The organism is Sphingobium aromaticiconvertens, assembly GCF_037154075.1.
In the GTDB taxonomy this organism is placed as follows: domain Bacteria; phylum Pseudomonadota; class Alphaproteobacteria; order Sphingomonadales; family Sphingomonadaceae; genus Sphingobium; species Sphingobium aromaticiconvertens.
In genome coordinates, this window is the sequence record NZ_JBANRJ010000001.1 from 1,755,573 (window position 1) to 1,870,020 (window position 114,448).

General features: G+C 62.5%; 102 protein-coding genes and 2 tRNA genes (2 of these 104 only partly in view). 50 read left to right on the plus strand and 54 right to left on the minus strand.

The genetic code is table 11. The features are described 5' to 3' along the window. The 4 genes from WFR25_RS08325 to hflK all read right to left on the minus strand — a co-directional run. Positions 1–1,024, minus strand: the 5' portion of a protein-coding gene (locus WFR25_RS08325; protein ID WP_336970087.1) for a helicase HerA-like domain-containing protein. Its footprint begins 608 nt before the window's first position; the window shows 1,024 of its 1,632 coding nt (coding positions 1–1,024); its start codon is at positions 1,022–1,024; its stop codon lies off the left edge, out of view. A gap of 128 nt (positions 1,025–1,152) precedes the next feature. Further along, entirely contained in the window at positions 1,153–2,667 is a 1,515-nt protein-coding gene (locus WFR25_RS08330) for a Do family serine endopeptidase (RefSeq protein ID WP_336970088.1), read from the minus strand. Positions 2,668–2,786: 119 nt separating this feature from the next. Beyond that, entirely contained in the window at positions 2,787–3,632 is an 846-nt protein-coding gene (gene hflC / locus WFR25_RS08335; protein WP_336970090.1) for a protease modulator HflC, read from the minus strand. Then, positions 3,632–4,798, minus strand: a complete 1,167-nt coding sequence (gene hflK / locus WFR25_RS08340) for an FtsH protease activity modulator HflK (RefSeq protein WP_336970092.1) — start codon at positions 4,796–4,798, stop codon at positions 3,632–3,634. The genes hflC and hflK overlap by 1 nt, the downstream gene beginning before the upstream one ends. A gap of 73 nt (positions 4,799–4,871) precedes the next feature. On the opposite strand from hflK, the gene WFR25_RS08345 reads away from it, so the two are divergent. The 9 genes from WFR25_RS08345 to WFR25_RS08385 all read left to right on the plus strand — a co-directional run bounded on the left by WFR25_RS08345 (position 4,872) and on the right by WFR25_RS08385 (position 14,900). Then, positions 4,872–5,846 carry an Mrp/NBP35 family ATP-binding protein gene (locus tag WFR25_RS08345; protein WP_336970094.1) on the plus strand — a complete coding sequence of 325 codons (975 nt, stop codon included), beginning with the start codon at positions 4,872–4,874 and terminating at the stop codon, positions 5,844–5,846. Between the two features lie 54 nt (positions 5,847–5,900). Next, a complete protein-coding gene (locus WFR25_RS08350) occupies positions 5,901–6,335 on the plus strand; it encodes a CoA-binding protein (protein WP_336970095.1) in 435 nt (144 codons plus the stop codon). Between the two features lie 53 nt (positions 6,336–6,388). Next, complete coding sequence (locus tag WFR25_RS08355; RefSeq protein WP_336970097.1) at positions 6,389–8,656, plus strand: xanthine dehydrogenase family protein molybdopterin-binding subunit; 2,268 nt, start codon at positions 6,389–6,391, stop codon at positions 8,654–8,656. Further along, a complete protein-coding gene (gene hemH, locus WFR25_RS08360) occupies positions 8,653–9,663 on the plus strand; it encodes a ferrochelatase (protein ID WP_336970099.1) in 1,011 nt (336 codons plus the stop codon). The genes WFR25_RS08355 and hemH overlap by 4 nt, the downstream gene beginning before the upstream one ends. Positions 9,664–9,681: 18 nt before the next feature. Then, positions 9,682–10,404: an acetoacetyl-CoA reductase gene (gene phbB, locus WFR25_RS08365; protein WP_336970100.1), complete on the plus strand. Its 723-nt coding sequence runs from the start codon at positions 9,682–9,684 to the stop codon at positions 10,402–10,404. A gap of 4 nt (positions 10,405–10,408) precedes the next feature. Next, the gene (locus WFR25_RS08370; protein ID WP_336970102.1) at positions 10,409–10,711 is read left to right on the plus strand and encodes a ribbon-helix-helix domain-containing protein; all 303 of its coding nucleotides are present in this window, start codon (positions 10,409–10,411) and stop codon (positions 10,709–10,711) included. Between the two features lie 57 nt (positions 10,712–10,768). Next, positions 10,769–13,228 carry a TonB-dependent receptor gene (locus WFR25_RS08375; RefSeq protein WP_336970103.1) on the plus strand — a complete coding sequence of 820 codons (2,460 nt, stop codon included), beginning with the start codon at positions 10,769–10,771 and terminating at the stop codon, positions 13,226–13,228. 219 nt (positions 13,229–13,447) lie between these two features. Further along, on the plus strand, positions 13,448–14,203 hold the full coding sequence (locus WFR25_RS08380; protein ID WP_336970104.1) for an energy transducer TonB: 756 nt from the start codon (positions 13,448–13,450) through the stop codon (positions 14,201–14,203). 13 nt (positions 14,204–14,216) lie between these two features. After that, positions 14,217–14,900 carry a Fe2+-dependent dioxygenase gene (locus tag WFR25_RS08385; protein ID WP_336970106.1) on the plus strand — a complete coding sequence of 228 codons (684 nt, stop codon included), beginning with the start codon at positions 14,217–14,219 and terminating at the stop codon, positions 14,898–14,900. Positions 14,901–14,915: 15 nt separating this feature from the next. Here the strand turns inward: WFR25_RS08385 and WFR25_RS08390 are convergent, their stop codons facing one another. The 4 genes from WFR25_RS08390 to WFR25_RS08405 all read right to left on the minus strand — a co-directional run bounded on the left by WFR25_RS08390 (position 14,916) and on the right by WFR25_RS08405 (position 22,247). Then, on the minus strand, positions 14,916–15,455 hold the full coding sequence (locus WFR25_RS08390; RefSeq protein WP_336970108.1) for a GIY-YIG nuclease family protein: 540 nt from the start codon (positions 15,453–15,455) through the stop codon (positions 14,916–14,918). Positions 15,456–15,539: 84 nt separating this feature from the next. After that, a complete protein-coding gene (locus WFR25_RS08395) occupies positions 15,540–20,240 on the minus strand; it encodes an NAD-glutamate dehydrogenase (RefSeq protein ID WP_419723152.1) in 4,701 nt (1,566 codons plus the stop codon). Positions 20,241–20,562: 322 nt separating this feature from the next. Then, positions 20,563–21,867 (minus strand): PAS domain-containing protein, encoded by a 1,305-nt coding sequence (locus tag WFR25_RS08400; RefSeq protein ID WP_336970111.1) that lies wholly within the window; start codon positions 21,865–21,867, stop codon positions 20,563–20,565. Between the two features lie 304 nt (positions 21,868–22,171). Then, positions 22,172–22,247 (minus strand) — tRNA-Thr (locus WFR25_RS08405). A gap of 326 nt (positions 22,248–22,573) precedes the next feature. Between WFR25_RS08405 and WFR25_RS08410 the strand changes: the two genes are divergently transcribed. From WFR25_RS08410 to WFR25_RS08430, 5 genes are all read left to right on the plus strand, one after another. Further along, positions 22,574–24,517: a PrkA family serine protein kinase gene (locus tag WFR25_RS08410; protein ID WP_336970112.1), complete on the plus strand. Its 1,944-nt coding sequence runs from the start codon at positions 22,574–22,576 to the stop codon at positions 24,515–24,517. A gap of 19 nt (positions 24,518–24,536) precedes the next feature. Beyond that, positions 24,537–25,844, plus strand: a complete 1,308-nt coding sequence (locus WFR25_RS08415; RefSeq protein ID WP_336970114.1) for a YeaH/YhbH family protein — start codon at positions 24,537–24,539, stop codon at positions 25,842–25,844. After that, on the plus strand, positions 25,841–27,382 hold the full coding sequence (locus WFR25_RS08420) for a SpoVR family protein (protein ID WP_336970116.1): 1,542 nt from the start codon (positions 25,841–25,843) through the stop codon (positions 27,380–27,382). The genes WFR25_RS08415 and WFR25_RS08420 overlap by 4 nt, the downstream gene beginning before the upstream one ends. Positions 27,383–27,547: 165 nt before the next feature. Beyond that, the gene (locus tag WFR25_RS08425; protein ID WP_336970117.1) at positions 27,548–27,754 is read left to right on the plus strand and encodes a hypothetical protein; all 207 of its coding nucleotides are present in this window, start codon (positions 27,548–27,550) and stop codon (positions 27,752–27,754) included. Positions 27,755–28,047: 293 nt separating this feature from the next. Beyond that, positions 28,048–28,290, plus strand: coding sequence for a hypothetical protein (locus WFR25_RS08430; protein WP_336970119.1), 243 nt, complete (start codon positions 28,048–28,050; stop codon positions 28,288–28,290). A gap of 211 nt (positions 28,291–28,501) precedes the next feature. Here WFR25_RS08430 and WFR25_RS08435 read toward each other — a convergent pair whose 3' ends face one another. Then, the gene (locus WFR25_RS08435) at positions 28,502–29,851 is read right to left on the minus strand and encodes an IS1380-like element ISSp1 family transposase (protein ID WP_013039775.1); all 1,350 of its coding nucleotides are present in this window, start codon (positions 29,849–29,851) and stop codon (positions 28,502–28,504) included. Between the two features lie 142 nt (positions 29,852–29,993). On the opposite strand from WFR25_RS08435, the gene WFR25_RS08440 reads away from it, so the two are divergent. The 7 genes from WFR25_RS08440 to WFR25_RS08470 all read left to right on the plus strand — a co-directional run bounded on the left by WFR25_RS08440 (position 29,994) and on the right by WFR25_RS08470 (position 35,994). After that, positions 29,994–31,379 carry a hypothetical protein gene (locus WFR25_RS08440; protein ID WP_336970121.1) on the plus strand — a complete coding sequence of 462 codons (1,386 nt, stop codon included), beginning with the start codon at positions 29,994–29,996 and terminating at the stop codon, positions 31,377–31,379. Continuing rightward, positions 31,376–31,810, plus strand: a complete 435-nt coding sequence (locus tag WFR25_RS08445) for an SxtJ family membrane protein (protein ID WP_336970123.1) — start codon at positions 31,376–31,378, stop codon at positions 31,808–31,810. The genes WFR25_RS08440 and WFR25_RS08445 overlap by 4 nt, the downstream gene beginning before the upstream one ends. A 14-nt stretch (positions 31,811–31,824) precedes the next feature. Beyond that, the gene (locus tag WFR25_RS08450) at positions 31,825–31,974 is read left to right on the plus strand and encodes a DUF5989 family protein (protein WP_336970125.1); all 150 of its coding nucleotides are present in this window, start codon (positions 31,825–31,827) and stop codon (positions 31,972–31,974) included. 4 nt (positions 31,975–31,978) lie between these two features. Beyond that, positions 31,979–33,820: a carbamoyltransferase family protein gene (locus WFR25_RS08455; protein WP_336970126.1), complete on the plus strand. Its 1,842-nt coding sequence runs from the start codon at positions 31,979–31,981 to the stop codon at positions 33,818–33,820. Between the two features lie 8 nt (positions 33,821–33,828). After that, the gene (locus tag WFR25_RS08460; protein ID WP_336970128.1) at positions 33,829–34,137 is read left to right on the plus strand and encodes a hypothetical protein; all 309 of its coding nucleotides are present in this window, start codon (positions 33,829–33,831) and stop codon (positions 34,135–34,137) included. A 133-nt stretch (positions 34,138–34,270) separates the two neighbouring features. Continuing rightward, positions 34,271–35,428 (plus strand): cupin domain-containing protein, encoded by a 1,158-nt coding sequence (locus WFR25_RS08465; RefSeq protein WP_336970130.1) that lies wholly within the window; start codon positions 34,271–34,273, stop codon positions 35,426–35,428. 2 nt (positions 35,429–35,430) lie between these two features. Next, a complete protein-coding gene (locus WFR25_RS08470) occupies positions 35,431–35,994 on the plus strand; it encodes a pseudouridine synthase (protein ID WP_336970131.1) in 564 nt (187 codons plus the stop codon). Positions 35,995–36,000: 6 nt separating this feature from the next. On the opposite strand, the gene WFR25_RS08475 is transcribed toward WFR25_RS08470, so the two are convergent. The 10 genes from WFR25_RS08475 to WFR25_RS08520 all read right to left on the minus strand — a co-directional run bounded on the left by WFR25_RS08475 (position 36,001) and on the right by WFR25_RS08520 (position 47,528). Continuing rightward, positions 36,001–36,483, minus strand: a complete 483-nt coding sequence (locus tag WFR25_RS08475) for a hypothetical protein (RefSeq protein WP_336970133.1) — start codon at positions 36,481–36,483, stop codon at positions 36,001–36,003. A 59-nt stretch (positions 36,484–36,542) separates the two neighbouring features. After that, a complete protein-coding gene (fahA, locus tag WFR25_RS08480) occupies positions 36,543–37,844 on the minus strand; it encodes a fumarylacetoacetase (RefSeq protein WP_336970134.1) in 1,302 nt (433 codons plus the stop codon). Then, on the minus strand, positions 37,841–39,175 hold the full coding sequence (gene hmgA, locus WFR25_RS08485) for a homogentisate 1,2-dioxygenase (protein WP_336970136.1): 1,335 nt from the start codon (positions 39,173–39,175) through the stop codon (positions 37,841–37,843). Before hmgA ends, fahA begins: the two co-directional genes overlap by 4 nt. A gap of 8 nt (positions 39,176–39,183) precedes the next feature. After that, the gene (hppD, locus tag WFR25_RS08490) at positions 39,184–40,224 is read right to left on the minus strand and encodes a 4-hydroxyphenylpyruvate dioxygenase (protein WP_336970138.1); all 1,041 of its coding nucleotides are present in this window, start codon (positions 40,222–40,224) and stop codon (positions 39,184–39,186) included. Between the two features lie 12 nt (positions 40,225–40,236). Next, complete coding sequence (locus WFR25_RS08495) at positions 40,237–41,451, minus strand: amino acid aminotransferase (RefSeq protein ID WP_419723197.1); 1,215 nt, start codon at positions 41,449–41,451, stop codon at positions 40,237–40,239. Positions 41,452–41,456: 5 nt separating this feature from the next. Then, on the minus strand, positions 41,457–42,329 hold the full coding sequence (phhA, locus tag WFR25_RS08500) for a phenylalanine 4-monooxygenase (protein WP_336970142.1): 873 nt from the start codon (positions 42,327–42,329) through the stop codon (positions 41,457–41,459). 117 nt (positions 42,330–42,446) lie between these two features. Further along, positions 42,447–42,905, minus strand: coding sequence for a MaoC family dehydratase (locus tag WFR25_RS08505; protein ID WP_336970144.1), 459 nt, complete (start codon positions 42,903–42,905; stop codon positions 42,447–42,449). Then, positions 42,905–44,779, minus strand: coding sequence for an acetyl/propionyl/methylcrotonyl-CoA carboxylase subunit alpha (locus WFR25_RS08510; RefSeq protein ID WP_336970147.1), 1,875 nt, complete (start codon positions 44,777–44,779; stop codon positions 42,905–42,907). The genes WFR25_RS08505 and WFR25_RS08510 overlap by 1 nt, the downstream gene beginning before the upstream one ends. Before the next feature lie 5 nt (positions 44,780–44,784). Continuing rightward, a complete protein-coding gene (locus WFR25_RS08515; RefSeq protein WP_336970149.1) occupies positions 44,785–46,386 on the minus strand; it encodes a carboxyl transferase domain-containing protein in 1,602 nt (533 codons plus the stop codon). Then, positions 46,383–47,528, minus strand: coding sequence for an isovaleryl-CoA dehydrogenase (locus tag WFR25_RS08520; RefSeq protein WP_336970150.1), 1,146 nt, complete (start codon positions 47,526–47,528; stop codon positions 46,383–46,385). The genes WFR25_RS08515 and WFR25_RS08520 overlap by 4 nt, the downstream gene beginning before the upstream one ends. 83 nt (positions 47,529–47,611) lie before the next feature. Between WFR25_RS08520 and WFR25_RS08525 the strand changes: the two genes are divergently transcribed. Further along, positions 47,612–48,520, plus strand: a complete 909-nt coding sequence (locus WFR25_RS08525) for a LysR family transcriptional regulator (RefSeq protein ID WP_336974790.1) — start codon at positions 47,612–47,614, stop codon at positions 48,518–48,520. A gap of 21 nt (positions 48,521–48,541) precedes the next feature. On the opposite strand, the gene WFR25_RS08530 is transcribed toward WFR25_RS08525, so the two are convergent. From WFR25_RS08530 to WFR25_RS08550, 5 genes are all read right to left on the minus strand, one after another. Beyond that, positions 48,542–50,656 (minus strand): phosphocholine-specific phospholipase C, encoded by a 2,115-nt coding sequence (locus tag WFR25_RS08530; RefSeq protein ID WP_336970151.1) that lies wholly within the window; start codon positions 50,654–50,656, stop codon positions 48,542–48,544. A 39-nt stretch (positions 50,657–50,695) separates the two neighbouring features. Next, complete coding sequence (gene phnE / locus WFR25_RS08535; RefSeq protein ID WP_336970153.1) at positions 50,696–51,700, minus strand: phosphonate ABC transporter, permease protein PhnE; 1,005 nt, start codon at positions 51,698–51,700, stop codon at positions 50,696–50,698. Continuing rightward, positions 51,697–52,470: a phosphonate ABC transporter ATP-binding protein gene (locus WFR25_RS08540; protein ID WP_336970155.1), complete on the minus strand. Its 774-nt coding sequence runs from the start codon at positions 52,468–52,470 to the stop codon at positions 51,697–51,699. The genes phnE and WFR25_RS08540 overlap by 4 nt, the downstream gene beginning before the upstream one ends. Positions 52,471–52,472: 2 nt before the next feature. After that, positions 52,473–53,393 carry a phosphate/phosphite/phosphonate ABC transporter substrate-binding protein gene (locus WFR25_RS08545; RefSeq protein ID WP_336970156.1) on the minus strand — a complete coding sequence of 307 codons (921 nt, stop codon included), beginning with the start codon at positions 53,391–53,393 and terminating at the stop codon, positions 52,473–52,475. Between the two features lie 155 nt (positions 53,394–53,548). Continuing rightward, positions 53,549–55,723, minus strand: coding sequence for a TonB-dependent receptor plug domain-containing protein (locus WFR25_RS08550; protein ID WP_336970157.1), 2,175 nt, complete (start codon positions 55,721–55,723; stop codon positions 53,549–53,551). Between the two features lie 244 nt (positions 55,724–55,967). Here WFR25_RS08550 and WFR25_RS08555 point away from each other — a divergent pair, with 244 nt between their 5' ends. Beyond that, positions 55,968–56,864, plus strand: a complete 897-nt coding sequence (locus WFR25_RS08555; protein ID WP_336970158.1) for a MurR/RpiR family transcriptional regulator — start codon at positions 55,968–55,970, stop codon at positions 56,862–56,864. On the opposite strand, the gene WFR25_RS08560 is transcribed toward WFR25_RS08555, so the two are convergent. From WFR25_RS08560 to WFR25_RS08575, 4 genes are all read right to left on the minus strand, one after another. Continuing rightward, a complete protein-coding gene (locus WFR25_RS08560) occupies positions 56,861–57,664 on the minus strand; it encodes an HAD-IIA family hydrolase (RefSeq protein ID WP_336970160.1) in 804 nt (267 codons plus the stop codon). The genes WFR25_RS08555 and WFR25_RS08560 overlap by 4 nt on opposite strands. 176 nt (positions 57,665–57,840) lie before the next feature. After that, positions 57,841–57,914 (minus strand) — tRNA-Gly (locus tag WFR25_RS08565). 145 nt (positions 57,915–58,059) lie between these two features. Beyond that, positions 58,060–60,198, minus strand: a complete 2,139-nt coding sequence (locus tag WFR25_RS08570; RefSeq protein ID WP_336970162.1) for a TonB-dependent receptor — start codon at positions 60,196–60,198, stop codon at positions 58,060–58,062. Positions 60,199–60,361: 163 nt separating this feature from the next. Further along, the gene (locus WFR25_RS08575) at positions 60,362–61,345 is read right to left on the minus strand and encodes a LysR family transcriptional regulator (protein WP_336970164.1); all 984 of its coding nucleotides are present in this window, start codon (positions 61,343–61,345) and stop codon (positions 60,362–60,364) included. 302 nt (positions 61,346–61,647) lie between these two features. Here WFR25_RS08575 and kdpF point away from each other — a divergent pair, with 302 nt between their 5' ends. Genes kdpF through WFR25_RS08605 form a run of 6 tightly spaced genes read left to right on the plus strand, consistent with a single transcriptional unit; the run spans position 61,648 to position 69,475 of the window. Beyond that, positions 61,648–61,737: a K(+)-transporting ATPase subunit F gene (kdpF, locus tag WFR25_RS08580; protein ID WP_336970166.1), complete on the plus strand. Its 90-nt coding sequence runs from the start codon at positions 61,648–61,650 to the stop codon at positions 61,735–61,737. Positions 61,738–61,765: 28 nt separating this feature from the next. Continuing rightward, a complete protein-coding gene (kdpA, locus tag WFR25_RS08585; RefSeq protein ID WP_336974792.1) occupies positions 61,766–63,469 on the plus strand; it encodes a potassium-transporting ATPase subunit KdpA in 1,704 nt (567 codons plus the stop codon). Positions 63,470–63,481: 12 nt separating this feature from the next. Further along, positions 63,482–65,518, plus strand: a complete 2,037-nt coding sequence (gene kdpB / locus WFR25_RS08590; protein ID WP_336970168.1) for a potassium-transporting ATPase subunit KdpB — start codon at positions 63,482–63,484, stop codon at positions 65,516–65,518. An 11-nt stretch (positions 65,519–65,529) separates the two neighbouring features. Then, positions 65,530–66,120 carry a potassium-transporting ATPase subunit KdpC gene (kdpC, locus tag WFR25_RS08595; protein ID WP_336970170.1) on the plus strand — a complete coding sequence of 197 codons (591 nt, stop codon included), beginning with the start codon at positions 65,530–65,532 and terminating at the stop codon, positions 66,118–66,120. Next, positions 66,117–68,786, plus strand: a complete 2,670-nt coding sequence (locus WFR25_RS08600) for a sensor histidine kinase KdpD (protein WP_336970172.1) — start codon at positions 66,117–66,119, stop codon at positions 68,784–68,786. The genes kdpC and WFR25_RS08600 overlap by 4 nt, the downstream gene beginning before the upstream one ends. Further along, positions 68,783–69,475, plus strand: a complete 693-nt coding sequence (locus WFR25_RS08605; protein ID WP_336970173.1) for a response regulator transcription factor — start codon at positions 68,783–68,785, stop codon at positions 69,473–69,475. The genes WFR25_RS08600 and WFR25_RS08605 overlap by 4 nt, the downstream gene beginning before the upstream one ends. Before the next feature lie 10 nt (positions 69,476–69,485). On the opposite strand, the gene WFR25_RS08610 is transcribed toward WFR25_RS08605, so the two are convergent. Continuing rightward, positions 69,486–71,378 carry a potassium transporter Kup gene (locus WFR25_RS08610; protein ID WP_336970175.1) on the minus strand — a complete coding sequence of 631 codons (1,893 nt, stop codon included), beginning with the start codon at positions 71,376–71,378 and terminating at the stop codon, positions 69,486–69,488. A 212-nt stretch (positions 71,379–71,590) separates the two neighbouring features. Between WFR25_RS08610 and WFR25_RS08615 the strand changes: the two genes are divergently transcribed. Together WFR25_RS08615 and WFR25_RS08620 are read left to right on the plus strand one after the other, a co-directional pair. Next, positions 71,591–71,875 carry a hypothetical protein gene (locus WFR25_RS08615; protein WP_336970176.1) on the plus strand — a complete coding sequence of 95 codons (285 nt, stop codon included), beginning with the start codon at positions 71,591–71,593 and terminating at the stop codon, positions 71,873–71,875. Positions 71,876–71,929: 54 nt separating this feature from the next. Beyond that, positions 71,930–72,553: a response regulator transcription factor gene (locus WFR25_RS08620; RefSeq protein ID WP_336970177.1), complete on the plus strand. Its 624-nt coding sequence runs from the start codon at positions 71,930–71,932 to the stop codon at positions 72,551–72,553. Positions 72,554–72,560: 7 nt separating this feature from the next. Here the strand turns inward: WFR25_RS08620 and WFR25_RS08625 are convergent, their stop codons facing one another. The 5 genes from WFR25_RS08625 to argH are packed head-to-tail and all read right to left on the minus strand — an operon-like array spanning position 72,561 to position 77,196. Further along, positions 72,561–73,517, minus strand: a complete 957-nt coding sequence (locus WFR25_RS08625) for a zinc transporter ZntB (RefSeq protein ID WP_336970179.1) — start codon at positions 73,515–73,517, stop codon at positions 72,561–72,563. Then, positions 73,514–74,272, minus strand: coding sequence for a precorrin-2 dehydrogenase/sirohydrochlorin ferrochelatase family protein (locus tag WFR25_RS08630; RefSeq protein ID WP_336970181.1), 759 nt, complete (start codon positions 74,270–74,272; stop codon positions 73,514–73,516). The genes WFR25_RS08625 and WFR25_RS08630 overlap by 4 nt, the downstream gene beginning before the upstream one ends. Before the next feature lie 2 nt (positions 74,273–74,274). Beyond that, entirely contained in the window at positions 74,275–75,540 is a 1,266-nt protein-coding gene (lysA, locus tag WFR25_RS08635) for a diaminopimelate decarboxylase (protein ID WP_336970183.1), read from the minus strand. A 10-nt stretch (positions 75,541–75,550) separates the two neighbouring features. After that, positions 75,551–75,808: a hypothetical protein gene (locus WFR25_RS08640; RefSeq protein WP_336970185.1), complete on the minus strand. Its 258-nt coding sequence runs from the start codon at positions 75,806–75,808 to the stop codon at positions 75,551–75,553. Then, positions 75,805–77,196 carry an argininosuccinate lyase gene (gene argH, locus WFR25_RS08645; RefSeq protein ID WP_336970187.1) on the minus strand — a complete coding sequence of 464 codons (1,392 nt, stop codon included), beginning with the start codon at positions 77,194–77,196 and terminating at the stop codon, positions 75,805–75,807. The genes WFR25_RS08640 and argH overlap by 4 nt, the downstream gene beginning before the upstream one ends. Positions 77,197–77,239: 43 nt before the next feature. On the opposite strand from argH, the gene WFR25_RS08650 reads away from it, so the two are divergent. Beyond that, the gene (locus WFR25_RS08650) at positions 77,240–77,863 is read left to right on the plus strand and encodes a TlpA disulfide reductase family protein (RefSeq protein WP_336970188.1); all 624 of its coding nucleotides are present in this window, start codon (positions 77,240–77,242) and stop codon (positions 77,861–77,863) included. 257 nt (positions 77,864–78,120) lie between these two features. After that, entirely contained in the window at positions 78,121–80,652 is a 2,532-nt protein-coding gene (locus WFR25_RS08655) for a TonB-dependent receptor plug domain-containing protein (protein ID WP_336970189.1), read from the plus strand. Between the two features lie 55 nt (positions 80,653–80,707). Here WFR25_RS08655 and WFR25_RS08660 read toward each other — a convergent pair whose 3' ends face one another. Further along, positions 80,708–82,291 (minus strand): M28 family metallopeptidase, encoded by a 1,584-nt coding sequence (locus WFR25_RS08660; RefSeq protein ID WP_336970191.1) that lies wholly within the window; start codon positions 82,289–82,291, stop codon positions 80,708–80,710. A 139-nt stretch (positions 82,292–82,430) separates the two neighbouring features. Between WFR25_RS08660 and WFR25_RS08665 the strand changes: the two genes are divergently transcribed. After that, positions 82,431–83,183, plus strand: a complete 753-nt coding sequence (locus WFR25_RS08665; RefSeq protein WP_336970193.1) for a head GIN domain-containing protein — start codon at positions 82,431–82,433, stop codon at positions 83,181–83,183. Next, positions 83,135–83,881: a GIN domain-containing protein gene (locus WFR25_RS08670; protein WP_336970195.1), complete on the plus strand. Its 747-nt coding sequence runs from the start codon at positions 83,135–83,137 to the stop codon at positions 83,879–83,881. Before WFR25_RS08665 ends, WFR25_RS08670 begins: the two co-directional genes overlap by 49 nt. 3 nt (positions 83,882–83,884) lie before the next feature. On the opposite strand, the gene WFR25_RS08675 is transcribed toward WFR25_RS08670, so the two are convergent. Then, positions 83,885–84,130: a hypothetical protein gene (locus tag WFR25_RS08675; RefSeq protein ID WP_336970197.1), complete on the minus strand. Its 246-nt coding sequence runs from the start codon at positions 84,128–84,130 to the stop codon at positions 83,885–83,887. A gap of 126 nt (positions 84,131–84,256) precedes the next feature. On the opposite strand from WFR25_RS08675, the gene WFR25_RS08680 reads away from it, so the two are divergent. Continuing rightward, positions 84,257–85,564, plus strand: a complete 1,308-nt coding sequence (locus WFR25_RS08680) for a dicarboxylate/amino acid:cation symporter (RefSeq protein WP_336970199.1) — start codon at positions 84,257–84,259, stop codon at positions 85,562–85,564. On the opposite strand, the gene WFR25_RS08685 is transcribed toward WFR25_RS08680, so the two are convergent. Further along, positions 85,561–87,666 (minus strand): RelA/SpoT family protein, encoded by a 2,106-nt coding sequence (locus WFR25_RS08685; protein WP_336970201.1) that lies wholly within the window; start codon positions 87,664–87,666, stop codon positions 85,561–85,563. The two genes, WFR25_RS08680 and WFR25_RS08685, sit on opposite strands and share 4 nt — an antisense overlap. A gap of 143 nt (positions 87,667–87,809) precedes the next feature. Here WFR25_RS08685 and WFR25_RS08690 point away from each other — a divergent pair, with 143 nt between their 5' ends. Genes WFR25_RS08690 through WFR25_RS08700 form a run of 3 tightly spaced genes read left to right on the plus strand, consistent with a single transcriptional unit; the run spans position 87,810 to position 90,255 of the window. After that, entirely contained in the window at positions 87,810–88,307 is a 498-nt protein-coding gene (locus tag WFR25_RS08690; RefSeq protein ID WP_336970203.1) for a winged helix-turn-helix transcriptional regulator, read from the plus strand. 56 nt (positions 88,308–88,363) lie between these two features. After that, a complete protein-coding gene (locus tag WFR25_RS08695; RefSeq protein WP_336970204.1) occupies positions 88,364–89,458 on the plus strand; it encodes a sensor histidine kinase in 1,095 nt (364 codons plus the stop codon). Continuing rightward, on the plus strand, positions 89,455–90,255 hold the full coding sequence (locus WFR25_RS08700) for a LytR/AlgR family response regulator transcription factor (protein ID WP_336970206.1): 801 nt from the start codon (positions 89,455–89,457) through the stop codon (positions 90,253–90,255). The genes WFR25_RS08695 and WFR25_RS08700 overlap by 4 nt, the downstream gene beginning before the upstream one ends. A 6-nt stretch (positions 90,256–90,261) precedes the next feature. Here the strand turns inward: WFR25_RS08700 and WFR25_RS08705 are convergent, their stop codons facing one another. Continuing rightward, on the minus strand, positions 90,262–90,708 hold the full coding sequence (locus WFR25_RS08705; RefSeq protein ID WP_336970208.1) for a GtrA family protein: 447 nt from the start codon (positions 90,706–90,708) through the stop codon (positions 90,262–90,264). Between the two features lie 46 nt (positions 90,709–90,754). Between WFR25_RS08705 and WFR25_RS08710 the strand changes: the two genes are divergently transcribed. After that, a complete protein-coding gene (locus tag WFR25_RS08710) occupies positions 90,755–92,680 on the plus strand; it encodes a hypothetical protein (protein ID WP_336970209.1) in 1,926 nt (641 codons plus the stop codon). On the opposite strand, the gene WFR25_RS08715 is transcribed toward WFR25_RS08710, so the two are convergent. After that, entirely contained in the window at positions 92,651–93,109 is a 459-nt protein-coding gene (locus WFR25_RS08715) for a nucleoside deaminase (protein WP_336970210.1), read from the minus strand. The genes WFR25_RS08710 and WFR25_RS08715 overlap by 30 nt on opposite strands. A 55-nt stretch (positions 93,110–93,164) precedes the next feature. Continuing rightward, positions 93,165–93,389, minus strand: a complete 225-nt coding sequence (locus tag WFR25_RS08720; protein ID WP_336970211.1) for a hypothetical protein — start codon at positions 93,387–93,389, stop codon at positions 93,165–93,167. Between the two features lie 176 nt (positions 93,390–93,565). On the opposite strand from WFR25_RS08720, the gene rpmB reads away from it, so the two are divergent. Further along, a complete protein-coding gene (gene rpmB, locus WFR25_RS08725) occupies positions 93,566–93,859 on the plus strand; it encodes a 50S ribosomal protein L28 (RefSeq protein ID WP_336970213.1) in 294 nt (97 codons plus the stop codon). Positions 93,860–94,016: 157 nt separating this feature from the next. Here rpmB and WFR25_RS08730 read toward each other — a convergent pair whose 3' ends face one another. Beyond that, complete coding sequence (locus WFR25_RS08730) at positions 94,017–95,021, minus strand: esterase-like activity of phytase family protein (protein WP_336974793.1); 1,005 nt, start codon at positions 95,019–95,021, stop codon at positions 94,017–94,019. Positions 95,022–95,209: 188 nt separating this feature from the next. Between WFR25_RS08730 and WFR25_RS08735 the strand changes: the two genes are divergently transcribed. After that, a complete protein-coding gene (locus WFR25_RS08735) occupies positions 95,210–95,635 on the plus strand; it encodes a glycine zipper 2TM domain-containing protein (protein ID WP_336970215.1) in 426 nt (141 codons plus the stop codon). Between the two features lie 61 nt (positions 95,636–95,696). On the opposite strand, the gene WFR25_RS08740 is transcribed toward WFR25_RS08735, so the two are convergent. Beyond that, a complete protein-coding gene (locus WFR25_RS08740; RefSeq protein WP_336970217.1) occupies positions 95,697–95,936 on the minus strand; it encodes a hypothetical protein in 240 nt (79 codons plus the stop codon). Between the two features lie 117 nt (positions 95,937–96,053). Then, positions 96,054–96,269, minus strand: a complete 216-nt coding sequence (locus WFR25_RS08745; RefSeq protein WP_336970218.1) for a circumsporozoite protein — start codon at positions 96,267–96,269, stop codon at positions 96,054–96,056. A gap of 224 nt (positions 96,270–96,493) precedes the next feature. On the opposite strand from WFR25_RS08745, the gene WFR25_RS08750 reads away from it, so the two are divergent. The 6 genes from WFR25_RS08750 (at position 96,494) to WFR25_RS08775 (ending at position 103,452) form a co-directional block, all read left to right on the plus strand. Further along, positions 96,494–97,465: an ArsR/SmtB family transcription factor gene (locus WFR25_RS08750; RefSeq protein WP_336970220.1), complete on the plus strand. Its 972-nt coding sequence runs from the start codon at positions 96,494–96,496 to the stop codon at positions 97,463–97,465. After that, positions 97,462–98,409 (plus strand): methylenetetrahydrofolate reductase, encoded by a 948-nt coding sequence (gene metF / locus WFR25_RS08755; RefSeq protein ID WP_336970221.1) that lies wholly within the window; start codon positions 97,462–97,464, stop codon positions 98,407–98,409. Before WFR25_RS08750 ends, metF begins: the two co-directional genes overlap by 4 nt. Then, entirely contained in the window at positions 98,406–99,452 is a 1,047-nt protein-coding gene (locus WFR25_RS08760; RefSeq protein WP_336970223.1) for a homocysteine S-methyltransferase family protein, read from the plus strand. The genes metF and WFR25_RS08760 overlap by 4 nt, the downstream gene beginning before the upstream one ends. Positions 99,453–99,559: 107 nt before the next feature. Beyond that, positions 99,560–102,175, plus strand: a complete 2,616-nt coding sequence (metH, locus tag WFR25_RS08765; RefSeq protein WP_336970224.1) for a methionine synthase — start codon at positions 99,560–99,562, stop codon at positions 102,173–102,175. A 94-nt stretch (positions 102,176–102,269) separates the two neighbouring features. Next, positions 102,270–103,208: a polysaccharide lyase domain-containing protein gene (locus WFR25_RS08770; protein ID WP_336970225.1), complete on the plus strand. Its 939-nt coding sequence runs from the start codon at positions 102,270–102,272 to the stop codon at positions 103,206–103,208. 40 nt (positions 103,209–103,248) lie between these two features. Continuing rightward, entirely contained in the window at positions 103,249–103,452 is a 204-nt protein-coding gene (locus tag WFR25_RS08775; RefSeq protein WP_336970227.1) for a hypothetical protein, read from the plus strand. Here the strand turns inward: WFR25_RS08775 and WFR25_RS08780 are convergent. After that, positions 103,449–104,123: a CAP domain-containing protein gene (locus WFR25_RS08780; RefSeq protein ID WP_336970228.1), complete on the minus strand. Its 675-nt coding sequence runs from the start codon at positions 104,121–104,123 to the stop codon at positions 103,449–103,451. The two genes, WFR25_RS08775 and WFR25_RS08780, sit on opposite strands and share 4 nt — an antisense overlap. Between WFR25_RS08780 and hemW the strand changes: the two genes are divergently transcribed. Continuing rightward, on the plus strand, positions 104,074–105,264 hold the full coding sequence (hemW, locus tag WFR25_RS08785; protein ID WP_336970229.1) for a radical SAM family heme chaperone HemW: 1,191 nt from the start codon (positions 104,074–104,076) through the stop codon (positions 105,262–105,264). The genes WFR25_RS08780 and hemW overlap by 50 nt on opposite strands. 9 nt (positions 105,265–105,273) lie before the next feature. On the opposite strand, the gene WFR25_RS08790 is transcribed toward hemW, so the two are convergent. From WFR25_RS08790 to WFR25_RS08830, 9 genes are all read right to left on the minus strand, one after another. Further along, positions 105,274–106,746 (minus strand): M56 family metallopeptidase, encoded by a 1,473-nt coding sequence (locus WFR25_RS08790; RefSeq protein ID WP_336970230.1) that lies wholly within the window; start codon positions 106,744–106,746, stop codon positions 105,274–105,276. Next, positions 106,647–106,925: a hypothetical protein gene (locus WFR25_RS08795; RefSeq protein ID WP_336975049.1), complete on the minus strand. Its 279-nt coding sequence runs from the start codon at positions 106,923–106,925 to the stop codon at positions 106,647–106,649. The genes WFR25_RS08790 and WFR25_RS08795 overlap by 100 nt, the downstream gene beginning before the upstream one ends. After that, positions 106,922–107,290 carry a BlaI/MecI/CopY family transcriptional regulator gene (locus WFR25_RS08800; protein WP_336974796.1) on the minus strand — a complete coding sequence of 123 codons (369 nt, stop codon included), beginning with the start codon at positions 107,288–107,290 and terminating at the stop codon, positions 106,922–106,924. The genes WFR25_RS08795 and WFR25_RS08800 overlap by 4 nt, the downstream gene beginning before the upstream one ends. A gap of 304 nt (positions 107,291–107,594) precedes the next feature. Next, positions 107,595–107,927 (minus strand): Grx4 family monothiol glutaredoxin, encoded by a 333-nt coding sequence (grxD, locus tag WFR25_RS08805; RefSeq protein WP_336970232.1) that lies wholly within the window; start codon positions 107,925–107,927, stop codon positions 107,595–107,597. A gap of 62 nt (positions 107,928–107,989) precedes the next feature. After that, positions 107,990–108,223, minus strand: coding sequence for a BolA family transcriptional regulator (locus WFR25_RS08810; RefSeq protein WP_336970233.1), 234 nt, complete (start codon positions 108,221–108,223; stop codon positions 107,990–107,992). 27 nt (positions 108,224–108,250) lie between these two features. After that, positions 108,251–108,574, minus strand: coding sequence for a DUF1476 domain-containing protein (locus WFR25_RS08815; RefSeq protein WP_336970235.1), 324 nt, complete (start codon positions 108,572–108,574; stop codon positions 108,251–108,253). Between the two features lie 60 nt (positions 108,575–108,634). After that, a complete protein-coding gene (gene leuD / locus WFR25_RS08820) occupies positions 108,635–109,231 on the minus strand; it encodes a 3-isopropylmalate dehydratase small subunit (RefSeq protein ID WP_336970237.1) in 597 nt (198 codons plus the stop codon). 109 nt (positions 109,232–109,340) lie between these two features. After that, a complete protein-coding gene (gene leuC, locus WFR25_RS08825; RefSeq protein WP_336970238.1) occupies positions 109,341–110,792 on the minus strand; it encodes a 3-isopropylmalate dehydratase large subunit in 1,452 nt (483 codons plus the stop codon). A 90-nt stretch (positions 110,793–110,882) separates the two neighbouring features. Beyond that, a complete protein-coding gene (locus WFR25_RS08830; RefSeq protein ID WP_336970240.1) occupies positions 110,883–111,566 on the minus strand; it encodes a glutathione S-transferase family protein in 684 nt (227 codons plus the stop codon). A 213-nt stretch (positions 111,567–111,779) separates the two neighbouring features. Here WFR25_RS08830 and WFR25_RS08835 point away from each other — a divergent pair, with 213 nt between their 5' ends. Continuing rightward, entirely contained in the window at positions 111,780–113,591 is a 1,812-nt protein-coding gene (locus WFR25_RS08835) for a DUF885 domain-containing protein (RefSeq protein ID WP_336970242.1), read from the plus strand. Between the two features lie 164 nt (positions 113,592–113,755). On the opposite strand, the gene WFR25_RS08840 is transcribed toward WFR25_RS08835, so the two are convergent. Then, positions 113,756–114,448, minus strand: partial view of an isocitrate lyase gene (locus tag WFR25_RS08840; RefSeq protein WP_336970244.1) — the 3' end only. The gene runs 903 nt beyond the window's last position; only the last 693 of its 1,596 coding nucleotides appear in the window; its start codon lies off the right edge, out of view; its stop codon occupies positions 113,756–113,758.

Here is a 114,448-nt window from a genome sequence, read left to right on the forward strand (position 1 = left end):
CCTTTTGATCGCGGGGGGTGAAGGCGCGCAGCGCGTGCTGGACGCGATTGCCAAGCTGACCTGCCACATCCTCGGGAATATCGATCGGGTTCTGGGTGACGAAATAGACGCCCACACCCTTCGACCGGATCAGGCGCACGACCTGCTCGATCTTGTCGGTCAGCGCCTTGGGTGCGTCGTCGAACAGCAGATGCGCTTCGTCGAAGAAGAAGACCAGCTTGGGTTTTTCCGGGTCACCCACTTCGGGCAGCGTCTCGAACAATTCGGAGAGCAGCCACAGGAGGAAGGTGGCGTAGAGCTTGGGGCTCTGCATCAGCTTGTCGGCGGCCAGCACGTTGACATAACCGCGCCCCTTGTCATCCACGCCCAGGAAGTCGTGGATGTCGAGCGCGGGTTCGCCGAAGAAATGCGCGCCGCCCTGCGAATCCAGTTGCAGCAACTGGCGTTGGATCGTGCCGACGCTGGCCTTGGTCACATTGCCATATTTGGCCGAAAGCATGTCGGCATTTTCGGCGCAATAGGCCAACATCGCCTGAAGGTCGCCCAGGTCGAGCAGCAGCAATCCTTCCTCATCGGCATAGCGAAAGGCGATGGTGAGTACGCCTTCCTGCGTTTCGTTGAGGCCCATGAGGCGGGAGAGGAGGAGCGGTCCCATCTCGCTGACGGTGGTGCGGATTGGATGGCCTTGCTCGCCGTAGAGATCCCAGAAGATGGCGGGGTTATCGGCATAGCTGTAATTTTCAACACCGATCTCCTTGGCGCGAGAGACCAGTTTGTCGGCATTTTTCGCGGTCGGCGAACCGGCCATGGCGATGCCCGAAAGGTCGCCTTTTACGTCGGCGACGAAGACCGGGACGCCCAGGGCGGAGAAGCTCTCTGCGATGCCCTGAAGCGTTACCGTCTTGCCCGTGCCGGTGGCGCCGGCGATCAGGCCGTGACGGTTGGCGCGGCGCAGATTGAGATATTGGGGGATGCCGCCATCCTTGTCCGGTGCGCCAAGGCCCAGGAAGATACCGTCGCTCATATGCTGCTCCCCAAAGAAATGCGGCTGCACTTTAGGCGGGGAGAGGGCGGTTCGACAAGCAAGTTCGTGGATACAAAAAAAGGGCGCGGATTGCTCCACGCCCTCTTTATAATATTGATGTTACGCGATTATTTGTCGCGCAAGCGGATCGGCAGGAAGATGGGCGGCTGACCGCGGCGCAACACCTGCAACAATACCGCGTTGCGGCCCTGATCTGCCACCTGCTTGACCGCCGCGTCCAGTTCCGCCTGGCTGGCGACCGGGCGGTTGTTGGCGGTGATGATGACATCGCCGCGCCGAAGCCCCTTGGTCCCCGCATCGGTGGAGCCGTCGACCGCCGCGATGACGACGCCGCGCGTTTCGGCGGGTACGCCAAGCTGACGGATGATGGAGGGGGTCAATGGCAGGGCTGAGATGCCCAGCGACTGAGTGGTCGCCGCGCCGCCATTGCCCTGCGGTGCCTGCTGGCTGAAATCCTCATCCTGCTGGGGGGCGAAGTTGGTCAGTTCATCCTCCGACGGACGCTCACCCACGACCGCGTTCACGGTCTGACGCTGGCCGTTGCGGATGAGGATGATCGGCACCCGCGACCCGATCGGCTGCGAAGCGACGATCGAGGACAGATTTTGGTCCGGGTTCACTTCCTGACCGCTGACGCTGACGATCACGTCGCCCGCCTTGATCCCGGCCTTGTCCGCACCCTTGCCCGGCTCGACGCTTTGAACGAACTCGCCACGATTCTTGGCAAGACCCAGCGAGTCGGCCAGATCCTCGCCCAGTGGGCTGATCTGGACGCCCAGATAGCCGCGCTTGACGCTCTGCCCCTTGCGGAGCGTTTCCACGATCGGGGCGGCCTGTTCGGAGGGAATGGCGAAGCCGATGCCGACATTGCCGCCCGAGGGGGACAGGATCTGGCTGTTGATGCCGATGACATTGCCGCGCATGTCGAACATAGGGCCGCCGGAGTTGCCCTGGTTGATCGAGGCGTCGGTCTGGATGAACTTGTCATAGCCAGCGCCGGTCGAACGATGCACCGCCGAGATGATGCCCGCGGTCACGGTGCCCGACAGGGCGAAAGGGTTGCCGATCGCGACGACCCAGTCACCGACGCGGGATTTGGTGCTGTCACCGAACTTGACGAATGGCAGGGGCTTTTTCGGTTCGATCTTCAGCACCGCAATGTCGGTGGCGATGTCGCGACCGACCAGCTTCGCGGTATATTCTTCGCGATCGGTGAGCGTCACGGTGATCGAGTCGACGGTGGCGCCTTCGGCCCCGGCGGACACCACATGATTGTTGGTGACAATATAGCCGTCAGCCGAGATCAGGAAGCCGGAACCCAACGACTGGGCCTGCCGCGTCTGCGGGCGGCCGCCCGGTGCCTGGCCCTGACCGAACAGGTCGCCAAAGGGCGTACCGGCAAAGGGGTTCTGGACAGCCACGCGCTGCTTCGTCGAAATGTTGACGACTGCGGGCTGAAGCTTTTCGACCATGTCGGCGAGGCTGACGGGCGCGCCCTGAGGGGCGGCGGCGGCCATGCCTTCATTCTGCGCGGTCTGCGCGCCGACATTGGAACTGGAGGTGACGGCGATGGCAGTGCCGCCGAGCAGCAGGGCTGCGGTAAGGGCATAAGCGTAACGCAAACGGACAAGTCCTCTCATGATTGAGAATAGGAGAAAGGGGGCTGAGTTATCCCTGAAATGGCACTTTCTCCCTTAACCCATATTGAATGGCGAATGTTCCGGTTCGACAATAAAGTGCCCTAGCGGCCCTGAAACTGTTTCAGGAATTCATTGTTGCGATCCAGCACCATCGTCGTCGTTCCCTGTTTGTCGGGGGCGAATGTATAACGATAGCTCTGCATGGCGCGATAGAAATCATAGAAGTCCGGGTCTTTGCCGAAGCTTTCGGCATAGACGCGCGCGGCGTTGGCGTCCGCTTCTGCGCGGATGATCTGCGCCTGCTTGGCGCCCTGTGCGCGGATGGTCAGCGCTTCCTGCTCGCGCGCGGTCCGCATCCGGGTGAAGGCGCTTTCCAGCGGCGTGCCGTCGGGCAGGTCGGCGCGCTTGATCCGCACGTCGACGATTTGCGCGCCGTACTGGCGGGCGACGCGGTTCAGACCGGCTTCGATATTCTGCATCACCTGCCCCCGCTCGGGCGAGAGCAGCGCCGCAAAGGGACGCTTGCCCAGTTCGTTACGCAGCGCCGAGCCAAGGATGGGACGCAGCGCGTCGGACACGCGTTCCTCGCTGCCCGCCGAGATATACATGCGGAGCGGATCGACGATCCGGTAACGGGCGAAGGCATCGACCTGAAGCCGCAGCTGGTCGGTCGACAGCACCTGCTGGCGCTCCATCTCGACCGACAGCACGCGCTTGTCGATCCACACGACCTGATCGATGAACGGCCAGCGCGCGATGATGCCCGCGCCGGTCTTTCCGAAAGTTTCATTCGGATAATAGCGGTTGATGATCTTCTTTGGCTCGCCAAAGCGGACGATCACGCCTTGCCGGGTTTCGGGCACGATGGTCAGCGTGCTGCCGATCAGGATCAGCAGGGCGATGGCGATCAGCGCAAGGGCGATCGGATTACGGCTGAGCGGCGGCATTACTGGCCCTCCCCGGCCGAATTGGGGGTGGCGGACTGCCCTGATGACGCCGCTGCGGCTGGCGCGGCGGCTTGCGCGCGGCGCTTGATCTCAGGCAGGGGCAGATAGGGGGTCACGTTGCCGCTCTCGACAATCGTCTTGTCGGTGTTGGCCAGCACGCCCTCCATGGTTTCATAATACATGCGGCGACGGGTGACGTCGGGCGACAGGCGATATTGTGCATAGACCTTGTCGAAGGCCGTGGCCTCACCCTGCGCCTTGGCCGTGACCTGTTGAGCAGCAGCGCGGGCTTCGGACAAATAGGTCTGGGCCGTTTGCTGCGCGGCGGATACCGCCTTGAACGCGTCGTTGACCGCGACTGGCGGGTCGGCCTGCTTGATGGCGACGCCCTGCACGCGAATGCCCGAGCGATAGCCGTCGAGAATTTCCTGCATCCGCAGTTCGACCTGTTGCTCAATCTCCGTCCGGCCCGCGCCCAGCGCATCGTCAAGGCTGACGCTGGCGACGACCGAGCGCATCGCGCTTTCGGCGACTTCGCGGACGGCGGCGTCGGGTTCGGACAATTGGAACATGTAGAGTTCCGGGTTGCGGATGTTCCAGCGCACCGAATAAGCGAGGTCAATGATATTCTGATCGCCGGTCAGGACCAGATTTTCCGATTCCGCGCTGGCCGATCCGATGTCGATGGTGCGGATTTCCTCCACGTCCACCGTGTTCACGCTTTCGAACGGAGCGGGAAGAGTCAGGCTGATACCGGGCGAGAGTGTACGGCTATATTTGCCGAGCAGGGTGACGACGCCGCGTTCCTGCGGGCCGACGCGATGAATGCAGGTGAGGGCGAGCCAGAGGATCAGGACCAGGCCGATGGCGATCGGCGCCAGTGCCTTGCCATTGGGACGCTGGGGCAGGCCGCCAAAGCCGCCGCCGCCATTGCCGCCACCACCACCGAAGCTTTCCCGGCCACGGCGCAGCATTTCCTCGATTGCAGACGGTCCTTTCTGGCCGCTGCCGGCCCGACCGGGTTGTGTCCATGGGTTGCGCGGGCCGCCATCGCCGCCGCTGCCACCTTTATTGCCTTCACCGTCCGGTTCGTCGCTCTTGCCACCCCAGGGACCCTGGACCATGCCGCTCACGAAGCCGGGCATCCACCCGAAAAATCTGTTCATGTAGCTCTCTATAGGAAGCACTCGCGCCGAAAAACAGTGCCCATCGCCACGATATTGCGTAATGCGCCGCGATATGACCGATATAGACACGCTTGCCGCCCATTTGACGACATTGACACAAGGGCGCACCAGCCCTCCGCGCCTGCGCAATGGGATGCTGACGCTGGCGCTGGACGTGTCCGGCCTGACGCCCGACGCCCGCGATGCCATGGAGGCTGCGATCCGCGAGGCGGCGCTGGTCGTGCCGGGCGTGGACGATGTGCGGATGGTGATGACGGCGGAACGCAAGAGCCTGCGCATCGTCGTGGTCGGATCGGGCAAGGGCGGGGTGGGCAAGTCCACCTTGTCGGCCAATCTGGCGGTGGCGTTGAAGCGGCTGGGGCACAATGTCGGGCTGGTCGATGCGGATATCTATGGTCCGTCGCAGGCGCGGCTTATGGACAGCGAAGACGTGAAGCCGGAGGCACGCGAAAGCCGGATGATCCCGATCATGAGCCGATTCGGGGTGCCGATGCTGTCGATGGCGCATCTGATCGCGCCGGGGCAGGCGATTGCATGGCGTGGGCCGATGGTGGGCAATGCGCTGGGGCAATTGCTGGACGCGCGCTGGGATGAGGCGGGCGTGGACCTGCTGATCGTCGATCTGCCGCCGGGCACGGGCGATATCCAATTGTCGATGATCCAGAAGCACAAGCCCATCGGCGCGGTGATCGTGTCCACGCCGCAGGATCTGGCGCTGATCGACGCAACGCGCGCGATCAGCCTGTTCGATCAGGCGCATGTGCCGGTGATCGGGCTGGTCGAGAATATGGCGGGCTATATCTGCCCGCATTGCGGCGAACTGTCCGATCCGTTCGGCAGCGGCGGGGCGCAAGCGGCGGCGACCCAGATGCAGTTGCCGTTTCTGGGCCGCATCCCGTTGGACATCGCGATCCGCAAGGCGTCGGACGCGGGTGAACCGGTGGCGGCAGGCGATGGCTTGCAGGCGGGCGCGTTCAGGGTGATTGCGGAGAAGCTGGCGGCATGGCTGGGTGCGGAGCGGGGTTGAGGTGTGGAACCTGTGCAGGCGTAGCGTATTTGTTGCTGGCGAAGGAGAACGCCCATGCCGATCACTGACCCTGTCGCCATTGCCGCCCTGCTGAACGAGACACGCACGATCGCGCTGGTGGGGATTTCCGATCGGCCCGACCGGCCCAGCTATGGCGTGATGAAGGTCTTGCAGGACCATGGTTATCGCGTGCTGCCGGTCAATCCGCAGATTGCGGGCGAGCATGTGCATGGCGAATTTGTGTGGAACGGGTTGGCCGACATTGGTGTGCCGATCGACATGGTCGACATTTTTCGCAACAGCGCAGCAGCGGGTGCGGCGGTCGATGAGGCCATTGCGGCGGGCGCGAAGGCCGTGTGGATGCAGTTGGGCGTCGTTAATGAGGAAGCCGCCGCGCGGGCTGAAGCGGCGGGGCTGAAGGTGGTGATGGACCATTGCCCGGCGATCGAGATACGGCGGCTGGGGCTGGCGCCGATTGCCGCGGAATGACGCGGCGCGCGATTTTGGTTTATACTCTCTGATCCCGCTTCTATCAGGCTCCTATGGTGCGGGGACGGGGTAGACTGGCGAAAAGCCATGACGGGATCAACCGGCGGTCATTGCTGATCGGCGGCGGCGCGGCGGCGGGATTGCTGGTGGCTTGGGGACTGTGGCCGCGCAGCTATGACCCTTCGCTCAATGCCGGACCCGATGAACGGGTTTTCAACGCATTCCTGAAGATCGACACGACGGGTCAGGTGATCGTCGTCGTGCCGCAATGCGAGATGGGGCAAGGCGTCACCACGGTCCTGCCGCAGATATTGGCGGATGAACTGGGCGCGGACTGGCGGACGGTGGCGGTGCAGCCCGCGCCGATCAGCCCGCTTTACGCCAACCGCCTGCTGGCGCGCGAATGGCTGGCGAGCGACTGGTCGATGGCGGCTGGCGATCTGGGTGACTGGACGATCGACCAATATGCGACGCGCAATGCCCTGATGCTGACCGGCGGGGCGACGTCCGTGCGGATGTTCCACGACAGCTATCGCGACGCGGGTGCGGCGGCACGCGTGCTGCTGTGTCAGGCAGCGGCTGCGCAATGGGGTATCCCCTGGGAAAGCTGCGACATCAGCGAAGGCATTATCAGCGATGGGGCAGAGCGCCGGATGCGGATGGCCGATGTGGTCGAGGCGGCGGCGGATTATAAGGTGCCCGCGATCCTGCCGTTGCGGCAGGGCCAAGACGGGCGGCTGGCGGGGCAGGACCTGCCCCGGCTCGACACGCCGTCGAAGATCGACGGTAGCCATAATTTCGCCGCCGACATCCGCCTGCCGGACATGGTCTTCGCTTCCGTCCGGCTGGGGCCGATCGGCGACGCGGTGCTGAAAAGCGTGGATGAAGGCGCGGCGAAGCGCGTCACCGGCTTCCTGAAGTTGGTACGGCAGGAGCGGTGGGTGGCGGCGGTCGCGACCAACTGGTGGGCGGCGAACAAGGCGTTGGACCTGTGCGATCCGGTCTTCACGCTGGTCGGCAAGCCGCTGGACAGCGAGGATATGGACGCGGCGCTGGAGGCGGCGTTTTCCAGCAGTGAAGGACGGCGGCTCTATGAGCAGGGCGACCTGTTGCCGGTGTTTGAGGGCGCGACGATATTGGCGAGCGAATATGCCGTCGATCCAGGGCTTCATCTGGCGATGGAGCCAATGAGCGCGACCGCGCGGGTGGTCGATGGCGTGGTGGAAATGTGGATGCCCAGCCAGGCCCCTGGCTTGGCGCGAGCGGCGATTGCCGATGCGCTGGGCGTGGGGACGAGCGATGTGATCCTGTATCCGCTGCACGCCGGGGGATCGTTCGGGCGGAAGATCGAACTTGAGGCGGGCGTGCAGGCGGCTTTGCTGGCGCGGGAGATGGGGCGGCCGGTGCAATTGCTCTGGTCGCGATTGGAGGATGTGATTCAGGATCGGCCCAGCGCTCCGGCGCAGGCGCGCATGGCCGCGAAGCTGGGACGCACCGGCGTGATCGAAGGTTGGCTGGCGAAGGTCGCCGCGCCCTGCGCCATGCGCGAGACTTGGGCGCGGATCGCCGATGGCGCGCTGCCCCATGAGGCGGCGGCTGCGGCGGGTAACGAGGCAAGCCGTCTGGCGCTGTCGGGCATGGTGCCGCCCTATGCCATTCCCAACTTCGCGGTCGATCATTATCCCGCCGCAACCGGCCTGCCGGTGGGCTATTCGCGTGGCAATGCGGATATTTACGGGGCATTCTTCACCGAAGCCTTCATCGACGAACTGGCGCATCTGGCGCGCATGGAGCCGATGTCTTTCCGTATCCAGATGATGGGCGGTAATCCGCGCCTTGCCCATTGCCTGACCACCGCGGCGGCGATGGGCGGCTGGCAGGGCGGCATCGCCGGGAGCGGGCAGGGGATCGCCGCGCACCAGATGCAGGGCAGCCATGCCGCCGTGCTGGTGGAAGCCGGGGTCAGCGGCGGCAAGCTGTCGGTCAGCCGGATCGTCGCTGCGGTCGATTGTGGCGAACAGGTCAATCCCGACATCGCCCGGCAGCAGATTGAGGGCGGGTTGATTTACGGGCTGGCCGTCGCGATGGGGGCGTCCGTGCCCTATGTGAAGGGATTGCCGACGCGCGCAATTCTGGGGCGGATGAACTTGCCGCGACTGGCCGATATTGGCGAGGTGACGGTGGAACTGATCCGCAGCACCGCCGATGCGGGCGGGGTGAGCGAGATTGCGGTGCCGCCGGTCGCGCCCGCGATCGCCAATGCGCTGTTCACGGTGACGGGGCAGCGGTTTCGCAACCTTCCGCTATTGGCCTCGGAATGACCCGTCCCTCAGATCATTCCGCCATCCCCGCGCCTAAAGTTGGGGTATTGCTCATCAATCTGGGCACCCCCAATGGACCGGATACGAAATCGGTGCGGCGCTATCTGGCCGAATTCCTGTCCGACCGGCGAGTGGTGGAGATATCGCCGCTGTTGTGGCAGCCGATCCTGCGCGGCGTCATCCTGACCACGCGCCCGCGCAAATCGGCCCATGCCTATCAACAGGTGTGGATGAAAGAGGGATCGCCGCTGGCTGTTCATACGCGGGCGACGGCGGACGCGTTACAGCAGGCGATGGGTGACGCGGTGATCGTCGATTGGGCGATGCGTTATGGCAATCCCGCCATTGCCGATCGGCTGGCCGCGATGAAGACGCAGGGGTGTGATCGCATCCTGCTCGCGCCGCTCTATCCGCAATATTGCGGGGCGACGACAGCGACGGCGCTGGATGCCGCCTTTGTGGCGATGGGCGCCATGCGGTGGCAACCAGCGGTGCGGACATTGCCGCCCTATCATGATGAACCGGCCTATATCGACGCGCTGAAACAGTCGATCGAGGGACATATAGCCGGGCTGGACTTCGTTCCACAGGCATTGCTCGCCAGCTTTCACGGCATGCCGGAGCGGACGCTGCGTCTGGGCGACCCCTATCATTGCCAGTCGGTCAAGACCGCCCGGCTGCTAGGCGAGGTACTGACCTTGCCCGTGCATTTGAGCTTTCAGTCACGGTTCGGGCGGGCGAAATGGCTGGAGCCGGAGACAGAGGCGACGCTGGCCCGGCTGGTGCGCGAAGGGGTCAGGCGAATCGCCGTGGTGACGCCCGGATTCTCGGCGGATTGCCTTGAGACGTTAGAGGAAATCGCGTTGCGCGCGAAGGCCATTTTTTTGGCCGAAGGCGGGGAAAAATTTGCCTTTTTGCCCTGTCTAAACGCAACGAGCGAAGCTATCATTCTCTACAAGCGGCTGTTCAGCCGTGAGCTTTCAGGTTGGATCGATCAACCAGTTTAGGCACGAGAGGATGGGCATATGTCGAGGGTAGCTATCGTCACTGGCGGAACGCGCGGTATCGGCAAGGCCATCAGCCTGGCGCTCAAGGATATGGGCTATAGCGTGGCCGCCAACTATGCCGGAAATGACGAGAAGGCACAGGCCTTTGCCGACGCGACAGGCATCAAGGTGTTCAAATGGGATGTCGGCGATCATCAGGCTTGCCTTGACGGCTGCGCCCAGGTTGCCGAGGCGTTGGGACCGGTCGATATCGTGGTCAACAATGCAGGCATTACTCGTGACGGCGTGCTGGCCAAGATGAGCTTCGACGACTGGAACGAAGTGATGCGGATCAACCTGGGTGGCTGCTTCAACATGGCCAAGGCGACATTTGGCGGGATGCGGGAGCGGGGCTGGGGTCGGATCGTCAATATCGGGTCGATCAACGGGCAGGCGGGCCAATATGGTCAGGTCAACTATGCCGCGGCCAAGTCGGGCATCCACGGCTTTACCAAGGCGTTGGCGCAGGAAGGGGCGAAAGCGGGCATTACCGTCAACGCGATCGCGCCAGGCTATATCGACACCGACATGGTTGCCGCCGTGCCGCCACAAGTGCTGGAGAAGATCGTCGCCAAAATCCCCGTTGGCCGTCTGGGCCAGGCGACCGAGATCGCGCGCGGCGTGGCCTTTTTCTGTAGCGAAGAGGGCGGTTTCGTGACCGGCAGCACGCTGTCGATCAACGGCGGCCAGCATATGTATTGACGCGATGCGGGGCGCCGATCCTGATGGCGTCCCGCCCACGTCTGCGCCGGTCTATGGGCCGCCGGTGAAGCGCAGTGTGACCATCGCCGGGCATCAGACTGCGATCAGTCTTGAACCTCTATTCTGGAGCGCGTTGCGCGAGGCGGCGGCGGCCGACGGCCTGCCTGTGAACGCGCTGATCGCGCGAATCGATGTCGAGCGGATCGCGATCGATGATCCCCCCAATCTGACGAGCGCTATCCGCTGCTGGCTTTATGTCCGTGCCATTGCGGCAAATTGCGACAATGTTACGAATGGCTCTCAATAGCGTTGACACTGCAATTGATTCGCAATAACTGCCCCCTCGATATTCGAAGGGGGTTTCATGTCTGTATCCAAATCCGTACCATCATTCCTTGCGTTGAGCTGCGTCGGCGCCGTTGCGTTTGCGACCGCTGGCCATGCACAGGAAGGTGGCCAGGGCCAGAAACTGGGCGGCGTGACCGTCACCGACAGCGCGATCGACGAATCGGAAATCAAGGTCGAGAAGGCGGAATCGCCCAAATATACCCGTCCGCTGCTTGATACGCCGCAGACCATCACTGTCATCGGCAAGGCGACGATCCAGCAGCAGAACCTGCTGACGCTGCGCGATGTTCTGTCCACGGTGCCTGGCATCACTTTTGGTGCGGGCGAGGGCGGCTTTGGTTACGGCGACCGCATCATCCTGCGCGGGCAGGACGCCAAGAACGACGTAACCGTCGACGGCGTTCGCAGCGGCGCGTTCCTCAATCGCAACGAAGTCTATAATATCGAGCAGGTCGAAGTGACCAATGGCGCCAACTCAGTGATGAACGGCGGCGGCTCGGTCGCTGGCACGATCAATCTTGTCACCAAGCGTCCGCTGGCCGACGACCAGGCCGTTCTGAGCGCAGGCATCGGCACCGACAATTATTATCGCGCGACAGTGGACGCCAATCAGCGCCTCAACGATCTGATCGCAGTGCGTCTGAACGCAGTCTATCACGAAAATGACGTGCCCGGCCGCGATGTCGAGGATTACAAGCGCTGGGGCTTTGCTCCCGCCATCACCATCGGCATCGATGGGCCGACCAGCCTGACGATCCAGGGCGAATATCTGGATGACAAGGCGATGCCGCAATATGGCATTCGCTATTATCCTCGCGAGGGCGGTTTCCTGCCCGAGTTCGATCGTGAAGGCTATTATGGCTTCGCCAATCTGGACCAGCAGAACAGCAAGACCAAGTCGCTGCAGGCGATTTTCAGCCACCAGTTCAGCGACACGGTGAAGGTCCGTAACCTGACGCGCTTCGAGAATATTCAGCAAAATACGATCACCAGCCAGCCGAACGGCACATTTTGCCTTGCCTCGACTGGTTTGCAACCGCCTGATGTGAACACCGGCGTTGCGGCCCCATGCACCACCACGACCGGCGGCGTAACGACGGTCGTCGCACCTCCCGGCTATTACTTGCCAACCGGTGGTCGTGGTGTTCAGCGCCTTATCTCCAACACCACCGCCTATAACCAACTCGATTTGAGCGCCGATTTCGCCACGGGCGGCATCGAGCACACCATGGTGATCGGCGTGTCCGCGCTTTGGGAACGGTACAAGCAGACCCAAGGCACGCTGCCGCGCAATGCCGATGGTTCGACCCCGGCCTTCCCATTAGTGAACATCGCCAATCCAGGGGAAGTAGTGCAGGGACCGGCGGGCTTTACCTATGGCAACAACATTTACACCGGCCCGATCAACTTCACCTTGGCGAGCAGGAATTTCGGTGAGCAGACCAGCTATGCTGCTTATCTGTTCGATACGGTGAAGTTTGCCGACTGGCTCGAAATCAACGGCGGCATTCGGTACGAGAAGGTCAAGGGTTTCAACCGCAGCTTCAACTATGTGACGACGGTGGGGCCTGATCTGGGCCAGTTGACGCCCGCTACGGCTACGGCGCCGAACCCCAATACGCTCCGCCTGCCTAGCGACGAACTCTTCTCCTATCGCATCGGTGCGGTGGTGAAGCCGACGCCCAACACCAGTATCTATGCCGCCTATGGCAACAGCAAGCTGCCCTCCAAGGCATCGGTCGACGGTAGCTGCGCTGCGCTTACCTGTAACGTGAAGCCGGAGACGACCGAAAGTTACGAGATCGGCGCCAAAGCGGACCTGTTCGACGCCAAGCTGCTGCTAACGCTGGCTGCGTTCCGCAACGATCGTAACCAGATCAAGGTCGTCTCGGGTGATCCGACGTTGCCCGATCAGGCGACCGATGGCTTCCAGCGGGTCGAGGGTATTTCGTTCGGCGCGTCCGGCAATATCACCAGCAACTGGACGATTTCGGCCAATTACATGTACCTCAAGAGCAAGATCAAGCAGGGCGTGTCCGATTACTGCCTTGCAAATCCGGGTACAACCGATCCAACGGCCGGTGCCTGCGCCAACAGTGCGGCCTTCCTGGATCCGACGGCAGGCTACGCGCTCACCAACACGCCCAAACATTCGGGCAGCCTGTTCACGACCTATCGCTTCGGCTTTGGTCTGGAACTGGGTTACGGCCTGACCTATCAGGGCAGCTTCCTGCTGAACCAGCCGACGCTGGCGCAACTGACGGCCAACAGCTACGTGCCGTACCGGGTGCCCAGCTATACCATCCATCGCCTGATGGTGTCCTATCCGATCACGGAACAGCTGAAGGCGCAGCTGAACGTCCAGAACTTCACCAACGAAAAATATGTGACCACCGTCCGCAATGCGGTCGGCGGAAGCTGGGCGCAGCCTGCGCCAACGCGTTCGGCGGTGTTTAGTCTGAACTACAGTTTCTGATCGAGCTTTCCCCGGCAGAGCGACCTGCCGGGGAGAAGGGCGGGCAATGGCATACCTCTCCTCGGGGCCATTGTCCGCCCGTTCGCATCAGGCCGTTTGCATTTGGCGCGCGCGCAGAAATGTTTCAGCAAAGTGTGCGATTGATTCTCATTAGTCACTTGGCTATGGAGTCGGAGCACGGGCAGCCGGGGCACGGGGCAACAGGGGTTCGCGACGATCATGTTTCACGCAGCAGCGAGAGCGGAGGAAGTCGGCCTCTTTGATGGCGATTCGCTGGCTGGCGGTCCGGTCGCCTCGCTCGCCGTTCCCGCGTTTGAGCCAGCGTCGATAGCCAGCCGCTATGGCGAGCGCCGGTCGATCAATCTGCCCGCCATTGCCGCCATCCTGTTGGTTCATGTGGTGGCGATCACCGCCATCATGCAGGTGCGTCAACATATTATCGCGCGCAAGGAGGCGAGCCTGACGGTCGTCAACCTGTCGCCGCCGCCTCCGCCGCCCGCTTCCGAGGAACAGCCGCCACCATCGCAACCGGAAATCGTGGCGCCGCCGCCGCTGGTCCGGGTGCCCCTGCCGCCCGTGCAGAAGATCGTGACGACGCCTGTGCCATCGCCTATGCCCACGCCGGTCATTGCAGCACCCAAGCCAATCGCCGCATCCGCCCCCGTGGCCGTTTCCGCCCCACCCAGCACGGTGCAGTCGAGTGATCTCAGCACCCGGATGCTGTCAGGCAAGCCGCCACGCTATCCGATCGAGAGCCGCCGTAAACGCGAGCAGGGGACGGTTTTGCTGTCGCTAACCCTTGGGGTGGACGGCAAGGTGTCGGTGATCAACATCGCCAAAAGCAGCGGCTTTGCCCGATTGGACGATGCCGCGCGCGATGCGGTGCGGAACTGGCGCTGGGCGCCGACTGTGCGCGACGGACAGGCGGTGATGGTACGCGGGCTGGTCGAAATCCCCTTCATGTTGCAGGGCTGATGCGCGACACGTCATGCTGATTGCCATTCCAGACCTGCTCGACGCGTCCGGCGTTGCCGCTGTCCGCGCGTTTATTGACACGGCTCAATGGGTCGATGGCAATGCCACGTCTGGCTATCAGTCGGCGCTGGCGAAGAACAACCTGCAACTGCCCGAAAGCGCGCCGGAGGCGCAGCAGGCCGGGCAGATGATTCTGGACGCGCTGGGCCGAAACCCGCTGTTCATTGCCGCTGCGCTGCCGCTCAAGATTTTTCCGCCGCTGTTTAACAGCTATGCGGGCGGGCAGGCATTTGGCGTGCATGTCGATAATGCAGTGCGGATTCAGGCGGGCAGTGGCTTTCGGGTGCGCTCCGACCTGTCGATCACCGTCTTTCTGGAAGAGCCGGACGCCTATGAAGGCGGGGAGTTAACGATCGAGACGCATTTCGGGGTACAGCAGGTGAAGCTATCCGCGGGCCATGCGGTGGTCTATCCCTCATCGTCGCTGCATCGGGTGGAACCGGTCACGGCAGGGCGCCGGGTCGCGAGCTTCTTCTGGATACAGTCGATGATCCGCGACGACGCCGCGCGGCAAATCCTGTTCGACCTCGACCGCAGCGTGCAGGCGGTGGGCGCGGATCGGGGGCAGGGTGATGTGGAAGTTATTCGCCTGACCGGAGTCTATCATAATCTGCTGCGGCGGTGGGCAGATAGCTAGCGCGAGGTTTCGATTTCAAACAGGCCCGCGTCGCCCGAACAGTGGGACAAGTTTGTTGGCCAGATGCTCTTCCAACGCGCGCAGGACGGCTTTGTCGGTTGAGGCGGGGTAGAACCGCACGTTGATCCTGACTTTGCCAAACTGTGTCGCCCAGTGCCGAAGATGGAGCGAATAGGTCTTTTTCGGGCCGAAGCCGAGATGCTCCATCAGGCGCTTAGCCAAATCGCGACTGCTGCCGACGTAAAGGGCCATGCTTGGATGATGTGGCAACCGCAGCACCTGTGAATAACAGCGCTCATCGACCTTATCGTCCCGCGCGCTCGTCAATGCCTGATAAACCAATGCCGGGTCAGCGTCGGGAAGACTGATCGAATAAATTGCGGTGTTCGATGCACTCAAATGCAGCACCAGTTCCTCGCGCACCGACTTTTTTCGGTCGTCAGTCAAGGATGCCAGATCGAGCTCATAGAAGGTGTTTAAGCCCGGCTCGACCGGGTCCACGCGGTTCGCCAGTTCCCGCAGCGCGTTCGCCGCCTCATTTTCGAAACTCATCATAGTTGGGGCGTTACGACCCTTTCGGTTGAGCGTCGATCACGCATCGCCGATCCTCCCCGCCTTCGCGGAAGAGGACCGAAGCTGTCAGCGCGCCAATAGCCCGCGGGCCTGTCCTGCGATTTCCGCCAGCATGGCGACGTTGGGGGTCGCGGCGGCCTTGGCGCGGTGGACGAGGGTGCGGAACTGGGTGATGCGGGCTTGCCTGGCCTCCAGCCAGTTTTCCAGATGGGTGGGCAAGTCCTTGCCTTTGGCGCTGGCCAGGAAGTCGAGGCGGACCTGCTGCATGTCGCGGGCGACGCCGGAAATGAGCAGGCGCTCCCATGGGTCGGTCGGTTCCATGCGGGCGGCGGCGGACTGGACCCAGTCGATGCCGACGGCTTCGCCCAGCCGGGTGAACGCGCGGGTGAGGTCCACTTCATCGACGCCCAGCTTCGCCGCGAGGCTGGCGATGCCGACCGCGCCGTCCAGCTTGAACAGACCGTTTGCGCGCTTGACCAGCGCCTCCGGTGCGCCAAGCCCCAGCAGGCGGTCGGAGATGGCGGCGGTGCGGCGGCAGGCTTCGTCGGTCAACAGGTCGTCGACCTTCTTTGCCAGCGTGCCGACGCCAGCGGCCAGTTGGTCGATACCCGCCTGCGGCAGCGTGCCGGCGGGCAGGCTGCGCAAGATGTCGGCGATCTGCGCGCGCATGCCGCCTGCAATGTCGCCGAACAGGGCAAGGCGCGCACCCTCTGACATTTGCGCTGCGTCGATGTCTCGCCATAGCGATCCGATGTCATAGAGCCGCTCTGCGATCAGGAAGGCGCTGGCGAGGTCGGCGAGCGAGCAGCCCTCTTCCTCGGCCAGTTCGAACGGATGGATGAGGCCAAGGCGATTGATGATGCGGTTGGCAACCTTGGTCGCGATGATTTCCCCCCGCAATTGATGCTGGGCAATCGCATCCGCCTCTTTCTTTTGCATGGCGGGCGGGAAGGCGGCCAGCAGTTCCGCCCCCATGGAAAGATCGGTGGCGAGTTTGCCATGTTCGATCGCATCCTGAAGCGCGAGCTTTGCGGTGGAGAGCAGCACGGCGAGTTCGGGGCGGGTGAGGCCCTGACCATCCTGTCCGCGCCGCAGCAACTGGTCGTTGGCGCCCAGTCCTTCCACCACGCGGTCAAGGCGTCCGCTTTCCTCGAACGTCTCGATCAGGCGGACATAGCTGGCAAGGTCGGCGGCGCCGCCGGTCTCGGCGATCGAAAGGCCCAGCGCCTGAAGGCGGTTATCCTCCAGCACCAGATCGCCGACCGCATCGGTCATGCTGACCAGCAATGTGTTGCGGGCGTCGAGTTCAAGGCGACCCTCGATCATCTCCTTGTTCAACGCGATCTTGATGTTCACTTCATTGTCCGAACAATCGACGCCCGCCGAATTGTCGATGAAGTCGGTGTTGAGCCGTCCGCCCTTTAACGAGAAGGCGATGCGTGCCGCTTGGGTGACGCCCAGATTCGCGCCTTCGCCGATCACCTTGATGCGCAATTCCTCCGCATTGACGCGCAGCCGGTCATTGGCGGGGTCGCCGACATCGCCATGCCCTTGCGCGGCGGCCTTGATATAGGTGCCGATGCCGCCGAACCACAGCAGGTCGGAGGGGCTTTTGAGGATGGCGGAGATGAGGGCGGCGGGTTCCATCTCGGCGTCGGTGACGCCCAGAACGGCCTGCATCTCGGGCGTCAGGCTGATGCTCTTGAGGGTGCGGGGGAAGACGCCGCCGCCCTTGGAGATCAGCTTCTTGTTATAATCGTCCCAGGATGAACGGGGGAGGGCGAACAGGCGGTTGCGCTCCTCCCAGCTTTTTGCAGCATCGGGCGTGGGGTCGAAGAAGATGTGGCGGTGGTCGAAGGCGGCGACCAGATGGATCGCCTTTGACAGCAACATGCCGTTGCCGAACACGTCCCCCGACATGTCGCCGCAACCCACGACCGTCACCGGCTCGGTCTGTACGTCGACGCCCATTTCGGCGAAGTGACGTTGCACCGACAGCCACGCGCCGCGTGCGGTGATGCCCATCGCCTTATGGTCATAGCCGTTGGAGCCGCCGCTGGCGAAGGCGTCGCCCAGCCAGAAGTCGCGTTCCAGCGCGATTGCGTTGGCGACGTCGCTGAAGGTCGCGGTGCCCTTGTCGGCGGCGACCACGAAATAGGGATCGTCGCCGTCGCGGATCACGACATTGGCGGGGTGCTTGACCTTGCCCTTCACCAGATTGTCGGTGATCGACAGCAGCGAGCGGATGAAGATGCGATAGCTTTCCGTGCCCTCCGCCATCCAGGCGTCGCGATTGACCTGTGGGTTGGGCAATTGCTTGGGGTAGAAGCCGCCCTTTGCGCCGGTCGGCACGATGACGGCGTTCTTGACCCGCTGCGCCTTCATCAGCCCCAGAACTTCGGTGCGGAAGTCGTCGCGGCGGTCCGACCAGCGCAGCCCGCCACGCGCGACGGGACCGGCGCGCAGGTGAATGCCCTCGATCCGTGGCGAATAGACCCAGATTTCGCGCCAGGGGAGCGGGGCGGGGAGGCCGGGGATCTTCGCGCTGTCCAGCTTGAAGGCCAGCGCTTCTGCTGCTGCGGGAGCGAAGAAATTGGTGCGCAGGGTGGCGGCGATGACTGCACGCAACAGGCGTAGGACGCGATCCTCGTCGATCGCCGTCACCTTCTCCAGCCCCTCGTCGATTGCGATCTGGGCGTGGGTGATGACCGCGTCCGCGTCTTTCGCCTGCGGGTCGTGCAGCGCGTGGAACAGAGTGATGAGGCTGTGGGCGACCCCCTGTTCGCGGCGCAGCGTGTCGGCGACGGTCGCCATGCCATAGGCCATGCCGGTCTGGCGCAGATAGCGGAAAAGGGCGCGGAACAGGATGACCGCGCGCGGCTCCAGCCCTGCGGTGACGATCAGTTCGTTGAAACGGTCATTTTCCGCCACGCCTTCCAGCACCTGCGCGATCGCTTCGGTGACGATGTCAGCGCGGGCGATGACGGCGCTGCCATCGCCGCCGCGGGGCAGTTCAAGGATGAAGCGTTGAATGTGGCCAAGCGCGCCACCGTCCACCGGGGTCGACATTTCCTCGATCACGCGGAAGCCGAAATTTTCGAAGGCAGGAACGACTTCGGACAGGGCCATCGCTTCGTAGGTGTAGAGTTTCAGTCGAAGCCGTTCGACCTTGTCCTCATCGTTGCGATAGACGCGGATCGAGCGGTCGCCGGGGCCGGACAGGCCGTGGAGCAGGCGGATGTCCATCGCGGCCTCCGCCGGGCCTGCGCCGTTGCGATAGTTCATCGGGAAGCCCGGCGCATAACGCTGGGCGAGCGCGGCGGCGCGGCCGGCTTCCTCATTCTCGGTCAGGGCTTCCTCAACGGAGGGCAGCCAGCCGCGCACCATCTGCTTGAGCTGACGATCAAGCGCGGCGTCATCGGGTACGACCCCACCATCGCGCAGGTCTAGGGTGATACGCAGCAGCGCCAGCCCGCCTTCCTCCAGCGCGATCGACCAGCTCAACAACTGGGCATTGGCCGCGGCTGCGAGCATGTCCTGCACCGCGACCCGGCGCCCGGTCGACACTTCGTCACGCGGCAGCCAGACGAAGGCGTAGAGATGGCGGGTCAGCGCGCTGGTGGCCAGCGCGAGCTTTGGCCGGGGGCGGTCGGTCAGCGACATGAAGGTCAGCGCCAGCCGCTCCAGCGTTTCCCGGTCGAAGCCGATCAATATGTCGTGCGGCAGGCTGGTCAGCGCATGGGCCAGCGCCTTGCCCGCATGACCGCCCGGATCGAAGCCGAACTTGTCCATCAACGAGGAGAGGGCCGAGCGGAGCAGCGGTACCTTGTCCGGCGTGGCGGCCAGCCCCGCGCTGGTCCACATGCCTGCATGGATGGACAGGGCGACGACATCCTTGCCCTTGCGTACTGGTACGATGATGAGGTCGATCAGGACATGGCGATGGACCCGTGCCATGCGGTTGGACTTGACGATCAACGGCGTGCGCTTGCCTTCCTCGAACCAGCCAAAGGCAGCCTCTATGGAGGCGGGCGCGAGTAATGGCTCGTCGCCCAGCGCGCTGATGCCCAGCGGCTTTTCGCCGCCTGTTTCACCCTTGCCGCCGCGATGGCGAATTTCATGCCCGATCTGGGTGAAATGCCGGGCGAGGAACCAGCGGAGCAGGGCGGCGCCTTCCTCGTCAGGGATGGCGTCGGCATCCGTCTCCATCGCAGCCCGCATCTGTGGCCAGTCGGACACGGCTGCGCGCACGTCCTTGAGCGTTTGGTCGAGCGCGGTTTCCAACGCGCGGCGCGCTTTGGCATCCACCCGGTCCGCCTCGATATAGATCATTGATTCGCGGCGGGCGCCGGGGGCGTCATCCTCCAATATGGTGGACAGGTGTCCGTCGCCATCGCGGGCGACCGAAAGGACCGGATGCAGCAGGCGATAGATGGTGATGTCGGCGGCGGCCAATGTGCTGCCGATCGAATCGACGAGGAAGGGCATGTCGTCGTTGATGAGGGCGATCCGCATGAAGCGGCCGCTGGCGCCTTCGCCCAGCGTTTCAAGCGCGATGACGGCGCGACCGGGCTTGCGGGTGGCGGCGGTGCCAGCGAGGAAGGCGGCGGCGGATGCGGTCGCTTGTTCGTCAAAGCCCTCCCGCTCGCCCGGCAGCGCGCCGCGCGCCAGCGCCGCTTGCAGCGCGTCCGCCACAGCGGCATCGACCGGCCCTGCTTTGGTTGAACCTGTGTTCGCTGCCTTCTTGGGTTCCGCCACGCTCGTCATCCAGTCACCTCTTTTCCCGCAGGATCATCGGCTGCCGGAGGGACCGGCCTTGGGCACGGGGCCGGCAGCGCTGTTTCAACGGTTCGCTTTATCGCGGCCCGTTATGCGCCAGCGCCGCCAAAGGCTCAACCCTTGTCGTGAAATATAGTTACATTTTTATGTAATATTATGACGCGATGCAGCATGGCGCGTCAGAACGCGGCATATCGCCGGTGACGGACCCCAAAGCGATTCCAGTCAGATGGATTCATCGGACGATCAAGAAAGCGCGGCAAGCTAAAAGCCTAGATACTGTTCCGGTTTGATTGAACCGGAACAGTATCTAGGCTTGCTTCGCCGCTTGTGCAACGACGCGATCGGACAGGGGGGATGTGCCTGACAGGGCCGCGACGATCGAGAGCGATCCGTCAGCTTCGCGCCGGGCGACAACCACGGCCAGTCCGTCGGTGTCGGTGGTCACGGCTTGCGGTTCCAGTGCCTGCGCGGCCTTGAGCGTGGCGCGGGCGCTCGTGCGGCTATCGGGGCGGGCAGGCTTCTCCGCGCGGCGCTCGGCGCGCACATCGCGGACCAGCGCCTTAATGCCGCCGGGATAGTTGTTCAGATGATCGGCCAATGCGCCAAGGCCCAGGCCGCTCGCCTGTGCATGGTCCAGCGCGGTCGCATATTCGGTCAGGCGAGTCTTGTCGTAAGTGGCGCCAAAGACCAGCTTGACGATGGGGGTCATCGGGCTGCGCGCCTGCACCTTGATCCCGGCGTCGGCCAGCATCTCTTCATAGTCTTGCGGCGACTCTATGCTGGCGATGGCGAAATCATGGGCGAAGCCGATGGCGCGGTACAGTGCGGTATGGCTGCGGCTGTCGGCCCGGCGGGCTTCGTCCGCACCATCGCGCGCCAGCGCCAGCCAGTCAGCGAGCGGCGCGTCGCTCGACGGGCTTTCCATGCCCGACAGGTCGAGCGGTTCGTCGTCCAGTTCGGGAAGGTCGGTGTCGATCCCGCTGCCGACAGGGCCATCGGCCCAGACCGGGGCGACGTTGCGGCGGGCAGGGGCGCTGCGGAGCGCTTCTTCTACCTGCGACACCAGCGCATCGGTCAGGTCGTGGCTGGCCACTTCCTTCCAGTTGATGACGCCATAGACGAAATCGATCGTATCGTCGTCGGAGGAAAAAGGCATCAAGATGCCGCGGTACAGGATTTCCGATCCGCGCTGGTTGACGAACTCGGCCTCGAATCCGATCGGCGCGGCGTTCGCGATGATCTGAAGATAATGATCGGTCAGCCGGGACAGCAGCGAACGGGCCGGGACGTCATTGATATGGGTGATCGATCCCTCGATCTCGCACTCATGCCGCAGCGCGGTACCCAGATAGACGATCGCGGGATTGTCGATACCGGCGCTGAAATCCAGTAGGACGCTGTTGGGGCCGAAATCCTCCAGTTCGTCGGGGTTGAGGTCCTCGATGGAGGGCAAGGTCCGCTCGCCCAGCATCGAGGCCCAATAATTATAGGCGCGCACATGCATGCGCCGTTCGTCGGACACCACGACCGGCGGCGTTTCGATCGCGGCGTCGGCCGCGTAATCAAAATCATCCTGGTCGTTGGCGACGTCATGCCCCCGCAGCGTGTCCATCCGGCGCGTCCTGTTACAAAAAACCTAACTATCTGGCAGGACCGTGCCATGGGGATGGTAAATTTGGCGTAAACGTGATGGGACGGATGACCGATGATACTGGGCTGGATCGCACCTATCTTAGCGGGATTGAGCAGGTTGTGAAAAATCCGACTGGTACGGTGGCTGAGAGGGGCGAGATGAAACGAAGATACGCTTCTTCGATCCTGCTCATCAAGCGCAAAGCCGTCCCGGCTTGGACCCACGCAGGACCAAAGTTTAAGGGCTTCTGGTAAGGAGAGCGTGGCTATCAAAGCCAGGGTACTGGTGCCGCTTACAGGACTCGAACCTGTGACCCCCGCATTACGAATGCGATGCTCTACCAACTGAGCTAAAGCGGCAGCGAGCGGGCAGATAACAGCGGTTGGTCAGAAGGACAAGCGATCAATCGCAAGATTTCCACATCAAATATTGCTGCGGCCAAAGATGACATCCATCACGCGATGATTGCGGCGTGAAAGCGGCAGGTGGTCGAGGGTGAGAGCGGAGGGATGAAAGGCCATTCTTCCGGATAAGGCTTCTATCGCTTGTCAAATCCAGCCATCCGGACATTGCTTGGGTCCACATTTCAAGTTGAATCACGCCGAGGCCATCGCATCAACCCTTTCTAAAACGGTCTCTTAGGCGTATCATACTCATCTCATGGCTACTGCGGCGGGAGTCGCCAGTGACGAAAAATGAACTGTTTTCGAGCTTCACGCGGAATTTTGACGAACGGCGTCAAGCCGAGTTGTCGATTGAAGATTATCTGCTTGGGTGTCGCACCGATCCGATCATGCACGCCTCTGCGCCGGAACGTCTTCTGGCGGCGATCGGCGAGCCGGAAATCATAGATACTTCGCGCGATCAGCGGCTGGGCCGGATCTTCATGAACCGCACCATCCGGCGCTATAAGAGCTTCTCCAACTTTTTCGGTATGGAATCCACGATCGAACATATCGTGAGCTTCCTGCGGCATGCGTCGCAGGGACTGGAGGAGCGCAAGCAGATTCTCTACCTGCTCGGTCCCGTGGGCGGCGGCAAATCGTCGCTGGCCGAGCGGCTGAAGGCACTGATGGAAATCCATCCGATCTATGCGCTGAAGGCGGGGGATGAGATCAGCCCGATCTTCGAAAGCCCGCTTGCGCTGTTCGACGCCGAAACGCACGGCGCCTTCATCGAGGACAGTTATGGCATTCCCCGGCGGCGGCTGACCGGCATGATAAGCCCCTGGTGTCGCAAGCGGCTGGACGAGTTTGGCGGTGACATAGCGCAGTTCAAGGTTATCCGGCTGACGCCGTCGCGGATGCGGCAGATCGCCATCGCCAAGACGGAACCGGGCGACGAGAATAATCAGGATATTTCCTCGCTGGTCGGAAAGGTCGACATCCGCAAGCTGGAGATGCTGTCGCAGAACGATCCCGATGCCTACAGTTATTCGGGCGGCCTCAATCGGGCGAACCAGGGGATGCTGGAATTCGTCGAGATGTTCAAGGCGCCGATCAAGATGCTGCACCCGCTGCTGACGGCGACGCAGGAGGGGAATTATATCGGCACCGAAAATATCGGCGCCATCCCCTTTAACGGCATCGTCATGGCGCATAGCAATGAATCGGAATGGACGAATTTCAAGAACAACAAGAATAACGAAGCCTTTATCGACCGCATCTACGTCATCAAGGTGCCCTACGCGTTGCAGGCGACCGAGGAGCGGCATGTCTATGAAAAGCTGCTGCAGGAATCAGACCTGAACAAGACGCCCTGCGCGCCCGGCACGCTGGAAATGCTGGCACGTTTTTCGGTGCTGACGCGGTTGCGTGAGCATGAGAACAGCAACGTCTATTCCAAGATGCGGGTCTATGACGGGGAGATGCTGCGGGAGATCGATCCCAAGGCCAAGAGCCTTCAGGAATATCGCGACGCGGCGGGCGTGGATGAGGGGATGTCGGGCATTTCCACCCGCTTCGCCTTCAAGGCGCTGTCGGCGACCTTCAACCATGACACGATCGAGATCGGCGCCGACCCGGTCCACCTCATGTATGTGCTGGAAGGCATGGTCCGGCAGGAGCAGTTCCCGGCGGAGACCGAAGCGCGCTATCTGGAGTATATCAAGGGCGAACTGGCGCCGCGCTATGCCGAGTTCATCGGCAACGAGATTCAGAAGGCCTATCTGGAATCCTACCATGATTATGGTCAGAATCTGTTCGACCGCTATGTGGCCTATGCCGATGCGTGGATCGAAGATCTGGACTTCAAGGACCCCGATACGGGGCAATTGCTGGACCGGGAGATCATCAATCAGGAACTGTCCAAGACCGAAAAGCCCGCCGGCATCGCCAATCCCAAGGATTTCCGTAACGAAGTGGTGAAGTTCGCGCTGCGCATGCGGGCCAGCAATGACGGGCGCAATCCGTCATGGACAAGCTATGAGAAGATCCGCGAGGTCATCGAAAAGCGGATGTTCAGTCAGGTCGAGGACCTGCTGCCGGTCATCAGCTTCGGGTCCAAGAAGGACGGCGATACGGCGAGCAAGCATGACGAATTCGTCACGCGGATGATCGAGCGCGGCTATACCGAGCGACAGGTGAGACGGTTGGTCGAATGGTATATTCGCGTCAAGCAGGCAGGCTGATGGAGGCGCACTCACTGTCATGCACATAGTTGACAGACGGCTGAACCCCGGAGGCAAAAGCCTGGTCAACCGGCAACGCTTCCTGCGACGGGCGCGGGCCTATGTGCAACAGGCAGTGCGTGACAGCTTGCAGGACCGCAGCATCAAGGATCTGGACAAGGAACGCCAGATCAGCATCCGCCGGGACGCTATCCACGAACCCACGCTGCATCACGCCGGCCAGGGCGGCAATCGCGAGCGGGTGCTGCCCGGCAATCGCGAATATATGGAAGGCGACAGGATTAAGCGGCCTCAGGGCGGTGGAGGTGCCGGTTCGCAGGCGGGTGAGGGCGAGGGTGCGGACGAATTCCGCTTCGCGTTGAGCCGCGAGGAGTTTCTGGACCTGTTTCTCGACGATCTGGAATTGCCTGACATGGCCAAGAAAAGGCTGGTGGCGGGCAAGGTCGAGGGGGTCAGGCGGGCGGGCTATTCAACCCTTGGCAATCCGTCCAACCTGTCCGTCCCGCGCTCGATGCAGAAGGCGATGTCGCGGCGGCTGGCGCTGCGGCGGCCCAGCAGCGCGCAGTTGCGGCAGGTGGAAGACGCGATCGCCGAGATCGAGGCGCGCGAGAAGCCCTTGCCGAATGATGCAGCGGCATTGAAGAAGCTGCGCGAGGAACGGGCGCATCTGGTGCGGCGGCGCAACCTCATTGCCTATATCGACCCGGTTGACCTGCGCTATCGCCGGTTCGAACCACAGCCCCGTCCGGTCGCGCAGGCCGTTATGTTCTGTCTGATGGATGTGTCTGGCTCCATGACCGCGCATATGAAGGATCTGGCCAAGCGTTTCTTCGCGCTGCTGCACCTGTTCCTGTCGCGCTGTTACGAGCATGTCGAGGTGGTGTTCATCCACCATACCGACCGGGCGGCCGAAGTGGACGAGCAGACCTTTTTCTATAGCACGGTCACGGGCGGCACGCTGGTGTCGAGTGCGCTCGACAAGCTGCTGGAGGTGGTGAAGGACCGCTACAGTCCGAACGACTGGAATATCTATGTCGCGCAGGCTTCGGACGGTGACACAATGGCGTCCGACAATGACCGGGTGGTCAGCCTGATGCAGGATCAGATCCTGCGGATCGCGCAATATGCCGCCTATCTGGAAGTGGGCCGCGAGGAATTTGCCGGGATAGAGGCGACGGCCACCACCGGGCTGTGGAACGCCTACGCGCCGGTGATGGAGGCCAATCGTCATTTCGCGATGCGCAAAGTGTCGCACCGGCGCGAAATCTATCCCGTCTTTCGCGAGCTGTTCCAGCGCAGGGGCGTTTCGGAAGGGGCGCGCAATTGAAAGGTGGTATCGCATCCGCCCCGCTGTTCACCGGTAGCGACTGGGACTTTTCGCTCCTCAACCGCATCTATGACGCCATCGAACCGATCGCCATCGGCGAGATGAAGCTGAACATCTATCCCAATCAACTGGAAATCATCAGCGCTGAACAGATGCTGGACGCCTATTCATCGATCGGTATGCCGCTGTTCTACAAACACTGGTCGTTCGGCAAGCAGTTCGTCACCAATGAGACGCTCTATCGCAAGGGATTGCGCGGCCTTGCCTATGAGCTGGTGATCAATTCCGATCCCTGCATCAATTATCTGATGCAGGAAAACAGCGCGACAATGCAGACACTTGTCATCGCCCATGCCGCCTTTGGACATAATCATTTCTTCAAGAATAATTATGTCTTCCGCCAGTGGACGGACGCGGAAGGCATATTGGATTATCTGGAATTCGCCAAGCGATACATCGCCAGTTGTGAGGAACGCTACGGACAACTAGCGGTGGAGCGCGTGCTGGATGCCGCCCATGCGCTGATGAACCAGGGCGTGCATCGCTATCCGCGCATTCGCCCCCGCGACCTGAAGGCTGAGGCCGAGCGGGAGGCCGAGCGGCAGGCCTTTCGCGATCGCATCTTTGACGATTTGTGGCGCACCGTGCCGATGGGCGGAAAGGCGGCCGCCGTGCCCAATGACCAGCGGCGCGCGGCGCTGGGGCTGCCACAGGAAAATATCCTCTATTTCCTGGAAAAGACGGGGCCGCGGCTGGAAAGCTGGCAGCGGGAGATATTGCGTATCGTGCGTCTGATCGCGCAATATTTCTACCCCCAGCGCCAGACCAAGGCGATGAACGAGGGCGCAGCGACCTATACCCACTATCGCATCATGACCACCCTGCACCAGCGCGGCCTGATTACCGACGGGTCGTTCATGGAGTTCATCCAGTCGCACACGGGCGTCGTTTACCAACCGACCTATGACTCAGGGCATTTCGGCGGTTTCAATCCCTATGCGCTGGGTTTCGGCATCATGTCCGATATCGAGCGTATCTGCGACACGCCGACCGATGAGGACAGGGAGTGGTTCGGCGACATCGCCGGATCGCGCGACCCGGTGGAGGTGCTCAAGGACATCTGGGCGAATTATCGCGATGAAAGTTTCGTGTCGCAATTCCTCAGCCCTCATCTCATCCGGCAGTGGCGGTTGTTCAAGATCCTCGACCATGAAGGCGAGTCGGAGGTGCGCGTCGACGCTATCCATGACGAGCGCGGCTATCGGCGCATCCGAAGAGCGCTCGCGCGCGAACATGACATCGCCCGGCAGGAGCCGGATATCCAGGTCGTCGATGTCGATCTGGCCGGGGACCGGACGTTGATGCTGGAACATGGCGTGATCGACGGGGTGCTGCTGGATGACGCCGATGCTGCCATGGTGTTGCAGAATCTCGCCAATCTCTGGGGATATGAGGTGGTGCTGAGCGAGGTCGATATGGAAACGCGCAAAGAGTTTAAGAGCCACCGTTGCCAACCGCGCGTCGACTGGACGGTCTGAAATAGCGCCATGCGGCGATGTGCGCGGGTGGACCCAAAAGATTCCATTTCCCATCGGCTGACAAGGAGCGTAGATTTTGCGCGGTTTTTCACGGGGCGCCCTGCGTCCGATCGCCTCGCTGTGCGATAGGACCGGCATGTCCCGCAGGACGCAGGAGTGTGGTTCATGACGAATGCCCTTAATGCGCAGGAATGTCTTGAGCGTGCCAAAATGCATGAGCAGTTGGCGGCAACGACGGCGGATGCCTCCGCACGCATGATGCATCAGGCGATGGCCGCCGAATTTCGCCGCCGGGCGGCAATGGGTTCCTTCGATGAGGCGCGACCGATGGCGAGCAAGCCGATCATCGAACTGTGCCCGCCGGTGAGTTGACGGACTGATTCATCGCAATGGCGGGGACGATGGCTCGCCGCAGTAGATTGGACGTTCATGATCCAGCCACGCTGATGCAGCATAGCTGCCGGGAAGCCAGACCGCGTCGGCGTCGGGCGCTGGCGGCTCATTGCCGAACGGCGGCACGGTTTGTATCGGCTGAATCAATGTACTGATGTTCTCAATTTGCGCATCTATCTGATGGCGGGCGACATCTGTGAGACCTCGTGGCAGCGATCTGACGCGCTGTCGTTAGCTGGCTCTCATCCAGGGCGACATCGAGCCAAAAATTTATGCAGCAGTTCGTGTTTGCGAAGAAAAGCGCCGGAAGATGGGTGAATCTCCAGAGCATCGTGCGAAAAAGTGGGAACCGGCTTTTCGCAAAAAAACGATGCGACAACAAAGAACTAGAGCAAGCGCCCCGCGACGGATTTAACGCAGCTTGCTCCAGAAAAAAGAACCGGGCTGAGGGTGATTTGACCGATGCAGGGATAACCAACATCTCCCGGCTGGCGGTTACCTCTAATGATATTTGATGTGTCCAAATGCTCACTTGGTCCCTCGAAAGTGCGGACCTAGCCTCTCTTATTCACGACGCTCGGTTTCGGGCCCGCTCTGGGCATTTGCTGCGGCTGGCTGTATTGCGCGGACGACCGGCATCGCTGGCGTTTGTTTCACCGCATTCGGATTGATGGGCTTTTCGGGTTGAAGGGCTGGGCTCGGAGTTCTGCGGCGCTGCCGCATGGGCTACGTCGGCGCAGGCTTCAGCCGGAGAACGAGGGCGCGGAACAGGTCGGCATCCGGACAGGCGGAAGCGAAGGCAATGCGGATGCGGCTAGCACTTTCTACGACGCGCGCAGCGACCTTGAGCAGCCGCAGGCGCAAGGTGGTAAACTCCGCGCTTGCCAGAGCAGCGGTCCTGGGCATCGCCTGCTGGATGCGCCATAGCAGCCAGTATGCGGCAGTGTGCAGTATCAGGCGCATCTGATTGGCATTGGCCGAGCGGCACGAGGTTCGGTCGCTGGCGAGCTGGGACTTGTGGCGCTTGATCAGGTTCTCGGCCTGACCACGCGCGCAGTAGAGCGTGTCGTAGATGTGCTCGGCCGATCCTGTTGCCAACGAGGTGACGACATAGCGGATGTCCATGCCCAGCGTGCTGGCCTCGATCCGTGCAACGACGCGACGCTGGCACTTCCAGGTCTTTGCCCCATAGCGGGTCTCGGCATAGTTGCGCAGGACGGGACACTGACGCTGGGCGCGCTTGACCGCGCAGGCATCGGCGACCGCAACAATGGCGGGATCGGCGCGCAGCGCTGAATTGGTGGGCAGGCCGAACACGTAATCGACGCGGGCCGCATCGCAGTAGGCCATGACCTCGGGTCGACCATAGTGCCCGTCGCCGCGGATAGTGATGTGGGTATCGGGCCAATTACGGCGCAGGTGACGCACCAGGCGTCGGATGTGCCCCGCCGCCTCCTTTCCAGAAGGCGTCTTGCCTGTGCGCAGCAGCATGGCCACCGGCCTGCCGGTCGCGGTGTCGTAGATATGGATCGGTAGGAAGCAGCGCTCCCCATGATGCCCGTTCCAGAACGAGAGCTGTTGATAGCCATGCACGACGTCGCACGTGTCGTCGATATCCAGCGTGACCGCTGTCGGAGGGGCGGGATAGCTGGCGCAGTAGATGTCGATCATCGCGGCCATCATGCTGGCCAGTTCGCGCGTAGTCGGTGCATTTTCCCACCGGCTCATCGTCGGTTGGCTGGCCAGCCCCGCGCCCGATTCCGGCAGCTTGCCGAGCGCCAGGCGGAAGCCTGGATCGTCGCGCAGAGCATCGAGATCATCGGCATCCTCATAGCCGCACGCAATCGCGAACACACGGGCACGCAGAATGTCATCCAGGCGATGGATCACCCGCGCTGGATCGCGCGGATCGGCAATACAAGCCGCCAGGCGCTGGCAAATCCCCATCGCGCGCTCGGCCTGTGCAAGCAGTAGAACACCGCCATCCGAGGTAAGCCGGCCACCGTCGAACGCAGCTGTGATTTTCTTGCGGCCGACTGCTGGGAATCCAAATGAGCTTGCGATATCATCGTTCATGGCGGGTGTGGCCCGTGGCATTTTCTGCCCTGCGGCAGGTTCGGCTTAGACACCCAGTTCCTAATTCAGATCAGAGGCTTACGCCACTCCCGCCAACCCTTCAGGACACTTTTGGTGAATAAGGCGGGCTAGGGTCCGCCACATGGCAACCGTCCGCGAGCCCGCTACAGGAGAGGAACAGTCATCGCTCTCTGCGGCGATCTGGGACGATGCGCGAATGGAAAATCGCGTTGGAATGGTCCTGTGCTTGATTCCGGCGCTCTATCTGGCTGGTGTGATGGTATTTGCCGTGGCGAATGCCCGTGCTTTCATGACCGATCTTCCACAATGTCTCCGCTATGTCGTGGTTCCCGGACTCTTATTGTCAGCACTGTTGTGGGCGGCCTTTCGCGCCAGGGCAGCGTGGCGGTTGCAGATCGGTGGCGTCGCCTGCGGCATTTTGTTCGCCCTGTTTTTGTTCGAGGCTGTTCTTGAATTTCGCTACCTCCAGATAATTCGCTCGATGGTGGGGACCGAAATTCGTCAGGTAACAAACGCGGACCCTTTCGCCCTTCCGCCCGGGCGCACACTGAGGCAGCTCAACACCGGAATTGGCACGACCCAACTAAGCGAAGCGGTTCTTGGAGGGGTCCCCGGTTCAAAAGTGGATCTTTGCAAAGCGGGCAACGTGCCGGTGAAATATCACGCCGACCAATTTGGATTCCGCAATCCGCCCGAGGCGGCGGCCCAGCCGTCGCCCAGGATTTTGATGATCGGCGATTCTTTCGTCGAAGGCATTTGTCTTCCCGACGGTCAAGATATTGCCAGTCGAGTGCGTGCGCGGGAAGGTTCAGTACTCAGCTTGGGAAGTCGGGGAGCCGGACCCCTGCTGGAACTGGCGATGCTTGGGCGATTTGGCCCGGTGCGCCGTCCCGATTGGACCGTCATCATTTTCTACGAAGGCAATGATTGGCAGAATCTTGCGAACGAGTTGCGAACGCCATGGCTTGTCGAAGCACTGGGTCCTGCACCGAACTTCGGTTCGTCGACGATAAGGCCTAAAGCGATACAGGCGGCTCGCGCCCAAATCGCGCGCTGGGACAATGAAGGCCCGGTCGACACGATAGACTTGATCAAACAAGGCAATGTGGCCCGTAATTTTCTGGGGCTGCACCAGAGCTGGGTGAGGCTAGGTTTGGGTTACCCCAAGAGCGCGCCTGAGATACCTCAATTCGCGCTTGTTTTGCAGCGGGCGCGAACGGTGGCGTCTGGATGGGGCGGTCGCACTGCCATCGTATATTTGCCGCAAAGTACGCGTTTCATGGGACTGCTGCCGAACGGCTTCGCCTATGATTCCATGCGTCGCAAGGTGCTGAAGGCTGCGCAGCATGCCGGCGTTCCGGTCATCGACATGACTCCACATTTTAAGGCCACGCCGGATCCGATCGCCCTTTATGGTGAAAACCATCTGAGTCCGGCTGGCGCTGACATGGTCGCTAATGTGCTTTCGGTTGACCTTCGCACTATTGAGCAAGGAAAGGCAGAATGAGCCAGGGCGCGCACGAATCTTTTGTCGACCGGTCGGTAATCGCCCTACCTTCCAACCGAAGGTTCGGCATCATCATTGGCGCGATCCTCATGGCGTTCGGCTGCGTGCGCTGGTTGCTGGGTTGGTCCCAGGAATTGAACCTGATCCTGTTTGTCGCGGGCGGGGCGCTCCTTATCCTGGGCCTGCTCGCGCCGGCGGTCCTTGCGCCATTAAACTATGGCTGGATGAAGATTGGGCTGATTCTGGGCGCGATCATCAATCCGCTGGTCATGCTGATCATGTTCCTCGTCGCCTTTCTACCCATTGCGCTGATCATGCGCGCGGTACGACGCGACGCGTTGCAACTGAATCCACGAAAGAAGACGGAAAGCTACTGGAATGAGCGATCCGCCCAGTCTGATGGCGCGGGGGGCCTGACGGATCAATTCTAGAGGAGGTAAGTGCTGTGGACTTTGCTCGCGAACTCCTGCGTTTCCTGATCGCCAGGAAACGGCTGTGGATGCTTCCGCTGTTCGTGATGATTGTGACTTTGGGTGGCCTCCTTGTGCTCGCTCAAGGCTCCGTCGTCGCACCGTTCATCTATACGCTGTTCTGACGCCATGAAAATTTTGGGCATCTCGGCCTTTTATCACGACAGCGCGGCGGCGCTTGTCGAAAATGGCCATATCATCGCCGCCGCGCAGGAAGAACGGTTCACCCGCATCAAGCATGACGCGGCCTTCCCGGCGGCGGCCGTTCGCTACTGCCTGGAGGCGGCCGGGTGCGGGATGGAGGGTGTCGATTATGTAGTCTTCTACGAAAAACCCTTCCTGAAATTTGAACGGCTGCTCGAAACCTATCTGGCGGTCGCCCCGCGAGGGTTCAACTCGTTCCGCCACGCAATGCCGCTGTGGATAAAGGAGAAGCTGTTCCAGAAGCGCACGCTGGCAACCGAACTGCGGAAACTGCCAGGAGCAAGCGGCTGGAACGGCCGCCTGCTTTTCACCGAGCATCACCAGTCCCATGCCGCGAGCGCCTTCTATCCCTCGCCTTTCGAGAGAGCAGCGGTGCTCACGATGGATGGTGTCGGAGAATGGTGCACGACCTCGCTTGGGATAGGCAACGGCCGTTCGCTGGAGATCGTCAAGGAGGTGCGTTTCCCGCATTCTCTCGGTCTGCTCTACAGTGCCTTTACCTATTATACCGGCTTCAGGGTCAATTCCGGAGAGTATAAGTTGATGGGCCTCGCCCCCTATGGCGAACCCAAATATGTCCAAACCATTCTCGATCACCTGATCGACCTGCGCGAGGACGGATCTTTTCACCTCGATCAGCAATATTTCAACTATGTGTCGGGCCTGCGGATGACGTCCCGGCGATTTGCCGACCTGTTCGGCGGTCGGGAGCGCTCGCCCGACGAGCCGCTGACGCAGCATCACATGGATCTTGCCGCGTCGATTCAGAAGGTCACTGAGATGGCGGTTGTCCGCCTGGCGCGCGCGGCCCGGAAAGAGACTGGAGAACGAAATCTGTGCCTGTCTGGCGGCGTCGCGCTCAACTGCGTCGCTAACGGCGTGCTGCATCGCGAAGGGCTGTTCGAGGGCATCTGGGTACAGCCGGCGGCTGGCGATGCCGGAGGCTCGCTCGGAGCGGCGCTCTACGTCTGGAACAAGATGCGGCCAGAGGGTGATGGGGCCGGCAAAGAAGGCGCCGGCGATGCTATGCGTGGCGCCTATCTTGGCCCCGAATATGGGCAGCCGGAAATCGAGCGTCGGCTGAAAGCGGCTGGGGCTGTGTTTGAAACGCACACGAGCGACGAAATTACGGCCGAAACGGCCGAAGCGCTGGGCGAGGGGAAGGCGATCGGTTGGATGCAAGGCAGGATGGAGTTTGGTCCCCGCGCGCTAGGTAACAGGTCGATCCTTGGCGACCCACGCTCTGCGACAATGCAGAAACTGCTCAACCTCAAGGTCAAGTATCGCGAAAGCTTCCGGCCGTTCGCGCCGTCGGTGCTCCGCGAGGATGTGGCGCAATGGTTTCAGTTCGACCGGGACAGTCCCTACATGCTGATGTGCGCTGACGTGGTACCCGAGCGCCGTCGACAGATGACCGCGCAAGAAGAGGCGCTGTTTGGCATCGAGAAGCTGAATGTGCCCCGATCGGAAATCCCCGCAGTTACGCATGTCGACTATTCCGCCCGGCTACAGACAGTCCATCGCGATACCAATCCGCGCTACTGGGAACTGATCAATGCATTCAAGCAGCGCACGGGCTGCGCGGTGGTTGTGAACACCAGCTTCAATGTCCGTGGCGAGCCGATCGTCGAAAGCCCGGATGACGCATTCCGCTGTTTCATGGGCACTGATATAGAACGGCTCGTCATAGGCAACTGCATGCTGAAGAAGGAGGAACAGAACCCGGCGTTGGCCCAGGATTACAAACATGCTTTTGCGCCGGACTGATGCTGGTCATGACACATATTCTGTCCCCGTCTGACGCTCCACCCGTGATCGAGGTCACGCGCAACCCTGCGGGCATCAGCATGTGTCAGCTCGTTCGCGACGCTTATGAGGCCAGTCGGGAGAGGCAGATTATCCTCCTGCTCAACGGTGTGACGGTCGAGGAGGTCGACGCTGCGCTTGATCCGATCGTACCGCTTTACTCGCTCGACATTCCGGGTGTGAAATATGTGCTGTTCGAGGGCAGGGAAAGGATGGCCGGGATCGAGCAGCCGATGCTGTCAAGCGGAGCGAAATCGGGCTATCTTAAGCATTCATGATGCGGAGGATGCGCAGGTTCGAAGCCAGTAGGCGCGCTATCTCTTCCCAAAAGCGAACCCGACATATAGGGCTGAAGACTATTCGTAAGCGGGCCGCCGGGGTTCGTGCGGGGCGCTTTACACAAGAGTGGATATGCAGTTCAGCCATTTTGACATCGACCTTTTCCTGTCCGACTATTGGCAGAAGAAGCCGCTGTTGATCAAAAACCCCTGGATGTCCTGGAGCAATCCGCTCGAACCCGATGAACTGGCGGGTATGGCCTGCGAAACAGGCGTCGAGTCGCGGCTGATCATGCAGGCGCGCGATGGCGCGAACGATGTGTTGAAGGTTGAGCATGGCCCCTTGGCGGAAACGCGTTTTGGTCAGCTTGGCAAAGCGCCCTGGACGCTGCTCGTGCAGGCTGTCGATCATGCCGTGCCGGACGTGGCCGCGCTCATCGCGCCCTTTCGCTTCATACCCAATTGGCGGATTGACGATGTGATGGTGAGCTACGCCACCGATCAGGGCGGGGTGGGCGCGCATTTCGATCAATATGACGTGTTTTTGATTCAGGGACTTGGCAAGCGCTGCTGGCAGGTTGGCGGGCTGTGTACTGCTGACACCCCATTGTTGCCGCATGAGGATTTGCGCCTGTTGGACAGTTTTGAGGCCACCAACGAATGGGTTCTTGAACCCGGCGATATTCTCTACGTGCCACCGGGCATCGCGCATAACGGGATCGCGGTCGGCGATGACTGCATGACCTATTCGATCGGCTTGCGCGCCCCTTCGCGCAGTGAGTTGATTGAGGATTGGTCCGATCATCTGGTTGGCGAGATGCAGGATGACGACCGTTATGGCGATCCGGACCTGCGCGTGCAGGACAATCCGGGCGAAATTTCAGCACAGGCTCTGGCGGATATGCACGCGATGATTACCGAGGCGGTGCAGGACCGCGACGCCTTTGCGCGCTGGTTCGGGCAATATAACAGCACGCGAAAGAATCCCGACATAGAGTGGGAGCCGGAAGATCCGGTGCAGGTCGAGGACATCAGCGCGTTTCTTGCCTACGATGTGCCGCTGTTCCGCAATTCGGCCAGCCGCTTTTCCTTCATCCGGCAGTCAGAGGTGACCCTGTTGCTGTTCGTCGATGGTCAATGTTTTGCGTGTTCCGAGGATATGATGGCGTTTGCCGAGCAGCTCTGCGCGCAAGAGCACATCATAATTGATCCGGAAGTGCCGGGTTCCGTGACGGCCTTGATCGTGACGTTGATCAATCAAGGCAGCGTCGCGTTCGATCAGGAGGATTGAGCGTGGCGCGGTTGATCCTGTTCAACAAACCCTATGGCGTGCTGTGCCAGTTCACCGATGGCAGCGTGGGCGCCGATCGGCAGACTTTGTCGGATTTCATCGACGTGCCGGGCGTCTATCCGGCCGGGCGGCTGGATCTCGATAGTGAGGGGCTGCTGCTGCTGACCGACGATGGCAAGTTGCAGGCGCGGATCGCCGATCCCCGGTTCAAGATGCCCAAAACCTATCTCGCGCAGGTGGAGGGTGATCCTGATGAAGCAAGCCTGATGTTGCTGAGGCAGGGGGTCCGTTTGAAAGATGGCCTGACCCGGCCAGCCGAGGTCGAGCGCATCGCCGATCCCGATCTCTGGTCGCGCGATCCGCCGATACGTTTTCGCAAGAGCGTGCCTGACTGTTGGCTCAAGCTGACGATTCGGGAAGGGCGAAACCGGCAGGTCCGCAGGATGACGGCAGCCGTTGGCCATCCGACATTGCGGTTGGTGCGATGGCGGATCGGCGACTGGGCGCTTGAAGGGGTGCAGCCCGGAGAATGGAAAGAGGCGCCCATTATGTCCTTCCTGCGTTAGTCAGTCTCAGCGGCAGGGCTTGCCTTCATATTGGCGGCGGTTTGGCACATATTGTTTGCCGTTCCAGCGCAGGACGGGGAAGCAGAATCCGGGGCCGCCGACTTCGATGTCCGGCCATCCCCCTGTTCCCTTGGTCGCAAGAAAGGTCGGAATGCCCGTTTCGCTCGTTATGCGTTTCCATTTGCCATCCGCTTGCTTGCTGACGAGAGCAAAGCCCGTCCCGGTCATTCCGAAACAGGCGGTGCTGCCCTCCGATATTACAGCTTCGGGCAAGCCATCGCCATTGAGGTCGCGAGCGCTATCAATCTGGCCGGGCGTGTAGCTCATCGACCCCGGATCATCGCAGCTTTTCCATTGCTTGCCGACCAGCTTGAACCCCGCCGCCTGAAAAGCCGCGGTGCGATCAACTGCCGTCAGAGTGGATTGGGCATAGGCCAGTGGCGGCGCCAGGGACCAGAGGAGAAATGCAATCGCCGCGCGCCCTGTCATACAGCCTCCTTCCATCGTTGCGGGAAGTCTATCCGATCGCGGGCAATCACACCATCGTCCTAACGGGCGGGCAGCACGATGGCACTACAGGGACCAAAGCCGATCGGCACATGGCCATCGGCGGATGCAATGGCGCTCAGGGTCAATGCGTCGCCATCCTCCAGAAAACTGCGCGTCTCGCCCGTTGGCAGGGTGAGGGGCGCCTTGCCGCCGCTGCTCAACTCCATCAGGCTGCCAAAGCCCTCACGCTCGGGCGTGGAAATGGTGCCGGTGCCCAGCAGGTCGCCGGGGGTAAGGTTGCAGCCGTTGGACGCGTGATGCGCGACGATCTGGTTGACGGTCCAGTACATGTTGGACGCCGGGCCGCTGCTGAGGCGATGGGGGGGCAGGCCCTGCGCGCGCATGGCGGCGGTAGTGATCGTCACCTCCAGCGTCACGCCCAATGCGCCATGCGCCTGATCGTCGGGGTCAGTCAGATAGGGGAGGGACGCAGGGTCGCCTTCCGGTCGCGGGGGCTGGGCCTTGCGAAAAGGAGCCATCGCTTCGGCGGTCACGACCCAGGGGGAGATGGTGGTGTGGAAATTCTTGGCGAGGAAGGGGCCGAGCGGTTGATATTCCCATGCCTGAAAGTCGCGCGCCGACCAGTCGTTGAGCAGGCAGAAACCGGCAATATGCTCCGCCGCCTCACCGATGGGGATGGGCGTGCCAAGGGCGTTGCCCGGCCCGATCCACACGCCCAGTTCCAGCTCATAATCCAGCCGCGCGGTGGGTGCGAAAATAGGCGCGTCGGCCTCGGGTGGCTTGCGCTGTCCGCGTGGACGGACCAGCGGCACGCCAGACGGGCGGATGGACGACGCTCGGCCATGATAGCCGATCGGCACAAATTTATAGTTGGGCAGCAGCGGATTGTCGGGCCGGAACTGGCGGCCGATATTGTTGGCGTGATGGATGCCGACATAGAAGTCGGTATAGTCGCCAATGCGCGCGGGCAGATGCAGCGTGCAAGCGGATGCGGCATGGAGATGAGGTTCCACCTCCGGGCGCTTGGCAGGATCGGACAGCATCGCGCTGATCGCGCGACGCAGCGTCACCCGCTCCTGTCCCGGTAGCGCCATCAGCGCGTTGAGCGCATCCTGACGGCAGGCGTCGGCCAGCGTTTCGGGAACAAGGCCCGCATCGGCGCAGGCCGACAGGTCGAGGATGGAGTCGCCGATCGCCACGCCAATATGCGCTGCTGTGCCTTCGCGCGAAAACAGGCCGAAGGGCAGATTCTGGATCGGAAAGTCGCGATGTCCCTGCGCACTGTTGACCCAGCTTGTCCGGGCGGGATCGTGCGTCTCATCGGTCTGCCACCAGCTCATGCCTGTTCCATTCCGGGTAATTGTGCTTTTTCAAAGCCGGTCCAGCAGGCGTCATAATCGCGTTGTAACAGCGGCGTGTCCATGGCCCAGCGGGTGGGACGGAAGGCGTGGCGGCTTTCGAACATGAAGGCCATACTGTCCGTTATCCGCTGGGGCGTCAGGTCCGCCGACACCGCCTTTGCATAGCTTTGTGCGTCAGGGCCGTGGCTGGACATGCAATTGTGCAAGCTCGCGCCGCCGGGCGCAAAACCCTCCGCCTTGGCGTCATATTCGCCATGGATCAGGCCCATAAATTCGCTCATCACATTGCGGTGGAACCAAGGGGGGCGGAATGTATCCTCCGCCACCATCCAGCGCGGCGGGAAGATCACGAAGTCGATATTTGCGGTGCCATGCGTATCGCTGGGCGAGGTTAGCACGGTGAAGATCGACGGATCGGGATGGTCGAAGCTGACGCTGTTGATCGTATTGAAACGGGTAAGGTCGTAGCGCATCGGCGCCAGATTGCCGTGCCAGGCGACGACGTCGAACGGGCTGTGGTCCTGCGTTGTCGTCCACAGCCCGGCCATATATTTCTGCACGATCTGCGTGGGGCGTTCCACATCCTCGAATGCGGCGACTGTCGCCTTGAAATCGCGGGGGTTGGCAAGGCCGTTGGAGCCGATCGGCCCCAGGTCCGGCAGGCGAAAGGGCGTACCATAATTCTCGCAGACATAGCCACGCGCTGGTCCATCAATCAGTTCGACCCGAAAACGCATCCCGCGCGGAATGACCGCGACCTGGAGGGGTGCGACCGGCAACACGCCCAGTTCCGTGACGATCCGCAGCGCGCCTTGCTGCGGGACGACCAGAATCTCCCCGTCGGCGGAGAAAAAGGCGCGATCGACCATCGATACATTGGCGGCGTAGCCATGAATGCCGCAACCAAATCCCGCGCCGACATCGCCATTGCCCGCATAAGTGACAAGGCTGTCGATGAAATCGACCGGATCTTGTGGCAAAAGCAAGGGGTTCCAGCGCAGCCGATTGGGGGAGGAGGGCGCTTTATCGAACGGCCCGGATCGGATCAACGTGTCGTGGCTATAGGGCGTGAACGGCGGATGCATCGCGCTTGGCCGCATCCGGTAGAGCCAACTGCGCCGGTTCTCATGCCGGGGCGCGGTGAAGGCCGTGCCCGACAGTTGCTCGGCATAAAGGCCAAAGGCCACCTTCTGCGGCGAATTGCGTCCGACCGGCAGCGCGCCCGGCACCGCCTCGCTCGCGAAATGGTTGCCGAAGCCCGATTGCATCGGCGTCCCCTCGCTCGGCCCGATCGGATCGCTGCCCATCATCCTCTCCCTCACGCGTCGACGCTAAGGACGCCGCGCCGTATCTGGTCCAGTTCGATGCTTTCGAACAATGCCTGGAAATTGCCGTTGCCGAAACCCTCATTACCCTTGCGCTGGATGATCTCGAAAAAAATTGGGCCGAACATATTTTCGGTGAAGATCTGGAGCAATATGCCCTCGCTCTCGACATCGCCGTCGATCAGGATGCGGTTCTTCTTCAGCCGCTCAAGATCCTCGCCATGGCCGGGCACGCGGCTATCGACCAGTTCATAATAGGTTTCGATCGTGTCCTGAAGGCGCACGCCGCGGGCGCGCAGCTTCTCCACCGTGTCGTAGATATTCTCGGTAGTCAGGGCGAGATGCTGAATCCCCTCGCCATGATAGTCGCGGATGAACTCCTCGATCTGGCTGTTTTCGTCCTGACTTTCGTTCAGGGGAATGCGGATGGCGTGGTCGGGGGCGATCATCGCCTGGCTGAGCAGGCCGGTGGCCTTGCCTTTGATGTCGAAGAATTTCTGCTCCTCGAAATTGAAGAGTGTGCGGTAGAACTGGCTCCACACCCGCATCTGTCCGCGCCGGACATTATGGGTGAGGTGGTCGAGCAGGTCTAGGCCGACGCCGTTCGCCGCCTCCGCCTCGCGCCAGCCGGGGAACTCGGCCCAATCGGCATAAAGGTCCGCGCCATCGGCCACGAAATAGAGGTAGGAGCCGCCAATGCCCTGAATGACGGTGTCATCCTCGTCCGTGGGTTTGCCGCCATTGGCGAGCGCCCATTCCATCGCCGCCTTCGGATCGGCGACGCGAAAGGCCATGGCGCTGGCCGATGGGCCATGTTCGCCGCGGAAGGCCGCGACCCGGCCCGCATCGTCGCGGTTGAGCATCAGGTTGATGCGCCCCTGCTTGTAGCGGGTGATGTTCTTTTTTGGGTGCCGATGGGTTGCGACGAAGCCAAGCTGTTCGAACTGCGCGGCCATCGCTGCCGGATCGGGCGAGGTGAATTCGACGAACTCAAAGCCGTTGAGGCCCAAAGGGTTTGCTGGATCATGGGTCATGGAAAAGGCTCCTCAAACAATAGGGAGATGCGGCGTCAGGCCGGCGATGAAGGTCGGGATGGTGTCGAGGCGCAGCCCCGCAATGTTGATGCGGCCATTGCCCGCCATGTAGATGCCGTGCGTCTCCCGCAGGGCGATTACGGCGGCCCGAGTGATGGATAGCATGGCGAACATGCCTCGCTGATGGGCGATCGGGGCCAGCGCAGGGTGCGCGGCGGCCAGCGCCCCGCGCAGCGCATTGATGCGCGTCCGCATCTGCTCCAGTTCCGCCCTCCAGTCGGTGCGCAGGTCAGGCGATTGCAGGATGATGCGGACGATCGCCGCGCCATGATCGGGCGGCATCGACCAGAGACTACGTGCCAGCGACAGCATATTGCCATGCATGAGAGTGGTGATTGCGGCGCTTTCGCCCAGACCCCAGAGCGCACCGACCCGATCGCGATAGAGGCCGAAATTCTTGTCGCAACTATAGGCGACAAGCGCGTTGGGTAGGCGTTCCAGTAGCAGCCGCGTGGCATCCGCGTCCTGCTCCAGCCCGTCGCCCAATCCCTGATAGGCAAGGTCGATGAAAGGCAGCAGGCCACGCGTCGCACAGAGTGCGGCAATCTCGTCCCATTGCGCCGCCGTGAAGGACGCGCCCGTGGGGTTGTGGCAGCAGCCGTGGAGTAGCAGTACGTCGCCTGCGCGCGCGGCGGCGAGGTCTGCCATCATACCGTCGAAATCCAAGCTGCCGGTTTGGGATTCGAAGAACCGATGGGTCAGCACGGCAAGGCCTGCTTCGCGGAAGATCGGGGCGTGATTGGGCCAGGTTGGATGGCCGATCCACACGGTGGCATCGGGGCGCGCGCGCCTGACCAACTCCGCGCCCAGCCGCAGCGCGCCGGTGCCGCCGGGGGTCTGAATACCGGTTAGTCGATCGGATGCGGCTAGATTCTCGCCAAACACGATTCGGGCTAACAGGTCGGTGGAGAGGGCGTCACCCTCCGGTCCCAGATAGGCCTTGCTCGTCTGTTCGGCGAGCAGCTTTACCTCCGCTTCCTTGACCGCACGCATCACCGGGGTCGCGCCTGCCCGATCGCGGTAGATGCCCACGCCCAGATCGATCTTGCCGGAGCGTGTATCCGCCCGGAACAGGCCGATCAGGCCCAGCAGCGCATCGGACGCTTGCGGCTCCAGACCTGCAAAGAGCGAGATGGTGGCCGGTGCGTCCCGGTCCATGATCAGCATATCGGTCAATGAGCATCCTCTTTTTCTTTTTGGCGCGCATAGGCCTGCGTACCACGCGTGTAGATGGTGTCGGTCGGCAGGATCGTTTCGATCTCAATGTCCGGCACATCGGCCAGTTCGGCATAAAGCGGTGCGAAATCATTCTCGATCGTGTGGCGCAGCAGATCGTCGAAACTGTCGATCACGAAATAGGTCTGCTGATAGTCGTCGATCCGGTATTTCGTCCGCATCACCCGCTTGAGGTCGAAGCCCAGCCGGTTGGGCGAGGGATCGTCCAGGGCGAACAGGGATTCGCCATGGGAGGACACAATGCCAGCCCCGTATAGCCGCAGCCCTTCACCGCTGCGGATCAGCCCAAACTCGACCGTGTACCAGTAGAGTCGCGCCAGCCGGTCGATCGCGCCCAGCCCATCGGCGCGCAGGCCGCCCTCGCCATAGGCCTGCATATAGTCGGCGAAGGCGGGGTGGGCGAGCAGGGGCACATGGCCGAACACGTCATGGAAAATGTCCGGCTCCTCCAGATAATCTATCTGTTCGGGGGTGCGGATGAAGCGGCCAGCGACGAAGCGGCGATTGGCCAGATGTTCAAAGAAGACGCGGTCGGGGACCAGGCCGGGGACGGCGACGACCTGCCAGCCGGTCGCCTTCATCAGCCGCTCGGACAGTAAATCAAAATGCGGAACGCCGGGTGTGGTCATTCTCAGCATGTCGAGGCCCGCCATGAATTCGGGCACGGCGCGGTTGGGCAACATCGCTGCCTGCCGCGCAAACAGCCTGTCCCACATGGCATGTTCGGCGGGCGTGTAACGATCCCACTCCTGCGGGATCGTCCAGTCCTCGGCGGCCCCTTCGGGCCGGGAAAGCGATGCATCTGCCATGAAAGGAGTTTCGCACTTTTGATGCGAAATATCTCTTCAAATCAGTGGTTTTCAGGCCGTCATTTGGAATATATCATCTATAATCGGCTATTCAGTGAGAATATTTCTCATGAGATCTCAGGCCTCCGCTGCGCTTCCTTTGAGCAGGGCCATGCGGAGGCACTGGCAAACCAGTTCGTTGCGTTGGTTCAGCATCTGATGGGTGAAGGTCACGATCCCGGCACCGGGGCGCGAGCGGCTGTCCTTGAGGTCCGTCACCTCGGTTTCCGCGCGCAGTGTGTCGCCCAGAAAAACGGGCTTGGGCATGACCAGCTTGTCATAACCCAGATTGGCGATCAGTGAACCCAGCGTCGTGTCGCCGACCGACAGGCCGATCAGTAGCGCGAAGGTGAAGGTGCCGTTGACAAGGATCTGCCCGAACTCCGACGCCTTGGCCGCTTCCACATCCAGATGCAGCGGCTGGGGGTTGTGCGTCATGGTGGTGAAAAGGAGGTTGTCGGTTTCCGTCACCGTGCGGCGGATGTCATGGACGATGCGGTTGCCGATGGTCCATTGATCGTAGAAACGTCCGGCCATCAGGCGTCCTTCCCTTTGGTGTCCAAATGGTCGATTTTTGCCAGCAGCGCGCCTTCGCTGACCTGCCCGCCTTTGCTGGCGTTGAGTTCCGCGACTATGCCGTCGAACGGCGCAACCAGACTATGCTCCATCTTCATCGCTTCCAGCGTGAGCAGCTTCTGCCCCTTGGTCACGGACTCGCCAGCGGCGACCGACACGGCGATAATCCGGCCGGGCATGGGCGAGAGGATCGCGCCGTCGGAGGCCGCACCGCCCGCCACGCCAGTGACGCGCCAGGGGGTCAGCCGCCACACCTGTCCACCCTCGGCAATCAGCACATCGTTCAGTCCGCGCCGGGCGGTCGCCGTGCGCGGATCGAAGCGAATCGAGATTGCCTCGCCATCCAGCAAGAAGGCGCCCTCTTCGCGAACCGGGGCGTTGAGGCGGAAGCCGCTGAGGCCGCCCGCTGGCACCAACGTGCTTGCGGCATCGGCCAGCGCCTCGTCGGAGGGGTGGTGCGGGGGCATCAGCGCGTCGCCCTCACGCCCGATCAGGCCGGTGTCGAGGTCCGCCGCAACGAAGGCCGGATGTTCCAGCGCCTTGACCAGAAAGCCTGCATTGGTCCGCACCGGCCAGATGGCGGTGTCGTCCAGCGCGGCGGCCAGCATCATGCGCGCTTCCTCGCGGTCTTCGCCATGGGCGATGACCTTGGCGATCATCGGGTCGTAAAAGGGCGAAATCTCCGCGCCTTCCGCTACGCCAGTGTCGATGCGGCACGCCTCGCCCGCTTCGCCAAGTCCCAATTCGAATGTGTCGAGCCGTCCGATCGAGGGCAGGAAACCCTTGGCTGGGTCTTCGGCATAAAGCCGGGCTTCCATCGCCCAGCCGTCGATGTACAGTTCGTCCTGACGAAGCGGCAAAGGTTCGCCGGACGCGACGCGCAACTGCCATTCGACCAGATCCTGCCCGGTGATTTCCTCCGTCACGGGATGTTCGACCTGCAACCGCGTGTTCATTTCCATGAACCAGATGCGGTCGGCGCGCAGGCCTTCCGAGCCGTCGGCAATGAACTCGATCGTGCCAGCGCCGACATAGTCGACCGCCTTGGCCGCGCGCACCGCAGCGTCGCAAATGACGGCGCGCGTCACGGCATCCATGCCGGGGGCAGGGGCTTCCTCGATCACCTTCTGGTGTCGCCGCTGGAGCGAGCAATCGCGCTCGAACAGATGGACAACATTGCCATGAGTGTCGCCAAACACCTGTACCTCGATATGGCGCGGGTTCGTCACCCATTTTTCCAGCAGCACATGGTCGTTGCCGAAGCTGGACGCCGCCTCGCGCTGGCAGGAGGCGAGCGCGTCGGCGAAATCGGCAGCCGCATCGACCTTTCGCATCCCCTTGCCGCCACCGCCCGCGACCGCCTTGATAAGGACGGGGTAGCCGATGGTGTCGGCTTCATATGCCAGTCGTTCGGGTGCCTGATCCTCGCCCAGATAGCCCGGCGTCGTCGGTACGCCCGCCGCTTGCATCAACGCTTTGGCCGCGTCCTTCAGGCCCATCGCCGTGATCGAGGATGGATTGGGACCGACCCAGATCAATCCCGCGTCGATCACTGCCTGCGCGAATTGCGCATTTTCAGACAGGAAGCCATAGCCCGGATGGATCGCCTGCGCGCCGGTTTCCTTGGCAGCGGTGATGATCTTTTCACCCACCAGATAGGATTCGCGCACGGGAGAGGGGCCGATATGCACGGCCGCGTCAGCCTGCGCCACATGCAGCGCATTGGCGTCCGCGTCGGAATAGACGGCCACTGTGCGGATGCCGAGCCTGCGCGCGGTGCGGATGATCCGGCAGGCGATTTCGCCACGATTGGCGATGAGGAGGGACTGGATCATGGGCCTTACATCCTGAAGATGCCGAACTGCGCGCGGTCGGGGACCGGGGCGTTCAGCGTTGCGGCGAAGGCGAGGCCCAGCACGTCGCGGGTCTGGGCGGGGTCGATGATGCCATCGTCCCACAGGCGCGCGGTTGCGTAATAGGGATTGCCCTCATCCTCATATTTCTGGCGGATCGGCGCCTTGAAGGCTTCGGCATCCTCTGGCGTCCATTTGGACGCATCACGGTGGACGGTTGCCAGCACGCTGGCCGCCTGCTCACCGCCCATCACGCTGATCCGCGCATTGGGCCAGGTGAAGAGGAAGCGCGGGGCATAGGCACGGCCGCACATGCCATAATTGCCCGCGCCAAAGCTGCCGCCGATCAGCACCGTGATCTTGGGCACCTGCGCGGTGGCCACCGCCGTCACCAGCTTGGCGCCATGTTTGGCGATGCCCTCCGCCTCATATTTTCCGCCGACCATGAAGCCGGAGATGTTCTGGAGGAACAGCAGGGGGATGCGCCGCTGGCACGCCAGTTCGATGAAATGCGCGCCCTTGACCGCGCTCTCGCTGAACAGCACGCCGTTATTGGCCAGGATCGCCACCGGCATTCCCCAAATATGGGCGAAGCCGCACACGAGCGTCGTGCCGTACAGCGCCTTGAACTCATGAAACTCGCTGCCATCGACGATGCGCGCGATGATTTCGCGCACGTCATAGGGCGCGCGGACGTCACTGGGGATGATGCCGTATAGTTCTTGCGGATCGAACTTCGGCGCGCGCGGTTCACGCAGGTTGAGGTCGGCGATCCGGTCCGGCTGGAGCGTCGAGACAATGTCGCGCACGATGCTCAAAGCATGGTCGTCATTCTCCGCGACATGATCGACCACGCCCGACTTGCGGCCATGCAGGTCGCCACCGCCCAGATCCTCCGCACTGATAACCTCGCCGGTCGCCGCCTGTACCAGCGGCGGTCCGGCGAGGAATATCGTGCCCTGATTGCGGACGATCACGCTTTCGTCCGACATGGCGGGCACATAGGCGCCGCCCGCGGTGCAACTGCCCATGACGCAGGCGATTTGCGGGATGCCCGCGCTGCTCAACTGCGCCTGATTGAAGAAGATGCGGCCGAAATGATCCTTGTCGGGAAACACCTCCGCCTGATTGGGCAGGTTCGCGCCGCCGCTGTCGACCAGATAGACGCAGGGCAGACGGTTTTCGAGCGCGATCTCCTGCGCCCGCAGATGCTTCTTCACCGAGATGGGATAGTAAGTGCCGCCCTTCACCGTGGCGTCGTTGCAGGCGATCATCACCTGCCGCCCCGACACCCGCCCGATCCCGGCGATGATGCCCGCCCCCGGCACTTCGTCATGATAGAGGCCGTTGGCGGCGAGTTGGCCTATCTCCAGAAACGGGCTGCCCGGATCGAGCAGCCGTTCCACCCGGTCGCGGGGCAGCAGCTTGCCGCGCGCCACATGCTTGTCGCGTGCGGCTTGCGATCCGCCCATCGCGGCCTTCGCCACATGCGCGTTCAGTTCGTCCCGCAGCGCCTCATTATGCGCGGCGTTGGCCTGGAACAGCTCTGCGTCAGGGAATAGTTTCGTATCGAGTGTGGGTCCGCTCACGCGCCTATCAACTCCCGTCCTATCAGCATTCGCCGGATTTCATTGGTGCCGGCGCCGATGTCCAGCAGCTTGGCGTCGCGCATGTAGCGTTCGACCGGCCAGTCCTTGGTATAGCCCGCGCCGCCCAGCGCTTGCACCGCTTCCATCGCGACCTTCATCGCATTCTCGCTCGCCAGCAGGATCGCGCCCGCCGCGTCGAAGCGTGTCGTCCGCCCCGCGTCGCAGGATTTCGCGACGGCATAGACATAAGCGCGCGCCGAATTGAGCGCGACATACATGTCGGCGACCTTCGCCTGGATGAGTTGAAAGGTGCCGATGGCTTTGCCGAACTGTTTGCGCTCGCGAACATAGGGGATGACGGTGTCGAGGCAGGCTTGCATGATGCCAAGCTGGATGCCCGCCAAAACCGTGCGTTCATAGTCCAGACCGGACATCAGCACGCCAACGCCGCCATTCAGCGGCCCGACGATATTCTCCTCCGGCACTTCGCAATCGTCGAACACCAGTTCGGCGGTGGGGGAACCGCGCATCCCCATCTTGTCGATTTTCTGCCCGATCGAAAAACCCTTCATGTCCTTTTCGATCAGGAAGGTGGTGAGGCCCTTCGCTCCCTCGCCGGTGCGGGCATAGACCACCAGCACATCGGCATAGGTGGCGTTGGTGATCCAGAATTTCGTGCCGTTCAGGATATAACGGTCGCCCTTTTTCTCCGCCTTCAGCTTCATCGACACGATGTCGGACCCCGCGCCAGCCTCCGACATGGCAAGGCTGCCGACATGCTCGCCGGAGATCAGCTTGGGCAGATATTTGGCCTTCTGCTCCGCATTGGCCCAGCGCCGTATCTGGTTAACGCACAGGTTTGAGTGCGCCCCATAGCTGAGGCCGATGGAGGCGGATGCGCGCGCGACTTCTTCCTGCGCGACGACATGTTCCAGATAGCCAAGGCCAAGGCCGCCCGATTCCTCTTCCACGGTGATGCCGTGCAGGCCAAGGGCGCCCATTTCGGGCCATAACTCGCGTGGGAACCAGTCCTTGGCGTCAATTTCCGCTGCCAGCGGGGCGATCCGGTCGGCGGCAAAGCGGGCCGTGCTCTCACGGATCATGTCGGCATTTTCACCGAGCGCGAAATCGAAATCAGCCATGAGCCTCTCCTTTTTGCCCTTCTACTGAATGCCAGATGAAAGGAAAAATTGAAAGAATGCGAGGCATGTCATAGATGCTATCTATGATTGACCGATATCTTCTGCGTTATTTTCTGGCCGTGGTGGACAATGGCACGTTCAGCGGGGGCGCGGCGCAGGCCAATGTGTCGCAACCCACGCTGTCGGTCGGCATCGCCAAGCTGGAGCGGCTGCTGGGCACCACCCTGTTCCAGCGGTCCAGCCAGCGCGTCCACCTGACCGATGCGGGCACCCGCTTCCTGACCCATGCCCGGCGGATCGAGGGGGCGTTCAATGACGCGGAACTGGCGGGCAAGGGCGCGAAGGCCATGCCGCTGGTTCGGCTGGGCGTGCTGGGCAGCATCGCGACGGATCTGATCGCAGCGGCCTACGAACGAGCGCGCCTTGCCGATTCACAAGCGCGGGTCGAACTGGTGGAGGGGACGGAACGGGAACTGGTGAGTCATGTCGCGCGGGGCAGGGTGGACGCGGCGCTCACGCTGGTCGGGCGCGGTGGCGACCGATTTCTGGAAGAGCCGCTGCACGAAGAGGGCTATGCGCTGGCGCTGCCGACCAGCCATCCGCTTGGCGATGAGGCGGTGATCGCGGCGGAGATGTTGGCGAGCGAAGTGATGATCGTCCGCCGCCATTGCGAGGCGCTGTCCGAAACCAGCCGTCATTTCACCGAACGGGGCGTGCGGCCTTTCTTTGCGTTGCGCTCGACCAATGACGACAAGGTGCTGAAAATGGTCGCGGCGGGGCTGGGCATCACGGTCATGCCGGAGGGGCACTGCGCGCCCGGCGTCGCACGGCCCCGCATGGCGGGTTTCACGCCCCGCCGGACGATCGGCCTGCTCTACGCTGCGCATGCGGAGGCGCTGAAGCAGGACGTGTCACCGATTATCGACGCGCTCCGTCACGTTCTTGGGGCCAGGAAACAGGGGGGCGGGAAAAACGGGCCGGGATCAACCTGATCCCGCCCCATTTCCACGCCCTCAACTCTGCATCAGCGGATCGCTGATCGAATGGCCGCCATCCTCCAGCCTGCCCGCCAGCCGGACCTCCAGACCCGTCGACACCACCGTCAGATCATACCAGTTGCCGGTATCGGCCAGCGACCATAGCTGTGTGCTGCTCTTGCCGGGGATGAGGGTGATGGAGCGATCCGTGTTGACGCGATAGGCATCGTTGCCCAGCGCGACAGACACCGCGTCCACCGATCCATTATGCAGCCGCAGTTCAAGCGCCTTGCCCCGTCCCTTCGCCGCGCGGGCCACGAGCGCGGGCGCGCCCTTCGCCTTTGCGACGTCCCCCTTGAAACTCCGCAGGAAGCCGTTGGGACCAAGAACCCACAGGTCGAACAGCCCATCCTCGCCCACGGTCCAGCTATCGTCGAGTGATTTGCCGGCCTCCAGCGTGTAACGGCGGGGAATGCGGTCGAGGTTCTTCTTGTCATAGACATGATAGACGACGCCGACGCTGCCTTCATTGCCGAACGTCAGGCGAACGGCGCGGTTGTCCGCATCCATGCTGCCATCGACATTGAGCCGATAGGGCAGGCCGCGTGACCGGCGGATGCCCGGTTCCTGAAACAGGTCCTGCGGCGCGCGGGGCGGGAGCAGCTTTGGACGCTCCAGATGGCGGGCGAGGATCGCCGAGGCGCTGCTGACATCGGGCATAGCGGGGAAGGCGGGGTCTTCGCGCGATGCGAAGTCGAAGCAGGAGGTAAGGTCGCCGCACACCGCGCGATGCCAGGGACTGATCGCCGGGATTGTCACGTCGAACCGCTTTTCAAGGAACTGGCCGACCGAGGTGTGATCGAATATCTCGCTGCTGACCCAGCCGCCCTTGCTCCAGGGCGAAACGACATACATGGGTACGCGCGGGCCAAGCCCCCAGTTGCGGGTGGTGCCGGTCGCATCATCATCGCGTGAGGTATATTTATCCTCATGGTCGTCGAAATATTCGCCGACCAGGCTCATCGTCGCCTTGCCCGCCATCGTCCCGTCGGGATTGAAGGAGGGCGGGGCGGCGGGCGGAAGATGGTCGAACAGGCCGTCATTTTCGTCAAAGGTCTGGAAAAAGACCGTGCCGCTCCACACATCGGGATTGGCGGTCAGGGCATCGAGAATCTGCGCCGTGAAGAATGCCCCCTCGATCGGCGTCGAGGCGGAGGGATGTTCCGACAATTCCTTGGGCGGCAGGACCCAGGATACGGCGGGCAGTGTCCCGGCCTTCACATCCTTCGCCAGTTGGCCGAGCGAATGATGGGTCATGCCGCGCTCATAGAGGGGCGAGCCGGGCTTCGCCTCGCGAAACCCCTTGAACGCCAGCCCGCCATGCATGGCGCCGGTCCAGTTGTCGTTGGGGTCCTGATAGATGCGCCAGTCGACGCCTGCGGCCTCCAGCACTTCCGGGATGGTCGCCCATTCCAGCGCATTGCCCGCATAGCTATAGCCCGGCTCGGGCAGGGCGCCCTTGATCCAGCAGCGCAGATTATTGGGTTCGGACTTGTCGTCACGGCAGTTCACCCCCTGCGCCTGCATGGCGGGATCATGGGCGGAACCGGACCAGAAGACGATGCGGTTGGGGTCGGTGCCGGTGGTGATCGAGCAGTGATAGGCGTCGCAGATGGTGAAGGCCTCGGCCAGCGCGAACTGGAACGGCACGTCCTCGCGCTTGTAATAGCCCATCGAATAGTCGGTCTTATATTTGGGCCAGTAACCGAACTTGCCCTGATTCCAGGCTGCCTGCGCATCGGCGAAGCTGTGCGGGGTGCCGGGCACCTTCAGCGCATTGGTCCGCCCGGTATCGAGGTGAAAGGGCGGCAGGTCGCGCACGCCATTATTCTGGGACCAGATCGTTTTGCCATCCGCCATCGGCACCGGATGCCGGTCGCCAAAACCGCGCACGCCCTTCATCGTCCCGAAATAATGGTCGAAGGACCGGTTTTCCTGCATCAGAATGACGATGTGGCGCACATCCTTGATCGTGCCCGTTGCGCGGCGTGCGGGGATGGCAAGCGCGCGACCGATGCTGGCGGACAGCGCCGCGAGCGTCGTTCCGGCAAGGCCGGTGGTCTTCAGGAAATCGCGTCTGGTCTTCGACATGAGATCACTCCTGGGTGAGAAAAGATGCGCGAAAGCCGGTCACATGCAGGCCTTTCGCAAACGGGCGGTGGCATGGTCGAGCAGCAGCACGACCAGCAGGATGGCGATCAGGATCGTGCCGACATGGGCATATTCATACATGTCGTACCGGCCCTTGAGTTCCTGACCGATGCCGCCCGCGCCGACGATGCCGATCACCGTCGCCATCCGCACGTTTCGGTCGAGGATATAGAGGGTGTAGGCGATCCATTGCGGCAGCACTTGCGGCAGGATGGCAAAGCGCCACATGATCATGCGGCGCACGCCCATCGCGGTCAGCGCCTCCTGCGGGCGCGGATCGGCATTTTCCATATCCTCGGCATAGAATTTCCCAAGGAACCCGGCCCCATAGATGCCAAGCGCAAGGAACCCGGCGATCGGGCCAAAGCCAAAGGCGATCACCAGGAAAAGCGCGCTGATCAATTCGGGTATGGCGCGCAGGACGCCGACGACGGCGCGGGCGGCGGCGCGTATGACGGGGTTGGGGGTCATGTTCCGCGCGCCCAGCATCGCCAGCGGCCAGCCGGCGGCGATGGCGACCACCGTGCCCCAGAGCGCGATTTCCAGCGTCTCCAGCATCTTGACCGCGACATGGCCGACATAACCCAGCGGCTCCACCAGCCAGGTGGTGCGGACGGGATGGCTCTCCATCCGCATCGTCACCGGGTTCATTTTTTCGTCGGGCGTCTCGACGGTTTCGAGATGCGATAGAAAGGGCAGCTTGGCGGCATCGAAGCCTTCGATCCGGCTGGTTTCGCGCCGTTCAGAGAGTTGGATGGGGAAAAGCTGGCCGATGACGGTGCCCAGCCCCTCCTGCACCGGCGATCGCGGCGACAGGCCGACCTGTGCCAACGCCGCCTGACCGGTCAACGCCAGCATCCGGCCAACCTCGACCCGTTGCCCGCTATACCAGAGCAGCGAGAGCGCTGCGATCAGCACGATCAGGCTGCGCGCGCCGAAGGGGGCGGGAAAGTCCCAGCGTGCCGTATCGGTCGCCGCGCTCATTCCGCAGGCTCCAGCATCGATGGAGCAACGCGTGCGCCGGGTCGTGCGTAGATCAAAGTCTCATCATGCCCATCAAACATGGCTGCCGGCCCATCGAACACAACCCGTCCGGCCTGTAGCGCGACGATGCGATCGGCAAATTCACGCGCCAGATCGACCTGATGCAGGCTGCACAGCACGGTCGCGCCATGCGCCTGCGCCTGGGTCCGCAGCAGGGCGAGTATGTCGCGGCTGATGCGCGGGTCCAGACTGGCGACAGGCTCGTCCGCCAGAATGATGGCGGGATCGCGCATGAAGGCGCGGGCAATGCCGACCCGCTGCTGCTGCCCGCCGGAAAGCTGATCGGCGCGACGGAGAAGATGTTCGGGTTCCAGCCCCACCGCTTCCAGCGCGGCGCAGGCGCGCTGGCGCAACGGTTCGGGATAGATACCTGTCAATGCGCGCCAAAGCGGCATGTCGGCGGCGGCGCCCGCGATCACATTGGTCGCCACGCGCGCCCGGCCGGTCAGCCCGAAATGCTGGTGTATCATGCCGATCCGTCGCCGCAGGAGGGGTAGCGTGCGCCGCTCCACCGGCTTGCCGCCGACAATGACCGTGCCCTGTGTTGGCTCCGCGAGGCCATTGACCGTCCGCAGCAGCGTGGACTTGCCCGCGCCCGACGATCCAAGGATGATGCAAAACTGCCCAGCCGGGATTTTCAGGCCGATATTGTCCAGCGCATGGGTGCCATCGGCATAGTGCAGGGTGACGGAGGAGAAGCGGATGTCCATGCTCAACGCTCCGCCGACTTGCGTAAGATTTCGCTTTTCAGCGCGTCGCTGACCATCGCCATCTTCTGGGCGGCGGGGACGAATTTCGCGGCGGGGAAATGCGCGTCATAGCCATCGACCTGCGCGCCGCCATAACCACGGATCATCTCTGGCGTGACGCCCGGCGCATGGGCGATGTCCTGAAACGCCACCTGCAATCTGGTGCGCGTCTCCGGCGCCAATTTGCTGTTCACCACCAGGGGCGGATAGGGAATGGGGTCGCTGCGCGCGATCACCTTGAGGGCGCGGGCGCCCGGCACATTTGCGCGCACTGCCTTTTCGTAGGAATCGAACGACAGGGCCGCAACGTCGACGCGCCCCTGCAACAGTGCCGCCAGACTGTTGGCATGGCTGCCGGTCATCCGCACCTCGCCAAGATCCTTCGCCGGGTCGATCCCCGCGTCGATCAGCATCGTCATTGGAAAGACGAAGGAAGAGGTGGAGTTGATGTCGCCAAATGCGATCCGCTTGCCCCGCAGGTCGCTGATGCCTTTGAACGGCGCGTCACCGCGCGCGAACAGTCCCGAATAATAGACCGACTGTCCATCCTTCACCGCCACCGCCAGCAGATCGGCACATCCGCGCTCCTTCGCCTGGAGATATGTGGTCGGCCCGACAAAGGCGATGTCCGCCCAGCCATTGCACATCCCCTCAACTACCGCGCCGTAGGATTGCGCGACCCTGAGCTTGAAATTCAGACCGGTAGTCCGCGAAACGGCGTTGAAGACCGGCTGATAATCGGCCAGCGTCCCGCTTTCGGTGCCGCCATCCGCCGGGATCAGAAGCACTTGCAGCGGTTTGGCCTGCGCCGCGCCCGGCGTGGCCGATGGCAGCGACCAGGCCAGCCCTCCGCCCACGGCAAGGATCAGGAGACCCGCGATCATCCAGCGTTTCATAGGCCTATTCCCTTCATGTCCGCCCCGCCTGCGCGGGGGCGGGCAAGGCGCTAGGCCCCGCCTGTGACAGGGGTGTGAACGACGGAAGGGAAACCGGCGAACGCACACAGCGGGATGTCAGGGACGGGGCCATGATGGGATCGTCAGAAGCTGGTCGAGTAGGAAATATAGACGCTTTGCGGTTTCCCCTCGAACCCGTAACCATAATAATATTCGGGATCGGTGGCCTTGATCTCGCCCCGGATGAAGGCCGACCCGAAGCGCTGGTTGCCATAAGCATAACGCTCATCATATTTCTCGTCGAAGATGTTGACGAAGCGCAGTTGGAGCCGATGCTGTTTCTCGTCGCCGACCCACCAGCCAAGCGACCCGTTGACCACCAGATAGTTGCCGAAATTCTTTCGCAGCGAATTATTGATTCCGCCGGTCGCATATTCCGGCCCCTGGTAGCGGGGGAACAGCGTCACATGGAACCGCTCGTTCGCGCTGTGCCAGGCGATATTGCCGCCGATCATATATTCCGGCGTCTCGTTGATTTGCAGGTTGGTGCCGTCCAGTTCCGCCTTTTGCTTGGTGAAATTGACGTTGGCGGAAAAGCTCTTGCCGAAGATCAGGTCTAGGTCTGCGGTCAGGCCGCGGATCTGCGTCACGCGGTCGTTGTTGAACCATGTGCTGGGGGTGACGCCTGACGTGCCCTGAATGCGGTTCTTGATGTCGGTGCGGAAATAGCCGGCCTCCCCGTTGATCTGGAAATCGCCAAAATTCTTCGAAAAGCCGATGGCGGCATTGTAGGTTTCGGTCGATTCCGTCTTCAGGTCGGGATTGCCGATCGTCTGCGGCACGCCGTTCAACTCCACATAAGAGAAGAGTTCGTTGTTGCGTGGCAGGCTGTAGGATGTGCCGCCATTGGCGCGGATGTAGAAGGCGCCGATCGGCTGGCGGAACCCGAACTTCCAGATGGTCTTGGAGTTGAAGGCCTTGGCAAAGTCGGTCCGCACCGCGAGCGAAATCTTGGTGTCCGGGCTGAACGGCAGCACCGGCCGCGCGTCGAGATAAAGACCCGTCACCGTAGTATTATCGTCCTGCACATTGAATGCCGGGTCCGAGTCATTCTTGTACGACACCACCTGCACGCCCGCGACCAGTTCGGCCACATTCTTGATATTGATCGTGTTGCGGAAATTCAGGCCGCGCTCCTGGAAACCACCAACCTTGGAAGCGTTGCCGAAGCCCTTGTTGGCGTAGGGGATCGACTTGCCGGTAGTGGTGCCGAAGGGGACCGTGCCGCCATTCATGCCCGCGCACCCCGTCGCAACCCGGCAGATTTCGGCAAAGGTTTCGGTGTTGTTGAGCTTGGGATTGCTCCAGTAACCCGTCAATTCGGTGTAGAGTGCATCTGACCAGCGCCGATCGAGCGAGAAATCGACGATCGGGTAGCGCACCCGGTTGGGTGAGAAGGTTTCATTATCCGGGAAGGGGTCTTGAAATTCGATCTGGGTATATTGGCCATTGACCCGGAACTCGCTCTTGTCGTCGGCCTTGAAGAGATATTTGAGACCGATATTGCTGCGGTTCAGCGGATATTTCTGGATGCCACCGGCGGCCGCGACATTGTCGACATAGCTTTCCGGGGCGAAGATGCGCGGGCCATCGGTCTGGATCGATCCGCCATAGACCATGACGCTATGGCGTCCTTCGGAATCGAGCGCGAAGCGGGCATTGCCCCAGATTTCACGGGTGTTGAACGCGCCATATTGGCCGCCAAATTCGAACTTGTTGGTGCCGTCGGGCCGCTTGGTGACAAGGCTGATGACGCCGATGCCGCCGTTGGAGCCGAAGAACAGGCTGTTGCCGCCGCGGAACACCTCGACCCGCTCGATCATGTGCGGATCGATCGTGGTCGATCCCCAAATGTCCTCCAGCGCCGGGCCACGATCATAGAGCGGCACGCCGTCCAGCACGACCAGCGTATCGCGATCCCCGCCGCCATCGAGTCGGATCGTATATTCGCCCTCATCAGGCGAGTAGCCGATATTCGCGCCTTTGATCAGAAACTGCGCGATTTCTGCGAAATTGGTCGCGCCGGTCGTCGCAATCTGTTCGGAACTGACGATCTGAACATTGTTACCAAAGGCGACGGCCTCGGCCGCCAGCCGGGTGGCCTCGACCTTTTGGCCGGTGACGACGATGGCGGAGGTGTTCTGTTCCTCTGCGGCGGCATCGGCCGGTTCGGCAGCCATTGCCGCGATCGGCAGGATGCTGCTGCTGGCGAGCAGCGCTGTGAAGAGGAAGGCTCGATGATGGAAAGGCTTTGGCACGGCTTGGTCCCCCGGATGAACTGTGGGCGGCGCGTCGGGCGGCACCGGGTGCGCAAGCGACTCGATGCTGCATCGCGACAACCGCTTGCAGGGAGCGAGCTAGGCGCGTCATGTGACAGTAAGGTGAATATCACTCAATTTATGATGCAATAAATTATGAGATTTAAGCATGGAAAGGAAATTCTGGACTTTTCTTGGGTGAAGCTGGAATGAGAAAAGCTCAGTCCACCATGAGGGCGATCGAATGACCACGGAAAAGCCCACGCGCAAGACAGGCGCCGCCGCCGACCAGATGCCCGTAGAAAATGCGCTCAGTCGCATCCGCATCGCCCAGCCGGGTATGGCCAAGGGCGCGCGCCGGATCGCCGACTATATATTGGAGCAACCCGCCGACATCGTTCGCATGTCCGTCACTGAATTGTCGGAGGCGGTTGGAGTCAGCGAAGGCAGCATCATCAACTTCTGCCGCAGCATTGGCCTGTCGGGCTTTCAGCACATGAAACTCAGTCTGGCACAGGAAATCGTCCAGCCGGTGCAATTCATCCATGAGGATGTCAGCCGCGAAGACGACATGGACACGATCTGCCGCAAGATCTTCCACTCCGGCATTCAGGCGCTGCGCGATTCGCTCTCCGTGCTTGATCCGCACGCGATGGGCCGTGCGGTCGATGTAATCCGGGCGGCAAAGCGTGTGGAAATCTACGGCATCGGTTCCTCCGCGCCGATCGCGGAAGATACCCATTACCGGATGCTGCGGATCGGCCTTGACGCCCGCATCGTGACCGACAGCCATATCCAGGCGATCAGCGCTTCGCGCTGTGACCCTGACGTGGCGGTGCTCACCATTTCGCACAGCGGCGCGACGCACGAGACGGTGGCGTCGACCCGCCTTGCCCGTGAGGCGGGCGCAAAAACCATCGTCATTACCAATTTCGCGCGCTCGCCGATTCAGGCTTATGCCGACATCGTGTTGTTCACCATGGCGCGGGAAACCGCGTTTCGGACCGAGGCCATGTCGAGCCGGATCGCGCAATTATGCGTCGTCGATGCACTGATCGCGGCGCTGGCGCTGGCCGATTATGACCGCTCGACCGAAACATTGCGAAGCACATTCGACGTGCTGTCGATCAAGCGCTTTTAGGATATCAGGTCGCCCAGCGATAGCGCTTCGCTTCCGCCGATCAGGATCGAAGCCATGCCGACCGCCTGTGCTCCGGCAATGTCCGTTTCCAGATTGTCGCCAACCATCACCGCCTCGCCCGGTGCAATGCCCAGCACGGCGCAGGCGCGCGCGAACAGCAATGGCGCAGGCTTGCCGATCATCATCGGACTGGCGTCTGGCACGCAAGCCTGGATGACCGCCAGCAGGGCGCCTGTCTCCGGCACGATCCTGCTCGCGGCGCCCGGATGCGTGCGGTCAGCATTGGCAACGGCCAGTCGGGCGCCATCGCGGATCATGTTCACCGCGCGTTCCAGCTTGCGATAGGTGAAGCGGGTGTCGCGCATCAACAGCACCAATCCGGCCTGCTCATTGACCAGTTCAAGCCCTTGCTCGCGCGCGAAACCGCGCATGCGTTGCGACCCCAGCAACATCGTGCGTCCATATCCCTCGCCCAGCGCCCAACGCACCGCCTCGACCCCTGCGGTGATGATCCGCTCGGTGGGAAGGATGATGGCATCCTGCGCCAGCACTGCGCCAATATCTTCAGGCAAGTGACTGGAATTATTGGTCAGGATCGCGATTCGGTCGCGATATTGCGTGATGAACCGGCGCGCGCCCGGCAGGATTCTATTGTCGATGGCGACGCATCCATCCCAATCGAGCAATATGCCCTGCGCTTGAGCGACCAGATGTTTATTTCGGGCAGGTTCAAGAAATTTGCGGGCATTCATTATCTGGGCCAAGCGCGCCTCATCCGTCATCTTGTGCGTAACACTCATTTTTTTTCTATCATAAAATGAAATAATGGCAACATGCGGAGGCCTGCTATCGCTCGCGGCTCTGTTGGGGCATTTCTGAATATGGCGTTGTTGCTTGCAAACGGCACATATATGCTGACCCCATCGACAATCTGCGATGGGAACCTTGGCAGAGGATCATATGTCAGTAGTAGCGCTGGAGCGGGTAGCGGGGATCGAACCCGCATCACAAGCTTGGAAGGCTAGTGCTCTACCATTGAGCTATACCCGCTTTTCAATGACTTAGCAGCCATTCGCCTCATTGTTTTGCAGAGCGTTTTACAGACGCCGCTGCGAGACGTTTGCCCAGTGCCACGACAGGGACGGGATCGTCAACAGCATCGGGGCAATTTTCCTGTCGGCCGCGCCTTCTTTCGTTACAGGGAGAAGCGGGCCGTCACGCGGATGTCACGCCCGGCCAGCGGGGCATAATCCTTGAGGAAGCTGGCATGGCGACGCGCGGCCACGTCAAAGATGTTGTTCGCCGACAGCAACAGCGTGGTGCGGTCGTTGCCCTTGAAAGGCTTCACCGACAGCGAGGCGTTGACCAGCGTGAAGCTGTCGGTCGGGGTTTCGGTCGCGGCGATCCGGTCCTGCGCGAACACATGCTCCACCTCGCCGCGTGCGGTCAGCCGGTCGCCCGTCAGTTCCAGCCCGCCGAGCATACGCAGCGGTGGGATGCGCGGGGCGGGGGCGGAGCCGTTCCCAGTGATCGTCGCATGGACATAGTCGGTCACGGCATCGGCGTTCAAAGTGTAGCCGCCCAGTTGCGCCAGCTTCACCTTGGCCTCCGCCTCGAACCCATAATATTTGGCGTCGGCCTGCGCATATTGGAAGCAAGGGAAGTCGAGCGGTTCGCCGCCATTGACGGCCTGGCACGCCGCGTCCGCGACCAGCGAGTCGTAAATATAGCCCTTGAACCAGTTGTGATAGCCCGACAGCGAGAGGCTGTATCCCGTGCCCTCGCCCCGCAACGTAGCCTCCATGCCCCAGCTTTTTTCCTTGCTGAAGTCCGGGTTTCCCAGTTCGAACGCCTGCGTGCCCGCATGATTGCCGCGCGCGAACAGTTCTTCGGCGGACGGCGCGCGCTCGGTGCGAGAGGCGTTCAGGCCCACGCGCCAGCCCGGTATGATCTGCTGGCTGATACCCGCTGAACCCGAAAAGGCGTCAAAGCTGCGATGATAGGCCGGGTTGAGCAGCGTTTCGTCGGCGTCCGCGCTGACCTTCGTCGTCTCATAGCGGCCACCCAGTTCGACGCGGGTATTGCCGAAGTCGACCGACTGGAGGGTGAAGAGGCCGAACTGTTCGGTGCGGTTGCGGGGCAGGAACTTCTCCTCGCCCACCACATGGAAATCGCGGGCGAAGAATTGCGCACCGACCGCTCCGTCCCATCCGCCGCGCTTGGCTTGCACCAGTTCAAGTCGCGATTCGATCGACTGGTTGTAGAAGGTCGTGCCGACCTCGCCGCTCTCCTCAATCTCCTGATGCTGATAATCGGCAAAGCCCGCGCGCAAGCGGATGGATTCCAGGATGCCGCCATTGACGGGGACTTCGGCCCGCATGTCGGCGCGGTCCTGCTTCATGTGCAACCGCACCTGCTCTGCCTCGACATCGGGATCGAGCGAATAGCGTACCGGCACGCCGTAGAAATTATCGGTATGCGCGACCGAGAAGCCAAGGTTGCCGCCATCGGTGATGAGGGCGATGCCCCCGGCCACTTCCCATGTTTCCGCAGCGCTGTTGGGCAGCTTGCCGCGCAGGCTGGCAAGGTCGGCAATGGCGGGATCGGCGCTCGCGGCTGCCTGCGCGCGCAGAGCAGGGGTCAGGATATAGTTACCGGTGTCGAGATTGCCGGTCTTGGTGTAGCTGCCGTCGAAATGGACGACCAGCTTGCCCGCGATCGGCACTTCGATCTCGCCCGATCCGGTCCGTTCATTGGCCGCGCTGCCATAAGAGCCGATGCCTTCGACATGGATCGCTTCGTCGGGCACGCGCCGGGGGATGCGCGCGTCGATGACGTTGACGACGCCGCCGATCGCCGAGGAGCCATAGAGCAGGGCAGCCGGGCCGCGCAGCACTTCGATCCGGTCGGCGGTCAGCGGATTGATCGCAACAGCGTGGTCGACCGAGGTGTTGGATACGTCGAAGCTGCCGATGCCATCGGTCAGGATGCGGACCCGCTCCCCCTGAAAGCCACGCAGGATCGGGCGCGAGGCATTGGGGCCGAAGGAGGTGGAGGATACGCCCGGCTGATGGGATAGCGTGTCGCCGATGGTCGGGCGCAGCGATCGCGTCAGTTCTTCGCCCGATACGACCGATGTGCCGGACAATATGTCGCCCTGCCGCCGGGGGATGAGGGCGGTGACGACGATGTCGCCGGGCTGGCCGTCATGATAGCTTTGGTCGGGCGCGGTTACGGGCGCTGTGCCTTCCGTCTGCGCGACCACGGGCGCGGCGGGAGAAAGGGCAATTAGGGCGCAACCAGCGCGCAGCGAAACGGAAAGAGATGTTGTCATGGAAGAGGCGACCATCCTTCGACGGGAGAGAGGTTGGCCAGCCTGTAATAGAAATGATATAATATATCAATACGCTGCGAGAAAAAATGGTGCGATGCAGCGCGTCCTTGGGGCGACTGGTCGGATGTGAGGGTAAACGAGCGGGCGACGTCGCCCCGCTATCTTATCGGCAAAGATATTCGGCGAGCGTGCTGACCACGGGATCATCGGCCATCGCGGCCCGCACGGCCTGACGAACCTCGACCTGGGGCAGGGATGTGGCGAGCGGCACGCGCTTTATACCCGGCATTCGCCCAAAATCGCGCGCCAGCGGGCCGAACGCGGCGAAATAACCAGCACCTTCGCGTACCGCCGTCATGATATCGAACAGATTGTCACTTTCCAATATGGGTGCGCGCTGCGGCAGGCCCGCCTTTTCCAGCGCCTGCTCGACGATCCGGCGCAGGCCGCTACGTGGGTCCAGTCCGACAGCGTCGACATCATTGAGGTCCGACAACTGGACAAGGTCCAGTCCGGCCAGCGGATGATCGCTGCCCAGATAGAGGCTCAATTGCTCCGACCAGGCATAGCGCGACGGGAAAGCGGTCGGCTCGGCCAGCGCGTAGAAATAGGTGATGTCGGCGCTGCCCCGCATCATCGCGCGGCCAGCTTCATCGGCGACTTGCACGCCAAGGTCCAGGGTGATGACGCAGTCGTTGCTCGTTTCCTCGAACGCGGTCAGCGCGTCCTGAAAATGGCTGAAGACCGGCGCGGGGGCGGCGATCATTACCTGCTGGCGGTCGTCCTGCGGTTCGGGGTCCAGATCGACCAGACGGACCGGCCGGGGTTCAGGAGCAGGGGGCGGGGACGCAATCACGGCCTCGGCTTCAGGCGCCTGCTCTGGTGGAGCAGGAGCGTCTTCGCTCCAGTCCTGTCCTTTTTCGGACAAGAGCGTCATCGCCCGCACCGTTTTGCGCCCGGCATCCGTCAGTTGCGCCTCGCCCGCGCGATAATCGAACAATCGATAGCCCAGCCGCTTTTCCAGCGCGGCCATGTCGCGCTCCACCACGTCGATCGACAGGCCCAGATCACGGGCGCAGCGCGCGATGCTGCCGGACGCCACCATCTGCGCGAAAATATCAAGCTGGCGCAGCGATGGCGTGTCCATCGGGTCACGATAATGCAAAAGCCGCCGGGGAGTAAGAGTGCGTTTAAGGATGGCAGCGCCCCGCCATCGGCAAATCCTATGCAAATACTATGCGGGGGTGCAGGCCTGCATCTCGCAATCAAATGGCGCTCCGCCCTACTTGCACTACCGCAGACGAATCGCGCCGCCCGATGTGGCCGGTCATCTTGCGGGAGTTTTGGCATATGCAGGATCTGCTCTGGATCGGCGTCACCCTGGGGTTGCTGGCAGCGACCCTTGCCTATGTTCGCCTGTGCGACATGGCCTGACGGAGAGGACGGCGCATGAACATCGACCTTTGGCTGGCGGCGATCACCGCGCTTGGCCTTCTCATCTATCTTGTGGCCGTGCTCGCACGACCCGAACGCTTCTGACGTGGGCGACATCATGACATTTCAGGCCATGACATTACAGGGATGGATATTGATCCTGGTCTTTGTCGGCATGTTGCTGGCGCTGACCAAACCGGTGGGGCTGTGGCTCTTCACGCTGTATGAAGGACGCCGCACACCGCTGCACACCGTATTTGGTCCGGTGGAGCGCGGCTTCTACAGGCTGGCGGGCATCGACCCGACGGCGGAGCAGGGCTGGCGTCGCTATGCGGTGCATATGCTGATCTTCAACGCGGTGCTGCTGCTGTTTACCTATGGCGTGTTGCGATTGCAGGAACTGCTGCCGCTCAATCCGCTTAGGCTTGCGGGGACCAGCGAGCATCTGTCGTTCAACACGGCCGTCAGCTTCACGACCAACACCAACTGGCAAAGCTATGGCGGGGAATCGACCCTGTCGAACCTCAGCCAGATGCTGGGCCTGACCATCCACAATTTCCTGTCGGTCGCGACCGGCATATCGCTCGCCTTCGCGCTGTTCCGCGGCTTTGCCCGTCGGAGCGCAACGACGCTCGGCAATTTCTGGGCCGACATGACGCGGGTAACGCTCTATCTGCTGCTGCCGATCTGCGTCTTCTACGCGTTGTTCCTGATCGCCAGCGGCGTACCGCAGACGTTCGCCGCTTCGGTTGATGCGACCACGCTGGAGGGCGTCAAGCAGACCCTCGCCCTCGGCCCTGTCGCGTCGCAGGAAGCGATCAAGATGCTGGGCACCAATGGTGGCGGTTTCTTCAATGCCAACAGCGCGCATCCGTTTGAAAACCCGACTGCACTGACCAATCTGGTCCAGATGCTGTCGATCTTCGTCATCGGTTTCGGCCTGACCTGGACGTTCGGCAAGGCGGTGGGCAACCCCCGTCAGGGCTGGGCGATCCTCGCCGCGATGCTCACCATCTTCCTGATCGGCGTGACCATTACCTACTGGCAGGAAGCCGCGGGCAACCCGATCCTCCACGCGCTGGGCGCACCGGGTGGCAATATGGAGGGCAAGGAAGTCCGTTTCGGCATCGCTGCCTCCGCACTCTTCTCTGTCGTCACCACTGCCGCGTCGTGCGGTGCGGTCAACGCGATGCACGATAGCTTCACGGCACTGGGCGGCTTGATCCCGATGTTCAACATGCAGTTGGGCGAAGTCGTGATCGGCGGCGTGGGCGCGGGCATCTATGGCTTCCTGCTGTTCGCCATCCTCGCCGTGTTCGTCGCGGGGCTGATGGTCGGCCGCACGCCCGAATATGTCGGCAAGAAGATTGAAGCCCGTGAGGTCAAGCTCGCTGTCCTCGCCATCGCCGTGCTGCCGCTCATCATATTGGGCTTTTCCGCCATCGCCAGCGTCACTGACGCAGGCCTTGCCGGACCGCTCAACAAGGGGCCGCATGGCTTTTCGGAAATGCTCTACGCCTTCACCAGTGCGGTCGCGAACAACGGGTCGGCCTTTGCGGGCCTCACCGCCAACACGCCCTTCTACAATGGCATGTTGGGTGTAGCGATGTGGCTGGGGCGCTTCTTCATCATCGTGCCGATGCTGGCCATCGCCGGAAGTCTGGCGGCCAAGAAATACACACCCGAAACGGCGGGTAGCTTCCCCACCACCGGGCCGCTTTGGACCGGCTTGCTCATCGGCATCATCCTGATCGTCGGTGGCCTGACCTTCCTGCCCAGTCTCGCCCTTGGCCCCATCGCCGATCATCTCGCGATGATCCGCGGCCAGCTTTTCTAAGGATCAATGCATATGGCCCGGTCCGTGCAAAAATCGCTCTTCACCGCAGACCTGATCGTCCCGGCGATTGGCGACGCCTTCCGCAAACTCAATCCAAGGGAACTGATCCGCAACCCGGTGATGTTCACCACCGCCGTCGTGGCGGTCCTGCTGACGATCCTGCTGGTCGTCGGACAGGATGGCCTCGCCACCGGCTTCAAGCTGCAACTGGTCATCTGGCTGTGGCTGACGGTCCTCTTCGGCACCTTTGCCGAGGCGCTGGCCGAAGGGCGCGGCAAGGCGCAGGCCGCCTCGCTGCGCGCCACCAAGGCGGACCTTGTGGCCAAGCGCCTGAAAGGGGATGGCCGCGAGGTCGAAGCCGTCCCCGCCAGCGCCCTGAAACTGGGCGATATCGTTCTGGTCGAAACCGGCGACCTCATCCCCTCGGATGGTGAAGTCGTCTCCGGCGTCGCCTCGGTCAACGAGGCCGCGATCACCGGCGAAAGCGCGCCGGTGATCCGCGAGGCAGGTGGTGACCGTTCGGCGGTAACGGCGGGCACCCGCGTCATATCCGACGAGATCCGCGTCCGCGTGACGGTTAATCCGGGGCAAGGCTTTCTTGACCGCATGATCGCGCTGGTCGAGGGTGCCGAGCGGCAGAAGACGCCGAACGAGATCGCGCTGACGTTGCTGCTCGTTGGCCTGACGATCATCTTCCTGATTGCGGTCGGCACTATTCCCGCCTTCGCCAGCTATGCGGGCGGGTCCATTCCGGTCGCGATTCTGGCCGCGCTGCTCATCACCCTGATCCCGACCACCATCGCCGCGCTGCTTTCGGCCATCGGCATTGCGGGCATGGACCGGCTGGTGCGCTTCAACGTGCTGGCCAAGTCGGGCCGCGCGGTCGAAGCGGCGGGCGACATCGACGTGTTGCTGCTCGACAAGACCGGCACGATCACCGTTGGCGATCGTCAGGCGACCGAGTTCCGCCCCGTCGGAGGCGCAACCCCTACACAGCTTGCTGAAGCCGCGCTGCTCGCCAGTCTGGCCGACGAAACGCCCGAAGGCCGCTCGATCGTCCTGCTGGCGCGGGAGAGCTTCGGTGCGGCGATGCAGGCGTTGCCCGAAGGCGCGGAGGTGATCCCCTTCACCGCGCAAACCCGTATCTCGGGCGTGAAGCTGGGCGACGCGATCATCCAGAAGGGCGCGGTGGACTCGATCCTGCGCGCGAATCCGGGCCTTGGCTCTACCCCGGCTGCCGATGAACTGCGCCGCATCACCGACGAGATTGCCCGTGCAGGCGGCACGCCGCTCGCCGTGGCAAAGGACGGCCAGTTGCTCGGCGCGATCTTCCTCAAGGATATCGTCAAGGCGGGCATCCGCGAACGCTTTGGCGAACTGCGGCAGATGGGCATTCGCACGGTGATGATCACCGGCGACAATCCCCTGACCGCCGCCTCAATCGCCGCAGAAGCCGGCGTCGACGACTTCCTCGCCCAGGCTACGCCAGAAGATAAGCTGGCCCTGATCCGCAAGGAGCAGGAGGGCGGGCGGCTGGTCGCCATGTGCGGCGACGGCACCAACGACGCGCCCGCGCTGGCGCAGGCGGACGTGGGCGTCGCCATGAACACCGGCACGCAGGCGGCGCGTGAGGCGGGCAATATGGTCGATCTGGACAGCGACCCGACCAAGCTGATCGAGGTCGTCGGCCTTGGCAAGCAACTGTTGATGACGCGCGGCGCGCTGACCACCTTTTCCATCTCCAACGATGTGGCCAAATATTTCGCGATTTTGCCTGCCATGTTCGTTGCGCTCTATCCGGGGCTGGGCGTGTTGAACGTGATGGGGCTTTCCAGCCCGCAAAGCGCGATCCTGTCGGCGATCATCTTCAACGCGCTCATCATCCCCTGTCTGGTGCCGCTGGCGCTGCGCGGCGTCGCCTATCGCCCGATCGGCGCAGGACCGCTGCTGGCCCGCAACCTCGCCATTTACGGGCTTGGCGGCCTCATCGCCCCGTTCGTCGGCATCAAGCTCATCGACCTGTTGGTCGGCGGCCTTGGCCTCGCCTGAAGGAGTTTATTATGACCAAGGATTTTCTCTCATCACTCCGCCCCGCGCTGGTCATGGCGCTGCTGTTCGCGGCTCTGCTGGGCATCGCCTATCCGCTGGCGCTGACCGGCATCGGACAGGCGCTCTTCCCCTTTCAGGCGAATGGCAGCCTCATCCAGCAGGACGGCAAGGTCATCGGCTCCGCCCTGATCGGTCAGGGTTTCGCCAGCGACCGCTATTTCACCGGCCGCCCGTCCGCAGCTGGCAAGGGCTATGATGGCCTTGCCTCTTCCGGTTCCAACTACGGTCCCACCAGTCAGGCGCTTGCTGACCGGGTGCAGGCCGATGTCGCAAAATTCAGGACTGCCACGCCAGATCGCCCCGTTCCGTCAGATCTGGTGACAGCCTCCGCCTCGGGGCTTGATCCCCATATCAGCCCCGAGGCGGCTTTTTATCAGGTGGATCGCGTGGCCCGCGCCCGTAGCCTATCGGCCCAAGCGGTTCGCAGCCTCGTCATCCAGCAGGTCGAACAGCCGCTGCTGGGCTTTATTGGCGAGCCACGCGTCAATCTGCTCGAACTTAATCGACGGCTGGATCGGTTCGGCGCTACAAGCCCCAAGTGAACGATCCAACCCGCCGCGACCCCGAAGCCTTTCTGCGCGCCGCCGCGCAGGAAGGCCGTGGGCGTCTCAAGGTCTTTCTGGGCGCTGCCCCCGGTGTCGGCAAGACGTTCGAGATGCTGTCGGAGGGACGCGAGCGGCTGCGCGCCGGGATGGATGTCGTCATCGGCGTGGTCGAAAGTCATGGACGGCGAGAGACGGAGGCGCTGATCGAGGGGCATGAGGTCGTGCCCCGTCGGCAGATCGATCATCAGGGCCATAGCCTGGGCGAAATGGACATTGACGCCATCCTCGCCCGCCGCCCGAAACTGGTGCTGGTCGACGAACTGGCCCACACCAATGCGCCGGGCAGTCGCCACCCCAAACGCTATTCGGATGTGCAGGAACTGCTGGACGCGGGGATCGACGTCTATTCGACCGTCAATATCCAGCATGTCGAAAGTCTGAACGACATCGTTGCGTCCTTCACCCGCGTCCGGGTGCGGGAAACGGTGCCGGACTCCATCCTCGAAAGCGCCGAGATCGAGGTGGTAGACATCCCACCCGACGAACTGATCGAGCGGCTGAAGGACGGCAAAGTCTATATCCCTGCCGAGGCCAGCCGCGCGCTCACGCACTTCTTCTCCAAGTCTAATCTCACGGCATTGCGCGAACTGGCGCTGCGTCGTGCGGCGCAGGCGGTGGACGCGCAGATGCTGGAGCATGTCCGCGCCCATGCGCTGGCGGGCAGCTTCGCGGCGGGTGAGCGGGTGGCCGTCGCGATCAGCGAACTGCCGAGCGCCGCCGGCCTTGTCCGCGCCGCAAAGCGTCTTGCCGATGCGTTGAAAGCGCCATGGACCGCCGTGCATATTGAGACGCAGCGCAGCGCGGGCCTGTCCGCAGACGATCGCCAGCGCCTGTCCGACACGATGGCGCTTGCCTCGCGCCTTGGCGGCGCCACCGCCAGCATCGCCGCGTCCAGCGTGGTAGAGGGGCTGCGCCGCTTTGCCACCGACGCCCATGCGACCCAGATCGTCATCGGCAAGTCGGCGCGTAGCTGGTGGTTCGAACTGCGCCACGGATCGGTGGTCGACCGGTTGGTGCGCGACATCGGGCAGGTCGCCGTGCATGTCCTGCCGGGGGATGAGGGGGAGGGGCATCACACGGTAGCCGCCGCGCCGCCTGCCGGGCGCTGGGGCAAGCCGACCGACTATATTCTCGCCACGCTGATGGTGGTGGCGATGACCGCGTTGGGGCGGATATTGCTGGAGGCGATCGACCTTGGCAATATCGCGCTGCTCTATCTGGTGCCGGTGATGTTCGCCGCCGCCACCTTCGGCCTGCGCGCGGGCGTCTATGCGGGCATTGCCTCCAGCCTCGCCTATAATTTCTTCTTCCTGCCGCCGACCGGCACATTGACGGTCAGCAACCCGGAAAATGTCATCAGCATCCTGGTCCTGCTGGGCGTCGCCATCGTTACCAGCCAGTTCGCCGCCCGCGTTCGCGCGCAGGCCAATCTTGCCCAGTCGAGCGCGCGGCAGAATGCAGCGCTCGCAGGCTTTTCCCGCCATCTGACCGCTTCGGCCACGCAGGAGGCGCTGATGCAGGCCATCTGTGCAGAGGTTGCGCGGCTGTTCGACGTGCGGACCGTGCTGCTGCTTCCCTCGCGCGATGGGCCGCATCTGGCCGCCGCCTTCCCGCCGGAGGATCGGCTGGAGCAGATCGAGAAGGCCGCCGCGCAATGGGCGATGGATAATGACCAGCCCGCCGGGCGTGGGTCCACTACGCTGACGGCCTCCGACTGGCTGTTTCACCCGCTGCGGACGCAGCGCGGGGTACTGGGTGTGCTGGGCCTTGCGCGCGAGGATGCGGGCGAACCGCTGCGCGCCGATCAGGTGCCGCTGCTGATGAGCCTGCTTGATCAAGCCGCGATCGCCTTCGACCGGATGGCGCTGGAGGAGGAGATGCATGACGTGCGGCAGGTGCGGGAGCGCGACCGGCTCCGCTCGGCACTGCTCTCCTCGGTCAGCCACGACCTGCGCACCCCGCTCACCACCATCATCTCCGCCACGCACGAGCTGCGCCGGCTATATCCTGGTGACCTGATCGACACCATCGACGCAGAGGCGCAGCGCCTCAACCGTTTCGTCGCCAACCTGCTGGACATGGCGCGGGTGGAGGCGGGCGCGCTGCCGATGAAGCGGGAGGCGACCGACCTGTTCGATGCGGTGGGCGGCGCGGTCCACGATACCCGCCAATCGCTCAAACATCATGCGGTGACGGTGGAGATTCCGCCGGACATCCCGCTCGTCCGGGTCGATGCGACCCTGCTGCATCACATCCTCCTCAACCTGCTCGACAATGCGGGTCGCTATGCTGATCCGGCGACGGTGGTGACGATCCGGGGCCAGCGGCTGCCGGACGGGATCGCCCTGTCGGTCATCGACCGGGGACCGGGCATCCCCGAAGGCATAGAGGCGCGCATCTTCGAGCGCTTCATGCGCCTTGAAGGATCGGATCGCGCTCGCGACGGCACCGGCCTTGGCCTCGCCATCGTCAAGGGCTTTGCCGAGGCGATGGGGCTGGATGTGACTGCCGCCAACAATCCCGATCCGCCCGGCGCCTGTTTCACCCTGTATTTCCCCCAGGCGCAGATCGTCACCGCGCCTTCGCCCGAGGATATGTCATGAACCGAACCAAGGTGCTGATCGTCGATGACGAGCCGCAGATACGCCGCTTGATCCACGCCGCCCTGATCCGCGCCGACTATGCGACGGTGGAGGCGGCAACCGCGCGCGAGGCGCTGGAGATGCTGAAGAGCGAGCGACCCGACATCAGCCTGCTCGACCTTGGCCTGCCCGACCGCGACGGCCTGGAACTGGTGCCGCTGTTCAAGGCGCAGTCGGATGCGACCCTGATCGTCGTTTCCGCGCGGGAGGCGACGGAGCAAAAGGTGGCGGCGCTGGATCTGGGCGCCGACGATTACCTTACCAAGCCGTTCGACACCGACGAATTGCTGGCACGGGTCCGCGTGGCGCTGCGCAACCGCCTGACCCGCGACGGCGGCACCGCGACCGTCAAGGCAGGCGATGTGGAGATCGACCTGATGGCCCATATCGTCTGCAAGCGTGGGCAGGAGGTACATCTGACGCCCAAGGAATATGGCGTGCTGGCGCAACTTGCCCGCCATCCTGGCCGCGTCATCACCCACAAGCAGATCATGGATCATGTCTGGCCCAACGAACATGAACATCATGTCGAATATCTGCGCGTGCTGGTCCGCACCTTGCGCCAGAAGCTGGAGGATGAGCCGCAACGCCCCCGCATCATCGGCAATGAACTGGGTATCGGTTACCGCCTGCATCTGGTCGAGGGATAAGCGTTAGGCCCTAAATTTCGACCTGCGACCCCAATTCGACCACTCGGTTGACCGGCAATTTGAAGAAAGCCATCGGACTTTCCGCGTTGCGGATCATCCAGGCGAACAGCTTTTCGCGCCAGATCGCCATGCCCGGTCGTTCGGACGGGATCAGCGTCTGGCGGCTGAGGAAATAGCTGGTTTCCATGACCGTGAACGGTCCGCCGCAATCTTGCACGGCCTTGAGCGCGGCAGGAATATCGACCCCCTCCATAAAGCCATGGCGCAGCGTGAGGCGATAGAAGCCATGGCCGAAATCCTGCGTGATGGCGCGTCCATGGAGCGGCAGGTGGGGCACGCCATCCGTCACCACGGTCAGGATGATGTTGCGGGTATGCAGGATCTTGTTGTGCTTGACGTTGTGCAGCATCGCGGGCGGCACACCCTGCGTCGTCGATGAAAGGAAGATCGCCGTCCCCGGCACCCGCTTGATCCGCTCTGCCGTGGACTGGATGAACAGGTCCAGTTCCATCGACCCTTCGGCCAGATAATGGTTCATGATGATCCGCCCCCGCGACCAGGTCGTCAGCGCGATAAAGACGGCTGCAGCGACGCAGAGAGGAAACCACCCGCCGTCGGGAATCTTGGTGGCGTTGGACAGGAAATAGGCGCCATCGATCACCAGGAACAGGCCGGTGACGGTCCCCGCCAGCAGCGGCGGCCAGCGCCATACCGCGAAGGTCAGTACACCCATCATGCAGGCGGTGATGACCATCGTACCCGTGACGGCGATGCCATAGGCGGCGGCCAGATTGCTGGACGATTTGAAACCCAGCACCAGCAGGATGACCATGATCAGCAGCGCCCAGTTGACGGCCGGCACATAGATCTGCCCGGCGGCCTTCGCGCTGGTGTGGGTGATTTTCAGGCGCGGCAGGAACCCCAGTTGCACCGCCTGTTGCGTGACCGAGAAAGCGCCGGAGATCACCGCCTGACTGGCGATGATCGTCGCCAGCGTGGCCAGGACCACCAGTGGCAGGCGCGCCCAGTCCGGGGCCAGCAGGAAGAAGGGATTGGCCGCCGCCGCCGGATTGTCGAGCAGCAGCGCGCCCTGTCCCATATAGTTCAGCATCAGGCAGGGAAACGCCGCGTACAGCCAGGAGAGGCTGATCGCCTTGCGCCCAAAATGGCCCATGTCGGCATAGAGGGCTTCCGCCCCCGTTACCGCCAGAACGACCGAGCCGAGCGCCAGGAAGGCAAGGCGTGGATCAAGCGAAAAGAAGCGCACGGCCCAGATCGGATTGATGATGCCGATGATCTCTGGATGGCGCATCAGGTTGGCCGCGCCGAGTACCGCGAGCACCAGGAAATAGACGATCATCACCGGCCCGAACAGTGCGCCCATCCGTGCCGTGCCGTGCTTTTGCATCACGAACAGGCCGACGAGGATCACAATGGCGATCGGGAGTACCCAGGGCGTCATGCCGCTATTCACCACGGTCAGCCCCTCGACCGCCGACAGAACGGAGATGGCCGGGGTGATGATCGCGTCGCCATAAAAGAGTGCGGTCGCCAGCACGCCCAGCATGGCGATCGTCCCGCTCCATCGTGTCTGGCCCAACCTGCGGGTGATGAGAGACAGCAGCGCCATGCTGCCCCCTTCGCCATGATTGTCGGCGCGCATGACGATGAACACATATTTGGCGGTGACAATCAGCGTCATCGTCCAGAATATGAGCGAGAGTACGCCATAGATGTGCAGGGGATCGACCGCCAGCGGATGATGGCCGACGAAGCTTTCCTTCAGCGCATAAAGCGGTGAGGTGCCGATGTCGCCGAACACGACTCCCAGAGCACCAAGCGCCAGCAGCGGCAGGCCGCCCTGTGGTGCAGTGCCGTGGGCCGAGGTCTTGTCATCGGTCATGGCGCTCGGCTCCCGCTGGATGGCATGCCCTCATGCCATTGCGAGGCATAGGATTACCATAGCGGAACGACCGTCAACGCACATGATTTTGGGAGGGCGGACGCGTTAAAGAAGGAAATCCTATGCAATCCCTACGATCATGGGCCTTTCCCGCTCTCGAATGCCTATGCGCCCATGGATAAATAAAGGCCTCCTGCTGGAGGTTTTGAGCGATGACCCATTGGTATGAACATTGGAGCGCACAGCTTGGCGTGCGTGCGGGCGGATTGGCCCTGCTGGCCACGGCCCGGATGGAGGGGGGAGTGCTGGATCGCCTGGTTGTCGATCCGATCGCTGCGCAGGGGGCGGGCGCGCTATTGCTGGCGGCGTTGCTGTTCGTCAGCGCCAGTCTGGGTATGGCGCTTACGATCGTCGGGCCGGGCCTGTGGAAGCCGGTTCGGCTGTCGGCGCGCTGGCAGGATGCCGATCCGTCCAAAAGCCCCCTGTTGCCGCGTTAACCATTTGTTGGGGCGTCGTACTTATGTCTGCTCCTTAAAAAGGGACGCGACGCCATGCAGTTTTTCAAACGGAATACGGACAGGCCGGTGGGTGAAGGCAAGGACGGCGATGCCGATACTGCCGGGCGGCGATTGCGCCTGCTGGTGGTCGATGAAAATCAGACCGCGCGGACGGTGATTGCGCGGCGTCTGTCGCACCTCAATCACGATGTCGCTCTGGCGGAAAACGGCTTCGTCGCGCTCAATATCCTCATCACGCGCCCCGTCGACATCATCCTGATCGACATGGGCCTGATCCTGCTGCCCGCGCTTGCGACGATGAAGCGCATCCGCGAATCGGGGCTGGCGCCGGCGTGCGCCATTGTCATGATCACGAGCCGGACCGACAGCGCATCAGCGGTCGAGGCGCTGAAGGCCGGAGCGGACGATCATATCGTCAAGCCGTTCGACTTCGACTTGCTGGATGCGCGCCTGCGCCATGTCGCCACCCGCGCTGAAGCGGTGGGGGCGTTCAGCCGTCAATATGCCGAGCTGGACGCTCGCGTTGCCCGGCGGGCCATGGAGTTGGGCGAAACGCGCGAAGCACTGACCGAGATGCAGCGGGATCGCGCACGGCTGGTCTCCTCGATTCAGGCGCTGCATGATGAGATCGAACGGCTGAACGCCGCACGCGCCTAAATAGCGTTCAGCGTTTCAGCCAGTGGGTCGCGGCGAACCAGCCACTAATGCCGATCGACATAGCCCCACATAGCCCCACCACGCCCCAGAACGCCCATGGCGCCGTGGCATAGGGGATTCCCTCCACATTCATGCCCAGCAAGCCGGTTACGAAGGTCAGCGGCAGGAAGACCAGCGCCACGACCGAAATGATCAGCGCCTGCCGGTTCATATGCTCGGCGCGCAGATCGGTCAGCTCCTCATGCGCCAGTGCGGAGCGCTCGCGCACAGCCTCCAGTTCTTCGGCCATGCGCGCACAGCGGTCCGCTGCTTCCTGAAGATGCAGTCGGTCATCGTGATGCAGCCAGTCCGTTTCCGCGACGGACAGGCGTTCCAGCGCCTGCCGCTGTGGCGATATGAAGCGGCGATAACTGATCGCAGTCGCGCGGATTTCGGATACCCGGCGCCTGGATTCGGCTGGTCCCAGATCGGTCAGCGCGCTTTCGATCTCATCCAGTCCGTCGCCCAGTTCGGCGACATCGGGGTTGAGGGCCTCCGTGATCTCCTGCGCCAGTCCCGCGATCAGATCGCCCGGATCGCCGATCTTGCCCGCCACCATGTTCGCGATCATCGGCTCCAGTGCGGCAATGGGGCGATAGCTGACCGACAGGACGCGCGCATCGTCGGCCCAGATACGGATCGACACCAGCGGATCGCCGCTGTCATCCTCCACCGCGCTCAGGCCGCGCAGATTGACCAGCGCGCCATCGCCCATGATCGTACAGCGGGGACGTGTCTCCTGTGCCAGCAGCGCCGATAGAGCGGGGTCGGGAATGCCGCCACATTCGCCCGCGACCGCCCGCGCATCTTCCGCCTGACCATCAATCTGGACCCAAGTGAAATGTGGCCGCTGCGCCAGCGCCTTATAGGTCGCCAGGTCGACCTCGCAGACCTTGCTGCCGTCATGGATGAAAACGCGTGTCATGGAGTAAGCGTCAGCCAAAGCGAGAGGCCCGCACCCGGTTCGGACGGTGCGGCGGGGGCAGATATACGGACGGCGTCGGCGCGGGCGCGATCGAGGATCGCGAGCGGCACGGCAGCATGATGATAGACGCGGTCAGCCTCTCCCAGCAACCGGGCGGCGCGCAGCGTCAGATCATCGGGATCGGCGGAGGCGAGTGTGATGGCTATGAGCCGGTCGCTGGCCGGATCGGCCGCGCCCGAAAGCCAGGACGTGACCTGATCGGCGGCTTCATCGCGCAAGGGGTCGAGCGGTCCATCTTGCGCCAGCGCGGCGTCGAGCGCGCGGCGACGGTCGGCGGCATTGGGCCAGCGCGCGTTGATGGCGGGGCGGGCGGTGTAGAGCGCGGTCGCCAGCGCACCCAGTCGCGCGGGCAACAGCGCTTCCAGCCGTTGCCGGATGATCTTCGCCAGACCGGCCGATGCGCCGCCGGTGCCAATGGCGATCAGCACCGGATCACGCTCGACAATGGCGGGCAGGGTGAAATCGCACAGGTCCGGGCGGTCGACGGCATTCACCAATATGCCGCGTGCCCTGAGCCGCGCCACCGCCGCCTCGTCGCCATTGGCGACGATGGCGAGTGCCGCCTGCGACTCCTCCGCCACCACGATCGCGCCCGCGCGCTCCAGCAGGCGTCGTTTGGCATCCGCCGCCTCGCCCGCGCCGATCAGGATGACCGGACGCCCTGCCAACCGCAGGAAGAGCGGCAGGCTGTGCATCGTCAGCTATTGACCCAGTCAGGCACGCTATCGCCGGCGATCAGCGTTTCCAGCGGTAGGCGCGGACGGACCACCGCCCACTGGTTGCCCGACACCAGCACTTCTGGCGTCAGTGCACGGCTGTTATAGGTGTTCGCCATCGTGGCACCATAAGCGCCTGCCGTCATGAAGGCGACCAGATCGCCCGCCTGCACCACGTCCAGATCGCGGCCCATGGCGAAGGTGTCGCCCGTCTCGCATACTGGCCCGACCACGTTGGCGGCGGCTCGCGTACCCGACGGTTTCACCGCACGGATGTCATGCCATGCATCGTAGAGGCTGGGACGCAGCAGGTCGTTCATCGCCGCGTCGACAATGACGAAGGGCTGGCTAGCGCCTTGCTTCACGCGGATAACGCGCGACAGCAGCGCGCCCGCATTGCCCACGATCACGCGGCCCGGTTCAAACAGCAGGCGCAGGTTCCAACCTTGCGTCACCCGCGTCACCATCGCGCCATAGGCGGCGGGGCTGGGGGGTATAGGTTCGGCCGGGTCATAGGGTACGCCAAGGCCACCGCCCAGATCGGCGGTGCGGATGTCATGGCCCTGCGCGCGCAACGCTTTGACCAGTACGCCGACCTTCACGAAGGCGGCCTCCAGTGGGGCGAGGTCGGTTAGCTGACTGCCGATATGAACCGCGACCCCCTGCACGTCGAGGCCAGGCAGGTCGCGCGCGGCAGCGTAGGAGGCAATCGCCCGGTCGTAGGGGATGCCGAACTTGTTCTCTGACTTGCCGGTCGAAATCTTGGCATGGGTGCCCGCGTCGACATCCGGGTTGATGCGATAGGCGACGGGCGCGCGCTTGCCCATCGACAGGGCCACGGCGGAAAGCATCTCAGCCTCCGGCTCGCTTTCCAGATTGAACTGGAAAATGCCGTGGTCGAGGGCGAGGCGCATCTCGTCCTGCGTTTTGCCGACGCCGGAAAAGACGATGCGGTTGGCGGGGATGCCTGCCGCAACCGCACGCAGCAATTCGCCGCCCGACACAACGTCCGCGCCCAGTCCCAGCTTCGCCAGCGTCGCCAGCACGGCGGCGTTGGGATTGGCCTTGACCGCAAAGGCGATCAGCGGATTGTCGATCTGCCCCAGCGCATCACGGAATACCGTGACATGACGGGTCAGCGTCGCGGTCGAATAGACATAGACCGGTGTGCCGACGGCGTCGGCGATAGTGTCGAGGGGCACCTGCTCGACATGCATGGCCCCGTCGCGATAGTCGAAATGATCCACCTATGACCCCCTAATTGCGCTCTGGTGGCAGGTCGAACGGATCGTCCTTCCGTTCATCCGACTGGCGCAATAATTCCACATTGCGTTCCGGACGCGCTTGCGTCGAGGGCGTCAGAAGCTGTTGTCCGGTGGGTGCGGTTGTCGCGCCTACCGGTACGGCGGGCAGGCGTTGGCCCTCCACGGGCTTCAGCGGTTGTCGCCCTCCGCAGGCTGCCAGTGCGGCGACCAGTGCCGCCAGCGCGATGCCCCGTCCGATCGCCGTCTTCATCCGCGTTTCTCCAGTTCGGCCAGATCCAGTTCGATCAGGGCCTGCGCGATCCGTGCCCGTACCTGATCGGGCGCGGTGCCGCCATGGCTCTGGCGGCTGGCGACCGAGGCATCCACCGTCAATACGCCAAAGATACGCGCGTCGATCCGTGCGTCGATCGCCTGTAGCGTGGCGAGCGGCAGGTCAGGCAACGGCACGCCCGCTTCTTCCGCCGCTGCGACCGCGCGGCCAGTGATATGATGCGCCTCACGAAAGGGAATATTCCCCTCCCGCACCAGCCAGTCAGCAAGGTCGGTGGCGGTGGCAAAGCCGCTTTCGGCAAGGCCGCGCATCCGGTCCGTGCGGAAAGTCACGGTGTCGATCATGCCGGTCATCGCCGCGATCGACAGGCCCAGCAGGTCATGCGCCTCGAACACCGGTGGCTTGTCGTCCTGCATGTCCTTCGAATAGGCGAGCGGCAGTCCCTTCATCGTCACGCACAGCGCCGTCATGCAGCCCATGATGCGTCCCGAATGGCCGCGTACCAGCTCGGCGGCGTCAGGATTGCGCTTTTGCGGCATGATCGAACTGCCGGTCGAATAGGCGTCGGGCAGCTTGACGAAGCCGAAGGGCTGGCTGGCCCAGATGATGAATTCTTCGGCCAAGCGCGACAGGTGCAGCGACAATTGCGTCGCCGCCATCAGATAGTCGAGCGCGAAGTCGCGATCGGACACGCTGTCCAGGCTGTTGTCGGTAGGCTTGGCGAAGCCCAGCGCCGCCGCCGTCGCGTGACGGTCGATCGGAAAGCCGGTGCCCGCCAGCGCGGCGGCGCCCAGCGGACATTCGTTCAGGCGCGCGCGCGCATCGGCAAAGCGGCTGCGGTCGCGCCGGATCATCTCATAATAGGCCATCAGGTGATGGCCCAACGTTACTGGCTGCGCGGATTGCAGATGGGTGAAGCCCGGCATCACGCTGTCGGCCAGTTCGCCCGCACGGGTCAGCAGCGCGCGTTGCAGCCCGATCAGGCCCGCCTCCACCTCGTCGATCGCGTCGCGGACCCAGAGGCGAAAATCGGTCGCGACCTGATCGTTGCGTGAACGTGCGGTGTGCAGTCGCCCCGCCGTCGGGCCGATCAGTTGCGCGAGGCGCGACTCCGTGACCATGTGGATATCCTCAAGGTCGAGGTCCACGGGCACGCCATCGGCTTCATATTCAGCGGCGATGGTGTCGAGCCCCTGCGTGATCGTTGCAGCGTCTTCAACGGAAACGATTCCCTGCGCGCCAAGCATGGCGACATGCGCTTTCGATCCCGCTATGTCCTGCTTCCACAGGCGCTGGTCGAACGGGATGGAGGCATTTATCTCGCGCATGACCGACGCCGGTCCGGCGGCAAAACGCCCGCCCCACATGCTGTTGGAGCCAGAAGCCTTGAGAACTGACTTGCGATCCGTAATGACACTGCTCCTGACCGGTGGCCTTGCGGCCATGACGCTGGCGGGATGCGATAGGCAATCACCGGCCCCGGAGCAAGCCAATGCGAGTGCCAATAAGGCCATCAGTGGGGAGGCGACAAGCAGCGAAGCGCACGCAGGCGGGCAGATAAAGGGCGATGGCGGCGAATTCGGCCATCGCGTTGACCGGTCAAAGGCGGGGGAGAAGGCCCCGGCCTTCGCCTTTGCGGCACCTGACGGGACGGACACGACGCTTCAGGATTTTGCCGGGCGTCCCATGTTGGTCAACCTCTGGGCGACGTGGTGCGGGCCATGCGTGGCGGAGATGCCGACGCTGGATGCGGTGGCGGCCAGCCAGGGGCCGGGCGGGCTGGCGGTCATCACCATCTCGCAGGACAGCCAGGGGACAAAAGTGATTCCGGCCTTTTTCAAAAAGCACGACCTGCCGCACCTCAAGGGCTGGCTGGACCCGGAAAATCAGTTCGGCTTCCACTATGCGACCGGCCAGTTGCCGACCAGTATCCTTTATGACGCCAGCGGCAAGGAAGTTGCGCGTATCATCGGCGGCATGGACTGGACAAGCAAAGAAGCCAGCGCATTGATTGCGGAAGCCATGAAAGGCTGATCAGCCAGAGCATGGTAAAAACGAAGAAACAGCCATAATCCGCTATGATTTCGCGGTTGCAAAATGCGGCATCTTCGCGCGCAATTTGCAATTGTGGATCGTGCCACCTTAAGACAATATGATGGATTGTCTTGCAGTTATAATGCAAGTAAATCTTTGAAAAATGTCATTTATATTTCGTTTTAGCTAGCGGACTTGTAACCGCCTGTTCGTCTCTAACCGTGCAATCAAAAAATTGATCACGGGGGTTTTGAGACATGAACAAACGGACTGCTATCAAGCTGTCGCTCATCATGGCGTCGTCCTGGTCCGCCTGTGCGTTGGCGCAGGCGGTGCCGCAGGTTGCGCCGCAGGTTGATGAGGGCGCTGAAATCATCGTCACCGGCACCCGCGCCGTCGGCACCCAGGCCGCCGACAGCGCCACGCCGATCCAGGTGTTGAGCGAAGATGCGATCAGCCGCGTCGGCCAGCCCAACCTCAATCAGGCGCTGACGCAGATCGTCCCGTCCTTCACGGCCCAGACGCAGGGCACGGACATGTCGAATTTCGCGCTGTCCGCCCGGCTGCGCGGCATCAGTCCCAATCACACGCTGCTGATGGTCAATGGCAAGCGCCGCCACGGCTCCAGCATCCTTCAGGTCATCGCCGGCCCATTCCAGGGGTCGGCTGCGCCCAGCCTCGACCTCATTCCGCCCGATGCCGTGGCGCGCGTGGAAATCCTTCAGGAAGGCGCTGCCGCCCAATATGGCACCGACGCGATTGCAGGCGTCATCAACCTGATCCTGAAGGACCAGACCGATGGTGGATCGCTCAAGGTCACGGGCGGACAATATTATGACAGCGAAGGCGAGCTTTGGAGCATCAGCGGCAATGCCGGCTTCAAGCTGGGCGAGGACGGCTTTTTCAACTTCACCGCTTTCCACCGTCGACAGAACCACACGACTGTAGGTGACGGGCAGGTACAGATCACCCGCCCCGACGGCACATTGCAGCCCAATGTTACCCAGCAATGGTCGAACCTTGCCGGCGATACGCTGGCGGGCATCAACGGCGGGCAGGCCAAGTCGGAACTCTCCATCCTCTTCTATAATATGGGCTATGATTTCGGCGGGATCGAATTTTACAGCTTTGGCGATATTTCGCGGCGGGTTGGCTACGCCTATCAGGGCTACCGTCATCCCGGCCGTATCTGTACCAACACCGGCGGCAATATTCCCGGCGCGACGGCCACCTATGATCCCAGCCTCTGCTTTGGCGATACCGGCGTGGTCGGCATGGTGCCGCAGCAAAAGGTCGTGCAGGATGAATATTCGATCACCGGCGGCGTCAAGGGCGAGGCGTCGGGCTGGAACTATGATCTGGGCGTGACCTATGGCCGCGACAAGAATGCCATCTATACGGTCGATTCCGCTAACCGCTCGCTCTACATCAACACCGGTTTCACCCCCAGCAGCTTCTATGACGGCCAGTTTGTGCTGTCGCAGCTGACCACCACGCTTGACGTCCGCAAGGAATTTGATGTCGGTCTGGGCGGACCGCTCAACTTCGCCTTCGGCGGCGAATATCGGCGGGAGAAATACGGCATCGGGATGGGTGACGAAGGGTCGATCTATCTGGAAGGTGGCCAGTCCTTCCCCGGCTATCGCGAAAGCGACGTCGGCAATTTCACCCGCCATGTGAAGGCGGGCTATATCGATGTGCTCGTCGAGCCGGTTGAAAAGTGGACGATCGATCTGGCGGGACGTTACGAAGATTACAGCGATTTCGGCGATACGCTGATCGGCAAGATCAACACCCGCTATGACTTCTCTGACGCCTTCGCCATTCGCGGCACGGCCAGCACCGGCTTCCGCGCCCCGACACTGGCGGAATCCAACTATTCGGCGACCAACGTCAGCCCGACCGGCGCCGTCCTGCAATTGCCGCCTTCCTCCGCGGCGGCGGGCCTGCTGGGCTTCAGCGCATTGAAGCCTGAAAAGTCGACCAACTTCTCCGCCGGTATCGTGGTGCGACCCATCCCCAAGCTGACGCTGACGGTCGATGGCTACTATATCAAGATCAAGGACCGCATCGCCGGTACGGCGCAGATCCGCGGCCTGGTCAATGGCGTGATCCAGCCCGGCAATCCGGCGCTGGGCGTGCCGACCGGCGCACAGGTGCTCGCCGCGATCGCCGCGCGGGGCGTGCCGCTCGACAATGTGCCCAACCTTGGCGTCGCGACCTTCACCAACGGTATCGACACCCGCACGATGGGCGTCGATGTGGCGCTGCGTTATCCCTTCGACCTTGGTTTCGGGCGTCTGGATTTGTCGCTGGCGGGTAACTATACCAAGACGAAGGTGACGAAGAACGCCATCCCCGGCCTCTTCAGCGCCCAGTCGGTCAGCTATATCGAGGATGCCTCGCCCGACTATAAGATCGTCTGGGGTGGCCTGTTCACCAGCGGCCGGTTTACGCTGAACCTGCGTGAAACCTTCTATGGCAGCAGCAGCCTTCTGGTGTTCCCGGCGATCAGCGGTACGCCCGCTTACACCGGCGTCGTGAAGTCCACGCCGATCACCGATCTTGAGGTCGGCTATGACTTTACCGACCATGTGACCTTCTCGCTGGGTGCGAACAACCTGTTCGACAAGCGGCCCGAAGTGCCCAAGCTGTTGGCGGGCTATACGATCCCGGCAGGTGTCTCGCCCTATGTGAATGGTTCGGGCGCCTATAATTCGCCCTATGGCCATGGCCCTTACGGCTCGTCGGGTGGCTATTATTACGCCCGTATCGACTTCAAATTCTAAAGAGGGAGCAAGGGGCCGGTCCGCAACGATGCGGACCGGCCCCTTTTTCGTTTCCCTATTTCACGAACCGTTTGAAGAAGCTGTCGTCATTCCATGTGGGTCGCGCGGGGCTGTTGGCGACGCGCAGGGCCATGGCAGTCACATAGTCGTTCATCTTGACTGCCTCATCCGTCATCACCGGCTGCTTCGCATCGTCGGCGGGGGAGTGGTAGATGTTAGCGCGCCACGCCTTTTCCTTCTCGGCTTCCGGCGTGCCCGCCTTGAACCCATATTTGAAGAAGAGCGCGGGGATGCCTTCGCGGATGAAGGCATATTGGTCGGAGCGGATGAAGGTGTTGCGGTCGGGGAAGGGATCGGGCGAGATGGGCAGGCTCATGGTCGCGCCGACCGCTTCTGCATCCTTGCCCAGCGAGCTCTGGTCATAGCCGAGCGGGGTCACGCTGGTCAGCGGGAAGATCGGCAGGGCCATGTCGAAATTAAGGTCGGCGACGATCGCCTTTTGCGGAACGGTGGGGCGTTTGGCGAAATAACGGGCGCCCAGCAGGCCCTTTTCCTCCGCAGTGACGACCGCGAACAGGATGGAGCGTTTTGGTTTCGCGCCACCGGTGCGCAGCTTCTTCGCGATTTCGATCAGGCTGGCGACGCCCGATGCATTATCGAGCGCGCCATTATAAATGGTGTCGCCGTTGATCGCGGTGCCGAGGCCCAACCCGTCGAGATGGGCGGAGAGGACGACATATTCGCTTTTCAGCTTCGGATCGCTGCCCGGCATGACCGCGATGATATTGGGTGAAGTGAGGTCGGATCGCCTGGCCGCGACGCTGGCCTTCAGACGCAGGGGGAGGGCGCGGCCGATGATCGGTTTCGAGGCGTCGGCGGCCGCGGCTATGGCGGCGAAGTCATGGCCTGATCCATGGAACAGCATCGCCGATTTTTCCGGGTCCAACTGTGCGTTCAGGAAGGGGGCGGCGCTTTCACGCATGGCGGGATCGCTGAAATACATGGCGGATTGTGACGACAGGGCGACCCGGCGCGACCAGGGGATTTCGACCTGATGCGGGGTGACGAGCGCGATCATGCCCAGCGCGCCCTGCTCGGCCAGCCATTTACCGCGTTCCGACCGGGCATGGGATTTGAGCGCGCCGGAGACATTGGCGGGGCCGCCAGAGATGACGACGACGATCTTGCCCTTCACATCCAGCCCGGCGAAATCGTCATAGCCGACTTCGGGCAGGTGCAAGCCATAGCCTGCGAAGACCAACGGCGCGTCGATCGTTTCGGGCACCGGGCCGCCAGAGCCACCAAATATGATGTCACCGGGGACTTTAAGCGCCGTTTCTCCCTTTGCACTGACCAGCGCGGCGCTGGAGCGGTCGGACAGGATCGTTTGTTCGATGAAACCGACGGGCTGTTTATAACCGTCCAGCCCGGCGGGTTTCAGGCCCAGCGCCTTGAACTGCGCGATCACATAGTCGGCCGCCTTGTCATAGCCGGGCGATCCGGTCAGCCGCCCCTGCAACGCGTCGTCCGCCAGAAAATCGACATGCTTCCACCAGTCGGTGCCCCGCGCGCTTTGCGCCGAGAGTGGTGCGGCAAGGGCAAGAGGGATCAGCGACAAACCGGTGAGAAGGGCGCGCATATATGGGCAACTCCTTGAAAAGGGGAAGGGATGGGACAGTGTCTTGTCGCGCGGGGATGGCGACTTGTCGAGAGCAACGAAAAAGAGGGTTGGAACCGCTACCAAGCTGTATTATGAATGCAACACAGTTTGGGAGAAGATGATGATGCGCCATCGTAATTTCGCCGTCCGCCTTGCCGTCGTTGCTGCGCTGGCCTCTGTCGCAGGGTGCTCAGATCGATCCGACAACAAGCAGTCAGGAAGCCCGGCATCCTGGGCCAGCGATCCGAAGGACTGGGCGGGCCTGAGCGAGTTCACCGGTATATCGGCGACCGGTCCCGACAATGTGGTGGTGACGAGAGGGCCGTTTGCCGTGCGGGTCGAGGGCGAGCCCAAGGCGATCGAGCAACTGGAAATGGGCGTCAGCGGCGATATGCTCAAGATCGGGCGCAAGCATCGGATGGGCGTGAGCTGGGGCGATGACAAGGGCGCGACCGTCCATGTGGCCTTGCCTTCGCTGGCGGCGGTGTCGCTGACCGGATCGGGCAATGTCACGATCGATAGTGCCAGAGGCGAAGGGCTGGACCTGTCGCTGACCGGATCGGGCGACCTGTCGGTTGCGGCCGTCGCGGTCAAGCAGGTGAAGGCGGACATTACCGGATCGGGCGAGATGACGCTGGCGGGCACTGCGGAACGGGGCAAGATTTCAACGACCGGATCGGGCGATTTCAAGGGGGATGGGCTGAAATTCGGCGCGGCCGAGGCGTCGGTGCTGGGATCGGGCGATATCGGCTTTGCGTCCGATGGTGCGATCGATATCAGCATCATGGGATCGGGCGATGTGACGGTGAAGGGCAAGGCGCAATGCAAAAAGTCGGTCATGGGATCGGGCGAAGTGCGCTGCGACGGCTAACGCCCCGGCTTATTGGGACGCTGGGTGTCGCCCTGACGGCGACGCCCGGCGCGGCGCTGGCGGATACACAGAGCTACACCATATCCAGCTTTGACAGCCTGCGGGTCGAGGCGCCGGTCAACGTCATTCTGACGACCGGGGGCGGATCGTCAGGGCGTGGGGAAGGGCCGCGCGCGACACTGGAAAGGCTGCGGGTCGAGGTGTCGGGCCGAGTGTTGAAGATCAGCATGGTGGCCGCGACTGGCGGTGGCCGTTCGGCTGGACCTGCGACGCTGCGCTTTTCCACCGGCGATCTGCGCCGGGTGATGCTGACCGGCGGCGGCTCTATAACGGTCAATCGGATGAAGGGTCTGTCGGGCGACATTGTGCTGGGCGGCAATGGCGACGTGACGATCCAGGCGGTGGATGTCGACCGGTTGACGGTGATGCTGGCGGGCGGTGGGCGCGCGACGCTGGCGGGACGCGCGGGTGTCGCGGACCTGCGTGTGTCGGGACCGGGCAGCATCGCCGCTGAAAAGCTGACCGCCCGCCAGTCGCGCCTGTCCAGCGACGGGCCGGGCGAAATCGCCGTGATCACCGCCGTTTCCGCCGATATCCGTTCAAGCGGATCGGGCGACGTCACCGTGCAGGGCAAGCCTGCCTGCACCGTGAAAAATCTGGGTACAGGGCGGATATACTGCGCTGGCGAGAGTTATTAGGATTTAGCGGACTTCCGACGCCTCGACCACGGGGCGGCTCTCACGGGTGCCGCGCATCGGCGGGCTACCGTCCCCGGCATTGATGATGACATGGTCGTCAAGCACTTCCACCAGCGTCCCCGCGAACGGGAAACCGTCGAAGCCGACCACGCGATAGCTGACCGTGTCGCCGACCTTGAAACTGGCCGCATCGAAATTGAAATCGAAAGGGCAGCTTTCGTCCGTGCCCTTTTCACCCATGGCTTGCATCGTGTCTCTCCTTGTCCCCCTATATGCCAACAGATGGACGGCATGGGAACCTGCTTGGAAGGCGGCGGGGGAAACAAGCGGCGGACCGATGGTTCCTCTGAAGACGAGCCGGGAGGAAAAGCAGGCATGGCGGACGCACAAGTCAGAACAGGGCTATACCGCTTTCCGCGTATGTCGCTGCAATGGCAGATGCTTGCGGGCTTTCTGATCGGGCTTGGTGCGGGCATGATCGTCTATATGACGGCCCCTGATACGCCGTGGGTAGATATCGTCACGCGCTATGTCACCGGACCCATCGGCCAGATATTCCTGCGCCTGCTGTTCATGCTGGTGATTCCGCTGCTCGCATCCGCGCTGATCGTCGGTATTGTCGAGATGGGGGAGATGAAGGCGTTGCGCCGGGTGGGTGTCCGCACGTTGATCTATACGGTGATCGTGTCCTCGATCGCGGTCGTCATCAGTCTGGCCGCCGTCAACCTGTTGCGACCGGGTGATGGTGTCGATCCGGCAATGGCACGGGCGATGCTGGCCGATGCGGGGCAGGGCGCACAGGCGATCTTGGCGCGGGGCGGCGAAACACCTACCGGCATCGCGGCGATCATCGCCATCGTTCCAGACAACATCGTCGCGGCCATGGGGCGCAATGACATATTGGCGGTGATGTTCTTCTCCCTGTTCTTCGGCATCGGCATGGTGCTGGTGCAAACGTCGGGTAGCGCGGCGTTGCTGACCGTTGTGGAGGGAATATTCGAGGTCGCGATGCGCCTGATCGGCATCGTCATCCGCATCGCGCCGCTCGCCATCGCCTGTTTCATGTTCAACCTGGCCGCACAATTCGGATGGGATTTGCTGGTGCGGCTGTCGGCTTATGTCGGGGTGGTGCTGCTGGCATTGGCGGTGCAGATGTTTGTCGTCTTCCCGCTGCTGATCGCCTTTCTGGCCCGTCGTTCGCCGCTGCGTTTCTTTGGCGCGGTGCATGAGGCGATGGTGATGGCTTTTGCCACCGCTTCCTCCAACGCAACGCTGCCCACGGCGCTGCGTGTTGCGGAGGACGAATTGCATCTGCCGCGACGTATATCGCGCTTCGTTCTGACCATTGGTGCGACTGCCAACCAGAATGGCACCGCGATGTTCGAAGGGGTGACGGTGCTGTTCCTCGCCCAGTTCTTTGGCGTTGACCTCAGTTTGAGCCAGCAGTTGATGGTCATGCTGGTGTGCATATTGGGTGGTGTCGGAACGGCCGGGGTGCCGGGTGGATCGCTGCCGGTGGTGGCGATGATCCTGGCGATGGTTGGCGTGCTGCCCGAGGGGATAGGGCTGGTGCTGGGCGTCGACCGGCTGCTCGATATGTGCCGCACGACGCTCAACGTCACCGGCGATCTGGTCGCGGCGACGGTGATTTCCGCCGGGGAGGAGCGGGCGGCTTCGGCCTAGACCCGATCCGCCTGCACCACGATGTCGAGCGCCCGCAGCGCCGACAAAATCCGCATGAGATGCGCGGCGTCAGCCACCTCCAGGTCAATGATGTCGGTGTGGAACGGCCCTTCGCGGTTGACCAGTTGCAGGTTGAGGATGTTCGCCTTGGTCGCGCCAAAGATATTGGCGACGGCCGCCAGCGCGCCGGGCTGGTTCTTGACGATGACCTGAAGGCGCGCGGTGCCGCCCTTTGATCCACTGTCCCAGGCCAGGTCGACCCAGTCAGCATCCTGCCCGTTCTCTAACGTCTTGCAATCGATCGTGTGGACTTCGATCGGTTCACCCGTGCGGCGGATGCCCACGATCCGATCGCCCGGCACCGGATGGCAGCAATCGCCCAGCCTGTAGGCGATGCCCGGCGTCAGCCCTCGGATCGACACCGGCGCGTGCTGGCGCGGATGCGCTTCCTCCATCCCCGCACCGCTGGTCGAGCCGGGGATCAGCGCCTCCATCACTTCTGAATCGAGCAAACGGTGCGTGGCGATGGCGATCATCAACGCGGATCGGTCTTCCAGCTTTAGCCGCTTGAGCGCGGCTTTCAGCGCCTTGTCGCCCAATTCCGACGCGAGATCGGCGGGGAAACGACCGATAATCTCTTCATAGAGCTTACCGCCCAGCGCGATCATTTCGCCCCGCTCCTTGTGGCGAATGTAGCGGCGGATGGCGGCGCGGGCCTTGCCGGTGATGGCAAAGGTCAGCCAGCCGGGCTGTGGCTCCTGTCCTTCTGACTTTAGAATCTCGACCTGATCGCCATTTTCAAGGCTGGTCCGCAACGGCACAACACGGCCATTGACCTTCGCGCCGACCGTCTGGTTGCCCAGCGACGTGTGAACCGCATAGGCGAAGTCCACCGGCGTCGAACCCTTGGGCAACTGATGCAGTTCGCCCTTGGGAGAGAAGGCGAAGATGCGGTCCTGATACATCGCCATGCGTGTATGTTCGAGCAGTTCGTCCGCGTCCTGGCTCTGCTCCAATATTTCGACCAGATCGCGCAGCCATGGCGCCTTCTGGTCGCGCACGTCGCCTTTCTGCTTGTAGGCCCAGTGGGCGGCGAGGCCGAATTCGCTGTCATGATGCATGTCGCGGCTGCGTATCTGCACCTCGATCCGCGCATTCTCGTTATGAATGACGGTGGTGTGCAGCGACTGATAGCCGTTGCGCTTGGGTGTCGAGATATAATCCTTGAACCGACCCGGCACCATCTTGAACGTCTGGTGGATGACGCCGAGCGCCCGATAGCAATCCTCCACCGTTTCGGTGATGACGCGAAAGGCGATGACATCGGTTAGCTGTTCAAAGCTGATGTGCCGTTCCTGCATCTTCCGCCAGATGGAGAAAGGATGCTTCTCGCGCCCCGATACCGTGACGGACAGGCCCGCGCTGCCGAGCAGCAATTGGAGTTGCGCGCCGATCCGGTCGACCTTGTCGTGGCCGCCCTCCTTCAACCGTTCCAGCCGCCTGGTGACGCTGTCATAGGCTTCCGGTTCCAGCTCGCGAAAGGCGAGCAACTGCATCTCGCGCATGAAGTCGTACATGCCGATCCGCTCGGCGAGCGGGGCGTATATGTCCATCGTCTCCTTGGCGATGCGCCGCCGCTTGGCTTCATTCTTGATGAAGTGCAGTGTCCGCATATTGTGGAGACGGTCGGCCAGCTTCACGATCAGGACGCGAATATCATCCGACATGGCGAGCAGGAATTTGCGCAGATTTTCCGCTGCGCGCTCATTCTCGGACTGTGCTTCGATCTTGGAGAGTTTGGTGACGCCATCGACCAGTCGCGCGACTTCTCCGCCGAAGGCGCTCTCAATCTCGTCATAGGTAACGAGCGTATCTTCGATCGTGTCGTGCAGCAGCGCGGTCACGATCGTCTGGTCGTCCAGATAGAGGTCGGTCAGGATTCCCGCCACCTCGATCGGATGGCTGAAATAGGGGTCGCCGCTGGCGCGCTTCTGGCTGCCATGCTTCTGGACGGAAAAGACATAAGCGCGGTTGATCATCGCTTCGTCCGCATCCGGATCGTAGCTTTTGACGCGCTCAACAAGTTCATACTGGCGTAACATCGTGATCTGACTTTGATGCAAGCGCCTTGCAGCGCAACAAAAAAATCCTTTTTCTGCGAATTGGTAGCAATGATGGGGCAATGTCCCGTGATTGGACACAGCGATTTTGCAATGGATGTTCATATGCACTATATGTCTCAATCATGACCCAGATTACCGCCCAGGATCTTGAACATTGCGCGCTCCCCAGTGCTCTTGAGGCGATGGGCGAGCGATGGTCCTTCCTCATTCTACGTGGAGCCATGTCGGGCATCCGCCATTTTGAGGAGTTTCAGTCGACACTGGGTATCGCCCGCAACATCCTTGCCAACCGTCTCGCGCGGCTGGTGGAAAACGGAATAATGCTGCGTCAGCCGATGCGCTGCGACCGCCGCAAGGTCGAGTATCTGCTGACCGAAAAAGGGCAGGAACTGGCGCCGGTGATGGTTGCACTGCGTCAATGGGGTGAGCGTTGGGGGAATGCCTGCACGCAGCAGTTTCTGGCCGACCGGCAGGATGCCCAGCCGATCCAGACGATCCGCATATTGTCCCATGACGGGCGCGTGCTGACGCTGGATGACCTGATGTGGGTATGCACGCATGATGATGCGGACATGCTTGATGTCGGGTGCGCGGCGCTCAAAGAGCCGGTGGCCGCCTGACCCCGGTGCGCGGGACGGCTTCACCCGTCCGCAAAATTCGCTTAAGCCTTGCGCCGATGGCCCCTACTCGCTTCCAGCCCCAACCCTTTTTCGCGGACAAGAATCGCGCTTTCTGGAATCTTCAGTCGCTGGGGTGGGGGGGGGCGTTCCTGCTTCGTGGTTCCTCCACTATTGCCAACGGCCAGCCGCTATCGACGCTGATCCCTGTCATGATTTCCACCGTCACCGGCTATTCGGTGACGCTGCTGATCGCGGTGGTGTTCCGCTGGTTGCAGCAGCAGCGGCCGATCGTCACCTGGGGCGTGTCGATCGTCATGGTCGTGGGCGCGGCGGCGCTGTGCGCCTTCATCGATGCCTGGGTCTTCTCGACCCAGAACCGCACCAGCGAGACGGCGGGATTGCAGCTATTCCTGGGGGCCTTCTACCTCAACATGACGCTGCTGGGCGCCTGGTCGGCGCTCTATTATGCGATCAACTTCTACCTGACGGTCGAGGAGCAGGCCGACCAGTTGCTGCATCTGGAAAATCAGGCGTCCAGCGCGCAACTGGCGATGTTACGCTACCAGCTCAATCCGCATTTTCTGTTCAATACGCTCAATTCCATCTCCACGCTGGTCTTGTTGAAGGAGACGGGCCGGGCCAATGCGATGCTGTCGCGCCTGTCCTCCTTCCTGCGCTACACGCTTATCAATGAGCCGACCGCGCAGGTGACGTTGGCGCAAGAGGTCGAGACGCTGAAACTCTATCTGGAGATCGAAAAGATGCGTTTCGAGGAGAGGCTGCGTCCCGTCTTCAACATCGATCCCGCCGTCGCCCATGCGCGACTGCCCTCCTTGTTGCTTCAACCGCTGGTCGAGAATGCGATCAAATATGCGGTGACACCCAAGGAGGAGGGAGCGGAAATCGCCATTACGGCGCAGCCTGCCGGTGAAAATGTCCGGATCGTCGTATCGGACACTGGACCGGGATTGAATGAGGGCCATGTCAGGCCGAACACATCGACCGGTGTGGGCCTCGCCAATATCCGCGATCGCCTATTTCAGGCTTTCGGGGAACGACAAAGCTTTGACGCGCGTTCCACACCGGGCGGATTTTCGGTTACGATCGAGATGCCGTTGAATATGGATGAACCATCGAAAGTGGCCGCATGACAATCAGAACAATCCTCGTCGATGACGAAAGCCTGGCCATCCAGGGCCTCAAGCTGCGTCTGGAACCGCATGAGGATGTCGAAATCGTCGAAACGTGCAGTAATGGCCGGGAAGCCATCCGCGCGATAAAGACGCACAAACCTGATCTTGTGTTCCTTGATATCCAGATGCCTGGCTTTGATGGCTTTTCCGTCGTTCAGGGAATGATGGAGATTGAGCCGCCGCTATTCATTTTCGTCACCGCTTATAGCGACCATGCCATCCGTGCGTTTGAGGCGCAGGCCGTCGACTATCTGATGAAGCCGGTGGAAGAGGATCGACTGGCCGACGCGCTGGACCGGGTGCGCCTGCGCTTGTCCGAGAAACGTCAGGTGCAGGAGGCCGAGCGGCTGCGCGAGGTGTTGGCCGAGGTTGCACCGCAGGCGATGAGCGATTTCGTCAGCGAGGATGACGCGCCGGCGTCCAATCGATTCGAAAAGCTGATCAACATCAAGGATCGCGGACAGATTTTCCGCGTGGACGTGGATTCGATCGAGCGGATCGATGCCGCGGGCGACTATATGTGCATCTACACCGCCGACAATTCACTGATTCTGCGGGAGACGATGAAGGATCTGGAAAAGCGGCTCGACCCGCGCAATTTTCAGCGCGTGCATCGCTCTACCATCGTTAATCTGAGTCAGGTGCGACAGGTGAAGCCCCACACCAATGGCGAATGTTTCCTGGTGCTGGAAAGCGGCGCACAGGTGAAGGTCAGCCGGTCTTATCGGGATGTCGTCGCCCGCTTCGTCCACTAACGGACGTCATTTGAACACCCACTGCCGGTTGAGGCCGAACACCACGGCTGGCGTTACGAAGATCATGGCCGGGATGGGCGACCATTCCGGCCATCGCATGAGGGTAACGCAGAGCGCGACCCATAGGGCGTTCAGGCCGAGGCTGATGAGGGACACGATGATGAAGCGGACGCTGCGCGCGCCCTGATTGTCGCGGTTGCCATGGTCGCGGAAGGTGAAGGCGCTGTGCAGGATATAGCCGATCGTGACGGCAGCGAGATAGCCGATCCCGTTCGCCACCTGTGGGTGAAGGCCGACAAGGGCCGCGAGGCACCAGTAGATTGCCGCCTGACAGGCTGTCACGAACAGGCCGGTCACGCCATAGCGCACCAGTTGCCAAAGCAAGGCTTGCTGCTCGGGGGGCAGGCGGGCCGGTGAGAGGCGGGCGGGCAACAGGCTGGCGATGATTTTCATGGAACGCCCCCGTTGCGCTTTGGAGTGGTTCGTCTAGTCCACGCGGATGATCTTGAAAAGTCGGGATGGCCTTCGCGGCCGTATCGCCACCGCAGGCGCTGGCCTGTCGGTCTGGGCAAACGCACATTGGAAATGGCTGACCTTCCTTATCTGGGTGGTCATTGCCGTGTGGTTTGTGGTGGTGCGCTGGCCCGCCATCCAGTGGCTGGTCCTGTCTGACACCGATGACAATATCCGCTATGTGCAGGTCAAGGACTGGCTGGCGGGGCAGGGCTGGTTCGATTTGCGGCAATATCGGCTGGACCCGCCGGGCGGGGCGAATATCCACTGGTCGCGATTGGTGGACCTACCCCTTGCCGGTCTGATCCTGTTTTTTCGTGCCTTTTTCGACGGGGCGCTGGCCGATCGGCTGGCCTGCGCCATTGCGCCACTGTTGCCGCTGCTGCTGCTGATGTGGAGCCTGGGCTTCATCGCCCGCCGTCTGACGGAGGGAGAGGAAAGCGCGGGCTGGGGCTGGATTATCGCCGTGCTGGCGCCGCTGGCAGCGCAGATGGGGCTGGGCATGTTCGCGCCGATGCGAATCGACCATCATGGCTGGCAACTGGCGCTGGCCGTCACGATGCTTGCGGGGCTTGTCGATCGGAGCTGGCTGCGGGGCGGCGTGGTCGCGGGGGTCAGCAGCGCGCTGTCGATCACGATCGGGATGGAGATGGTCGTCTATCTGGCGGCGGGCGGCGCGCTGATCGCGCTGCGCTGGGTGTTTCGCGAAGGGGCGGGGCGGCGGATGCTGCCCTATGCGCTCAGCCTGGGCGGGGCGACGTCGCTGCTGTTCCTGGTCTTTGCCAGCTACGATAATCGCCAGATGGTGTGCGATGCGATCTCACCGATCTGGGTCGCGATCTTTGCGGCAGCGTCGGCGGGCATGACCCTGCTGGCGCTGTTGCCCCCCCGAATCGGAAGGCTACGCGGCTGGCCGATGCGGCTGGGCGCTGGTGCGCTGGTGGGGGGGGCGGTCGCAGCCTTCGCCTGGATGAACTGGCCGCAATGTTTGAGCGGCCCCTATCAGATTTCGCCCGAACTTCAGCGCCTGTGGCTCGCCAATATCCGGGAGGCCAAGCCGATCACGGCGCAAGCGCGCAATGTCGTGGTGCCGCTGCTGGCGCTGCCGGTCGCCGGGCTGGTTAGCCTGGTCGTTGCGCTGTGGATGTCGCGCCGGGATAGCGAACGGCTCTGGGCCTGGGCGACCGTGGGCCTGATGATGCTCTTCTCCTCCGCGCTGCTCTTCTGGCAGTTGCGCGCCGGGCCTGCCGCCCAATTGCTGGCGATCCCCGCTGCGGCTTGGGGCATTTATGCGGCATTGAAGACATTGATATACGCCCGTCCGGCCTGGCGGATCGCTGGCGCTGTGGCGCTGGCGCTGCTGGGCGTGATCCTGTTCGCCTATCCGCTTTATCCGGAGGCCAACCGGTTGTGGGGCATGGCGAGCGGTGTTCCCAGTCCAGTACAGGCCAAGTCCAAGCTGCCCACCCGGCAGCAGCGGATTAACAAGGCCAATGGTCGATGCCGCACACTGCCCGCGTTGCAGGTATTGGACCAGCTTCCATCCGCGACGATCTTCACCATGGTCGATCTGGGGCCGCGTTTGCTGGCGACGACACATCATAGCGCGCTTGCCGGACCCTATCATCGCAATGGCAAGGCCATTCTGGACATTCACGCGGCTTTTGACGGCCAGCCAGAGGGGTTCCGCGCCATCGCCGCGCGGCATGGCGCGACCTATCTGCTCATCTGTCCAGACTTCCCGGAAGGCACCGTCTATCAGGCGCGCAGCCCGCGCGGTTTTTATGCCCAGTTGATGCGCGGCGAGATTCCCAAATGGCTGACGCCCGTGACGCTGAAGACAGGGCTGACGATGCCTTATACCCTGTACCGCATCACTTATTCAGCGCCGCCCGGCAAAAAAGCCCCTTAGCAGGCTGGCAGCTTCCTCTTCGGCAAGGCCGCCATAGATTTCCGGTTTGTGCAGACATTGGCGCTGGGCGAACACCCGTGCGCCTTGTTCGACACCACCGCCCTTGGGGTCGGACAGCGCATAATAGACGCGCGCGATGCGGGCGTGGGAGATGGCGCCCGCGCACATGGCGCAGGGTTCCAGCGTTACCCACAGGTCGCAATCGGCAAGGCGGAAGTCATTGAGGAGCGCAGCCGCGGCGCGGATGGCAACGATTTCCGCATGGGCGGTAGGATCATTATCGCGACGATTGCGATTCTCGCCCTCTGCGATGATCTGGCCGCCGCGCGTCACGACCGCGCCGATCGGTACTTCGCCTGCCTGCTCTGCCGCGCGGGCAAGGGCCAGCGCGCGGCGCATCGGATCGGGCAGGGGGAAGGGCGAGGCCATGACGCCCCGCCCTATCAGCATATCAGGGCTTGAAACAGGGGTTGGGGGAACGGGATCAGGGCTTGGAGACGCCCACGGTCGGCACTTCCACCGTTTCGTTGCGGGTGCCCACCTCGATCTTGGCTACATCGGCCTTATAGGCCGGAAGCGCCCCCTTCTTGATCGCGACCTCCGGCAATTGGGCGTCGCGCGTCTTTTCGACGCTGATGAATCCGAAGGCAAAGGCCCCGGCAACGATGATTAAGCCGACAACCAACAAGCCGCTCACAAATTTGAGCATGAAATCCTCCTCCAGATAGGTTAGGGGCTAAACGTCCACGCGGACTGATGGTTGCGCTTGCGCTACGATTGGGGTCGGCCTGCCGTTTATCGAATGGTGGTCGGGTTGACGGATAGGGTGATTACCGCTATCCGCGCCGCTTTCCGAACGAACCCGAATTACAAGGTTGATTGACTATGTCGCGCATCTGCGAACTGACCGGCAAGGGCCGCCAGGTGGGTCACAATGTGTCCCACGCCAACAACAAGACCAAGCGTGTCTTCCTGCCTAACCTGCAGAATGTGACGCTGATCTCGGAATCGCTTGAAAAGGGCGTAAAGCTGCGCGTTTCCACGCACGGCCTGCGTTCGGTCGAGCATAATGGCGGCTTGGACAACTGGCTGGTCAAGACTGGCGACGACAAGCTGTCGCTGAAGGCCCGTCGCCTGAAGCGCGAGATCGTGAAGAAGCAGGCTGTAGTCGCCGCCTGATTCGCGTTCGTTAAGGCTAAGACAAAAGGGCGGTCCGGCGACGGGCCGCCCGTTGTCGTGCCTGCGATTCTTTTGAGCGGGCCGCGCGATTCGCAGATGATTCGAATATAAGGTCGATAGAGCAGGCTGCTTGCATTGGCTCTTTGTTGCCGTATCGTTAGCGCTGCGGCGAGGTCAGGCCTTCGGGCAGCGCGAACTTCAGCAGCAATGTGCGCTGGAAGAATTCATGATTGTCGTCCGATATGATCCACAGGCGCGGCTGGCCCTGTTCATGGGACAGGGCGATCCCTTCGAAATTATCGGCCAGCAGCGGCGGGGCTAGTCGGGCAAGCGTTCGCGCCTGGAGCCGTGTGCCGGGCGTCATCTGCTCGGGTAGTTCAACGATCGCAATGGTAGCGGTAAACAGGTCGTGCAGGGTCAGACGACGATTGAGGACGATAAGGTGCCGGTCGTCGAGCGCCACGGCGTCGGTCGGACGATAGCCCTGCGGTGGGCTGTAGCGCAGATGTATTGGCGAGGGTGTTGTCGAATCGGTCGGGTCGCCGGCGAACAGCAGTGTGTCGTGATAGCCATCGCTGGTCATCGCCATCTCACCAATGGCGATGAAGCGGCCATCGGGTAGCCGGGCGAGCGATTCGATAGAACCAGTCTTGGGCCATGCTGCGACCTCGGGCCAGGTTTGGCATGCTTCCACCCGCGCGAATCCGGATGCATAGCGGCAGATGCGCTGTTGCAGTTCGAACCCGACCCAATAGCGGTCAGTCACTGGGTCATGGGTCATGCTTTCCGAATCCCAGATCCACCACGGGCGATCCCGTTCGGCGGGTGTGATCGGCAGCGGCGCGATGAACGGCCGATGGCGATCATCGCGACCAAGGGAGAAGCCCATCAACATGCCCGAATCGCTCAGAGCGATGATGCGATTGTCATCCTCGACATGAAGGGACGAGAGGCCGCCGAAACTCTCATTCCCACTGCTGAGCACCCACGCCCCCAGAAAGGGGAGTATCCCCGCCTTTGTGGGCGCCGGTGTGCCGGGGGAGAGCGGCAATGGCCGCACATCGACCAGCAGCGTACCCGCGCGCGCCTGCCCCGGCTTGCGCTTGTCGGGGGCTGGCAACAGCAGGATGGCAAGGGCGAGGACGATCAGGATTCGGCGCATTGTCATCGGGGATAGGCGATTTGCATCGCTCGTACAGCCCTGCATGATGAATGGCCGATAACTGAACGCACGCTGTCATCCCCATTCAGGGTCGGCTCAAGGCGAATCGCTCATAAGGGCATCATCGATGACGAATCCTTGCCGATCCGCCGTCGAGCGTGATTGGCAACAGCTAGAGGAGCAACGCCATGAAGACCAAGTTTATGATCAATCTGGGTGCCGCTCTGGCGATGGCCGCTGCATCCCTGGCCGCAACCGCTACCCCGGCGATGGCCCGCGACGGCTATCATCGCGGTTACGATCGTGGTGACCATTATCGCGGCGATCGTGGGTATCGCAATGACCGTGGCTATCGGGGCGACCGCTATTATCGCGGCGGCGGGCGCTATTACAGCAACAACTATTATCGCGGTGATCGTGGCTATCGTGGCGGCTATCGCTGCCGGGATAACGGCACGGGCGGCACTATCATCGGTGCAATCGCTGGTGGCCTGCTCGGGAACGAGGTAGGCAAGGGCAGTGGCCGCTATGGTCGCAGTGACGGCACTACGGGCGCTATTGTGGGCGCAGGTGTCGGCGCGCTGGCTGGCCGGGCCATCGATCGCAACTGCTAAGATATGAAGAGTCGACAAGGAAGGGTCGGTCCGGAAGGATCGGCCCTTTTGCTGTGGAGGCCTAACGCGCCGCTGCGGCGTCATTCTGGCTCCGGCGCCTGTCGCGCGCGGTGACGGCGGCGGGGTTAAGGCTGACATCGGGTGATTGGGCGGCGCTGGAGCGTTCATCCAGAGTGGCTGCCGCCGCGTTCAGGGCATCGGCTTCGCTGGCGGTGACGCCGCCCACGCCCGCATCCGATCCGCAAGCCGATAACAGCAGCAGGGTGATGGTTCCGACCATCAGTCTGTCATAGGTTGGCATGGGGCCATTCCTTCCGGCAAAAGTGCCTCTCAACCAAGAGGCATTAGCCAATCAAAAAGGGCCGCCCCGTTGCCGGAGCGACCCTTTTTATACCGGCCCTGTAAAGGGGCCAGTGAATTACATCGCGTTCGCGACGTTGTTCGTTGCGTTCGCGGCAGCATTGCCGGCGTTGTCGGCAGCGTTCATCGCAGCGTTCATGGCGTTGTCGGCAGCGTTCGACGCGTTCTCAGCCGAGTTGGCAGCGGCGTTGGCAACATTTTCTGCACCGCTGGTGCAAGCGGCGAGGCCGAGCGAAGCGGCGAGAACGAGCGAAAGAGCAATCGACTTGGACATGGGTAAACCCCTCTCTGAGAATAAAACATTGCAGACCACTCTCGGAGAAAAGCTCACCCCCCATTGCGTCTGCGAACAGGATTCCTAATGGTTTGCCCCTGCCAAGGCAATCCCATTCCTGCATGGAAACGCCAAAACGCGTCTGATGGCCAAATGATCCACATGAAAAATCACGGCCCTGCTTAAAGATTGACGTATATAAAGATTTCTTTATATATGGTGCCATGAGCGCGATGCTGGACATATTTCGAGCCTTGGGCGACCCAACACGGCTGCGTATCTTCTGTTTGCTGCGTGCCATGGAACTGGCCGTGGGGGAGATCGCTCAGGTCGTCGGCCAAAGCCAGCCGCGCGTATCGCGCCATGTTCGCATATTGGCCGAAGCGGGATTGGTCGAGCGGCGGAAGGAGGGCAATTGGGTTTTCCTGCGCTTGCCCGATGATACGTCGGTTGCGCCCCTGCTGGCGCTGTTCGACCGGATGGCACCTTCGGAAAGCGAACTTTTATGGCAGCGGGCGGATCTTGCGCGGCTTGCTGCGGTGCGGAACGATCGGTCGCGTGCGGCGCAGGCCTATTTCGCGGAACATGCCGAACATTGGGACGCCATCCGTTCGCTCCATGTCGCGGAGACGGATGTCGAGGCGACGATGCGCGCGCTGTTGGATGGCGAGGCGATTGGGCGGCTACTGGACATCGGGACGGGCACTGGCCGGATGATCGAACTGTTCGGGCCGCAGGCCAGCGCTGTGGTCGCCATCGATCGCAGTCCCGATATGTTACGGCTGGCCCGCGCGAAGCTGCCTGAGGATGCGCCAGGCAAATATACGCTGCTGATGGGCGATTTCGCCGCCCTGCCACTGGACGCGGGCAGCATTGATACAATCCTTCTTCATCAGGTGCTGCATTATGCCCCGGCGCCCGAGCAGGTGATATCGGAGGCCGCGCGGGTGGCGCAGAATGGCGCCCGCATCCTGATCGCCGACTTTGCCCCGCACCAGCGCGAGGAATTGCGGGTGCGTGACCAACATGCGCGTCTGGGCTTTTCCGACGAGCAGATGGAGGGCTGGTTCGCCCATTCAGGCCTGATGCTGGAGCGGGTTGAGGCGCTGCCTGCCAAGGAATTGACCGTGAAATTATGGATGGGCCGCCGTCGCGGCGCCCGCATCCTCCCCATCGAAGGACGTGTTACCCCATGACGACCGAATCGGCAGCCCCACAGGATGCGAAGACAGCCTTCGCCGCGCCGCTCTATGCCGATCTGGCGGGTGACCTGAATGTCAGCTTTGAATTCTTTCCACCCAAGACGGAGAAGATGGAGGCCCAGTTGTGGTCGGCGATCGAGACGTTGACGCCGCTCGCACCCCAATTCGTGTCCGTTACCTATGGCGCGGGTGGGTCCACGCGGGAGCGGACGCACAACACCGTGGCCCGGATTGCGAAGGAAACGCCGCTGGCCGCCGCCGCGCATCTGACCTGCGTTGCTGCGAGCAAGGCGGAAATCGACGAGGTGGCCGATGCCTATTGGGAGGCCGGGGTGCGCCATATCGTCGCGCTGCGCGGCGATCCGCCCGAAGCGGGCACGACCTTCCAACCACATCCGCAAGGTTATACTGGTGCCGCTGATCTGGTCGAAGGGCTGATGAAGCGCCATCCGTTCGAGATTTCGGTCGCAGCCTATCCCGAAACCCATCCCGAGGCGGCGAGCGCGCAGAGCGACCTCGATAACCTCAAACGCAAGCTGGACGCGGGCGCAACCCGCGCCATCACGCAGTTTTTCTTCACGCCAGAGGCTTTTTTCCGTTTTCGCGACAAGGTGGCGGCGGCTGGGATCAGCACGCCGCTCATTCCGGGGATCATGCCGGTCAGCAATTTCGCCGCGACGCAGCGGATGGCGGCCATGTGCAATACCGAGGTGCCAAGCTGGATGGGCCGCCTGTTCGAGGGGCTGGACGATCATCCCGGCGCGCGCCAGCTGGTGTCCGCGACGCTGGCGGCGGAACTGTGCCGCAAACTTTATGCGGGCGGCGTGCGCGACTTCCATTTCTATACGCTCAACAGGGCGGAACTGAGCTATGCGATCTGTCACTTGCTTGGGCTTCGGCCGCAGGTGAAGACGCCCGAACTGGAGAAGACGGCATGAGCGCCGAACAGCAATTGCGCGATCTGGCCGCGAAGAAAATCCTGATCTTCGATGGTGGCTATGGCACGTCGATCCAGAAATATGGGCTGTCGGAGGCGGACTATCGCGGCGACCTGGACCTGGCCAAGGACCAGAAGGGCAATAATGACCTGCTGTGCCTGACGCGGCCCGACATCGTCGAAGCGATCCACACCGCCTATCTGGATGCGGGGGCGGACATGATCGAGACGAATACCTTTTCATCCACGCAGATCGCGATGGCGGACTATGGCGCCGAACATCTGGTGCGGGAACTGAACATCGCCGCAGCGCAGATTGCGCGCAAATGCTGTGATGCGGCGACCGCGAAAGACGGCCAGTCGCGTTTCGTGGCGGGGTCGATCGGGCCAACGAACAAGACGCTCTCCATCTCCCCGGACGTTAACGACCCGGCCTTTCGCGAGGTCGACTATGACACGCTGAAGGCGCATTATCGCGAGCAGTGCGATGCGCTGATCGAGGGTGGGGTCGATTTCCTGCTGGTCGAAACCTGCTTCGACACGTTGAACGCCAAGGCGGCGGGCATGGCCGCGCGCGAGGCGGAGGAAGCGGCGGGCCGTTCGGTGCCGCTGATGCTGTCCTTCACCATCACCGACATGTCGGGGCGTAACCTGTCGGGGCATACCGTCAACGCCTTCTGGTATTCGCTGCGGCATTTGAAGCCGCTCACCATCGGCGTGAACTGCGCGTTCGGGGCGGATCTGCTGCGGCCGTATCTGAGCGAACTGGCCAAGAATGCCGACACGCTGATTCTGGCCTATCCCAATGCCGGACTGCCCAATGAACTGGGGCAATATGACGAGCTGCCGGAAACGACCGCCTCGCTGATCCGTCAATGGGTGGACGAAGGGCTGGTCAACATGGTCGGCGGCTGCTGTGGCACCACGCCCGCGCATATCGGTGCGGTGGCGAAGGCGTTGGAGGGGCATCCGCCGCGTATCGTGCCGGAATTGCCAGTGGTGACGCGTCTTGCGGGCCTGGAGCCTATGCATATAGCTGCTTAGTTCCCCTCCCTTCAGGGAGGGATTAGGGGAGGGCATGTGCGCTTCCCACCCTGCCTGACATGCCCTCCCCCGACCCCTCCCTGAAGGGAGGGGAGAGAGAAAACAGAATGACCACCAAATCAACCGCCACTTTCGTCAATATCGGTGAACGCACCAACGTCACCGGCTCGGCCAAGTTCAAGAAGCTGATCCTGTCGGGCGACTATGCCGCCGCGATAGAGGTGGCGCGCGAGCAGGTCGAGAATGGCGCGCAGATCGTCGATGTGAACATGGACGAAGGGCTGCTCGACGCGATCGAGGCGATGACCACTTTCCTGAAGCTGATGACGTCGGAGCCGGACATCAGCCGGGTGCCGGTGATGATCGACAGCTCCAAATGGGACGTGATCGAAGCGGGGCTGAAATGCGTATCCGGCAAGCCGATCGTCAACTCGATCAGCATGAAGGAAGGCGAGGAAGCCTTCTTATTCCATGCGCGCAAGGTCATGGCCTATGGCGCTGCGGTGGTCGTCATGGCCTTCGATGAAACGGGTCAGGCCGACACCAAGGAGCGCAAGGTCGAGATTTGCGGCCGCGCTTATGATTTGTTGATGGATATCGGCTTCCCGCCCGAAGATATCATCTTCGATCCCAATATCTTCGCGGTGGCGACGGGGATCGAGGAGCATAATAATTACGGCGTCGACTTCATCGAGGCGTGCAGGGAGATCAAGGTCCGTTGCCCGCATGTCCATATTTCGGGCGGCCTGTCGAACCTCAGCTTCTCCTTTCGCGGCAATGAGCCGGTGCGGCGGGCGATGCACAGCATCTTCCTCTACCACGCCATTCCGGCAGGCATGGACATGGGCATCGTCAATGCCGGGCAGCTTGATGTCTATGACACGATCGATCCCGAACTGCGCGAGGCGTGTGAGGATGTGATCCTCAACCGGCCGCAGCGCGACCCGGAGATCACGCCGACCGAGCGGCTGGTTACGCTGGCCGAGAAGTTTCGTGGCACCGATGCGGGCGCGGAAAAGGCGGCGGAGGAATGGCGCGGCTGGCCAGTGTCCAAGCGGCTGGAACATGCGCTGGTCAAGGGCATCGACATGTATGTGGTCGAGGATACCGAGGAAGCGCGACTGGTCGCGGCCAAGCCGATCGAGGTGATCGAAGGGCCGCTGATGGATGGCATGAACGTGGTCGGCGACCTGTTCGGCGCGGGCAAGATGTTCCTGCCGCAGGTGGTGAAATCCGCCCGCGTGATGAAGAAGGCGGTCGCGCATCTTCTGCCCTATATCGAGGCGGCGAAGGAACCGGGCGCCAAGGGCAAGGGCCGGATCATCATGGCGACGGTCAAGGGCGACGTGCATGACATCGGCAAGAATATCGTCGGCGTCGTGCTTCAGTGCAATGGTTTCGAGGTGATCGATCTGGGCGTCATGGTCGCCTGGCAGGACATCATCAGGGCGGCGAACGAAAATGACGCCGACATGATCGGCCTGTCCGGCCTCATCACCCCCTCGCTGGACGAGATGGTGACGGTGGCGCAGGAAATGCAGCGCGCCGACATGACCATGCCGCTGCTGATCGGCGGTGCGACCACATCGAAAGTGCATACCGCGCTCCGCATCGACCCGGCCTTTGCCGGCCCGGTCGTGCATGTGCTGGACGCCAGCCGTGCGGTTGGCGTGGCGACGGCGCTGGTCAGCGAGACGCAGAAGGCCGACTTCGTTCAGAAGACCAAGGACGATTATGAGCATGTCCGCGTCGCCCGCGCCAACAAGGGGCAAAGCGCGCTGGTGCCGATCGAGGATGCGCGCGCCAACGCATTCGAGATTGACGAAAATCTGAAGCCGCCACGTCCGCGCCTGCCCGGCGTCCATCAGTTTCCCGATTGGGATCTGAAGGATCTGCGTGAGTATATCGACTGGACGCCTTTCTTCCGCGCCTGGGAACTGGCGGGCAATTATCCCGCCATTCTGACCGATGAGGTTGTCGGCGAAAGCGCGTCCAGCCTGTTCGCCGATGCGCAGGCGATGCTGGACAAGGTCATCAATGAAAAATGGCTGACGGCGCGCGGTGTCGCGGGCCTGTGGCCGTGCCGCCGCGAGGACGACGATATCGTCGTCCATGTCGAGGATGAAAAGCATTTCCGCCTGCCGATGCTGCGCCAGCAGATCCAGAAGCGCGAAGGGCGGGCCAATATGTGCCTCGCCGATTTCATCAGCCATGATGGCGACTGGATGGGTGGCTTTGCGGTTGGTATCCACGGGATCGAGCCGCATCTGGCGCGGTTCAAGAATGCGATCGACGACTATTCGGACATTTTGCTCAAGGCGCTGGCCGATCGTCTGGCCGAAGCCTTTGCCGAGCGGCTGCACCATTATGTCCGCACCGCACTGTGGGGCTATGCGGAGGGCGAGCAACTGACGAATGAGGCGCTGATCCGCGAACAATATCGCGGTATCCGTCCGGCGCCCGGCTATCCGGCCTGCCCGGAGCATAGTTTGAAGCCGATCCTCTTCAAAATGCTGGACGCGCACAAGGCGACCGGCATCTCGCTGACCGAAAGTTTCGCGATGCTGCCGACGGCGGCGGTCAGCGGTTTCTACTTCGGCCATCCGCAGGCAGAATATTTCGGCGTGGCGCGCGTGGGCCGCGACCAGTTGGAGGAATATGCGACCCGGCGCGGCATCGACCTGGAAACGGCGGAGCGGTATCTGCGACCCAACCTGGATTAACCTGCCACTCGCCGCCTGTCCCGATCTGGGGCGGCGGCGGCGTTAACCATGTGTTAGCATTGGTGTTCCCCCTGCGCACGCGTAAGGGGCTGTCATGCGTATCCTGTCCATCACCCTGTTGCTGAGCGCGGCCGTCGCCGCCACCGCCTTTGCCCAGAGCAGTAGCGGTGGCTTTACCGTTGCGGAAAGTGGCCGAAACTTCGGTACGCTTTCCGCTGCGCTGGCGGCGATCGGGGACGGGCAGGGGACGGTCGTCGTCGCGCCGGGCACCTATCGCCAATGCGCGGTCCAGCAGGGCGGGGATGTCACCATCCGCGCGCAAAATGCGGGCACGGCCATCTTCGACGGCGTGACCTGCGAGGACAAGGCAGCGCTGGTGCTGCGTGGCCGATCCAGCAAGATAGACGGCATCGTCTTTCAGAATCTGCGCGTGCCCGACGGCAATGGCGCGGGCGTCCGGTTGGAAAGCGGCAATCTGGACGTCGCCAACAGCCTGTTCCGCAACAGTGAGGAAGGCATTTTGACCGGCGACGGAGTGGGCAATGCCATCCGCATCGACCAGTCGACCTTCCGCCATCTGGGCCGGTGCGACCGTGACCTGTCCTGCGCGCACAGCCTGTATATCGGCCATTATGGCAGCCTGAGCGTCACCCGCTCGCGTTTTGACAGCGGCGATGGCGGGCATTATCTGAAAAGCCGTGCGGCGCGCGTGTCCATCCTGAACAATAGTTTCGACGACAGCGCCGGACGCACCACCAATTATATGATCGACCTGTCCAACGGCGCCAGCGGCGAGATTCGCGGGAATGAGATGGTGCAGGGCCGCGACAAGGAAAATTGGAGCGCCTTCATCACCGTTGCGCCAGAGGGCCGCGAGAATGACAGCGGGGGCCTGACGATCGATGGCAACAGCGCCTCCTTCGTCCCCGGCCTGTCGCGCCAGAGCAGCTTCATCGCCAACTTCACCGACGATGCGGTGCGGATCGGCACGAACAAGCTGGCGAGCGGGATCAAAGTTTCCGATCGCCGCTGACCCCTTGCGCCCGACCTCTTGCCGGGCGACAAGCAGCGCCATGCGCTCCACCAACGATACCGCCACTGTCCGCCTTTACCACCTCAGCGACGCGCAGGAAGGTGGGGCGGCGACGACGCTTTTCTACGGTTCCTTTGGCGAAGCGATGCAGATCGCGGCGCAGCAGCCGGAAGATGTGCAGGACGGCCTGTTCCTGGCCACCGACAATGATGTGGTGGCCTATATCGACTTGATCGAAAGCTAGTCGCCTGAACTGGCCAACGAGGCCGGATCGGGATCGAGCGGACGGCGACCAAAGACATTGCCCGCCGGGAAATAGCGGCAGACCAGATAGTCATTGTCGCGACCCTCGGCCAGCGCGCAGCCCATGGAGCGGGTGCCGCGCCAGATGATCTGGCTATAATGGCCGACATCCTGCCAGCGGCCCGATCGGCTGATGTCGGGCATGGGTTTGTCGGCACGGAACAGCGCCCGCTCGTCGAGGAACGCCGCCATCATCACGCGATAGTCGTAGAGGCGGCGCGCGCCCATCCAGAGATTTTCGCCGCTGGGCGTCGCCCGCGCGGTGCGGGCGGAATGGCGGAACTGACCGCTGTGGGCCATCTCATCGGCGTAGCGGGCCGCTTCCCTCGCCAGCCCTTCGTCCCAGACGAGAGCGGCAACGCCTATCGCGCGCCGTTCACCATTATGCGCGCCCAGCATCGTGTCGCGAAGGCGGGCCGGATCGCGGACCGCTTCCTCCATGCCATAATAGGCAGCGGGCATGACCCTGCGTTCAGGCTTCTCCGCCGCACCCGGCTGCGCAACGATGATCGCCAGCGCCGGTAGCGCGCGCGCCCATTTGCGTATAAAGACGCCCCCATCCATGTTGTCCATATCCCCGAAAACTGCATCCCCGCAAATCGCATCGGTCATCGCCGATCCACTGGCCTTATATATTCATTGGCCCTTTTGCGTATCCAAATGTCCCTATTGCGATTTTAACAGCCATGTCCGTGACCGGGTGGACACACAGGAGTGGCGGACGGCGCTGCTTGCCGATCTGGCGCATGAGGCAGCGTTGACGCCGGGGCGCCGAATTGCCTCCATCTTCTTTGGCGGTGGGACTCCGTCGCTGATGCCGCCGGAAATCGTTGCGGACCTGATCGCGGCAGCGGAGCGGCTCTGGGGCCTGACCGATGATGTCGAGATCACGCTGGAGGCCAATCCCAATTCGGTGGAGGCGGCGCGCTTTGGCGACATCGCGGCGGCGGGGGTGAACCGGGTGTCGCTGGGGTTGCAGGCGCTGGATAGTGACGCGCTGCATTTTCTGGGTCGCGCGCATGACGTGGATGAGGGGCTGGCGGCGCTGGACGTGGCGCAGTCGGTCTTCGGGCGGGTCAGCTTCGACCTCATCTATGCACGGCCAGGGCAGGGTGAAGAGGCATGGGCGCGGGAACTGGACCGGGCGCTGTCCTTTGGTACCGGGCATCTCTCACTCTATCAATTGACGATCGAGCCGGGTACGCGCTTTGCTACGCTGGCGGCGCAGGGCAAGCTGGTGCCAGCCGATCCCGATCATGCCGCCGACCTGTATGAATTGACGCAGGCGCGCACGGGTGCGGCGGGCATCCCGGCCTATGAAATCAGCAATCATGCCCGTAAAGGGCAGCAAAGCCGCCATAACCTGACCTATTGGCGCTATGGCGATTATCTGGGCATCGGGCCGGGCGCACATGGCCGTCGCGGGAAACAGGCGACGCTGCGGCATCGCAAGCCCGAGAACTGGCTGGCGGCGCTGGCCCGTAACGGCCACGGTCTTCAGAGTGAGGAGCCGCTGGGAGCGCAGGATCAGGCGCGTGAGGCGCTGCTGATGGGCTTACGTCTGGGCGAGGGCATCAATCTGGCGCGGATCGCGGCTGCCAGCGGGGTGCCGCTGGCGCAACTGGTGAATCGCGAAGCGGCAGGGCGGCTGGAAGCGCTGGGGCTGTTGATACAAGAGCGTGAACGGTTGAGGGTCGCGCCTGCGGGCATGTTGCTGCTCGACGCGATCCTGCCGCAGATCGTGGCGATCTGACGCGCCGGCTTATTCGTTGCCAGCGCGCATATTGGCGATTTCGCTATCAATATCGCGCAGTGCCTGAGCGCGGGCGAAGGCTGGCATTGAGGGGTTGCTGGCGATCTGTGCGCGGGCGGAATGCAGGCCTTTCAGCGCCGCGACATTGGCGGCGCGATCGGCGCGGGCACTCTCCTTGTCGGCCAGCCGGGACGCCCGGTCCGCTTCCGCGCTGGCGCGGTCGGCATCGTGGGACATTCGATCCGCTTGGGCACTGGCCCGGTCCGCTGTGCGTGATGCCCGGTCGATTTCCGCCTGGCAGATGCGAACGCGGATCACGCGGCGGCCATCCGCATTGACGCTTTCCTGACGCGATGCCTTACCATTGCTGTCACAGCCATCGCTGACGTCCACCACAGGGACCATGCGAGCGATGTCGGCCTCAGTGGGAATAGAGTGCGTTTCGGTCCAACCATTTGCGCGTGTGACGGTGACGCGGTTCGACTGGTGACGCACCGCCACCGGCGGCGCTGGAGGGGCAGGTGGTATCGGGGCAACCATGTCGGCGGTGGGCGCGATGGGCGGGGTTGGTGCTGTCGGCGGGGTGGGCACCATGCGTTCGGCGTGGACCATGGCGACCGGTTCGGAGGGAGCAGCGGGTTCGGGCTGAACCGCCTCCCTCGGCGGTGCATCCGCCATCAGGTTGGTGAGCCGAGCCATGTTGACGTCGTCCACCGTGCCCGTAATTGCCGCCATTTCGCGCGCGGCGCGGCTGCCGGAAGCGGTCAGCGCCAGACCGGCGAGGGTGACGAGGGCAACGGCGGCCATGCCCCAGCTGATCCGGTGTAATGAGTCTGCGTGACTAGAAAGCATTTTGAGCCTCCCTTTGAGCGTATCGAGTCGAGTGAGATGGCAGGCAGTGGCAAATCTGGCCGCCGCGAACGGGCGACCCCCCGCGGCCTTCACGATAGCGCGCCCATAGATATGGGCCTTGTCCTGACCGTGGTGGGCAAGGACACGGGCGTCGCAGGCCAGTTCCTGGTCAGCACGATAGGCACGCCAGGCGGCCCAGGCGATCGGATTGCACCAGTGCAGGGCCATGATGGCCATCGCGATCATGTTGGCGAACAGGTCGCCACGCTGATGGTGGGCGCGTTCATGCGCCATCGCCATTGCCCGCTCATCGGCGTCGAAGCGAGTGTCGAAGTCGAGCGGCAGGGCGACATGGGGATGCAGGACGCCGAAGGCGAGTGGGCCGGTCGCCCGTGGACTGGCGATGATGCGGATGCGGCCTTCCTGCCCTAACGCGACGGCATCGGCCAGCATCAGACGACGGAAACGCACATAAGTGATGGCGTGGAAAAGAAGGAAGGTCGCCGCACCCGCCATCCAGAGGCTGGCGGCTATCTCGATCCAGGGCAAGGACAGGGCATTGCCGGTCGCTGGGACTGTGGGCAGCGTAAGGGCAGAAGCGAGACCGCTTTGGTCAACCGCGCTTTGCAATGGGGTTGCCGGAGCGACAGCGCGCGGGAGGGGGGCAGGACGAGCCGCGCAAGCGGCAAGGCCCAGAGCATATAGGCTGCACCCGCGCCCAGAAAGCGGGCGGTCGGGCGGCGAAGTAGCATCACCAGCGCCATCAACAGCGAAGTGGCGAGCAGGGTTTCAGCGATCCAGACGCTCATGCCTTCAACTCCTTGAGAATGGCCTCAAGCTCGGCGATGTCTTGTGCGCTCAACTGGTCCTGTTGGGCAAGATGGGCGACGAGGGGAGAGATGCGGCCACCGAACAGGCGGTTGACGAGGCGTCCGGATTCGCTGGCGACATAATCGTCGCGGGGCACGAGCGGGCGATAAAGAAAGCGGCGACCATCCTGATCGGCGGCGATCACATCCTTTGCCATCAGCCGGGAGAGCAGGGTCTTGACCGTCTGCACGCTCCATCCGCGTCCTTCGGCAACGCGATCGGATACTTCATTAGCCGTCAGCGGGGCGCGCTCCCAAAGCGCTTCCATGACGCTATATTCGGCATCGCTGATTTTTTCGGCCATGGTCGTCACCTTTGTCGACTCGGTCATCTACACATGTAATCGTACTGATTACGGATGTAGTCAATCGGGTGAACGATGAATGCATGAAAAAAGCCGCCGAAGCGTCGGCGGCTTTTACACTTTGGGACAGATGTGGGAGGTCGTTAACCTCAGCATCCGCCGGATTCGGTGGATTTTTCAGAACTGGCCCGGCTGTTGCGACAGTCTTTGCATTCCCGACCGTTCACTACCGGGGGGTGCTGGCAGTCTCCGCCGCATCCCCCACCCGGGATTTCCCCAAACCCGTATCAGGTTCAGATCAGAATCAGGCTGCTGCGGCTACGCCCTTGTCAGCCATCAACTGGGTCAGTTCACCCGCTTCGAACATTTCCATCATGATGTCGCTGCCGCCGACAAACTCACCCTTCACATAAAGCTGGGGGATGGTCGGCCAGTCGGAAAATTCCTTGATACCCTGACGGACGCCCTGGTCCTGAAGCACGTCGACGCTGTCATAGGCGACGTTCAGATGCTCAAGGATAGCGATCGCACGGCTGGAAAAGCCACATTGCGGGAAGAGGGGCGTGCCCTTCATGAACAGCACAACGTCGCTGGCGTTCACGATATCGGCGATCCGCTGCTGCACGGCGTCGGTCATTGTTTGGGGTCCATTCCTGTCAGCGCGCCGGTTCGTCCATGGCGCGGAAAATTGCATGGTGGTTAGTTGGGAACCGCTGTCGTCAGTTGCAAGGCGTGGAGTACACCCCCCATGCGGCCGCCGAGTGCGGCATAGACCGCGCGCTGCTGCGCAACACGGCTCATGCCCCGGAAACTTTCCGCCACCACGCGCGCTGCATAATGGTCGCCATCGCCCGCAAGGTCGGTGATCTCCACCTCCGCATCGGGAATGGCGGTCCGGATCATGTCGGCGATATCGTCTGCGGCCATCGGCATGGGACGGGTGTCCTTATTTCGCGTCGATTATTGGGCTTCGATGAACATGCGGCGTGCGATAACCGCCTGTTCTTCCAGCGCGGCGCGCACACCCGGCTCGTCGATCTCGATCCCGGCCGACGTCATGTCGCCCACCAGCTTGCGGATCACGTCCTCGTCACCTGCCTCTTCGAAATCGGCCTGCACGACGGACTTGGCATAGGCGTCGGTTTCTTCAGGCGTCAGGCCCATCTTCATGCCCGCCCATTCGCCCAGCAGGCGATTGCGGCGGGCCTGGATGCGGAACTGCATTTCCTGATCGTGCGCGAACATATTTTCGAATGCGCGTTCCCGGTCGTCAAAAGTCGTCATGGTCGTCCCTGTGGTAAAGCGAAAGACTGATTATCGAACGCGATATTATGATCGGCCGCTTTAAGCAACGGCGGGGACGATCCAGGGGCGATCAGTAGCAATTTTCGCTTCATAAACGTCGATCGAATCCGCGCCATCCAGCGTCAGCCCGATTTCGTCCAGCCCACCCAGCAGGCAATGCTTGCGGAATGGGTCGATTTCGAAGGCGAAGCGGTCCTGAAACTGGGTGGTGACGTTCTGCTGCTCCAGGTCGATGTGAATCGGGTCGCCGCCTTGTGCGACCTCCATCAGCCGATCGATCGCCGGTTGCGGCAATACCACGGTCAGGATGCCGTTCTTGAACGCATTGCCCGAAAATATGTCGGAAAAGCTGGGCGCGATCACCACCTTGACGCCCATGTCGATGAGCGCCCAGGCGGCATGCTCGCGGCTGGAACCGCAGCCGAAATTGTCGCCTGCGATCAGGATCGGGCTGCCGGTAAAGGCCGGATCGTCAAAGACATTGCCGGGTTCCTGACGCATCGCTTCAAACGCGCCCTTGCCCAACCCGGATCGCGAGATGGTCTTGAGCCATTTGGCGGCGATGATCATGTCGGTGTCGACATTCTTGACACCCAGCGGATAGGCGCGTCCGTCGATAGTCGTAACCTGGTCCATCAGTGTGTTCGCTTCGCCTCCACAGGCGCAGTATCTTCGGCGCGACCGAGGCCGGCGGCCATTGCTGCGCTTGCCAGTGCGCCCAATGCAAGCACCCAGAATACCTTCTTCATGCGACCATCTCCCCCTTTTGTCCCATTAATTCGCGCACGTCCGTCAATCGGCCCGTCAGCGCCGCTGCGGCGGCCATGGCGGGCGAGACGAGATGCGTCCGCGATCCCGGACCTTGACGGCCCATGAAATTGCGATTGCTGGTCGAGGCGCAGCGCTCTCCCGCGGGCACCTTGTCCGGGTTCATGCCCAGGCAGGCCGAACAACCCGGTTCGCGCCATTCAAAACCTGCATCGGTAAAAATGCGGTCCAGCCCCTCGGCCTCGGCCTGACGCTTGACCAGACCGGAGCCGGGCACGACCAGCGCCTGCTTGATGCCGCTGGCGATATGCTTGCCGTCAACTATGGCGGCTGCGGCGCGCAGATCCTCGATCCGGCTGTTGGTGCAACTGCCGATGAAGATATGTTCGACGGTCACGTCCTGAATACGCTGGCCGCTGTGCAGGCCCATATAATCGAGCGCCTTGGCAGCGGCGGCGCGCTTGGATGCATCCTCGAAACTGTCGGGATCGGGCACGGTGCCTGTCACGGCCACGACATCTTCCGGGCTGGTGCCCCAGGTGACGTTGGGGGCAATGGTCGCCGCGTCGATGAACACCGATTTGTCGAAGGCGGCGCCTTCGTCGGTCGCGAGCGTTTTCCACCAGGCGACAGCGGCGTCGAAGTCGGCACCCTTGGGCGCCATCGGGCGACCCTTGATGTACGCGAAAGTCGCCTCGTCGGGCGCGAACAGTCCGGAGCGTGCGCCAGCCTCGATCGACATGTTGGCGACGGTCAGCCGCCCTTCGATGGTCATCGCCTCGAAGGTCGAACCGCGATATTCCATGACATAGCCGGTGCCACCCGCCGTGCCGATGCGGCCGATGATGGCGAGCGCGACATCCTTGGCTGTTACGCCAAAGCCCAGTTCGCCCTCGACCCGGACTTCCATCGTCTTCGACTGCTTGAGCAGCAGCGTCTGGGTGGCCAGCACATGCTCGACCTCGCTGGTACCGATGCCGAACGCCAGCGCGCCCAATGCGCCGTGCGAACTGGTGTGACTGTCGCCGCAGACCATCGTTGTGCCGGGCAGGGTAAAGCCCTGTTCCGGGCCGATCACATGGACGATGCCCTGTTCGGCATCTGTCGCGCCGATCAGGCGAACGCCGAACTCCGGTGCATTGCGTTCCAGTGCGGCAAGTTGCTGCGCGCTTTCCGGGTCGGCGATGGGGATACGGTTGCCCGCCGCGTCGCGCCGTGCCGTGGTCGGCAGGTTGTGATCGGGGACCGCCAGCGTCAGATCAGGCCGGCGCACCTTGCGCCCAGCGAGGCGAAGCCCCTCAAACGCCTGCGGACTCGTCACTTCATGGACGAGGTGCCGGTCGATATAGATGAGGCAGGTTCCGTCCGGGCGACGCTCAACAACGTGCGCGTCCCAGATCTTCTCGTAAAGGGTGCGGGGTTTAACCATGATCTTTTTCCCCTAGACCCAGACCGTGCGGGATTAAAGGGGAAAATCGGTGGGAATCCCGGATGATCGTTTGCTGGAGCCTGAGTTTTTCTATGTCGCCCGATAGTCGGCGATGATCCGGCCCGCTGCGCGGACCTCTGCTTCATGGGCCTCTTCTCTCCAGGTTTCGGCCAGCGCGGTGGCTTCCCATTCCCGCATGGCGGGGAGGGCGAGCAAATGATCGACCCAGGCCTGCCCGATCGGGCCGACGTTCAGGCCATAGGTGCGAATGCGGAAGGCGACCGGCGCGTAGAAGGCATCGGCGGCGGTGAAAACGGGACCGGCAAGGAAGGGGCCGCCGAAGCGATCCAGCCCCTCGCTCCATAATTCGGTGAGGCGGGCGACATCCTTTTGCAGGGCCGGTGAGGGCCGGGCAAGTTCCACCCGGACGCCGACGTTCATCGTGCAGTCGTTGCGCAGCGCGGTGAAGCCGCTGTGCATTTCGCAACCCGCAGATTGCGCCCAGGCGCGGGCGGCTTCGTCCGTCGGCCAGACGGCGGGAAAGCGGTCGGCGAGGTAGAGGGTGATACCCAGCGAGTCCCAGATCGTCCGGTCCCCATCGATCAGCGCGGGCACTAGGCCAGTGGGGGAAAAGCTGCGGAAGGCGGCATAGTTGGTGGTGGCGAAAGGTTCGACGCGATCGTTGAACGGGATGTCCAGCGCCTTCATGAGAATCCAGGGGCGCAGGGACCAACTGGAATAATTGCGGTTGGCCGTCACAAGTTCAAAGGTCACGATCAATGTCCGCTGCTGGAGGTTTTTCTATCTTGCCGAAACCGGTGCGGCAGGAAAGGGCAATTTTATTACGTTTAAATAAGGTTGGCTTATGAAAAGGCGGCGTTGGGCTTGGCGGGAAAGTGATGCATGCCTAGTCAAGTTCTTGCTATCGCGGCAGAAGGCGGTAGCGGGCGCCCGTGCGCCTGCCCCTTCAGTGGATGGAGTTTCCCCGTGGACCGACGCCTTTTTCTGACCACGACCGGCGCGAGCGCCATTGCGGCGGTGACGACATCGCCTGTCTTTGCCCAGCCTGCGGCGCAGGATACGCGGTTGCGCGCGATGCTGGATGGTTTTTTCTATGAGCGGCTGGAGGATGCGCCTGAACAGGCCACGCGCCTTGGCCTCGACACCGGCGCGCGGGCGGGGCTGCGCGGCAAGTTGAGCGACGTGTCGGCCGCGGGCGTGGCGCGCGATCTGGCGCGCAGCAAGGTGCAGCTTCGCCAGTTGGGCGGCGTCGATCGGACGAAACTGAGCGCCGCATCGCAGCTCGACTATGATGTGGTCCACTATCAGTTGAGCCGCGAGATCGGTGGCGAACGGTTCGGCTATGGCGAGACGGCGGGGCGGTATGCGCCTTATGTCCTCAGCCAGTTGACGGGCGCCTATCGCGACGTGCCCGATTTTCTGGACTCGCAGCATCGGGTGAAGGATGCGGCGGACGCGGACGCCTATCTGTCACGACTGGAAGCCTTCCCCAAGGCGATGGACGACGAGCTAGGCCGGCAAAAGGCCGATGCGGCCAAGGGCGTGTTCGCGCCCGACTATATATTGGACACGACGCTGAAACTGCAGGCGGCGCTACGGGATCAGCCCGCCGCGCAGACCGTGCTGGTTGCGTCCTTTGCGACGAAGCTGGCGGCTGCGGGGTTGTCGCCCGAACGCGCGGCACAGGCCGAAAAGATCGTCGCGGAAGCCGTGTTCCCGGCGCTCGACCGGCAGCGGGCGCTGGTCGAGCAGTTGCGCGTGAAAGCGACCCATGATGCGGGCGTGTGGCGACTGCCGGAGGGCGAGGCTTTCTATGTCGCGGCAGCGGAGGCAGCGACGACCACGCGCCTGACGGGGGACGAAATCCACAGGCTGGGGCTGGAGCAGGTGGCGCAGATCAGCGGGCGGATCGACGCGATCCTGAAAGCGCAGGGGATGAGCCAGGGCACGGTCGGCGACCGGCTGGTGGCGCTCAATAAGCGGCCCGACCAGCTATTCCCCAACACTGATCCGGGGCGCGAGGCATTGCTGGCGCAACTCAACGTCCAGGTCAAGGCGATGCAGGCGCGGCTCGGCGAGGCGTTCAATACCGTGCCCAAGGCGCCGGTCGAGGTGCGGCGCGTGCCGCCAACGATTCAGGCGGGCGCGCCGGGCGGTTATTACCAAAACGCCTCGCTGGATGGATCGCGGCCCGCCATCTACTTCATCAACCTGCGCGATACGTTTGACCGGCCCAAATTCGGGCTGGCGACGCTGACCCATCATGAGGCGGTGCCGGGGCATCATCTGCAAGTATCGGTGGCGCTGGAATCGGACGCGATCCCACTGATCCGGCGGCGCGGTTTTTATAGCGGTTATAGCGAAGGCTGGGCGCTTTATGCCGAGCAACTGGCCGACGAGATGGGGATGTATGAAGGCGATCCGCTGGGGCAGGTCGGCTATCTGCAATCGCTGTTGTTTCGCGCCACGCGGCTGGTGGTGGATTCGGGCATGCATGTGAAGCAGTGGAGCCGGGAAAAGGCGACCGACTATCTGATCGCCACGACCGGTATTGCGCGCGGTCGCAGCCAGGGCGAGATCGATCGCTACACCGTCTGGCCGGGGCAGGCGTGCAGCTACAAGATCGGCCATACGGTCTGGAACGACCTGCGCGAGGAGGTGAAGAAGGCACGGGGCGCGAAATTCGACCTGAAGGCTTTCCATGAGGTGCTGACAATGGGCGCCATGCCACTGGATACCTTGAAGCAGGCCGTGCGCGAGCGGATGCGGGTGGCCTGATATAAAGGAACGGCCCGGCAGTGCGCGCCGGGCCGTTCAGTTTTCCATCCCGCAGGCGGACGATTACTGTCCGCCCCCGGCTCTTTTTGCGGGCTGCACGTCCGCAAAACTTGGTGATCGTGGTTCGGTGGCGTTTACGCCGCGAACTGGTTCCCCCGCAGCGTTTACGCTGCGAACTGGTTCATAGTGTTGTGGGTGCCGCCTGCCTTCAATGCGGCTTCACCGGCGAAATAATCCTTGTGATCGTCGCCAATGTCGCTGCCCGACATATTCTGGTGCTTCACGCAGGCGATGCCCTGCCGGATTTCCTTGCGCTGGACGCCCTCGACATAGCCCAGCATCCCGGCCTCGCCGAAATATTCCTTGGCGAGATTGTCGGTGCTGAGTGCTGCCGTGTGATAGGTGGGCAGGGTGATGAGGTGGTGGAAGATGCCCGCCCGTGCCGCCGCATCGCGCTGGAAAGTACGGATCTTCTCGTCCGCTTCCCGACCCAGATCGGTGGCGTCATAATCGGCGCTCATCAACCGGGCGCGATCATAGGCGCTGACATCCTTGCCTGCTTCGACATAGGCATCAAAGACTTGCTGGCGGAAGTTCAGAGTCCAGTTGAAGCTTGGCGAGTTGTTGTAGACCAGCTTCGCATTGGGGATGACTTCGCGGATGCGGTCGACCATCGAGGCGATCTGTTCGATATGCGGCTTTTCCGTCTCGATCCACAGCAGGTCCGCGCCGTTCTGAAGCGAGGTGATGCAGTCGAGGACGCAGCGGTCCGCGCCTGTGCCTTCGCGGAACTGGAACAGGTTGCTGGGCAGGCGCTTGGGGCGCAGCAGCTTGCCGTCACGGTTCAGGATGACATC

What these genes read in the sequence shown, in the direction of transcription:
- hflC (WP_336970090.1), bottom strand. Translation starts at nt 3,632, where the DNA reads ATGCCGCCGCTCAGCCGTAATCCGATCGCCCTTGCGCTGATCGCCATC.
- hflK (WP_336970092.1), bottom strand. Translation starts at nt 4,798, where the DNA reads ATGAACAGATTTTTCGGGTGGATGCCCGGCTTCGTGAGCGGCATGGTC.
- WFR25_RS08345 (WP_336970094.1), top strand. Translation starts at nt 4,872, where the DNA reads ATGACCGATATAGACACGCTTGCCGCCCATTTGACGACATTGACACAA.
- WFR25_RS08350 (WP_336970095.1), top strand. Translation starts at nt 5,901, where the DNA reads ATGCCGATCACTGACCCTGTCGCCATTGCCGCCCTGCTGAACGAGACA.
- WFR25_RS08355 (WP_336970097.1), top strand. Translation starts at nt 6,389, where the DNA reads ATGGTGCGGGGACGGGGTAGACTGGCGAAAAGCCATGACGGGATCAAC.
- hemH (WP_336970099.1), top strand. Translation starts at nt 8,653, where the DNA reads ATGACCCGTCCCTCAGATCATTCCGCCATCCCCGCGCCTAAAGTTGGG.
- phbB (WP_336970100.1), top strand. Translation starts at nt 9,682, where the DNA reads ATGTCGAGGGTAGCTATCGTCACTGGCGGAACGCGCGGTATCGGCAAG.
- WFR25_RS08370 (WP_336970102.1), top strand. Translation starts at nt 10,409, where the DNA reads ATGCGGGGCGCCGATCCTGATGGCGTCCCGCCCACGTCTGCGCCGGTC.
- WFR25_RS08375 (WP_336970103.1), top strand. Translation starts at nt 10,769, where the DNA reads ATGTCTGTATCCAAATCCGTACCATCATTCCTTGCGTTGAGCTGCGTC.
- WFR25_RS08380 (WP_336970104.1), top strand. Translation starts at nt 13,448, where the DNA reads ATGTTTCACGCAGCAGCGAGAGCGGAGGAAGTCGGCCTCTTTGATGGC.
- WFR25_RS08385 (WP_336970106.1), top strand. Translation starts at nt 14,217, where the DNA reads ATGCTGATTGCCATTCCAGACCTGCTCGACGCGTCCGGCGTTGCCGCT.
- WFR25_RS08390 (WP_336970108.1), bottom strand. Translation starts at nt 15,455, where the DNA reads ATGATGAGTTTCGAAAATGAGGCGGCGAACGCGCTGCGGGAACTGGCG.
- WFR25_RS08395 (WP_419723152.1), bottom strand. Translation starts at nt 20,240, where the DNA reads ATGACGAGCGTGGCGGAACCCAAGAAGGCAGCGAACACAGGTTCAACC.
- WFR25_RS08400 (WP_336970111.1), bottom strand. Translation starts at nt 21,867, where the DNA reads ATGGACACGCTGCGGGGGCATGACGTCGCCAACGACCAGGATGATTTT.
- WFR25_RS08415 (WP_336970114.1), top strand. Translation starts at nt 24,537, where the DNA reads ATGCACATAGTTGACAGACGGCTGAACCCCGGAGGCAAAAGCCTGGTC.
- WFR25_RS08425 (WP_336970117.1), top strand. Translation starts at nt 27,548, where the DNA reads ATGACGAATGCCCTTAATGCGCAGGAATGTCTTGAGCGTGCCAAAATG.
- WFR25_RS08430 (WP_336970119.1), top strand. Translation starts at nt 28,048, where the DNA reads ATGCAGCAGTTCGTGTTTGCGAAGAAAAGCGCCGGAAGATGGGTGAAT.
- WFR25_RS08435 (WP_013039775.1), bottom strand. Translation starts at nt 29,851, where the DNA reads ATGAACGATGATATCGCAAGCTCATTTGGATTCCCAGCAGTCGGCCGC.
- WFR25_RS08440 (WP_336970121.1), top strand. Translation starts at nt 29,994, where the DNA reads ATGGCAACCGTCCGCGAGCCCGCTACAGGAGAGGAACAGTCATCGCTC.
- WFR25_RS08445 (WP_336970123.1), top strand. Translation starts at nt 31,376, where the DNA reads ATGAGCCAGGGCGCGCACGAATCTTTTGTCGACCGGTCGGTAATCGCC.
- WFR25_RS08455 (WP_336970126.1), top strand. Translation starts at nt 31,979, where the DNA reads ATGAAAATTTTGGGCATCTCGGCCTTTTATCACGACAGCGCGGCGGCG.
- WFR25_RS08460 (WP_336970128.1), top strand. Translation starts at nt 33,829, where the DNA reads ATGACACATATTCTGTCCCCGTCTGACGCTCCACCCGTGATCGAGGTC.
- WFR25_RS08465 (WP_336970130.1), top strand. Translation starts at nt 34,271, where the DNA reads ATGCAGTTCAGCCATTTTGACATCGACCTTTTCCTGTCCGACTATTGG.
- WFR25_RS08475 (WP_336970133.1), bottom strand. Translation starts at nt 36,483, where the DNA reads ATGACAGGGCGCGCGGCGATTGCATTTCTCCTCTGGTCCCTGGCGCCG.
- fahA (WP_336970134.1), bottom strand. Translation starts at nt 37,844, where the DNA reads ATGAGCTGGTGGCAGACCGATGAGACGCACGATCCCGCCCGGACAAGC.
- hmgA (WP_336970136.1), bottom strand. Translation starts at nt 39,175, where the DNA reads ATGATGGGCAGCGATCCGATCGGGCCGAGCGAGGGGACGCCGATGCAA.
- hppD (WP_336970138.1), bottom strand. Translation starts at nt 40,224, where the DNA reads ATGACCCATGATCCAGCAAACCCTTTGGGCCTCAACGGCTTTGAGTTC.
- WFR25_RS08495 (WP_419723197.1), bottom strand. Translation starts at nt 41,451, where the DNA reads ATGCTGATCATGGACCGGGACGCACCGGCCACCATCTCGCTCTTTGCA.
- phhA (WP_336970142.1), bottom strand. Translation starts at nt 42,329, where the DNA reads ATGGCAGATGCATCGCTTTCCCGGCCCGAAGGGGCCGCCGAGGACTGG.
- WFR25_RS08505 (WP_336970144.1), bottom strand. Translation starts at nt 42,905, where the DNA reads ATGGCCGGACGTTTCTACGATCAATGGACCATCGGCAACCGCATCGTC.
- WFR25_RS08510 (WP_336970147.1), bottom strand. Translation starts at nt 44,779, where the DNA reads ATGATCCAGTCCCTCCTCATCGCCAATCGTGGCGAAATCGCCTGCCGG.
- WFR25_RS08520 (WP_336970150.1), bottom strand. Translation starts at nt 47,528, where the DNA reads ATGGCTGATTTCGATTTCGCGCTCGGTGAAAATGCCGACATGATCCGT.
- WFR25_RS08525 (WP_336974790.1), top strand. Translation starts at nt 47,612, where the DNA reads ATGATTGACCGATATCTTCTGCGTTATTTTCTGGCCGTGGTGGACAAT.
- WFR25_RS08530 (WP_336970151.1), bottom strand. Translation starts at nt 50,656, where the DNA reads ATGTCGAAGACCAGACGCGATTTCCTGAAGACCACCGGCCTTGCCGGA.
- phnE (WP_336970153.1), bottom strand. Translation starts at nt 51,700, where the DNA reads ATGAGCGCGGCGACCGATACGGCACGCTGGGACTTTCCCGCCCCCTTC.
- WFR25_RS08540 (WP_336970155.1), bottom strand. Translation starts at nt 52,470, where the DNA reads ATGGACATCCGCTTCTCCTCCGTCACCCTGCACTATGCCGATGGCACC.
- WFR25_RS08545 (WP_336970156.1), bottom strand. Translation starts at nt 53,393, where the DNA reads ATGATCGCGGGTCTCCTGATCCTTGCCGTGGGCGGAGGGCTGGCCTGG.
- WFR25_RS08555 (WP_336970158.1), top strand. Translation starts at nt 55,968, where the DNA reads ATGACCACGGAAAAGCCCACGCGCAAGACAGGCGCCGCCGCCGACCAG.
- WFR25_RS08560 (WP_336970160.1), bottom strand. Translation starts at nt 57,664, where the DNA reads ATGAGTGTTACGCACAAGATGACGGATGAGGCGCGCTTGGCCCAGATA.
- WFR25_RS08570 (WP_336970162.1), bottom strand. Translation starts at nt 60,198, where the DNA reads ATGACAACATCTCTTTCCGTTTCGCTGCGCGCTGGTTGCGCCCTAATT.
- WFR25_RS08575 (WP_336970164.1), bottom strand. Translation starts at nt 61,345, where the DNA reads ATGGACACGCCATCGCTGCGCCAGCTTGATATTTTCGCGCAGATGGTG.
- kdpF (WP_336970166.1), top strand. Translation starts at nt 61,648, where the DNA reads ATGAACATCGACCTTTGGCTGGCGGCGATCACCGCGCTTGGCCTTCTC.
- kdpA (WP_336974792.1), top strand. Translation starts at nt 61,766, where the DNA reads ATGACATTACAGGGATGGATATTGATCCTGGTCTTTGTCGGCATGTTG.
- kdpB (WP_336970168.1), top strand. Translation starts at nt 63,482, where the DNA reads ATGGCCCGGTCCGTGCAAAAATCGCTCTTCACCGCAGACCTGATCGTC.
- kdpC (WP_336970170.1), top strand. Translation starts at nt 65,530, where the DNA reads ATGACCAAGGATTTTCTCTCATCACTCCGCCCCGCGCTGGTCATGGCG.
- WFR25_RS08605 (WP_336970173.1), top strand. Translation starts at nt 68,783, where the DNA reads ATGAACCGAACCAAGGTGCTGATCGTCGATGACGAGCCGCAGATACGC.
- WFR25_RS08610 (WP_336970175.1), bottom strand. Translation starts at nt 71,378, where the DNA reads ATGACCGATGACAAGACCTCGGCCCACGGCACTGCACCACAGGGCGGC.
- WFR25_RS08615 (WP_336970176.1), top strand. Translation starts at nt 71,591, where the DNA reads ATGACCCATTGGTATGAACATTGGAGCGCACAGCTTGGCGTGCGTGCG.
- WFR25_RS08620 (WP_336970177.1), top strand. Translation starts at nt 71,930, where the DNA reads ATGCAGTTTTTCAAACGGAATACGGACAGGCCGGTGGGTGAAGGCAAG.
- WFR25_RS08625 (WP_336970179.1), bottom strand. Translation starts at nt 73,517, where the DNA reads ATGACACGCGTTTTCATCCATGACGGCAGCAAGGTCTGCGAGGTCGAC.
- WFR25_RS08630 (WP_336970181.1), bottom strand. Translation starts at nt 74,272, where the DNA reads ATGCACAGCCTGCCGCTCTTCCTGCGGTTGGCAGGGCGTCCGGTCATC.
- WFR25_RS08640 (WP_336970185.1), bottom strand. Translation starts at nt 75,808, where the DNA reads ATGAAGACGGCGATCGGACGGGGCATCGCGCTGGCGGCACTGGTCGCC.
- argH (WP_336970187.1), bottom strand. Translation starts at nt 77,196, where the DNA reads ATGTGGGGCGGGCGTTTTGCCGCCGGACCGGCGTCGGTCATGCGCGAG.
- WFR25_RS08650 (WP_336970188.1), top strand. Translation starts at nt 77,240, where the DNA reads ATGACACTGCTCCTGACCGGTGGCCTTGCGGCCATGACGCTGGCGGGA.
- WFR25_RS08655 (WP_336970189.1), top strand. Translation starts at nt 78,121, where the DNA reads ATGAACAAACGGACTGCTATCAAGCTGTCGCTCATCATGGCGTCGTCC.
- WFR25_RS08660 (WP_336970191.1), bottom strand. Translation starts at nt 82,291, where the DNA reads ATGCGCGCCCTTCTCACCGGTTTGTCGCTGATCCCTCTTGCCCTTGCC.
- WFR25_RS08665 (WP_336970193.1), top strand. Translation starts at nt 82,431, where the DNA reads ATGATGATGCGCCATCGTAATTTCGCCGTCCGCCTTGCCGTCGTTGCT.
- WFR25_RS08670 (WP_336970195.1), top strand. Translation starts at nt 83,135, where the DNA reads ATGCAAAAAGTCGGTCATGGGATCGGGCGAAGTGCGCTGCGACGGCTA.
- WFR25_RS08675 (WP_336970197.1), bottom strand. Translation starts at nt 84,130, where the DNA reads ATGCAAGCCATGGGTGAAAAGGGCACGGACGAAAGCTGCCCTTTCGAT.
- WFR25_RS08680 (WP_336970199.1), top strand. Translation starts at nt 84,257, where the DNA reads ATGGCGGACGCACAAGTCAGAACAGGGCTATACCGCTTTCCGCGTATG.
- WFR25_RS08685 (WP_336970201.1), bottom strand. Translation starts at nt 87,666, where the DNA reads ATGTTACGCCAGTATGAACTTGTTGAGCGCGTCAAAAGCTACGATCCG.
- WFR25_RS08690 (WP_336970203.1), top strand. Translation starts at nt 87,810, where the DNA reads ATGACCCAGATTACCGCCCAGGATCTTGAACATTGCGCGCTCCCCAGT.
- WFR25_RS08695 (WP_336970204.1), top strand. Translation starts at nt 88,364, where the DNA reads ATGGCCCCTACTCGCTTCCAGCCCCAACCCTTTTTCGCGGACAAGAAT.
- WFR25_RS08700 (WP_336970206.1), top strand. Translation starts at nt 89,455, where the DNA reads ATGACAATCAGAACAATCCTCGTCGATGACGAAAGCCTGGCCATCCAG.
- WFR25_RS08705 (WP_336970208.1), bottom strand. Translation starts at nt 90,708, where the DNA reads ATGAAAATCATCGCCAGCCTGTTGCCCGCCCGCCTCTCACCGGCCCGC.
- WFR25_RS08710 (WP_336970209.1), top strand. Translation starts at nt 90,755, where the DNA reads ATGATCTTGAAAAGTCGGGATGGCCTTCGCGGCCGTATCGCCACCGCA.
- WFR25_RS08715 (WP_336970210.1), bottom strand. Translation starts at nt 93,109, where the DNA reads ATGGCCTCGCCCTTCCCCCTGCCCGATCCGATGCGCCGCGCGCTGGCC.
- WFR25_RS08720 (WP_336970211.1), bottom strand. Translation starts at nt 93,389, where the DNA reads ATGCTCAAATTTGTGAGCGGCTTGTTGGTTGTCGGCTTAATCATCGTT.
- rpmB (WP_336970213.1), top strand. Translation starts at nt 93,566, where the DNA reads ATGTCGCGCATCTGCGAACTGACCGGCAAGGGCCGCCAGGTGGGTCAC.
- WFR25_RS08730 (WP_336974793.1), bottom strand. Translation starts at nt 95,021, where the DNA reads ATGCGCCGAATCCTGATCGTCCTCGCCCTTGCCATCCTGCTGTTGCCA.
- WFR25_RS08735 (WP_336970215.1), top strand. Translation starts at nt 95,210, where the DNA reads ATGAAGACCAAGTTTATGATCAATCTGGGTGCCGCTCTGGCGATGGCC.
- WFR25_RS08740 (WP_336970217.1), bottom strand. Translation starts at nt 95,936, where the DNA reads ATGCCAACCTATGACAGACTGATGGTCGGAACCATCACCCTGCTGCTG.
- WFR25_RS08745 (WP_336970218.1), bottom strand. Translation starts at nt 96,269, where the DNA reads ATGTCCAAGTCGATTGCTCTTTCGCTCGTTCTCGCCGCTTCGCTCGGC.
- WFR25_RS08750 (WP_336970220.1), top strand. Translation starts at nt 96,494, where the DNA reads ATGAGCGCGATGCTGGACATATTTCGAGCCTTGGGCGACCCAACACGG.
- metF (WP_336970221.1), top strand. Translation starts at nt 97,462, where the DNA reads ATGACGACCGAATCGGCAGCCCCACAGGATGCGAAGACAGCCTTCGCC.
- WFR25_RS08760 (WP_336970223.1), top strand. Translation starts at nt 98,406, where the DNA reads ATGAGCGCCGAACAGCAATTGCGCGATCTGGCCGCGAAGAAAATCCTG.
- metH (WP_336970224.1), top strand. Translation starts at nt 99,560, where the DNA reads ATGACCACCAAATCAACCGCCACTTTCGTCAATATCGGTGAACGCACC.
- WFR25_RS08770 (WP_336970225.1), top strand. Translation starts at nt 102,270, where the DNA reads ATGCGTATCCTGTCCATCACCCTGTTGCTGAGCGCGGCCGTCGCCGCC.
- WFR25_RS08775 (WP_336970227.1), top strand. Translation starts at nt 103,249, where the DNA reads ATGCGCTCCACCAACGATACCGCCACTGTCCGCCTTTACCACCTCAGC.
- hemW (WP_336970229.1), top strand. Translation starts at nt 104,074, where the DNA reads ATGTTGTCCATATCCCCGAAAACTGCATCCCCGCAAATCGCATCGGTC.
- WFR25_RS08780 (WP_336970228.1), bottom strand. Translation starts at nt 104,123, where the DNA reads ATGACCGATGCGATTTGCGGGGATGCAGTTTTCGGGGATATGGACAAC.
- WFR25_RS08795 (WP_336975049.1), bottom strand. Translation starts at nt 106,925, where the DNA reads ATGAGCGTCTGGATCGCTGAAACCCTGCTCGCCACTTCGCTGTTGATG.
- WFR25_RS08800 (WP_336974796.1), bottom strand. Translation starts at nt 107,290, where the DNA reads ATGGCCGAAAAAATCAGCGATGCCGAATATAGCGTCATGGAAGCGCTT.
- grxD (WP_336970232.1), bottom strand. Translation starts at nt 107,927, where the DNA reads ATGACCGACGCCGTGCAGCAGCGGATCGCCGATATCGTGAACGCCAGC.
- WFR25_RS08810 (WP_336970233.1), bottom strand. Translation starts at nt 108,223, where the DNA reads ATGCCGATGGCCGCAGACGATATCGCCGACATGATCCGGACCGCCATT.
- WFR25_RS08815 (WP_336970235.1), bottom strand. Translation starts at nt 108,574, where the DNA reads ATGACGACTTTTGACGACCGGGAACGCGCATTCGAAAATATGTTCGCG.
- leuD (WP_336970237.1), bottom strand. Translation starts at nt 109,231, where the DNA reads ATGGACCAGGTTACGACTATCGACGGACGCGCCTATCCGCTGGGTGTC.
- leuC (WP_336970238.1), bottom strand. Translation starts at nt 110,792, where the DNA reads ATGGTTAAACCCCGCACCCTTTACGAGAAGATCTGGGACGCGCACGTT.